Below are 81,783 nucleotides of genomic sequence, written 5' to 3' on the forward strand. Positions count from 1 at the left end.
AGTATGCGTAGCCTGCATAGAGCGTTGCTTGCGAGCCAACTTTTCGTACAAAGCCTAAACCCAGATCAGACATCACGCTCTCCTTGTGCTCTGTTCCCTTTAGACTCATCAGCCTCGTTAGGGGCTGTCAATATCAGGTAGGACACCACCATAAAGTCTTCAATACCCTGACTGGAGGTAGCGGTCAGTACGGTACCGCCTTTGGTAAACAGGCTTTCAATGCCTTTTTCTTCGCTCTTGCCGGCAATGCTGTCTACGGCGACAGCTAATAGGTGCTGAAAGTGGCTCATATCACGCCCGTGGCGTGTGATACGGTTTACTTCAGTGATGGCGGGTTGATCGGGCGCTTTGTGCTTAAAGGCTTCACGCTTAAGCAGGTCGAGTATTTTTTTACTTTGGGTAAAGTTCAGCTCAACCGCGCTACTGCCTTCAGCATCACCGGTCACGTAGACCAGGAAGTATGGTGCTAGCGGGTAGTTATCATCGACCTGAACGGCTTCTTTACCGCTGCGGATATTCTTCAGGCAGAAGATAACGCCGGGTTTAATGCCTTCGGCGGCCAGACTTTCGTCAATACTGGCGGCGGCATACAGCCCCAACGGTGCTTGCTTCAGCATTGTGAGGCGGGCCTTGTCGCTCATATAGCCAGACAGATCCATGCGGAAATCATTTAGGGTAAGGTCGGTAATGGATACACCTCCGCTCATGTCCTCCAGATCGACAACCGCATCTTTGAGTTGCTGTAGTTGTCTGCGCCGGTATTCAAGGTCATTCATGTCTTTGGCGCTTTCATCAATGACGTTTTCTTCGCCCGTCGCGGATATATCCAATAACACCATGCGCCCGGAGACACGCGCTTCAAGGTTGATGTATTCATCCAGCTCCATGTTGGGCCAGAAGTTGATTATCTGGATTTGCGTATTTTTACTGCCAAGACGATCGATACGGCCAAAACGCTGAATGATGCGTACCGGGTTCCAGTGAATGTCGTAGTTGATGAGCGTATCGCAATCCTGAAGGTTTTGACCTTCACTGATGCAGTCGGTGGCAATCAGTAAATCCAGCTCGCTCGTAGCTGTTGGGTCTACTTTGCTGCGCTCTTTGGACATCGGCGAGAAGGCAGTCAGAATATTGTTTAAGTCTGAACCTAAGCCCTTCATGGTGGTTTTATTGGTACCGCCACCCGTCACCAACGCACTGTGAATGCCCAGTTCGGAGTGCGCCCATTGTGCCAGATGGGCATACAGGTATTGGGCGGTATCGGCGAACGCGGTAAAGACGATGACCTTTTTATTGCCAAGATTTAGCGGGTTAGCCACCTTGCTGGCAATGGTCTGTTTAAGCTGCTCTAACTTTGCATCACGGCCTGCGTTCACACTTTGTGCTGTTTCGGCAATATGCGTCAGGAACTCGCGATCAGCCTCCAGCTCCTGTCGGAAGCGGATGAGATCCATATCCTGGAGCAACACTTTGGTTTTGTTGCCCACCATGTAACTTTCCAGTTCGGTGGACTCCAGCTCAAAGTCGTGAATATCCTCGATATTCAGCTCGGTCAGTTCTTCTGATTCGTGGGCATCAATTTTGGCCAGCAGTCGGTCGACCTGCCGAGCAAGCTTTGTGGCCGTCAGCGTGAACGAGTGAATGGAGCTTTCCATACGCTTGAGCAAATTGACGCGCATAAGGTGAATCAGGCTTTCTTCACGGTCAACCTGTTTGAACACCCCTCTGCCTGCGCCCACGGCTTTATCGTAACGACGGGCGTATTCGGCTTTTTTGGCTTCGCGCACGAATTTCAGCGGAGAATAACCCGCCAGGGACAGCCGCCGGATGGTTTTGTTGACGTCTTTTAAGGGCGGAAACTCGCCGGAGGCGTCGATGTCGGCATAGATGTTTTTCGGTGGCAAGCGAGTTGGGAAGCGGCCAATATCTTCGGTGCCGTAGTACTTTTCTATGTGTTTGCGGGAGCGAGCAATGGTAACGATATCGAGCAGTTTGAAGTAGTCAAAGCTCATGATGTCGAGCAAGGCTGCGGTGGTACGATTTTCGACCGGCTCACTGACCCACTGGTTAAATTGCTTCTGGGCAAGCCGCAGAGTGGATTCAATATTTTTGATACCCTGTTCGGCAAAGGCATCATCCCGACCTTCCGTAATGAACGCGACCTGATTTTTCAGATCATTCATGCGATTGTTGACCGGCGTTGCCGACAACATCAGCACCTTGGTTTTCACTCCTGAACGGATAATGTCGTTCATCAGGCGCTCATAGCGGCTTTTACCTTCCGCCTTGCTCGGTGTGTTACGAAAGTTGTGGGATTCGTCGATAACCACCAGGTCGTAATTGGCCCAGTTCAGTGTCTCCAGATTGATTTCGCCCGAGTAGCCCTTCGGTCGGGTCAGATCGGTATGGTTCAGTACATCGTAATTAAAGCGGTCAGCTGCGAGCAGGTTGCGCTTGTCGTTAATCGTGTACATGGTCCAGTTGTCACGAAGCTTTTTCGGACAAAGTACAAGCACCCGATCATTGCGCAGTTCGTAGTATTTGATCACAGCCAGGGCTTCAAAGGTTTTACCCAAACCCACGCTGTCGGCAATGATGCAGCCGTTGTGCTTTTCGAGCTTGTCTATTGCACCCAGCACACCGTCTTTCTGGAATTTGTAGAGTTTGTTCCAGACCAGGGTATCTTTAAAGCCGGTTTTACTGCGGATGATGTTGTCTTCGTCGATGTCTTCGAGGAAGTCTTTGAACAAATGAAATAGCGTGAGGAAATAGATAAAGCTGGCCGGTTGATCGGCAGCGATGGTATCCACTCTGGCGATGAGGTCATTCTTAATATCACGAAGGCTCTGTGCATCAGCCCAGACATTATCAAACCACGTCAGAAGCTGCCGGGTGCTCTCTGGATCAGACAAGCCCATGTTCATGTGCAGGGAGTCGGAGCGCACCTCGCCTAGCCCGATTGGGCTGAGCGTGGCACTGCCGCTGATGGCAAAACTTTGCTCGGGCGAGCCTGTTTGTTCGGGTACGCCCAGGTGAATAATGTTCTGCCCCGGCTGAGGCCGCACACTGGCTTTCACTTCAGCCTTGTTTGCCAACCATTGCGAGAACTCGCTGGCGATGCGTTTTTGTTGCAGCTGATTCAGGAGGCGAACGTCTGAATCAGAACCCACCAGGTTCTGCAGATTGAGCGAATCCCATTCGCTGAAAATGATCCTTGCTGACTCCAGCTGCTTCAGCTCGTGCTTCAGTGAGGCAAAACCGTATAAGGTAAACAGGCTCGACAGAACGGACAGCCTGGAGCCAGAGAAGGTATGCTTTTTCAGTTCGATACCAACGTGGCCGCTGGTTTTGTTATCCAATAACATAGTCCGCTTCCCTACTTCTTGTGGCCGGCTTTGCTTTCTTCAATCCAGGCATCGATATCGGATTGCTTGAAACGCCAACTCCCTCCTACCTTGAACCCAGGCAACTTTCCCTCAGCCGCCAAACGATAGGCTGTCTTCTCGGTCAACTTGAGGAAGTCGGCGACCTCCTTGATGGTCAATATTTGTTCAGCCATTGCTTCCCTCGTCCTAGATAATTAGGAGAATATGGGAAAATTAGGGAATGGGCAAACAGATCCGTGACGGCGGGCGTAAGCGATCCCTTATTCGCCATACTCCCGGCTTTCAACTCATATCCTAATCCACGGCATTCATAGATTTTGCGCTACGGTTGGATCTTCCCGATTTTGTCTTCCTTCGCACTATCTTCTTCTTACCCATACCCCGTAAACCCGAGAAATCCCGGCTTTCAACCTCTCCAATCAACGCCGTCAGACCTTCAGTCAAGGGCTGCATGAAGTGTCCATAGCGCATCCGCTTCTCGCTGATCGCTTCCAGCTGGGACTCCCAGTGTGCGGTCATATCAGGAACAACCATCCGCTCCGGCAAGCTATTCACCAGTTGCCTTCCAATCTCGGTTGAATGGATCTCCTTGCCTTTTTTGGTTAGAAACTGACGTTTGAACAACAGTTCGATGATCCCGGCACGAGTGGCCTCTGTCCCTAGACCGTCTGTATCTCTTAGAACCTTCTTGATCTCTGGATCTGATACAAATCGAGCAATGCCTGTCATCGCAGCCAGCAGGGTTGCATCCGTAAAGCGCTTCGGCGGGCTGGTCTGCTTCTCGTCCAGCCGTCCTTCAGTGCAGACTACAGAATCACCCGTTTTGACATTCGGCAATGCTACTGACGAGAACTCGCCATTTTGATTTGCACTTCTCTGGGGCGGCAATAGAGCTTTCCAGCCATCGGAAATGACAGACTTCTGCTTAGCGATAAACAAGCCGCCTTCAACCTCGCTATCAATCTGATGCTCTGCATATTCAAAGGGTGGGTAGAACTGCATCAGGTACTGCCGGGCAACAAGTTCGTAGATATTCCTCTCATCCTGTGACAGCCGATCAGAAGGCATTGACCTGGATGTCGGAATGATGGCGTGGTGGGCACCCACTTTGGAGTCATTCCATGCTTTGCTCCTCAAGCCGAGGTCAGCGTTATTTACGGCATCAGCAAGCGACGATGTAGTTTTGGCAATCGACTGTGTTACGGTTTTACGCTCGTCATAGTGGCCGTTTGGCAGATAGCGACAATCAGACCGTGGGTAAGTGATCAGCTTGTGACGCTCATATAACTGCTGGCATATATCCAAGGTCTTTTGAGCGTTAAGGTTGAAGCGTTTCGACGCATCAATCTGTAGAGCAGACAGGTTGTAGGGCAAGGGCGCAGGCTGTTTTTTCTTGTCACGCTTAACGGCTTTGATGCTGCCGTTTTTTCCCCTCACTTTATCTAGCACGACTTCTGCAAGTTTTCGTGAGAGCACACGCCCTTCTTCATCCATGTAAGGCTCGCACGCAGCGCTTGGTTTCCACTTTGCGATAAAGGACTCACCCACTTGTGTTTGAAGCGTGATGAACACCTCATAGAAGGGCTTAGAGACGAAATTTTCTATTTCCTGGTCACGGTGTACTACCAAGCCCAAAACGGGTGTCTGTACACGCCCAATGGACAAAACGCCGTTATAACCAGCACTTTGCCCTAACAAAGTACATAAACGGGTCATATTGATACCGTACAACCAGTCCGCCCTGGCTCTTGCCAAGGCCGATGTCGCTAACGGAATGAAATCTGTGTTCTTGCGTAGGTCATTCAACGCTTTTTTAATCGCAGCAGGGTTCATGTCGTTGACGAGACAGCGCAATGTGGCTTCGCGTTTTGCCTTATTTACACCTGAATAGTTGATCACTTCATCGACCAGGATTTGACCGACTCGGTCAGGGTCACCCATGTTGACCAGTTGGTCAGCTTCTTTGATTAATTTTTTGACCGCATTAAACTGTGAGCGGGTTTGGCTTTTGACTTGATGTTTCCACTCGGTCGGGATAATTGGCAGGTGCTCTTTTTTCCATTTTTTGTACTCAGGATCATAAGCATCTGGCTCAGCCTGCTCCAATAGGTGACCAATGCACCAAGTTACTACATCGCCATTAGCCACCCTGATAAACCCATCACCTTTCTGATGAGGTTTGGGAAGTACATCTGCAACTGCACGTCCGACACTCGGCTTTTCGGCAATGTATAGAATCAACTCTGCTTACCTCGCTCAATTCCCACAACTTTCACTTTGTTCAGCTCAGCCTGAAGGGCGTCTATTTCCTCAAGTGCCTCGTAAAGTGAGAACTCTAATTTGGCATTTTGTGCAATAACTAGATCACAGAATTTTTTGATTTCATCTCGTTGTGATCTGTAACGTTCTTTAAGCTCACGTTCTTTGTCTTTTTGCGCTCTAAGCCTATCTACAGATATTTTAACTTTAGTAGATGAAGAAGCCGAAATTCTTGTTTTGTGTTTATCAATTTCACGCCTTGCTCTTTCAACAAAATCGCCGTAATAGTATATGCCACCAGAGCTAAGACCAGCTTCCTTGTTTATTCGACTTAAATTCAATTTTCCGTCATCGGGAGTTCTTTCAGGATTGCCATCGATTAAGCGCTGAAGAGCATCTTCAAGTCTTTGCTTGGTTATTTCACCTCTCTCAGAAGAAGTGTTTTGAATGCTCACGTTTAAAATTCCTCTTTGCTAAAAGCTACGAAGTCGAGGTTATGTTCTGAAAGCACTTTCTCAATAGACCGAATTTCATAGTATATTTTTGACATTATGTTGGGTATGTCTATACCACTAGAATAAATTTCTCCATATTTTATAATTAATTTATCTCTTATAGAAGTTAAAGACTTGGCTTTTTCAACTGTCACAACCTTGTATTGACAAACAGTCATATCACAAATTCTATCACAATCTGGATTTGTGCAATATCCACCGGGGTGCTCAATGATAGATAGGCGTCCTTCCTCAACTTGATTGCGTATTTCTTCCTTGCTTAGATAGATTGTTGCATCTCCTTCTGTACGAAGATTTTTAATCCTCTTACCTTCTGGGCCTGCTAACGTTTCAGCTTCATTGTAAAGATGATAGAAAATATCAGTCATATAATTTTTGTTTTCACCTGCTATTTCGTCTTGAAGCTCGTTGTCAATCATCATATCAAGGTAAGAAGCAATGTTAGCTTGGTTTGCATACCAGGAAGTCATCGCTATATTCATATGCTTAAATTGATATTTAATATCTAGTAAAGATGAAAGTTTGTTGCGTACCAAGTAAACAGCAAATGTGCGACGGAAAGCATGAGGGTGGATATGCAGTCTCTCACCGATTTTAAGGTCGCCTTTCCTGGATGGGTTTAAAGTATTAAATTCATAAACGTCATCTTTTGTTGCAAGGCAATCTAGTGAGCGTATGAAGGAATTAAGCGAATGAAATATTGACTGTCTGCCAGCATTAGGCTTCTTTGCGGTTGAGTGTGGTAGTGTAACGAATAAACTATCCGCATCCTTTAGAAATTTATTACGCTCATCTACGTGCTTTATATCCGACGCCTGATTTTTCCATCCTTCGCGTGCAAAGCCAAAAGCATCCCATAGTAATTCAATAGCTTTCTTAACTGCAGGTATGGTTACCCATGAGGTGGTTCGTTCGACACCACCAAGGTTGGGTTTAGTGTGAATTCCATTTAGCACAGAAACCGTCATGCCAGCGTATTTTTTCTCTTGATATGATTCCAAGTTAAATGATTTTATTTCACCGTCTCTACAGCCCGTAAATGCAGCGATAACAATGTAGCAGGCTCCCCTTAGTTTTGAGAGCCAATGACCACTATAATCAAATTCAATATCTATGGCTGACAGATCAAAATTTAATTTTTTAAGCGCATGTTTTCTGGATGTTATGCTTGAAGTATATCGACCTGTTAGTCTTTCATACTCAGTAATGAAGTCGGCGTAAGCAGAAGATATTTCATGCCTATAGGGGTAATACACTTCAACTAAGTTTAGAGACTCTCTATAGTAAATGGTGGCGATACGCTCTGGTAAACATATTGCCTGATAAATATCATCACCACTACTTGATAAATATCTTGCTAAGTTATCAGCGCTACCTATATTTCGGATTATTAACTTTTCAGCATATAGATGAGAAATGAAAATTAAATTATTTTTCCATGTTTTATATTTTAGCTTTCTGTTCTTTGCTTCGTCTATAACTTTTCGATAGTTTTTGTCTTCGTCAATAAAACCATATGAATGGCCATTGCATGCTGTTATGCATTTTTCAAAAATAACTGCCCCTTCAATGATGTTTTTAGTGGCACTTTTTTTAGATTTGAGGGTCGTATTTGTTATGATCTTATATATAAGATGTTTAGTGACTTTTTTGAATTCTCCTGACAGTCTGGAAAAAGAAACATCGAAGTTAAGAGACCACAAAATCCATTTGTCTGACGAGTAGTAACTATATGGGTTTCCATCAGAATCAATAGATATGACTACATCATTAATAGACGTCGTCAATTCCGAATTTTTAGCCCTTATTGTTTCATTCATTAGTAAATTTCCAGCATCAATTCAATGTCACTAGTATCTTGCCAAAGCGGGTGTGCTGTATCTAGGTATTTTTGATAAGCTTCAGAATAAACAGTTGCATGTTTCGTTTTAATGCGTTCAATAATAACCTGAACGGTACTGTGGACTTTATTTAGTAAATTTGATGGCTTTGAATTGATAGATGGAGTCGTGAGAGACTCCAATATAACATCACCAAAAGACAGTAATAACCAGATGTCTTCCACTTCTGCCACTACTGCATGATGCATACAGCCGAAGCACTCTAAAAACTTATGGCAAGCAACAAGATCAGATTCTTTGGCAAGCCCTTCTTTAATTAATGCGCTTTTTATCTTAATTGATTTTTCTCCAAAGGCACCGCCACATCTTAAACCATTTGATAGTTTTTTATATTTAGTATTTGTGCCGCTTTCTTTGATTGGATCATTGAAAATAAATGCACTTTCTTTTATTGCGTTATCTAATGGTGACCCTAGTGCAGTTTGCTCACGGATATATAGTGCAGAGGCTAGTGAGAGCTCAGTGGTTACTGGATCTCCATTAGCATAATGCTTGGATGCAGTTGCTACAGAATTGTTTAGCCCTTGAGCAACCATGAATATGCTTTCGGTCGCCCTCATTATAAGAGAGGCCTTCGTTTTTCTAAATCTTTGGTTGCTAAATGCAGGAATACCAAAGCTATTTATATATTTATTAAGGGAGTTGATGTTACTGTTAGTCATTTTAGATGGTTTGTTGCCAGAAAGATTTGGAAAGATGTAGCCATCCTTATATGAGTTTAGCTTTTTGCTAATTCTGAGCCATCTATCAAAAAAGGTTTTACCTTTTTTGATAAAGCCAGCTTCTATTTCATTTGTTTTTCCTGATTGCCTTCCTTTAATCGTCTTAAGCTTGTAGGTTCCACGAGTGATATCTTGAAATGGCTCTTCAGCTATATCTGATGTTTTTAATTCAAGGAGAGGGGTGGAGTTTACACCAGTATGTAAACAGGTGATGAAGTATGCAGCTCTAACTAAGTCAGTTTTCCATATGCTACAGCTGTTTCTATAGGTCGTATGCCTTACTGAGCTACCGTTGCTTATGAATTTATAAGAGCCATCTTTATTTTTTTCATTATAAAGTGGAAATATACTTGGTGTAGTATCACTCTCTATATGTTTTGCATAATTATTAAATATGGTGTAAAGAGCTAATGCTATTTTCTTAAGCTCATCGTCTGTGTATGGCTTTGTAGGCTCACTGTCTGATGGGAATGTAATGAATATATCTTTACATTGTTCGTACAGCTCAATATCAAGCTCTTTTAACAACGCTTTAATAGAGTTCTGGCGAGAAGATAAGCTTTTTCCTTTTATGCCTTTTTCATATAGTTTTGCTAGTTCGTTAACATATATGGATATGGATTCATGGCAAAACGTGTCGTTAATTCCTTCAGAGTCCATTTGTCTAATAAATGATACAGTTTCTCGAAATATATTAATCTTTGTTCTTTCAGTTTTATCCATGCCATGGATTGCATTGCAGATTTTTACTGCCAACTCTCTTCGATTGGCATCAACAAGATCAGCCTGATTCTTAGGCTTGTTTGTACGCCTTTTATCCATTGAAAGAATTGGGCACCCTTTATAAAGAAGGCGCTCAAAATTGGCAGTGCCGTGCCCATCAGTGATAAATCTATCCTTCAAATTTATGCTGACTACATTTTCAAAATTTGTTTTTTGTGCTGTCGATGTTTTTCTTTTGTTTTCTTTTAAAAAAGCCATTAATGTTCACCGCTATCAAGAATAATGTTTGTAGCTATTTCATGAATCTCATTAGCTGTAACTACCTCCTCTGAAAGCTTGAGATAGCCTAGTAATGTGGCTCTGCTTTTGTGCCCCATCACAGACTGGAGATAGTCGAGGGCTTTCCCTTCTTTTATTCCTGAATTCAATAATTCTTTTAATCTTTCAACAGCATAGGTCGAGCGTAAATTATGAAACTTATGGCTAAAATTTGGAAGCTCGCTTCTAATGGCATTTCTTAGCTCACCCCATCGTGCATCAATACTTTTAGGCGAATATGGTTTGCCTAATTGATTTAGAAGCAGCGGGGGGCCATATTTATCTTCAGGGTTACTTTCCTCATATAGCTTTTTACGCTGTATGTATCGCGCTGAGTTGGTATAGTCGTAAATTAGTTGCATCAATTCAGTAGGAATTTCAGCTATCCTTACCGTGCCATTTTTAGTCGCTACGCCTCGCCTTGGGTCAAGGTTTAAACCATCGGCGTTGATCAGGTATTTCTTTTTCAGTTGTTCTGAGTTGGGCTTGTAGATTGCGTTTACCCGAAGGCTTATGATTTCTGATCTTCTCAATCCACAGTATCGAATTAGCTCGGTTGCAATTTGGAACTCCTGAGATAACGCAACGCTCTTTGTATTATTGCTTCTATTAGAAACTCCAGTTTGAAGCTCCTTATAGTATTTTTCAGCTACGCGCCATTCCTGATGGTTCATTGGGATCAGTTTGCGTGATAGGCCATAATAGCTCGTATCATTTGGTAGCTTTAATCTTAGATCAGTGGTGTCCACATGAATCAATGTTTTTCTCATGTACTCATGTGACCCACTCGTATTGACTTTGACTATCTCGTACTTAAACGGTGGGTGTTCAAATGGGTGATTTCTAGCCAGATAAAATTTATAAAACTTGATCACGACGCCCATATAGCTATTGGCAGTAGATCTAGCTATATCTCCATTTTTATATGCTTCACGAAGGTGCTTCTTGAACCCATAGGTAGGCCTTTTTCTAAGGGCGGTAGGCATAGTGTCCCAAGCCATGCCTATATCATTTAGGAACGTGAAATAGTGAAGTAATGCCTGGGCTTGCGTGTTAACCATTTTCTTGCGCAAATTGGCTTTTAGATGAATGAGCCAAATGTTCGCAACACTAATACTGACACCGTCATCTTTATACAAAAGAGGAAGTTTGCCTAGAGAGTTGCCGGTTCCTTCAAAGCATATTGATAGCTCTCCGGTAGACCTATTAATTTCTCGTTTAATTGACTGATCTACAACAAAGTCAGGAACTTCCCATAGCACTATGCCCACGCAAGCCTCCATGCCGTAATTTCACGATTTCTTAGATTTTTTTACGTAACAATCTTATTCAATAGAAATATCGTAACAGTGCTCGGTCCGGGTCGCCAGCATGAACAACATCAGTGGCCTGCTTGATTAACTTGCGAATCACCGCTAGCTGCCCACGCGCTTTATAACGCGGTGCCAGCTTCCAGGTGCCAGGCACAATGGGCAAACGGTCCAGCCGCCACTGTTTATCGGCGGGGTCGTAAGCCTCGGGTGGGGACTGCTCAAGCAGGTGGCCCAAACACCAGGTTACGGTGGTATCACCGCACACAATAGCGCCTTCCTGGCGTTTGGAGCTTCCCGGCAGCGCTTCAGCAATGGCCCGGGCAAGGCTGGGTTTTTCGGCAATAATCAAGCGCATGCGAAGCGTGGCCTTAACGTCTGTTCGAAATGCGCCTATGGTAACAGTAGCGGTGACTTATAGGGCAGGGCAGTGGGGATTGATATGCGCGAACGCGGTAGAACACGCAGGTTAGTGGGCCTGGGCGCACGCACGGGTGGTGCGCTGCTTAAAACGCGCTTGGGCGGCCAGGCGGATTGGCGTGCGTTAGGTGAGGCGCTGTTCGAAGGGCTTTCCGAGCTTAAAGGCCCGGCAATGAAGCTTGCTCAAATGATGTCGCAGTGGGACGACCTGTTGCCGCCCGATTTAGCCGATGAGCTGGCGCGCTTGCAGCGCTAGGCAGAGCCGATGCCTTGGCCGCGTATCCATGAAGCCTTGGTGCTTCAGTACGGCGATATCCATGAGTATTTTACCGAAATTGAAGAGCGGCCTTTTGCCAGCGCTTCCATGGGCCAGGTGCACAAGGCAGTCACCCTTGAGGGCAAAACGGTGGTGCTGAAAGTGCAGTACCCCGGTTTGGCGGATGTACTGGAAAGTGATTTAAAACAGGTGCGGCGCATTATCGGGCTGGGCCGTTGGTTCAAGGTGCCTCAGGCGCGCCTGGATGCGCTGTTTGAAGAGCTGGCGGCGGGGCTTCGCGATGAGCTGGATTATCAGGCAGAAGCAAACGCCCTGGCGCGGTACCGAGAGCGCTACCAGAGTGATTCGCGAATCATCATACCCAGGCCGCTGTTTGAGCTTTCGGGCCAACATGTTCTGGCCATGTCTTACGTGCCCGGTACGCCGCTACGTGAGCTGGAAAGCGCCGATGATACAGTGCGCCAGAAGGTGGCCACTACGCTTGCCGACTGGATTACCCAGGAGCTGTTTACCCACGGCGAGCTGCATGCCGACCCGCATGCCGGCAATTTCGCGGCAGATGAGCAAGGTCGGCTGATTATTTACGATTTTGGTGCTGTGATTGCGGTGCCCGAAGCGCGAATTGAGGCGATGATGCAATTGCTCAGCGCCACGCTTGATCACGACCCCATGGCCATGGATGACGCACTCGTCAACTTGGGTGGCCGTCAAGGTCAAGGCGCACCGCTGGCGCTCTACCGCGAGGCTGCTGAAAGTATTTCTCCACTGTTTGAACCGGGGGAGCAGGATTTCAGCGATGTGCGCGTACACCGCCGCCTGCGTGAGCTGTCGCCCAAAGTGTGGGCGGCGATGGACCGCTTGCAGCCTCCCGCGGATACGCTGCTTCTCTCGCGAGCATTGAATGGCCACTACTGGAATCTGGTGCGTTTAAAAGCGCGGCTGGATATGCACGCACGGACTGCGCCGTTGCTTTAGCGCCCAAGCCACCTATAAGCAGTTCACCGCTGCGGCCATGCCCACCTTCATGGTAAGCTATTGCGCTTTTAAACACAGTGGAGACGGCAATGCTAGCGGTATGGGTCGATCAGCTGCTGGGATTTGCCTCCGGGGCACTCTCGGCAATCAGGCAGCAAGAACACTATCCCGACTTTATGACTTGGGTGCGCGATGAAGGCGCCAAGTCATTTAACGGTGATGTCGCCACCGCCCAGGCGCTGGCCCCTATTTTATGGTCACAAGCGCCGTTGGCCAGGCTGGATTTTGCCAGTGAACCGCTGGCGACGCCAGGACGTAATGAGGCTTGCTGGTGTGACTCTGGGCGCAAGTATAAGCAGTGCTGTTATCGCGTTGATTTCCCCACCGACATTCCAGAGCAGATGATGTGGATGTTGTCGCTGCGTGAATGGAAGGGCGCTACGCTGAAGTCTGCGTTGGAGAGCCGCCAAGCGCCGCCCCAAGCACTGCTGGAAGCGGGGCTTATTGCCGCCGAAAGCGGCCAAACGGGCCGGGCGATGCAGATTCTGGAGTCACTGTTTGATGGTAGTGACTGGTCGAGGTTGCCAGAGCAAGCCGAGCCCGCCTTTGAAATCCTGCTGGATATCTATCAGGAGCGTGGCTTTACCCGCAAACGGGCAGACCTTCTGGATGAAGTGATGGAGCGCGGGCCGCTGTTTTTACGCGGTGTTGCCCTTGAACGGCTCTGTTTAATGCATTTGGATAATGATGATTTGGACAGCGCTCGGGCAGCCTTTGTCAAAGCCCAGCAGGCCCTGCCTGATTCGCCCACACTTGCGTATATTGAGGCGATGTTGCTGCTTCATGAAGGCCATGAAGAAGAAGCCAAGGCGCGGGCTAATTTCTGGTATCGGCGTCTGGTGCGCCAAGGGGATCTTGACGAAGAGCAGTTGGATTTTCTTGCGGCACTTGCTGATAACCCTGGGGCAACGCTTGCGGATCAGCTGTTAAGCGCGGAAGAGGATCTGGCCACGCCGCTGGTATCCCTGCAAACACTGCTTGCTGTCCTTCCTACAGCGCCCAAACTTGATATTAGCAGCGACCCGGAAAGCGGCCATTTGCAGTATGTGACCACCGCCCGTGAAGCGACCTTATTCGCCGCTTGGCATGAGCAGTTCCAGGTAATGGTCGATGAAGAGGTGGCCTTGGGCTTTCGCGATGACCCGTGGGGCAATGCAGAGGAGTGGATGTCAGCGCTCTGCGCACACCCTGAGTGGCTGGATGCGCCTCAGGTCGTTCAGGATGTCACTCTCGCGCTTACCAGCCGTTTTGGAAGCCTTCCGTGGATGGCGCCAACCCTGCTGGAACCACTGGCGGTGCGTCTTTCACGCTGGCTGGAACAAGCCCGAGCCGCAGGCAACGGCAGCCTGTGCTGGGATGATGCTGACAATGCCATGCTGCTGCGTACAGGGTTGGCGCTAGTGGTCGGCATGGAGCGCGGCGCACGCCAGCATTCACGGGAGCTGGCTGAAGAGTTGTTAGCCATCGACCAAGAGGATAGCCTGGGCCTTAAAGAGTTGGTGCTTGACCAGCTACTGCGCGATGACCGCAACCAGGAAGCGCTGGCACTCACTGAGGAGTCGGAAGACGATGATGGCTCACTGGTGCTGGGGTTACTCATGGGGCGCACGTTGGCGCTTTACCGCTTAAACGAGCATGAGGCGGCCGAACGGGCGCTTGGCGACGTCACCGCGCATAATCGTCATGCGCTTGAGATGATCTGTGCGGAAAAACCGCGCCCAGCGACCCCCTATGCCGATGGCCAGGTGGAGCCAGGTTCACGTGCTGAGGCGTGGCAGTACCGTACGCTGATGCGTGATCAGTGGCGTACCACGCCAGGTGCGCTTGAGTGGCTGGATAGCCACCGCTAACCCTCTTCTTATGTACGAAAGCTTACTCTTCCCACAGCCGCTCAACGCGGCTGTGGGGTGGGCACCAGCTGCTTGTCGCGGCTAATCCAGATAGCCAGCAGAATGGCGGGTAACCCCAGCAACGTAGCAACGATAAAGAACGTGACATACCCTTGGGCGCTAACCACTAGCCCGCCAAAGCCGCTTAAAAACTTCCCCGGTAGCGTCATCAATGATGAAAACAACGCGTACTGCGTTGCCGTATATGCACGCGACGTGAGTGTGGAGAGAAACGCAATAAACACGGCGCTTGCCAATCCATTGGCCAGGTTATCGCCGATGATGGTGACCACCAGCATGGGGACCTGATTGCCGATCAATGCAAGTACCGAGAACAGCAAATTGGTGAAGGTGGCGGCAACGGCCCCCAGTATCAGCACCGGCCCAATACCGTAACGTGCGACCAGTAACCCGCCCAGAAGACCGCCGCCAATACTCATGGCAATACCGAAGATATTGGTCACATTGGCAATCGTTGCCAGTGAAAAGCCAAGGTCGATATAGAGCGGATTAGCCATCGACGCCATGGCAAGATCGCTTATTCTAAACACTGCAATGAATACCAGAATGCCCAGCGCTTTTACCCCATAACGACGAAAGAAATCGGTAAAGGGGCATACGATGGCGCCGATAAACCAGGCGCCCATGCGGCGTAGCACTTTAGGTTGGCCACGGCTAGCGCGAATAAACGCACGTACTTTAGGTTCATGAATTAACTGCACCGAGAGCGACGCCCGCTTGGGCTCAGGGCGAATCAGCACGGTGAGGACACCCACGCCGACGAGCGCCGCCATGGTTAAGTAGGCCACGTCCCAGGAAATGGCTGACGCTACATAGAGCGCCCCGGCGCCTGCGGCCAGCAGGCCACCCCGGTAGCCGATAATGTAGGTAGACGCCATGGCGGCCTGGACGTCGTCATCGGCGGACTCAATGCGGTAGGCATCAATCGCAATATCCTGGGTAGCTGAGCCAAACGCCACCAGCAGCGCAAACGCGGCTACCACGCCAAGATTGCCTTGGGGATTAACGCCTGCAAGACCCACAAGCCCCGCTGCAATCATCGCTTGGGCCAGCAGCATCCAGCCCCGTCGCTGCCCGAACATGCGCGTGAGGACCGGCAGGGCGAGCCTGTCTACCACGGGCGCCCAGAAAAACTTGATCGAGTAGAGCATTCCTATCCACGCGAAAAAGCCGATAGCGGCGACGTCAATCCCGTCGCTACGTAGCCAGGCCGACAGCGTAGAAAAAACCAGTAAGAACGGTAAGCCCGCGGAAAACCCCAGAAACAGCATGGTAATAACAGGTGCCCGAAAGTAAATCGCCAGCGCGGCTAGCCAGCTACGCCGGGGTAAAGGGGTGGGCATATCGTTCAACTCCAGAAAAGACGTTGGCTTGAGCCAAGTGATAAACTGCATCAATGTTTATGACAATGTTGATAGCTTACCGGAGAGGAGTTTTCCATGTCGATCACGGCACATCAGGTCGTTACGTTGCACTATGTGCTTAGCGATGTTTTAAGCGATAACAGTGAGCAGGTATTGGATGATTCACGCGCCCGCAATAAGCCCCTTGAGTATCTGCATGGCCACGACAATATCGTGCCTGGGCTTGAGCGCGCATTAGCTGGCCTAAAGGCCGGTGATGAAGTAACAGTGATGCTTTTACCTGAAGAGGCCTATGGCCTGCGCAATGAAGGCCTGGTACAGGAAGTCGGCCGTGGCTCGTTTGGTAACGCTGACTTAACGCCGGGCAGCCGCTTTCAAACCGAAGGTGAGGCCGGGCCGCAAATTGTAACGGTAGTGAGCGTGGCAGGAGACCGAGTTACCGTAGATACCAATCATCCGTTGGCAGGGCGTACGCTGAGCTACCAGGTAAACATTCTGGAGCAGCGTGAAGCAACGCGGGCGGAACTGGCAAAAGGGCATCCGCTTCCACCGGGAACTGAGCATGCCAAGGTAGAGGATCGTAAAGTGCTTTAAGTTGAGCTGCGTTAAGCGCGTCTCAGCGTGGGTGTTTAAGGGCTGTATTAAAATGGCTCAAAAAGGTTCGTGGCACCTTCTTAAAATTTGACCCAGGTCAGAGACTGATATACTGCGGCTCGATAAGATGATGACCAGTTAGTGCACAGAAGCCGCTTTAGACGGGAGAGTCCCAAGCGGTGTGCCAGTGACCAAAATGCGAGTATTGTCACTCATTTTCTTGGTTAGTAGGCGCGTGGCGACGCCCGTTGTTGATGCAGCATGCCACGCAAGCAAACGCCTGCTAAGCCTTGCGTCAGGGGAGGGGGTTTACTTTAAGAAGTAAGCTTCCTTTTTACCGGCCCACTGGGCCGGTTTTTTTGTCTGCGACATAGCGATGAGTACGTACAAGCGTTGCTAAGCCTGTGCGGTTGAAGTCGAGAGGATCACCGCCGTGTTGAGACACGGCGGCGGGACGAGATACTGCTTTACTGAGCCGTGGGGTGTACGCTGGCTTTTTCGAGCAGGAAATCGACAATGTCATCTGCTGGAATCATGGTCGCTTCACTGTCACGGCGGCCCTTGTATTCAAGCTCGCCGTTGTCCAGGCTACGGTCGCCAATTACCAAACGATGAGGAACGCCCATCAGTTCCAAATCAGCAAACTTAACGCCTGGGCGTGTATCACGGTCATCAAGCAGTACATCCAGACCTGCGGCTGTTAACGCTTGGTAAAGACGCTCTGATTCTTCGCGAACGCGCTGGGATTTATGCGCATTCATGGGCACCAGCGCGACCTGGAAAGGTGCAATCGCGTTAGGCCAAATAATACCGGACTCGTCGTGGTTTTGTTCAATCGCTGCCGCCACCACACGAGTAATGCCAATGCCGTAGCAGCCCATCCATGGATGGCTGGTTTTGCCGTTGTCGCCCAGCACGCTCGCATTCATGGCTTCAGAGTATTTTTGACCCAGCTGGAACACGTGGCCGACTTCAATACCGCGCTTGATCGACAGCGTGCCTTCACCATCCGGTGACGGGTCGCCTTCAACCACTTTACGTAAATCGGCGACCTGGGGCAGGGCAACGTCGCGCTCCCAGTTAATGCCAAAATAGTGCTTGCCATCAATATTCGCGCCCGCGCCAAAGTCACTCATCAAGGCAACGCTGCGGTCAATGATGACCGGCATTTTAAGGCCGATAGGACCTAGTGAGCCAGGCCCCGCACCTACAGCAGCACGAATTTCTTCTTCGTTTGCCATGGTGAGCGGCGTCGCTACCTGAGGAAGGTTTTCTGCCTTGACTTCATTAAGCTCGTGGTCGCCGCGCACCAACAGCGTAATCAATCCGCCTTCAGCAGCATGAACCATCAATGTTTTTACGGTTTTTTCGATAGGCAGCTTAAACTGTTCAACCAGTGCTGCGATGGTTTTGGCGTTGGGCGTCTCTACAACGCGCATTTCTTCACTGGGCGCTGCGCGCTGTACATCGCTACCTAACGGTGCCGGTAAGGCTTCGGCTTTTTCCATGTTGGCGGCGTAGTCAGACGCATTCGAGAACACGATATCGTCTTCGCCGGAGCTTGCCAGTACATGGAATTCGTGAGAGCCGGTGCCGCCGATAGAGCCGTTATCCGCAATCACCGGGCGGAAGTCCAGCCCCAAACGGGTAAAAATTCGCGTGTAGGCGTCGTACATGGTCTGGTACGTCTCTTGCAGCGACGCTTCATCCAAATGGAAAGAGTAGGCATCTTTCATGATGAACTCGCGCGAGCGCATCACTCCAAAGCGTGGGCGGATCTCATCACGGAATTTGGTTTGGATCTGGTAGAAGTTAATCGGCAGCTGCTTATAGCTTGCTATCTCTTTGCGCACCAGGCCCGTAATGACTTCTTCATGGGTCGGGCCTACGCAGTAGTCACGATCATGGCGGTCTTTTACGCGTAGTAATTCAGGGCCGTACTGCTCCCAGCGACCAGACTCCTGCCATAGTTCTGCCGGCTGAACGGCGGGCATCAGTACTTCCTGACCACCGGCACGGTTCATTTCTTCGCGAACAATCGCTTCTACTTTACGCAGTGTACGCAGACCCAGAGGGAGCCAGGTGTACAGGCCAGAGGTCAGGCGGCGAATCATCCCGGCACGCAACATCAACTGATGGCTAATGACTTCGGCGTCGGCCGGGGTTTCTTTTAACGTAGCGATTAATAATTGGCTGGCGCGCATGGGAGATAGCATTCCTTGATAGTATAAAAGCCGCTGGTTTAGCGTTGAATGAGGCTATTGTACGGCTTAGCGGTTAGCGCGGCAAAATACTGCCATCAGCATGCCCGTCATCCAGGGGGCTGTTTGTGTTAATATGAACGCGTTTTCACATGTGCTCGCGGGCAGTTTTTCTGTAAAGCTATCTTTTAAAGCTACCTTTTTGCCTGCGCGCTGTTTTAAATTTTTGAGAGAATCTTGATGAAGCAAACTGTACGCCGTTGGTTATCGGGAGCCGTTGTGGGCGCCTCCATTATTGCATTGACTGGTTGCGGTACCCTGTTTCATCCAGAGCGGAAAGGCCAATTAAGCGGCCAAATTGACCCGGTAGTGGCCATTGCCAATGGTGTGGGGCTTCTGTTTTTCATTGTCCCCGGTGTTATTGCCTACGCGGTCGACTTTTCAAATGGCACGATCTACCTGCCCAGTAATAACAGCGCTTCTGTCGATGTTCTACACCTTGATCGTGACTTGAACCTGGCGTCACTTGAAAAGTTGTTGTCCGACAAGGCGGGCCAGCCGGTTAGCCTGGAAAGTGAGCTGGTAATGATTGAAGAAATGAGCAACCTTGAAGAAGCGCTGGCAATGGTGCGGATGTCGGGTGTGATGGATGAAGAGCGCCTGGCGACGATGTAACGTTTAAAGCCCTACATCAACAAACCTTCATTGAAAAAAACGAGATCCTAGGGCTGTACTGTAAGCCTGCTTGGGGATCTCGTTTTTTATTGGTTGTTGGTTATTAATGATTAGTTATTGGTTGGGCGCCGTCAGCTTTAAGGTGATTAAACCCGCGATTAACCCCCAAAATGGCCCAGCAATACCCAGTAGCGTAATGCCTGAACCGGTCAACAAGAAAGTGACGATGGCGGCATCACGATGTCGGCTATCGGCAAAGGCACTGGCTAGCCCGCCTGCCAGTGTGCCAAGCAGCGCGATACCCGCCAGGGCAATCACCAGTGCGCTGGGTAGGGCGTTAAACACGCCGGTCACCGTCGCGCCAAAAATCCCCATAATGGTATAAAAAATGCCAGCGGCCATGCCAGCCGTGTAGCGGCGCCGTGGATCAGCGTGGGCATCAGGGCCTATGCAGACAGCGGCACTGATCGCCGCCATATTGAGCGCAAAGCCACCAAATGGCGCAAGCAGCAGGCTTGCGCCGCCTGTCCAACTGATAAGCGGTGAGCTGTCAGGTTGATAGCCTGCTGCGCGTAAAACCGCCACGCCCGGTAGATTTTGGGTCGCCATGGTAATGATAAAAAGTGGAATGCCCACGCCAATCAGGGTCGTTAAGGAGAATGCCGGCGCAGTAAAAACGGGCATGGCCGGAGTCAATGGAATATCGTTTAAATTGATTTGCCCTTGCACAAATGCAAGCCCCAGCCCGGTGACGAGCACGCCGGGTACCGCAAGGGTGGGCCATAAGCGACGGCCTGCTATCCAGGCGGCCAGCATAACGAGTGGGATTAGCCACTGTGTCTCGATAACGTTAAACAGCCCCAGCCCAAAGCGCAGCAGAATGCCAGCCAACATGGCGGCTGCTATCGCACCTGGTATATAGCGCATTAAGCGATCAAACAGCCCCGTTACGCCGCATAGCGTAATAAGCAGCGCTGAGAATAGAAAAGCGCCAATGGCTTCATCAAGCGGAATACCCGACAAACTAGTGGCCAGAAAGGCGGCGCCTGGCGTCGACCAGGCGGTTAGCATCGGCATGCGGTAGCGCAGCGAAAGCCCGAAGGAGGTAACGCCCATGCCAATTCCCAGCGCCCAGAGCCAGGAACTGATTTGCGCTGCAGATGCGCCGCTAGCCTCTGCGGCTTGAAAAATAATCGCCGCTGAACTGGTATAGCCAATGACGACGGCAACAAACCCAGCCGTCACCGTTGATAGGCTAACGTCCCGCCAGGCCGAGTAGTGTGGCCGTGGCGAGGTGGCATGCTCTTCGCTGGATGGCGCCTCCATGGTATCTCCTCGCTAACGCTTATTATTAAATGTGCGTTATAGCGCACAGTTGTGTAGGCTACCACCGTGCGCTATAGCGCACAACGCCATTAAGAAGGCCTTACCCTAAAGAGATATGCGCCGTTTAAGGAACTCTTGTTCAAGAGCTTGGGCGGCGATACGTGGCTAAAAAAAGCAACAGAACATGCCGGCCCGAAGGGCTGGCGAAGTGAAAGTAATTATAAGCACGGACAGACACTCATCGCGGTGCCGATTAAATGCGTGTGTCGCTTTGACGAGTGAGCCAGTAAACTTCTTTTATGGCGTTAAAGGGGAGACCTATGGCGAGTGAAGTTCACACCATTGCTGAACATATAGCCAACACGGTTAAGCAGCTACGTAATAAACAGGGCTGGAGCCTGGACCGCACAGCGGCTGAAACAGGCGTAAGCAAAGCCATGCTAGGGCAAATCGAGCGTGGTGAGTCGAGCCCGACCGTATCAACGCTGTGGAAAATCGCCAGTGGCTTTCGAGTGTCGTTTTCTACCCTATTCGACAGCCAAAAACCGGTTCAGGGTGAGCTACGCCGGGATAGCGGAGAGTCGGTATGGGGAGATGACAGTGCAGGCATGCAGGCACGGCTGATTTTCCCTTATGATCCATTGTTGGGCTTTGAAATGTTCATGATTGAGCTGGCGCCCGGCGCGATCAGCGAGTCAGCGCCGCATGCCGAGGGCGTGGTAGAACATATTGTGGTGGTTGAAGGGGAGATGGAGCTGCGCATTGATGACCGTTGGCAAACGCTAAAGGTAGGCGAGGGGCTGCGCTTTTTTGCTGACCGCCCCCACGCAATGCGCAATGCCACGGCCACGCGCTTACGCTTTCATGATGTGATTCACTATTTGCCGGGGGCGGCCTCTTCTGCTTGAGTGCGCAGCCAGCTGATTTCTTCAGGCCAGATGTCAGGCTCTACGGTTTCTAAAATCATGGGGATTCCATCAATGCGGGCATCCTGCATGATGGTGGTAAAGGCAGGCAGGCCAATATTGCCTTTTCCCAAGCTGTGGTGGCGGTCAACCCGGCTGGCAAACGCACTTTTGGCATCGTTTAAATGCATGCCGCGCAGATACTCAAAGCCTACGATGCTGCCAAGCTCATTTAAGGTTGCCTGTGTCGCTTCGGCGGTTCGTAAGTCATACCCCGCCGCAAACGCATGGCAGGTATCGATACATACGCCAACGCGTGACTTGTCATCGACATGGCGAATGATTTCCGCCAAGTGCTCGAAGTGCCAGCCAAGGTTAGTGCCTTGCCCAGCGGTGTTCTCGATAACGGCCGTCACGCCTTGGGTATGCACCAGCGCTTCGTTAACCGATTCCGCAATACGTTTTAAGCAATCCGCCTCGCTGATTTTGTTTAGATGGCTGCCAGGGTGAAAGTTAAGTAGCGTCAGGCCTAGTTGTTCGCAGCGCTGCATTTCATCCAAAAAAGCCGCACGGGATTTCTCAAGCCCCTCGGCTTCCGGGTGCCCCAGGTTAATCAGGTAGCTATCGTGGGGAAGAATTTGCTCTGGGCCAAAGCCATGCTGGCGACAAGCGGCTTTAAAAGCCTCAATTGCCTTATCGGTTAACGGCTTGCCTTTCCACTGGCGCTGGTTTTTAGTGAATAGAGCAAAGGCATTAGCGCCTATTTCCACCGCACGTTGCACGGCCTGGTCAGCTCCGCCCGCTGCGCTAACGTGTGCACCTATGTATTTCATGAACCCCCCTTGTATTCCATGACATCCCCTTGATGACTCTATTTTGAACGCTGGTTATCCAAAAAACGTTTAAAAATAGCAGGTTCGTCGGTAATCACGCTAGCAATGCCCCATTCCCATCGGTTATTAAAAGCGCTTGGGTCATTCGCGGTGTAACACAACAGTTGATAGCCCGCTTGGTGCATGGCATCGGCCTGGTCGCGCTTTAAGCGTGGCCAGTGGGGGTGAATGCTGAACGCATCAACCGACTCGCAAAGGGCGCGCCACTCCCTGGGCGTGTTGCCAAACAAGACTCCCAGCGCCAGCTCTTCTTTTGGCGCCAATGTGCGGCAATGTTTAAGTGCATCTACATCAAACGAAGACACAATCAGGCGCTCTGGCGATAGGGCATCGCGCATGTCTGGTAGTACGCGATTAACCAATTCGATTGGGTTGCGGCCTTTATTGACTTTTATTTCCATATTGACGCCCATCTCCAGCTCATTGAGCAGCGCCAGCATGGCCTCCAGGCTGGCCATTTTTTCACCCGCAAAGGCATCGCCAAACCAACTGCCGACATCCAGAACGTTGGCCTGTGGCCAAGTGAGCGTGTTGAGGTTCCCCCGCCCATCAGAGCAACGGTCCACTTCTGCGTCATGCCAAATCACGGGGGTGCCGTCGCCCAGTAATTGAACATCCAGCTCAACCCAGCGGGCACCTGCCTCATACGCGGCTCGTACGGCGGCTAGCGTGTTTTCAGGGGCGGCGGCGGAATAGCCGCGGTGAGCAATTAGGGTAGGGAGGGTAATAGCAGGGTGGGTCATCGCACATCCATAAAGCGTCACAGATTGAGTAAAATCAGTCTAGCATGCGCAAGTGACATCAGCGTGTCAGGTCAATCGCAGTGAATGCCGCTCGCTTAGAACTAACGGCTTGATTTCTGACGCCTAAAGCGTTTGGATAGCCATTAGCTCGTTTACAAAATGTCTGTTTGTCAAAATAAAGTACAAGGAGTTTATATGTCTCAGCGTATCGAGTTTGCCCGTACCGGCGGTTCTGAGGTACTTGAAGTAGCGACGGTTACTCCGGCAGCGCCCAAGTCAGGTGAAGTGCGGGTCGCCAATAAAGCCGTTGGCCTCAACTTTATTGATATTTATTTTCGTACCGGTCTTTACCCAGCACCGTCGCTGCCTGCGGGCTTGGGTACTGAAGGCGCGGGTATTGTTGATGCGGTTGGCGAAGGGGTGACTCATCTAAGTGTTGGGGACCGCGTTGCCTATGCGCAAGGCCCGTTAGGCGCGTATGCGGCGCATCATACGCTGCCGGCTGAAAAAGTCGTCAAACTGCCTGACTTCATCGATTTTGAAACCGCAGCGGCGAGCATGCTGAAAGGCTTAACCGTGCAGTATCTGTTACGTCAAACGCATGAACTCAAAGGTGGCGAGACCATCTTGTTCCATGCCGCAGCGGGTGGTGTAGGCTCGATTGCCTGCCAGTGGGCCAAGGCGTTAGGTGTGAAGTTGATTGGTACGGTTAGCTCTAAAGAGAAAGCCGACTTGGCGCTGGCAAATGGCGCATGGGCGACCATTAATTACACCGAAGAAGACGTTGTTGAACGCGTCCGCGAGCTTACTAACGGCGAAATGTGCGATGTGGTTTATGATTCGGTGGGCAAGGACACGTGGGATATGTCGTTAAACTGCCTGAAGCCTCGCGCGTTAATGGTCAGCTTCGGTAATGCCTCCGGCCCGGTTGATGGCGTTAATATTGGAATTTTGAATCAGAAAGGGTCGTTATTTGTTACCCGCCCCAGCTTGAACGGTTATGCCGACACGCGCGAGCGCCTGGAAATGATGTGCAAAGATTTCTTTAGCATGATCGAGAGTGGCAAAATCAAAATTGATGTTGCCAACCGCTACCCGCTGGCCGATGCGGGTAAAGCCCAGGATGCACTCCAGAACCGTAAAACAACCGGTTCAACCGTACTGCTGCCCTGATCGGTAGCGAGCAACAAAAGCCGCAAACGCGGCTTTTGTTGATTCTAGTTTTCAGACTAGCTCCTCTTTACTGCTTATTTGTACCTTTTTCAGATTACCGTTCTGGGAAGCGCAGCCAATGTGTCGTCCCCATGCGGCTTTATCAGCAGTTCCAGCCGGTCGGCTATTCTCTAACGTTTGCACACGCTATACGTCTGTATAGATACCGTCTAATGTGTGAAGGTTCTTCTCATTCTTTACATGGGTTGTGGTTTACAAAGGCAAGCCGGAAGGGGTAAGCAGGCCGGGTAGCGTTACAGGAGATGATTCGCATGGCGATGGAAGCAATCGGCTTGGCACCCAGCACACTGATATTTATTGTGCTGGGATTAACGTTGGTGGCGTTCGTATGGGGGCGTTTTCGCTATGATTTAGTGGCATTAACGGCGCTTTTTGCATCGGTGATGCTAGGCCTTGTTCCGGCTGATTCAGCGTTTGCCGGGTTTGGTCATCCCGCCGTCATTACGGTGGCTGCCGTGCTGGTGTTAAGCCGTGGTTTTGAGCGTTCTGGCGTAGTGGATATTATCTCCAACCAAGTGCTCAAGGTGGGTGACCGGCTGATACTCCAGCTTTTAGCGCTAGTAGGAACCGTGGTGGTGTTGTCCGGCATTATGAATAATGTGGGGGCGTTAGCGCTATTGCTACCCGTTGCCATGCGGCTTGCCCGCGAACATAACACGTCTCCTTCCCTGCTTTTAATGCCGCTCGCGTTTGGTTCGTTGCTGGGGGGCTTAACCACCCTGATTGGCACACCGCCCAATATTATTATCTCCAGCTACCGTGGCAGTGTAACCGGGGAAAATTTTGGCATGTTCAGCTTTTCCCCTGTCGGGGTTGCGGTAGCTGTTGTAGGCCTTGTGTTTATCGTGTTAATTGGCTGGCGCTTAACGCCTAAACGCAATGCGAAGTCATCAACTGAAGAGATGTTTGATACCGCCAATTATCTGGTAGAGCTTAACGTTACCAAGGACTCTAAAGCCAACGGCTTAACGCTGCCGCAGTTACGCGATGAGCTTGAGGAAACCATTCCTGTATTGGCCGTAGTGCGCGACGATAACCGTCGGGCGGGCTACTCCTTTCATGGGATCTTGCAAGAGGGCGATATTTTACTGCTTGAGGCGGGCCCGGATGATCTAAAGCTGCTTGAAGATAAAGTAGGGTTGAGTGCGGTTGCGGAGCCTGAGGAGAAGGATGAAGATGCCTCAAAAGAGGATGAGGGCGAAGCAGACAGCAGTGAGGGCCGGCAGCCGGTGGATACCGAAGGGCTGCAACTGATCGAAGCGGTCGTGCGTAATGATTCGATGATGAATAATCGCAGTGTCCGACAGCTGCGATTAAATCAACAGTTTGGTCTACATCTGGTGGCGGTTGCTCGTGACGGTAGTCGTTTGAAGCAGCGCTTGCGGGATATTCGTTTTCAAACCGGCGATGTACTACTGCTTCAGGGCAGCGAGAACGAAATTAGTGATAGCCTTTCTACCTTAGGCTGTTTGCCGTTGGCTAATCGGGAGCTGCAGTTAGGCCAGCCGCGTAAGTTGGTTATCTCAATCGGGATTTTTGCGCTGGCCATTGTCGCGATGCTGCTGGACCTTCTGCCCGCAGCGGTCGCAATGGGCTGTGCCGCGCTTATTTCGCTATTAATTGGGGTATTGCCACTGCGGGATGGCTACCAGGCCATTGATGGCCCTGTGATTGTACTGTTAGCCGCCATGATACCCGTAGGGGAGGCCTTGGAAACCAGCGGTGGAGCCACAATCGTAGCGAACATCTTGCTAGAATTTGGCGCGCAGTGGCCCATCTTTATTTCCTTAATCGGCCTTTTCGTGCTCACCATGCTACTTTCAAATGTGGTCAATAATGCTGCCGCCGCATTGTTAATGGCACCGATTTCCGCCAGTTTAGCCCAAGGCTTTAATGTCTCTCTTGATCCGTTTTTAATGGTGGTCGCGGTGAGTGCTTCATGCGCGTTTTTAACCCCCATCGGCCATCAGTCCAATACATTGGTGCTGGGGCCAGGCGGCTATCGGTTTGGTGATTATTGGAAGCTAGGTTTGCCGCTTTCGATCGTTGTGCTGGTGGTTGCCCTGCCGGTTATTTTGTGGGTATGGCCGCTGTAAGTAACGACAGCAAAAGATAGTGCTCGGTGGCTCCCTGTGGGCCACCGAGCTTTGTTGAGCTTCGTCGTGTGGATCAGGGCTATCAGATTTTGTTACCCTATTACGCTTGGCGATAAATAAAAGTGAACAGGCTAAGCCTATGAATCAACAATACCGTCAGGATGCGATTGTCGAGCTGGTTCGTCAGCACGGTTATATGAGCATTGAGCAACTGACTGATCATTTCGCAGTAACGCCTCAAACGATTCGGCGCGATCTCAACACGTTGGCGAATGAGGGCCGAGTGAGGCGGGTGCATGGTGGCGTGGGAATTGAGTCAAGCACCGTTAATACGGCCTACAGCACACGTAAAACACTCCATCTTGAAGAGAAAGAGCGTATTGCTCATTGTCTGGCGCAGCATATTCCTAATCACTCATCGCTGTTTATCAATATTGGTACCAGCAATGAAATCATTGCCCAGGCATTGCTGGAGCATCAAGGGTTGGAAGTGATCACCAACAACCTGAACGTTGCCGCTATTTTGCAGCATAAAGAAGACTTTAACGTCATCATTGCGGGCGGCCAGGTGCGCTCCCGGGATGGCGGCATCATCGGTGAAGCCACCATCGACTTTATTAATCAGTTTAAGGTCGACTACGGCATTATTGGTATCAGCGGTATTGATGAAGATGGCTCTTTGCTGGAGTTCGATTACCAGGAAGTACGTGTGGCCCAGGCGATCATTGCTAATTCGCGGCGCGTGTATCTAGCTGCGGATTACTCCAAGTTCCATCGCAACCCTGTGGTACGCCAAGGGAATCTTTCCCAGCTGGATGCGTTGTTCACTGACCGTAAGCCTCCCGAGTCTATCCAGCAGTTGCTAACCCAATATGATGTGGCGCTCTATATCGCCTAAACGGGTCAAGGCTGCTTTGTAGAGGTATTTTCGTACTTGAGCATCAATAAGGCTTAGCGTAGCCTTATTCATAATAAAGCGAAAATATTCACCTCAAAGCGAACATCTAATGTCCCGTTATCTACTTTCTATTGATCAAGGTACCACCAGCTCCCGTGCCATCTTGTTTAACCGACAAGGGGAAATTGCGGCCGTTGCCCAGCAAGAGTTTACCCAGCACTTTCCCCGTGATGGCTGGATTGAGCATGATCCTGAAGATATTTGGGAATCAGTAGTTGCGACCTGCAAAGAAGTGCTGGTGAAGGCCAGTGTTTCTGCAGGTCAAGTGGCGGGTGTGGGTATTACCAATCAGCGCGAAACCACGCTGTTGTGGGACCGCGCAACAGGTAAGCCACTTTATAACGCGATCGTATGGCAGGATCGGCGAACGTCTGATACCTGCCAAACGCTGCGTGAAGCTGGGCATACCGATAGCGTTCAAGCAAAAACCGGCCTGTTAATTGATCCCTACTTTTCGGCGACGAAACTGGCGTGGTTGCTTGAGAACGTGGAGGGTGCCCGTGAACGCGCTGAGCGTGGCGAGCTGGCATTTGGCACCGTAGATAGCTTTCTGATTTGGCGGCTGACAAACGGTAAGCAGCATGTCACCGATGCCACCAATGCCTCACGTACAGCGCTCTTTAACATACACACCCAGCAATGGGATGAGGATTTGCTGGCGCTGTTCAACATACCCGCCAACCTGCTGCCCAGTGTGAAAGACTCCAGCGATGATTTTGGCATGATGGAGGCAGAGTGGTTAGGGGCTGAGCTACCGATTGCCGGTGTGGCGGGCGATCAGCAGGCAGCGCTAGTAGGGCAGGCATGCTTTACGCCAGGTATGGGTAAAAGCACCTACGGCACCGGCTGCTTTATGATTGTAAACACCGGTGACACGCCCGCGCTTTCGCGTAATCGCTTGTTGACCACCATCGGCTATCGGCTTAACGGTAAGCCTACCTATGCGCTGGAAGGCAGTATTTTTGTCGCAGGTGCAACCGTACAGTGGCTGCGGGATGGCTTGAACCTGTTTGCGGATGCGGCTGAAACCGAGGCGCTTGCCAAGGAGACCCGACTGGGCCATAGCGTCTATTTGGTACCTGCCTTTACGGGGCTTGGGGCGCCGCACTGGGACCCTAAAGCGCGGGGGGCAATCTTTGGCCTGACACGGGACACCGGTATTGCAGAAATCGTTGCGGCAGGCTTGCAGGCAGTCTGTTATCAAACTCGCGATTTACAGCACTGCATGAACGACGATATGGACGCAACACCAAGCAAACTGCGTGTGGATGGCGGCATGGTTAAAAACAGCTGGCTGATGCAGTTTTTGTCCGACATGCTGGATGTTGAGGTGGACCGTCCCACTATTTTAGAAACTACTGCACTGGGAGCAGCGTACCTGGCAGGCTTACGCTTAGGCTGGTATGACTCTTTGGAAGAAATTGAACAGCTCTGGGACTGTGAAAAGAGCTTTATGCCGACCATGGAGGATGCGTCTCGCGAGCAGCTGTACCAAGGCTGGCTGGATGCCGTGTCGCGCGTACGTTCCGGCGAATAAGGCCATCACGTAGCCATCGTAAGGTGGCTGCGTGCACTTCTTGATTCTCTTCTTGTTGTAAGCTTTTAACATGTTTAACCCTGGGCGGCGGCCAATGTAGTCAAGCTACAACGGGGCGTGCGTCCAATGATGCATTGTTGGCTGATCGTTCATGAACCATAGTCAGGGCATGGGATGGAGTGATGCTTCGTTACCCCGACACATCGCACTATGCCTTGCCATATAACCTTTGTGCGTGCATACAGCAGGCGCTAAAGAGCGAAGATTTTATCTGTTTTTTGACCGTTCGCAGTCACCGAACCAGGTGCTTATCCGACCTGGCATGAGTAGCAATGCCACCATACGTATAGGGCGGCTGGCTTTGCCAACGAAAGCCCTTTGTGAGACCGGCAACGGATAACCATACCATGAGGTACTGAATATGAACTGTATTGAACTAAGCCAGCAAGCTAACCAGATTGCCAGTACATTTAGCAAGCAGGACTTGGCTAAACTGGTACTTGCGCTTAAAGATAGCCCGAGGTCGCTTCAATGTGCCGTGGAAGTGATCGATACGCTCGATAGTCGGTCCGGCTGTACGCTGGATGAAGCCTGGGATGAAGTGTTGGAAGGCGACTCGCAGCTACAGGTTGCTAACGAGGAGTAAGGTGTTAAACGCTTAGAGGCTTTGGTGGTGGATGTACACAAAGCTCCCTTAACAGTTTTAAGGGAGCTTTTTTAGCACGATAATTGGGATATGTCCGTTTGGTTATGTGCTTTTAGCAAGCACTAGGCGTCTGCCATTGCTTGTTGAATTGCCTCGCCAGAATTATTTTCGAAGTAGGCATTAAATCGTTCATTGGCCTGGTCACCGAAAAGCATCCGGCAAGCCTCTTTAAGCCCTTCAGAGTGGCGTAGCTGCTCATGACGCACCACAAGCGATATTTTGGCCCGGCGACGCAGGAAGTCTTCTAGTTCAGTGATCATTTCATAATCGCGGGCGTGTTCAAGCTCAACGCGAATATATTCGGTACCTTCAATAAGCAAGGCGGCCTGGTCATGGTCTGCTTCGATTTTTTCAAGCATCGCAAACGCTTTATCCGCGTAGCGGCGCCACAGGCGTTTTGTCAGTAGCTCTGAAGAGGTGCTGGGCGTCATCGCATCAAGGCCGATACGCTCGGCCTGAGCCATAAATTGCTGCTTAATAGAATCAGCAGGTTCGCCGTACCACTGGAACCTGGGGTTGGTTAACGTCACGCCTAGCTGGGTTACCGCATCCGCAATTTCATCACCGACGTTTAAACAGTCGGTGAGCTTGCCACCAAAGATACTGATATGTGCCGTATCGTCATGTGTATCAATAATGTGCTTGCGTGAGAGCTGCAGGAAGTCACGGTCACTGCCCTGGTTGGCCTCGACGGCCAAGGGGCGCACGCCACAGCGTGTTGAAATAATATCGTCAGGTGTCAGGGGCTTCTCAAGCGTTAAGCGCTTGTTAATGTTCTCCAGCACGAAGCTTGCGTCTTCATCGGTCACTACCGCATTAGGGTGGTCCATGTGCGTATCGGTAGTGCCAATACAGGTACGATTGCCCATGGGGATAACAAAGAAAAGCCGCCCATCATCAGCAAAAAACGCCAGTACACGCTTTGACTCTGTTAACTGCGGCACGATTAAGTGGATGCCCTTTGAGTAAAGGTGCTGGTGCGATGTCTGCTGGTTGGTCAGCTTGTTGTGATGGTCTACCCATGGGCCAGCCGCGTTAATCAATACCTTGGCTCGTATCTCAAACGTGCTGCCATCCATGGTGTTGCGGGCTTTCGTTACCCAGACACCATCTTTACGCTCAGCACCCAGCGACTCCACATAGTTGGCGGCTGTCGCGCCGAAATCGAGCGCGTGGCGGATAAAATTAAACACAAACCGGGCATCATTGTCGTGCAGGTAGGCATCCGAATACTCAAAGCCGCCCACCGATGTATCGACATTAATGATCGACTCTTCTTGCTTGATGTTTTTTGGCGAAAGCAGGCGGGGCGTTTTGGTAAAACCATTTCCCATTAACCAGTAAAGCCAGGTGCCTGCCCAAAGATAGCGAGGGGAGTGGCGAAACCCTTTGGTAATCGTGGTGAGAAAACGTATTTCCTCAACCGTGGAAGGGTAACTCTTGATCAGATGATTGCGGCTTTTACAGAGTTTACGCACCAGGCCAAAGTCATTGCTTTCCATATACTTGATGCCCCCCCACACCAAGTTGGAGGAGTGCATGCTGGTGCTGCCTGCAAAGTCGCCACGATCAATCAAGGCGACTTTGGCACCTTTGCCTGCCAGTGCCGCCGCACTGGCCGCGCCATTAATACCGCCACCAATTACCAGCGCGTCAAAGGTGGTACTTGTCAATTGACTAACGTTTTGTTCACGCAGGGTCATGATAGCCTCATTAATGGAAAATTAGGTTTGATAACCAAAGCAAAGCACAGTTATTTTCATTTATGAAGAATATGTGATCGTTTGCGATCTTTCAAGTTTGAAAACGAACATTGAGCGCCTATAAAAAAACCGGCTCCATTGTGGAGCCGGCTTATGGCAATCCTGTTTCCAGGATGTGTTATTCGACGTGGGCTTCCTCAGGATTAATTGGCGCTGCCTGCGTAGCATTATGGTTAATGAGCGTGCCTTTATTCTTTGCGAACGCATCGTAGGCAAAGTCATCGACCGTTAGCATCTCCAGCACGTTCTTTTCGAATTCGCGCATAAAGATCGTTTCTTCTTCACTAATCAGGCCTTTCTCAAACGCTACCTCAACCCGAGCTTCAGGGTGAAGGGCCGTTTGAGGCAGCTCACCTTTGGCGTAGGCTTTGTTAACCGTACGATAAATGGCTTCAGCACGGTCATAATCAACCAGCAGTGCGTTGTAGCGCGCCAATGGGTTGGGTTGTTCGCCGTCGTCGGTATCCCAGGTGTTGGAAAGCAGTTTGGTACGCAACGCAGTGTGGGTGGAAACCCGTTTAGCAATGTCGCGTGCCAAATCGTCATGGGGTTTATCCCAACGGCGGCCGGTTGGCATTACCACGGCGTTAAGCACACGGCCGAGTGCCCGATTAGGCAAATTGTCGAAAATCTCCACAAAGGCTTGCTCTGCACGATGCAGCAGGAAGCGGCAGCTGTAGTGAAGCAGGGCGTCTTCGCCTTCCACTTTGTCACCTGCTTGCCACTGTTTGAGCACCATGGATGCGAGATACAGGTTAGAGAGCACATCACCCAAACGGGCAGAGAGCATTTCGCGTTTTTTCAGCGCGGAACCCAGGCTTGCCATGGCGGCATCCGCACATAGCCCAAAGCCTGCCGAGAGGCGGGCAATATCTTGCGCATAAGCCGCGGCTGGCCCGTCAAACGGCACGCGTTCTTTGCCAAACCCTAGCCCCATGGTGAACGCACGTGCGGCGTTACCAAAAATCAGGCCCGCATGGCTGAAGAAGGCTTTATCAAACGCGTTGATGTCGTTGGCATCCTTGGCGGCCAGCTCTTCCAGCACGTAGGGGTGACAGCGGATCGCCCCTTGACCAAAGATCATCAGGTTGCGCGTCATGATGTTGGCGCCTTCAACGGTAATCGCTACCGGGTTGGCGCTATAGCCAATACCTAAATAGTTACGTGGGCCCAATGTGACCGCTTTACCGCCATGCACATCCATCGCATCGCTTAACAAATCACGTTGAAACTCGGTCAGTTGGCTCTTCAAAATCGCTGAAGGAACCGCCGGTTTCTCACCATGATCAATCAGGTTAGCCGTTTGATAAACGGTTGCCTGGGAGATATAAGCCATCGCTGCCATACGTGCCAGCGGTTCTTGAACGCCTTCCATTTCGGCGACAGGCACGTTGAACTGACGACGAACACGCGTAAAGCCACCGCTCCAGCCCAGTGCGTAGCGGGCGGTGCCGGTCGCGCCGGAGGGCAGCGTGATACAACGACCAATCGATAGGCACTCAACCAGCATGCGCCAGCCTTGGCCAATCATCTCCTGCCCGCCGATGATGGTATCCAGCGGGACAAAGACATCCACGCCTTTAATCGGGCCGTTCATAAACGGGCTGCCGATGGGGTGATGGCGGCGGCCAATGTCCATGCCTTTCGTATCGCGCGGTATAAGTGCCAGAGTGATGCCCCGGTCTTCTTCGTCACCCAACAGCTTTTCAGGGTCGAATAAGCGGAAGGCTAAACCCACAACCGTGGCAATGGGAGCCAGCGTGATCCAGCGTTTTTCAAACGTCAGGCGCAGGCCTAGCGTCTCTTTTCCATTAATAATCTCTTTACACACTACGCCAGTATCAGGCAATGACGTTGCGTCAGAGCCCGCCCGCGGGCCTGTCAGGCCGAAGCAGGGGATTTCGCGGCCATCGGCCAAGCGAGGCAGGTAGTGGTCTTTCTGTTCCTCAGTACCGTATTTAAGCAGCAGCTCGCCCGGGCCGAGGGAGTTGGGCACCCCAACGGTCACCATTAACGTTTCGTTGGCGGAGAGTTTTTGCAGTGCCATGGATTGGGCTTTTGCTGAGAAACCCAGGCCACCGTACTCCTTGGGAATAATCATCCCAAAGAAGCCTTCTTTTTTCAGGTAGTCCCATAACTGCTGGGGCAGGTCGGCACGCTCTTGAGCAATGTCCCATGCGTTACACATGCCAGCCGCTTTAGCGCACTGGATATCGAGAAAAGCCTGTTCATCTTCGCGCAGGCCTCCATCCTTGTAAGCCAGCAGCTTATTCCATTGTGGCTTACCGGAGAAAAGCTCCCCGTCCCAGGAAACGCTACCGGCTTCTAGCGCCGTGCGCTCGGTGGCGGAGACCTTTGGCGCGACCTTTTTGAAAATTTTAAAAATCCGCGGTGTCAGCCACTGTTTACGCACTGCCTCAAGGCCCGTCACAGCAACGACCAGAGCAGCGATTAGCAGCAATACGCCTATAATGGCGGCGTCAAAGAGTAGGCCAACAAGCCCTAATATACCCAACAGTGTCAGGGCTGCTGGGGCGCCTGCTTCGCGGCGCATAACAATCAGCAGGCCAACCACGGCCAGGATAATCAGTAGTAGGGTGAGCATAGAACGTCTCCATGTATTATTAGGCACTGTCCAGTTCTGGTCTGCATTGCGCTTGGCTCAGAACGTTGATGTCTGATCCATCGATGCAGTCTTGCCGTTGTGTGTAACGCTTGAAGTGATGATTAGAACGCAAGCCATAGGCATTCGAACAGGTGTTTGAATATTGGCAGACGTACGCTATCCCGCGCAAGTCGTTACGTCTTTTTATCCTGCTTATTAATAGTAGCTTAGTAAAAAAAAGCCACGGCAGTTAGCCGTGGCGCTTAGATGAACGGGGATTCACGTGTGAAAACGTCATTCACCCATGTTGGGCAGGTACGCTGTTAGCTGCAAAATAGGTAACTTGCGCGCGAGGCAGCGGTTCGTGTCCACGGATGTGGTCGGCAATCTTTTCGGCCAGCATGATGGTTGGCGCATTCAGGTTGCCGGTAGGAATTAGAGGGAACAGTGAGGCGTCAACCACCCTTAAGCCTTCTACGCCATGAACGCGGCCTTGGCCATCTGTCACGGCCAGCGAATCGTCTCCCATACGGCAACTGCCACAGGGGTGATACGCCGTTTCCGCGTTTGCCTTAATAAACTGATCCAGCGCTTCATCGCTTTGTACATCAGGCCCTGGGGAAATTTCACGGCCTCGGTACTTATCGAATGCGGGTTGTTCGATAATGTTGCGCGTTAAGCGAATGGCATCACGGAACTCTTCCCAGTCTTTTTCATGCGACATGTAGTTGAATAAAATACTGGGTGCCGCGTGCGGGTCTTTTGAGGTTAGTCGAATGCGGCCTCGGCTTTTGGAGCGCATCGAGCCCACGTGCGCTTGAAAGCCATGCGCTTGAACCGCGCTTTTGCCATTATAGCTAATCGCGATGGGTAAAAAGTGATACTGCAGGTTGGGCCACTCTTCCTCATCACGGCTGCGAATAAACGCACACGCTTCAAACTGGTTGCTGGCGCCAATGCCCGTACCCTTGAGTAGCCACTCAGCGCCTATCATGGGCTGGTTGTACCATTTTAGAGCGGGGTAGAGCGAGATGGGTTCTTTACATGCGTACTGAATGTACATCTCTAAGTGGTCTTGCAGGTTTTCGCCGACACCCGGCAGGGCATGAACGGTCTTGATGCCTAGCGGCTCTAGCACTTCAGGATGGCCGATGCCCGAGCGCTGCAAAATTTGAGGTGACGCAATAGCACCACCACACAGCAGCACTTCCCGCTTGGCGCGGGCGGTCTGCTGTTGCCCTTTGCGCTCGTAGCGCACACCCACAGCGCGCTTGCCGTCAAACTCAATGATGTCGGTAACGGCGTGGGTTTCTATGGTCAGGTTGGTGCGCTGTTTGGCGGTGTCCAGGTAACCCCGGGCGGTAGAGGCGCGTCGCCCCTTGGGCGTAACGAACCGGTCCATGGGGCCAAAGCCTTCTTGCTGATAGCCGTTAACATCGTCTGTTTCCGGGTAACCTGCCTGTTTGCCTGCTTCAATAAAGATGCGATACAGCGGGTTGTTACCGTTTTTGGGAGTAGTGATGCTGACCGGACCGCTGCCACCGTGGTAGTCATTGGCCCCGGTGTCGCGGGTTTCTGACTTTTTAAAGTAGGGCAGGCAGCTTAAGTAATCCCAATCTTCCAAGCCTGGCTGTTGAGCCCAGTTATCGTAATCCAGTGCATTGCCGCGGATATAGCACATGCCGTTAATCAACGAAGAGCCGCCCAACCCTTTCCCGCGCCCGCACTCCATGCGGCGGCCATCCATATGCGGTTCCGGGTCCGTTTCAAATGCCCAGTTGTAACGCTTTCCCTGAAGTGGAAAGGCGAGGGCTGCTGGCATTTGGGTACGGAAATCAAGTCGGTAATCCGGCCCGCCGGCCTCTAACAAGAGAACGCGGACGTCGCTGTCTTCCGTTAAACGCATAGCCAGCACGCTTCCCGCTGAGCCCGCGCCGATAATAATGTAATCAAATTCATGCGGTTGCGGCATAGTTACACCTTGAGAGAGTAGAATGGCGTGCGTGTTTGCAGTTTCGCTTTAAAACACTGACTCAAAGGGGCCCATCTCGATTTGTACCGACTTGGTTTGGGTATAGTGGTTAAGCGTATCGATACCATTTTCACGGCCAATACCCGACTCTTTATAACCGCCAACCGGCATTTCAGAAGGTGATTCACCCCACGTATTCATCCAGCAAATACCCGCTTCCAACTGATGAATAACGCGATGTGCGCGGTTTAAGCTTTCGCTAAATACGCCGGCTGCCAAGCCATACCGGGTGTCGTTGGCGCGACGAATGACGTCAGCTTCATCATCAAAGGCAAGCACCGACATCACCGGGCCGAAAATTTCTTCCTGCACAATGCGCATATCATCTGTGCAATCGGTAAATACGGTAGGTGCTGCCCAAGCGCCGTTGGCCCAGTCGCTGCTTTTCCACTCATCACCCCCCACCAGCAGGCGGGCGCCTTGCTGTTTACCCAAGGCAATATAGGAAAGCACTTTTGCCTGGTGCTCAAAACTGACCAGAGGACCAAAATTAACGCCAGGGTCCATAGGGTCGCCTGCTTTGATGCGCTTAACACGCTCCACCAGCTTGGCTTCAAATGCGTCTTTCACACTGCGTTCGATAAACACCCGCGTACCGTTGGTGCAAACTTGGCCACTGGAGTAGAAATTGGCCATCATGGCCGCATCGGCGGCGCGGTCCAGGTCCGCATCGGCAAAGATGATCAGCGGTGATTTTCCACCCAGTTCCATCGTGACGTCTTTAAGCGATGAGCTAGCGGCTGCGGCCATCACTTTTTTGCCGGTGCCTGCTTCACCGGTAAACGACACTTTGGCAATGCTCGGGTGTGCCGTCAGCATCGCGCCTACGTCGCCATCGCCTTGCACCACGTTGAAAACACCGTCTGGCAGGCCAGCTTCAGTAAAAATCTCAGCCAGTTTAATTGCGCTCAGCGGTGTTACTTCACTGGGTTTAAAGACAACGGCATTACCTGCCGCCAGCGCTGGCGCGGCTTTCCAACAGGCGATTTGAAGGGGGTAGTTCCACGCACCGATGGCGCCAATGACGCCCAGCGGCTCGCGGCGGGTATACACAAAGGAGCTTTCGCGCAGTGGAATTTGGCTGCCTTGAATAGCCGGGGCCAGCCCTGCGAAGTACTCAATCGCATCAGCGCCCGTCACGATGTCGACACTTGCTGTTTCGCTAATCGGCTTACCGGTGTTGCGGGTCTCGAGCGCTGCCAGCTCGTCATTGCGCTCACGCAGCAACGCAACCGCGCGCTGCATAATACGGGAGCGCTCCATGCCTGTCATGGCAGCCCATTCGCGCTGGCCACGCTGGGCCGCTTCAACGGCTGCGTCAACGTCCTGTTGGCTTGCTTGGCCAAGTGTCGCAAGCAGGCTGCCATCAAATGGGTTAGTAACGGTAAAAGTAGCACCTGACGTGGCAGCGACCGGGCGACCATCAATATAGAGAGGCTGTACATCTTGAGCGGACATGTTGATCTCCTTTATAACCTTAATGAGCAGGTGCTGAGTGTTGATATTTGTGATGGGCCAAGAGTTGATCAAGATAGTGGAGCGCTAGATGGCGGGCTTTGTCGGCATCAAGCCCTTCGGGTGTTAATGCACCGCGTAGCCATAAACCATCAATCATGGCGGCCAACCCACGGGCTGCATTGCGTGCCTCAACGTGGGGGAGCACGCGTCGAAACTGACAACATAAATTGGCGTAAAGGCGTCTGTCGTTCACATTTTGCAGGCGCTGAAGCATCGGCTTGTGCATGCTGCTGGCCCAAAAGGCAAGCCATGTTTTAGCCGCAGGGCCGGTCACTTGAGTGCGATCGAAGTTGCCTTCGATAATCGCGCTGATGTGCGCTTTAGGTGAGTCATCGTTCAACGCCCTGCGTCGCGCCGAAATAGCGTCACTAAGGTCAGTCAAGATCTGGCGCATAGTGGCTTCAAGAAGGCCATCTTTCCCGCCAAAGTAGTGACTGATGATGCCTGCAGAGACGCCCGCGTGACGGGCAATCCGCATAATGGTTGCTTCTGCCAATCCCACTTCGTCAATGGCCGCCATGGTGGCGTTGATTAACTGCTGGCGGCGTATCGGTTCCATTCCCAGCTTTGGCACAGCTGTCTCCTGATGACGTTGAATGCCTAACTTGAAACATGCGGTTAGTCATGATTACCTGTATATCTTAGTAGTTGTTTATTGAACGTTCAATCAATAAACGCTGGTGCATGTTGCTGCGCTTGGCGTTAAAGGAATAAACATGCCCATTTACGTAAAATAGAAGGGGAGTTGTAATGAAACGTGTCCAGGTGGTGGGATTAAGCGCATTGGTGTTGGGGGCTGCTATGCCCATGATGGCCCAAGCCGATGAGTGTTCGCGTGTGCGTTTTGCCGAAGTGGGCTGGACCGATATTACCGCGACGACGGCGCTGGCCAGCGAAGTACTGGAGGCGCTAGGCTATACGCCAACCGTCGATACGGTGTCAGTGCCGATTGCCTATGCGGGTATGCGTAACAATGATTTTGATGTCTTTTTAGGCAACTGGATGCCCTCTATGGCGTCCATCAGCGACCCGTATATTGAGAGTGGCGATGTTGAGCGGTTAGTTGTCAATTTAGAAGGCGCCAAATACACGCTGGCCGTACCGCAATACGTGTACGATGCAGGTGTTACTTCTGTGAATGATTTAGCGGCTCACGCTGATCAATTTAACCATCGCGTGCATGGCATCGAGGCGGGTAACGATGGCAATGAGCTTATCCAGCAAATGATTGATGATAATGCCTACGACCTGGGCGATTGGCAGGTGGTGGATTCCAGTGAAGCAGGCATGCTGTCAGAGCTGACAACACGCGTCCCCAATGAAGAGTGGATGGTCTTTCTGGGGTGGGAGCCGCACCCCATGAATACCAACTTTGATATGGCCTACTTATCCGATGCGGATGATTACTTTGGGCCTGATTTGGGTGGCGCCACGGTGCACACCAATACGCGCGCCGGGTTTGTCGAAGCGTGCCCGAACGTGGGTACACTACTTGGCAATATGACGTTTACGCTGGAAATGGAAAACCAGTTAATGGGCGCCATTATGAATGAGGGTGTCGGCCCTCGCGTTGCCGCCAATCGTTATTTAAAAGAGCACGACGATTTATTAGCCGCGTGGCTTGAGGGTGTGACAACCCTGGATGGCGAGCCTGCACTGCCAGCAGTTCAGGCCGCTCTGTAAATCTGTCATTGTCTCATTGAAAGGTAAGCCTGTTTTCGGCTTGCCTTTTGTTTCGAGAATAGGCATAATCTGCACCCGCTGATGTCGGAAAGGCTACGTAGCTCAGCTGGTTAGAGCACATCACTCATAATGATGGGGTCCCCTGTTCAAATCAGGGCGTAGCCACCAAATCAGCGCCGCAGTACATGGATATTCAAGTGTATTGCTATGGTGGCCCCTTAGGTCCTCCCGCAACGCTATACTGCAAACCCCGCCAGGCCCGGAAGGGAGCAACGGTAGTGGTGGCTGCGTGTGCCGGGATGTGGCTTTTGGGGCCGCCTCCATTTCTGTCGTTTCCAGCCTGTTGTGACATAAATTCCAGCCAAAATGACATAATTTGCGGTTTATCGTGACATAACCTGTTTTTGTAGTAATCCTACGAAATGGGGTGTTGTCATGTTTAGCGCAAGCTCCGTCACCCTCGTGTTAAAAATCTCTACAAATTTGCTGGTTTTAAAACAAGCTGTACTCGCATTGTTGAGTCTTCCTTGACGGGTTGTGATCAGCACGCGTGCTATGACTACTGGGAACATGGCGATTAAGCAACTAAGCGAGTAGCGCCGTTATCTTATGCGATGGCATGCATTTTCTTATATCCATCCAAGGCTTTGAAGAACTCAGTAGCGGTGATGCCTAAGGCCAATGTGTGCTTGGGCTCAGGTAGCGAATAAATCATTGGTCTGTTAGCGACAAGCACGTCATTGTGCATGGACTCACGACGACTAGATGAATTGTTTTAGCATTGGTAACCCCTGCCTGAGAGGTTTCTCCATGAAAAGCACCCCAGTTAGAGATAAGCCAGCCCCTTGGCGCGCCACTCAGGTCAACTGACTATTCGTAGCCGTTGTCTCGGTGAGAGGGGGCTAGAGCATAAGAGTGAGTGGAACCCCCAGGGAGGCGCCGGCAGAGGCTAGCTGCCTGGGCGCATTACTTCATGAGAGGCATTGCCAGGGTTTTCCTGCATGACGTTTTTCTACATAACAACGCTTCGAGCAGCAAGCCATTTCGCTTTGCAGCCAGTCTTCAGTGCCCAAGCGAGAACAATGATAAATCAATCACTACAATAAGGAGATACAGCGTATGGGCTTATTAAATAAACGGGCCTCGTCGACGTACGACGACAGCGACATGCAGACGGATTATGTTGTAGGGCAGGACAACATCCAGGGAAGTATGGGGCCCATCGGTTTTGACATTCATAACCGCGTCTTTGTCCTGTCCGCACTCGCCTCGTTGATTTTCATTGTGTTGACCCTGATGTTCCCGGCGCAGGCAGGGGAGCTGTTCCAATCTATCGTTGGCTTCTCGACGCGCACGCTGGACGGGTACTTCATGATTCTGGTGGATTTTTTCATTGTCTTCTGTCTGGCGCTGATTGTGCTTCCCCATGGCAAAGTGAGGCTAGGCGGCCCGGATGCCCGGCCGGAACACAGCTACCTGTCGTGGTTCGCTTTGTTGTTCACGGCGGGTATCGGGATCGCCTTGCTGTTCTTCAGCGTGCTGGAACCGGTTTATCATGCAAATGTGTCTTCGCCCTTAGGCACTCCTTCGCCCTTTGGTGCCGACGGTGCGCTAAATATGGCCGCGGTTGACGAAGCCTCGGCCATGGGGCTGGCGGGGACGTTTCTGCACTGGGGACTGCACGGCTGGGCCGTATACGCGGTGATGGCGCTTGCCCTCGCGATCTTCAGCTATAACAAGAAACTGCCGTTTTCTATTCGCTCGATCTTCTTTCCTATCCTGGGGGATCGCGTATGGGGTTGGTGGGGGCACTGGATCGATATCCTGGCGGTGTTTTCCACCTTGTTCGGCTTGGCCACGGCACTGGGCCTGGGCGCGCAGCAGGCCAACGCGGGACTGAATTTTGTTTTCGGTATGGCCATCAATACCACGACACAGGTCATCATCATTGCACTTGTCACTGCGGTGGCGCTGGTATCGGTGTGGCGCGGCCTGGAAGGGGGCGTAAAGCGACTCTCCGAGATCAACATGATCGCGGCCGTGATGTTCTTCTTCTTTGTGCTGTTCGCTGGCCCGACCCTGATGGCGATCAGCGGCATGTGGACGGGAATCACCCATTATGTGACGGAGCTCATTCCGCTCTCGGCGCCCTTTGGCCGTGAAGATGACGCTTATCGTCAAGACTGGTCGGTGTTTTACTGGGCGTGGTGGGTCAGCTGGGCGCCTTTTGTCGGCATGTTTGTCGCGCGCGTGTCCAAGGGTCGTACGGTGCGTGAATTTCTGCTCTGCGTGCTGATCGTGCCAAGCCTTTTTATCTTTATCTGGATGGGGGTATTCGGCAGCATTGCACTGGATCAGCTTTATACCAATCCCGCCGCCAGTCTGGTCAAGGAGTACGTGATCGATAGCTACCGTCCCGAACTAGCCCTATTCGGCATGCTCAATGAGCTACCGCTGACGGGTTTGATGTCGAGCCTGGGGATCATTCTGGCGCTCACCTTCTTCGTGACGTCATCGGATTCCGGCTCTCTGGTGATCGATACCATCACCGCCGGCGGCAAGATCGAAGCGCCTCGGCCTCAGCGTATGTTCTGGGCGACGGTAGAGGGGTTGATTGCCATCGTGTTACTGATCGGTGGTGGGTTGTCGGCGCTTCAAGCGGGTGTCACGGCGACGGCTATCCCATTTTCCATCTTGATGCTGCTGATGTGCTACTGCATCATCCGAGCGCTGAACGGCGAGCTGCGCCGCATGCGCAACGGAAAGTGACGTGAAGTCCCTTTGCCGGACGCGACGTCCGGCAAAGAGAAGTTTTACTGTCCCGCACGAAAAAAAAACGCCTGTACCCCAACAGGTACGGGCGTCCGCGTTGCTTGTGTAACCCCCCCCCCCCGAAAACCCGATTCAGCTCAGATGAGGTGAGTCGCCATGAGCTTACTCGCCGCGAGGGTAGCGCTGGGCTTCTTCGACTTCGTTCAGATCCATGTGGTTACGCATGTAACGCTCGCAAGCGTCCTGCAGCGGCTGATAGTCCCACGGATAGTAGTGGCCATTACGCAGGGCTTCGTAGACGATCAGACGCTGTGCCTGGGAGGCGCGCACGTCGGCATCGAAGGCTTTCATGTCCCACTGCTTGTGTACCTTGGCCTGATAGTCGGCCACCACCTCGGCGTAGTCGGGATGCACCGCCAGGTTGTGCTGCTCCAGCGGGTCGGCCTCCAGGTCGAATAGCTGCGGTGGGTCAATCTCGCAATAGTTGAATTTCCACTTGCCCTCGCGGATGGTCACAATTGGAGAATAGCTGGCCTCGGCGGCGTATTCCATGTACACCGGCGCATCGCGCTTCTCACCTCTGGTCAAGGGGAGCAGCGACTGGCCATCGGTATAGGGCGCGATCGAGGAAAGGTCGATGCCGACCAGGTCGGCGATGGTGGTGTTGATATCGATGATCGATACGGGATCCTCAACGCTGCGCGGTTCGATCCCTGGTGCAGACAGCATCAGTGGTACCCGCGACGAGCCTTCATAGGGGCTCATCTTGAACCACAGGCCCTTTTCGCCAAGCATATCGCCGTGGTCGGCACAGACCACGATAATCGTGTTGTCGAGCATGCGGGTGCGTTCGAGCACGTCTAGAATGCCGCCGATCTTGTCGTCGACATAGGAGATGTTGGCGAAATAGCCTTGGCGAGCATTGCGCACGTCCTGGGGCTGGATATTGAACTTGGTGTAATCGTTGGCTTCGAAGATCCGCTGGGAGTGCGGATCCAGCTCATCGAAGGGTACGGGCCCTTGCTGGGGCTCAAGATACTCGCAGTCGTTATATAAATCCCAGTATTGGCGACGTGCTACATAGGGGTCGTGCGGGTGAGTGAAACTGACGCACAGCGCCCAAGGCCGCTCGTCGTGACCACGCGACAGGTCATATAGCCGCTGCTCGGCGTGAAACGCGACTTCGTCGTCGTATTCCATCTGATTGGAAATTTCAGCAACGCCAGCGCCTGTCACCGACCCCAGGTTGTGGTACCACCAGTCGATACGTTCCCCGGGCTTGGTGTAGTCAGGTGTCCAGCCGAAATCAGCCGGGTAGACATCGGTGGTTAAGCGTTTCTCGAAACCGTGGAGCTGATCTGGGCCGACGAAGTGCATCTTTCCCGACAAGCAGGTGGAATAACCTGCGCGACGCAAATGATGCGCCCATGTCGGCACGCTTGAAGGAAATTCCGCTGCGTTGTCATATACCCCGGTGCGGCTCGGCAACTGGCTCGACATGAAGGCGGCCCGCCCCGGTGCGCAAAGATAGCTAGGTGTATAGGCATTGTTGAAATTGACCGAGCGTTTGGCCAGTTTCTTGAGGTTAGGCGCATGCAAGAAATCGGCGGGGCCATCCTTGAACAGTGTACCGTTGAGTTGGTCGGCCATTAACACCAGTACATTAGGTCTAGCCATATAGAAATCTCCCTGGCGAGTATTGTTGATATTTGAAGCTGCCAATAGGCGCGACTTCAATCCCTTACAATGACGTGCCGGGAAGTAGTAAACCAATGATTTATTTGCCCCCTAAGCCCAAACTCACATTGGTCTTAGGTATAAACGACGATTTAGTGGATAGTGCCTGTTACCGCCATCAACCTGGTTCTACTGTGCCCTATATTAATGCTACTGCTGTGTGATAATCATACGGCCTACCTGCCGGTTGGAGGCTGAGCGCTATGTGTTTCCATCGTTTTTAAGGTGAAGGTAGAGTGGGTCGAACTCGCCAGCTTGCTGCAGCTTGTCCCAGTCCGGTATGGTCATCCGGCTTCTTTCGGTGATGATCAAGCCATCTGCGCGTAGTGCCTGAAAAACACGGTTTACGTGGACGGGCGTCATCCCTGTCGCATCTGCTATTTCTGCTTGGGTCGTTGGCATATAGAACGTGTTCCCCTCAGTCAAGCCGACTGTCTTTAGGCGCACCATGAGTTCGCAGATAATATGCGCGATACGGGAGTAAGCCTCGCGTTGTCCAATATTTAATAGCCATTCACGGAAAATAGAGGCGTAGACAAGTGTCTCGCGCCAAAAGGCAGCAACAAGCCTGGGATAGCGCTCACAGAGTTGGTGCAGATCTTTATGCTGAATGAAGCCGAGCTTGCAGGGGCTGATAGAGGCAATATTAATATCTATTACTCTCAAGTGAAGGCTTTGCAGGTCGGGTATGTCGCCAGGAACATGCAGGGCCATGATCTGGCGTTTGCCTTCAATGGATACTTTATTGACGCAGGTAAAGCCCTCAACCATCAAGCAGCACTGGTTTGGCTGATCGCCCACTTTAACAATGTCTTGATTGCTCTTGATTTCTTTTGTGTGGATCGGTAGCCCCATCAGTGCCTGCTTCTCTTCACTGGTAAGCGCAAAAATATTTTCTAATTTGCGGATCATGATGTGATTGGGCGAGAAGGGCGCTGTGGTCATGTTTGGCTCCGAGGTTTGCAGAAATAATGAAGCCTGATGCAACATTTTCTGCGCACTATGTGGTTTGGTAATGCCAGTCTCAAGCATGCTCCACGTGAGGTGAAATAGCCAGGTTACGCGATTTATCGTATTGAATTTTATTTATTCGGAAGGAGACTTTAAAAAAAATTAAAGTTCTGTGGCAGGTATTTTCATCAGTGACGCTAGGCTGGTGTGTTGGCCCTGCAGCAAATCGGCCAGTGTATATTGATCCAGAACGCCCAAAAAGGCGTCTAGTGCATCGTTAAGGATAGGCTTTAAGCGGCATGCGGGGGTAATGACGCAGGCGCTATCGTCTCGAAAGCACTCGACGAGCGCCATTTCCTGCTCGGTATCTCTCACCAGCGCCCCTAATCGAATGTGTTCGGGCGCCCGGTTTAGCCAAAGTCCGCCATGCTTGCCGCGGATGGCTTTGAGGTACTCTTTTTGATGTAGTTCCTGGACAATTTTCATCAAGTGATTGCGTGAGATCGAGAATGTCTCGGCAATTTCCGTGATTGTTGCGCGCTCTTCTCCCTTGGCTGCCAAGTAAATCAAAACGCGAATAGAGTAATCCGTGAAGCGGGTTAGGTGCATGGTTTGCCAAGTGTGGACCAAACACCGCATTGTACGGGGTTTAAAAAGGATGGGGAATATTCGGCTAGGGGCCGTGATAATAAAAGGAAGGTGTTGATTATAGAAAATGAGCGCTATTAATCATTTTTGCTCATCGTTAATGTCGTTAACATGGGGCAGAGTAATTGCCTGGTAGCCTGTATAGCATGGGTGGGGTGAATGGGGTGTTGTTAAAAAACGGATCAGGGAGGTCATATGAACTACGAAATAGTGCTTAAGCGCGTCTATTCAGCGTTTGAAGACGACGAGGGAGCACGCGTCCTGGTTGACCGTTTATGGCCACGTGGAAAAGAGCGTGCTTCGCTGGCGCTAACGGAGTGGTATCGCGATGCCGCGCCTTCATCATCTCTAAGGCGTGACTACCACCAGGACAAGATTAGTGAGGCTTCCTTTCAGACCCGCTACCGTTTGGAATTAAAGGAGTCTGATGAGGCGTTACTACCGCTGATGCGTTATGCCAGGCAAGGTAAGCTGACGTTATTAACGGCTTCACGCCAACTGGACCATTCACATTTGCCCATTCTGCGTGAAGCGGTGCTGGACGCGCTGGATATAGAAGACCGAGCAGACCAAGAGTTAGCGTCCTCACCGTGTTGCTTAAATAGCACTTCTCAGGATAGTGAGTAGCGAGGGATGTTATCACTGCTGGCTATCGGTCGTGATTAACGCGTTGTTTGTTCGTCAATAAAGTGCTGCATAATCGCCAGAGTTTCATTGCTGACATGATGCTCCATGCCTTCAGCATCAATGCGTGCGGTATGATCATTAACGCCCAGCGCGCGTAAAAAATGTAGCACTATATCGTGCCGTGCCCGGGATGTTTCTGCCATTTTTTGGCCTTCCGCTGTTAGAAACAGGGAGCGGTAAGGCTTACTGGTGACCAGTCCCAGCTCATTTAAGCGGCGGATCATCTTGGATACGGTCGCTTGACTCACCCCCATGCGGCTGGCGATGTCGGCGGCGCGCGCTTCTCCCCGGTGGCGAATCAGGTCGCCAATCAGCTCAACGTAATCTTCGATTAGCTCGGTTTCATGCGCATTGCGCACGGTTTCATATTGCCGTGTGTGCTCTTCAATGGGCGGCAATGCGTCATTGCAGTAACTTTTACTCATACATTTGGCGTTATGGGGAAGCGGCTGATCGTTATCACTCATTGGCAGACTATATCGAGGTGAATGGAAAACTCTAATGGATCATGGTAGCGCATATTGTAGAATAATTGTTAGCCAAGGCTAAACTATTTGCACAATGCTTTTTTGTTGAGCTAAAGTTGTAATTAGCGCAAACCAAATTTACAACGGGGGACGTCCATGAGCCAACGAAAAACATGCTTGATGATAAGTTTGTTGCTTGCGACGGCGGGCAGCGTTACGACGGCCAGTGCCCAGACGCTATCGCCGCCGATTAATGTTGTGGCGACGTTTACGGTATTGGGCGATTTGGTGGCCCGCGTGGCAGGAGACGACGCCAACGTATCAGTGCTGAGCCCTGTTAATGCAGAGGTGCACGAGTGGGAATTAACACCCAATAATTTTGCCGCTCTGGAAGAAGCCGATATTGTTTTTTATAACGGCTATCAGCTAGAGCAGTGGATGCGCCAGGTGGAAGCGACTACCCAAGGCGATGTGCCCTTGGTCGCCGTTGCCGAAGCGTCTGAACACCCAACTCAACATATTATGATTGGCGATATGCAGGGCGATGTCGACCCACATTTGTGGACAGACCCGCGTGCGGCAATGGCCTATGTTCACGTGATAGCGAATGAGTTGGAAGACCTTCTGCCAGAGCAGGCAGAGGATATTCAGGCGCGTGCCGATAACGTCGTGACAGAACTTCAAGACCTTCACTTGGAGCTTCAACAGACGCTAAGCGATATTCCGGAAGAGCGTCGTATTTTGCTCTCAAGCGAAGCAGCATTTTTGTATTTCTCTGATACTTATGGCTTTGAACATGACGGTATCTGGGGGAATAACGCCGAAACGGAAGGCTCGCCGCAGCAGTTAATGCGCATCATTGACTTGATTAACGCACGCCAGCCTGCAGCGCTTTTTTGGGAAAGCACAACATCGGATCGTTACGTTAGTAGCCTTTCCAGAGATACGGGAATTCCCACCGCGGGTCCTTTATACGTGGACTCGTTAAGCGAGCCAGAGGGCGAGGCGGGAGACTATTTTGCCATGTTGAGGCATAACGCCGATATGCTGCGCCAGTATTTAGCCGTTGAGTAGTACATCATGACAACCAGTTTACCGAGCACGATGGCAGCCATTGAAATAACCGGGCTGTACGCTGCTTATCAGCGCCAAACCGTGCTGGAAGATATACACCTCACATTTCCCGCTGGGAAATGGACGGCCATTGTCGGGCCTAACGGTGCCGGAAAATCGACACTTTTTCATGTGTTGACCGGCAGCATGAAGCCGCTGCAAGGCAGCGTAAAAGCCTTTGACGAGCCCATAGCAAAGCATCGTCGGGCGGGGCGTATCGCGTATATGGCTCAGCGTGAGGCGATTGAGTGGGATTTTCCTGTCTCGGTATGGGACACCGTTATGGGTGGGCGCTACGGACACATGCGCAGCGATGCGTTATGGCGCCGCTTATTGCCAGCGCGCTGGCATCACGCTCGACATAGCGAAGCGGTGCATGATGCTTTGGTGGCAGTCAATATGCTCGACCTGGCTGACCGACCTATTGGCGCGCTTTCCGGTGGTCAGAAAAAACGTGTGTTGCTAGCACGCGCGCTAGCGCAGCAGGCCAGCATTTTGTTGTTGGATGAGCCACTGGCTGGCGTTGACCCGCCCAGCGAGAAGCTCATCTTGTCGGTACTTCGTCGCGAGCGTGAAGCGGGTAAAACCGTGATTATGGTCACACATGATATGCCTGGTGCTCGCCGCTATGTGGATCACGTCGTGCTGATTAATCGCTTTGTGCGGGGTACCGGTACGCCTGAAGAGATGCTAAGCGAAACAAAACTGGCCGAACTTGCAGTGAGTTCAATTGAGCAAACGGCCAATGATCGCCAAACGATGCCAGTGGCTTCCAATAGTTCTGGGCAGGGGTAAGTTACGTGGTTGACAGCATATTAATGGTTGAAACGTTTAGCGATGCACTGGTAAACGGCTTAATCGCAGCGTTAATGGTGGTAGTTAACCTGCTACCTGACAGCGTTTCTGACGCCTTTCAGTATGCATTTATGCAAAGAGCGCTACTCACCTCGGTGCTGGTAGGCGCTATTTGTGGGATGCTTTCCTGTTATGTCGTGCTAAAGCGCTGGTCGCTGCTGGGGGATGCGATCTCTCACGCTGTGCTGCCGGGGGTAGCCATTGCGTATTTGCTTGGCTGGCCCTTCTTTGTAGGAGCGTTTATTACCGGGGCGCTGACCTCGGTAGGCATCGGGGCGATTGAAAGGAACACACGAATTAAAGCAGATGCTGCGATGGGGCTGATGTTTACCGCCTCCTTCGCCCTTGGTGTGGTCATTATCAGTAAATTGGCTTCCAGTACCCATCTGATGCACATTCTGTTTGGCAATGTACTGGGTGTTAAACACTCAGCATTAATGCTGACCTTTGTTGCCAGCATCATTGCCATTTTAACGGTATGGCTCGCTTATCGGCCCTTATTGCTCTATGCCTTCGACCCTCAGCAGGCACAAGCATTGGGTTTTAATACGCAGATTATTCACTATGGCCTCATTCTTTTGCTGACGCTGACGATTGTTGCAAGCCTTGAGACTGTCGGCATCATATTGGTCGTTGCCATGTTAATCACGCCAGGTGCGACAGCACACCTGCTGACAGACCGCTTCACGATAATGCTGTTGATTTCAGTATCCATTGGCATATTGTCTGCGGTTATTGGGCTTTGGCTTTCGGTAGTATTTAACGTGGCATCGGGTGGCTCAATCGTACTGGTGGCTTTCGCTTTCTTTGTTTTAGCGCTGCTCTTTTCGCCCAAGCAGGGTATCGTGCCGCGCCAGTGGCGTCATTGGAAGATGGGATAATGGCTCGTTTACGAACAGAGCACCCGAGTCCGCCATGAGTTGGCTAAAAAGCAGTACGGCCAGTGACGCCATTAGCGGGGCTAGCAAACGTACAGAGATGCCTCTATATGCCAAAACATTAGCAACAGCAGAGAAATAACTGATGGATGCTTTTTGTAAGCGTGCTATCTGCTAAAATTTGCACCCTTCGATATTAGGCTGTGTACGAAATGGTGGCTCTTGAGTGTGCCATCCGGCATTCGCTTGTTTTTCGTACACGTCCTAATCACCTTGTCATCGGTCTGGAAATCTTCATGAATGCAGTTATTCTTGCCGTGCTTGTCATGGTAGTGCTGTCTCTTGTGCGTGTCTCAGTTGTTTTTGCATTGGTTGTAGGTGCGCTGGTGGGTGGCCTGGTGGGCGGGCTTACGCTTGACCAAACGTTAGAGGCCTTCAACAACGGTGTTGGCGGGGGAGCGCAGGTAGCGCTGGCCTATGCAACGCTCGGTGCGTTTGCGGTTGCCATCTCGCGTTCTGGCTTGCCCGATATGCTGGCGAACCGATTGATTGCCATGCTGGGCAAGGAGGCAACGGCCGCGCGTCAGGCTCGTGTGAAAACGCTGCTGCTCACCGCCATATTGTTAGTGGCTATTGCATCGCAAAACGTGATTCCGGTGCATATCGCGTTTATTCCGGTGCTGATTCCTCCACTGCTTACCCTTATGAATCGTCTGAAGTTGGATCGTCGAGCGGTAGCCTGTGCATTAACGTTCGGCCTAACCGCGCCTTACATGTTATTGCCCGTTGGATTCGGCGCAATTTTCTTGAACGATATTTTGTTGGCTAACTTAAACAGCGCCGGTACGCCATTTGGCTTGGAGATTACGCGTGGCATGGTGCCGATGGCGATGGCCATTCCTGTTGGGGGTATGGCCATTGGCTTATTAGTGGCGCTGTTCTTTAGCTACCGCGGTAATCGCGAATATGCGGATAAAGAGTTGGCGGCGGCTCCTTATCAGCAGGATTCTACACCGGCTGAGCCTCACCTCTTGGGGTTGGTAATGTCTGGTGTTGCCATTGTGGCAGCGCTTGGCTTGCAGCTTTATAGCGGGTCGATGATTTTGGGTGGCCTGGTCGGGATTGGTTTGCTCTCCTTGGGCGGCATTTTTAAGTGGCGTGAAGCTGATGACCTGTTTACCAGCGGCATGCGGATGATGGCGCTGATCGGTTTTATCATGATCTCTGCGTCAGGTTTTGCCGAAGTGATGAAATCCACAGGTGAGATCGATACGTTAGTGACGGGGGCTTTTGATATCTTTGGTGATAACCGAGGTGTCGCAGCGTTAGTGATGTTGCTGGTAGGGCTTTTTATTACCCTGGGCATTGGATCATCATTCTCGACGATTCCGATTATTGCCGCGATCTTTGTACCCTTGGCGATACAGTTTGGCTTTTCCCCCATGGCAACGGTGGCGCTGGTGGGTACGGCGGCGGCATTGGGTGATGCAGGTTCACCAGCATCTGACTCGACGTTAGGGCCAACCTCAGGCCTAAACGTGGACGGGCAACACGACCACATTTGGGATAGCGTTGTACCGACATTTCTGCATTACAACCTGCCATTAATCGCCTTTGGTTGGCTGGCGGCCATGACGCTTTAATAGTGTTATAGGGCAGCAATCATTAAGCACTCAAAACGGTAGTAGCAGTCACAACAAGGGCAGCCAATGGCTGCCCTTGTTGGTTTAGCGCTTATGGCTGCTTCGGGAAGTGAGCTTCAAAGGCGCTTAATAACCCGCGCAACAGAGAAAGCTCTTTTCGGCTTGGCTGGGCACGTGCAAAGAGCGCCTGAAGCTGCTCTTCGGTGCGCGCATGCGGCTGGGTAAGAAAACCACTTTGCTGCATCAAACGGCCCAAGTGGTCCTGGAAATGCACAAACTGCTCGCGGCTGGGTGGGGTAGCGTCAAGAGGGCGCTGGTAAGTGAAGTCGTTACCGGCGCGTTTTCGCCAAGCTCGGTGGGTTTCGTAGGCGAGGATCTGTACGGCTTGAGAAAGGTTTAAAATACCGTATTCAGGGTTGGCCGGTATGCTGACTTGATGCGTGCAGCAGCGAATCTCGCCATTGGTTAAGCCCGAACGCTCACGGCCAAAAACGAGTGCGACGGGGGCATTGGTTGCGTTTAAAATAACCTGTTCGGCCATTTCATCCGGCTCATCAAAGTGGGGAAGTGGCAGGCTGCGTAATCTGGCGCTTGCGCCAATCACTTGCACGCAATCCTGCACCGCTTCTTCAAGGCTGGTAACCACGCGGGCGTTTTCCAGCACATCCGTCGCGCCCGCTGCCAATCGGGTGGCCTCTTCATCAGGGAAGCTTCGTGGGTTAACCAGTACCAGGTTGGTTAGTCCCATGGTTTTCATGGCGCGAGCGGCGGCGCCTATGTTGCCAGGATGAAAGGTTTGCACGAGTACAATGCGAATATTGGAAAGCACGGTAATGATGACCTAAAAGCTGCCTAATAAAGGCGCTGATGGTAGCACGCTTTAACGCCGGGTACGCGTGGGCATTGCTCAGGCGTTAAACGGCAAGAACCCCGCAAAGGCGGGGTTCTTGGTGACGCTAGGCGTCAGAGCGGTAGGCTCAGGGGTGCATTACATCATGCCGCCCATGCCACCCATTCCGCCCATGCCACCCATATCCGGTGCAGCTTCTTTCTCTTCCGGATCGTCAGCGATCATGCACTCGGTGGTGATCATCAGACCAGCCACGGAACCAGCAGACTGCAGCGCAGTACGGGTTACTTTTGCCGGGTCAAGAACACCCATTTCGAACAGGTCGCCGTACTCACCCGTTTGAGCGTTGTAGCCGAAGTTACCTTCGCCGTCTTTAACGCGGTTGATCACAACAGCGGCTTCTTCACCGGCGTTGGTAACGATCTGACGCAGCGGAGACTGCATAGCGCGCAGCGCCATGTTGATACCGTGGTTCTGATCTTCGTTATCGCCAGTCAAGCCTTGTACTTTGGCCATTACGCGAACCAGCGCAGTACCGCCGCCAGGTACAACACCTTCTTCTACGGCAGCGCGAGTAGAGTGCAGCGCGTCTTCAACGCGAGCTTTCTTCTCTTTCATCTCTACTTCGGTAGCAGCACCAACGCGGATAACGGCAACACCGCCTGCCAGTTTGGCAACGCGCTCTTGCAGCTTCTCTTTGTCGTAATCAGAAGTGGTGTCTTCGATTTGCGCGCGGATCTGGTTAACGCGTGCTTCGATATCGTTCTCTGCACCAGCGCCATCGATGATGGTGGTGTTCTCTTTGGACATGGTCATGCGCTTGGCGGTACCCAGGTGATCCAGGGTCGCTTGCTCAAGTGTCAGGCCAACTTCTTCAGAGATAACGGTGCCGTTAGTCAGGATAGCGATATCCTGCAGCATGGCTTTACGACGGTCGCCGAAGCCAGGTGCCTTGGCCGCTGCTACTTTAACGATGCCGCGCATGTTGTTCACAACCAGCGTTGCCAGCGCTTCGCCTTCGATGTCTTCAGCGATGATGGCAAGCGGTTTGCCTTGCTTGGCAACGGCTTCCAGTACCGGGAGCAGTTCGCGAATGTTGGAGATCTTCTTATCCACTAGCAGGATGTAAGGATCTTCAAGTTCAACCGCCATGGTATCCTGGTTGGTAACGAAGTAGGGCGAGAGGTAGCCGCGGTCAAACTGCATACCTTCTACGACTTCCAGCTCGTCTTCGAAGCCACGGCCTTCATCGACAGTGATAACGCCTTCTTTACCGACTTTTTCCATCGCTTCAGCGATGATTTCACCGATGCGCTTGTCACCGTTGGCAGAGATAGTACCTACCTGAGCGATAGACTTGGTGTCGGTGCAGGGTACAGACATTGCCTGGATTTCTTTAACCGCTGCAGTAACCGCTTGGTCGATGCCGCGCTTAAGGTCCATCGGGTTCATGCCAGCCGTTACGCCTTTTAGGCCTTCAGCAACAATAGCTTGAGCCAGTACGGTAGCTGTCGTAGTACCGTCGCCCGCAGCGTCAGAAGTTTTAGACGCAACTTCTTTCACCATTTGTGCGCCCATGTTCTCGAACTTGTCTTTCAGTTCGATCTCTTTGGCAACTGATACACCGTCTTTAGTGACGGTCGGCGCACCAAAGGATTTGTCGAGCACAACGTTACGGCCTTTCGGGCCTAGAGTAACTTTTACCGCGTTGGCCAAGACGTCAATGCCATGCGCCATACGTTTGCGTGCGTCATCAGAAAACTTAACTTGTTTAGCTGCCATGTTCGTTACTTCCTAGAATCGAATTGTAAAAGGTGAAAGTAAGTTGTCGAGGCGATGATTAGCCTTCAACGACCGCCAGGATGTCGGCTTCGCTCATGATCAAGACTTCTTCACCGTCGATTTTTTGCTTCTCAACGCCGAAACCATCTTTGAAAATGACGCTGTCGCCAACTTTAACGTCTAGCGGACGTACTTCGCCGTTATCGAGAATGCGACCATTGCCTACTGCAAGAACTTCGCCACGCGTGGGCTTTTCTTGTGCATTGCCTGGCAGAACGATGCCACCAGCAGTTTTCTGTTCTTCTTCCACGCGACGAACAACGACGCGATCGTGCAAAGGACGGATTTTCATGCTCACGTTCTCCTGAGTATCGTCAAGGCCCGTATAGGGCAGATAGCTAAAACAAGATTCTCGAGGATGTCCCATCGAGAAATGAAGGTTCGCGACCTTCGTTGTTAATGGTGGCAATGTCACCATCGCCACCGAATTTGTATGCTGGTTCAAAAGTGGGGGCTTCAGTAGCCCTTTCAAGGGGGTGGCAGTGAAAAAAGTGTCTTTTGTTGGATTTTTTCTTGCTAATGCAGGCTAGCGTCACCGGGTAGTTTCATCACGGCTAATGAAATCGCCTTCCAGGGGAGTCTCTTTATGTGAGGTATTAGCATTGGAGTGGCTATTTTCGTGGTAAGCCGTGCCTTCACGACGATGCGTTTTGGTAGATGTTGCTTGCTCGCTATTCCCGCTGGTTTTTAAACCCAGCCACATTAATGCGTTGTACATAAGCTGCCGAGCGGTGGGGAGCAAGCAAGCGATGCCCAACAGGTCGGAGAGAAAGCCGGGCGCCATCAGTAAAGCGCCGCCGAATATAAGTGCCGCGCCGGTTAGGAGCTCGCTGGACGGTAGCTCGCCTGCTTGCATGCGCTGGCGGGCGCGGGAAAAGGTGGCCACACCCTCTTTACGAATAAGATGAAGACCAATAACACCGGTTGCCAGCACGAGCAGTAGGGTGGTTAATAAGCCTATTTGACTACCAATCGAAAATAGCAAAATAAAATCGAGTAAGGTAAACAAGGAAATAAAAACAAGAATAGGCATGGTGGACTCCGTAACAGGCGTAATCGCTCATTATTGTGTCAAATATGTAAAAAACAAGCGCCCGCAGGTCTTTGCCGGAAAGCCCTTTACTGACAAGGGGGCGCTCCTGGATAAACTCGAATTTTGAATGCACGCTTACATTAAAGGAGTAACGGATGCAGTTAACCGATAAAGTCATTGCAGTAACGGGTGGGGCGCGGGGATTAGGCTATGCCATTGCAGAGCGTTTGGGCCAGCAAGGTGCCGCGCTTGCACTGCTTGACAGGAGTGCTGAAGCGTTGGATCAAGCGGTCTCAACCCTTAAGTCACAAGGCATTCACGCCGAAGCGTTTGTCGTCAATGTTGCCGATGAGTCGTCAGTCATCACGGCGTTTGATGATATTGCGAAACGCATGGGTGCCATTAGTGGTTGCGTTAATAATGCGGGTATTACCGAAGATGCCTTGCTGGTAAAAGCACGTGATGGCCAGGTCGAAAAGCGCATGTCGCTAGAGAGTTGGCAGAAAGTCCTCAATGTTAATCTAACCGGCGTATTTCTATGCGGCCGTGAAGCGGCAACACAGATAATCAAGGCCGGACACGAAGGGGTGATTGTCAATATTTCGAGTATTTCCCGGGCTGGCAATGCGGGGCAAAGCAACTATGCCGCCGCCAAGGCGGGCGTTCATGCGTTAACCGTCACGTGGGGTAAAGAGCTTGCGCGCTATGGTATCCGCACCGGCACCGTGGCACCTGGGTTTATAGCGACCGAAATGACGGCGTCCATGCGCCCTGATATGTTAGAGCGGATCTCTTCAAGCGTGCCGTTAAAGCACTTGGGGGAGCCGGATGATATTGCCAAAAGTGTCGCGTTTATATTTGATAACGACTATTTTAGCGCGCGTATTATTGAGTGCGATGGCGGCTTGCGGCTTTAGTATCGCCTGAGCTATCACTTGGCTTTTTTGCATCATCCTCTAGCCCAGCGGCGTCCTGGCGACTGCCCAGCTATCGATGCGTGTGGCACCTGCTTGTTGGGCAGCATTCGCTAATGCATTGATAGTCGCACCGGTAGTGATTACATCATCAATCAGCGTTATATGTGCTGGGAGTGGTGCTTTGATTGAAAAGGCTCCGTGTAAATTAGCCGCCCGTTCGTGTCGGTTTAAGCTACGCTGGGAAGCGACCAGCTTATTGCATTGAGCTTCCAGCACGACAAGGCCTGTACGCTTTGCCAGTTGCTCCGCCAACCATCGCGCTTGATTGAACCCTCGCTCGCGTGCTCGTTTGCGATGCATGGGGACTGCTACCAAGGCAGTGCCTGGGTCGTCGGGTATGCTCGCCAGCATAAGCTCTACCAGCAGCATCCCAGCACGAGGAGATGCCTTGAATTTGAAATCGTGCAGCAGCTCTTTAATCGATGCTTGAAAAAGCAAAGCAGCATGGGCGTGAGTGACCAGGGGCGGATCAAGCAAGCAGTGCCCACAGCGTCGTTGTGCTGGATGATCCAGGGGCTCGGCACATTGTTCGCAACTTGAAACGTTCCAGGGTAATTCAGTAAAACAAGTTTGGCACCAGCCTAAGCCTCGACCCGCTGGCATTAAACAAAAGGCGCAGTAGCCCGGTAATGCCTTTTGAAGTTCCTTATGGGCCGCTTGCTGCCACGTTGACCTTAAACGCATACTGCTCCTGGAATGCTTTTGAATAATTATGTTGGATGATGGCGTTGACTTTTGCACCGCATATATATAATATACGTCTCGTCTTCTGCGGATGTGGTGGAATTGGTAGACACGCTAGATTTAGGTTCTAGTGCCGTAAGGTGTGGGAGTTCGAGTCTCCCCATCCGCACCAATTACTTGTTATCTCATAGTTATTGCTTAAATATCAATCGGCCAGCATCTGCTTGCCGATTTTTTTGTGTCTATTTTTCGCTATCCTCCTTCCTGCCCGCCTGACTTTTGCTCGCGGTTGCGCTAGCTTGATATTTCATTATTGCTTTGAGAAGGATCTCAATCATGGGATGGCTCAATGAGCACGCCCAGGCAATTTCTGCTATTGCCAGCGTCCTTACCCTGTTTGTTTGGGTTTTCTATGCTCAGCTTCTTTATAACGGCTATGTTCGGCAGCGACGTCCGCGAATTATTATTAACCGGGGTAAGGGCGTTGGGCTGGAGGCCTTGTGCTTAATAAGTAATATGAGCAATGAGGCTATCTATATTCAGCACCTGGTGGCTGTGCTGCATGCCCAGGAAAGAGATTACGAACTCGATATTGTTGAATACCAACAGCAGGGCGATGAAGAGCATGAAGCCGCTTTCCGTACCCACCAGGGCCCGCTTAATTCAGGTGATTACATTCATATTCAGTCATTTGACAGGATCCTGAAGCGGCTCCTTCAGCACTGGGATTTAAAAGAAGACACCATTAAACAGCAGAAACCTCAGCTTGAAATTCGGGTGATTGCCATCTATGGCTCAGAAGACATGCCGGTTGGCGCCGCACGCCATTTTCATCTTGATATTTCGGCTGAGCCCGCTCGACAGCTCAACCCTTGTGACGTGGATACACATCGTATGAATAGCAGGCGCGATCGTAAGCGGGTCTTAAGCTGGGCACAAAATATAGAAATACATAAAGCAGATTAGCCTGCTTTGTCATGTAAATTGCTCCAGGCTACACGGTTTAATGGCTTTGAGCCCTGCCATACAGGGGTTAAAGCTTTGCGCTGTTATCTTCGTACCCTTTTCCTCCGGGCGTTCCCCGAAGAAAGTGTACTAAAAGCAAAGGCTCAGTGCATCGATAGTGGGGCGTTCGTCAGAACGTTTCCATACAATAGTTGATAAGATAGGCGCCCCGTTATGCAGGAGCGATCCATGTCACATCCTTTTAGTGCGCTTTCGCCCGACACGGTTATGTCGGCGGCCGAATCGGTTGATATTTGGCCCGCAGGCGAGCCTTTTGCGCTCAACAGTTATGAAAACCGTGTATTGATGTTTCGTGATGATGATGCCCGTCACTGGGTAATCAAGTTTTACCGTCCCGAGCGCTGGTCGGATGCTGCGATTCAAGAGGAGCATGATTTTTTAAAGGAATTAAGCGAGGCCGGGGTGTCGGTTGTCGCACCCTGGCGTAATAGCGCGGGGCAGTCATTGCATCATTACGCAGCGTTTCGCTTTGCTCTTTTCCCCCAGTGTGCAGGCCAAGCGCCTGAGCTTGATAATCCTGAACACCTCTTTGCGCTGGGCGAAGTGTTAGGCCAGCTGCATAACGTATCGCAGCGCAAGGTATTTCAACACCGCCCGCGCTTGGAGCTGGAAAGCGGTATAGAAGAGGCACGGCAGCGCGTTGTGGGCAGCCAATGGCTCGACAAGTTTCAGCGTCGGGCGTATGACGCGGTGATTCAAAAGCTGCAGCATCGGTTGGCGCCCAAGGCGTTGGACCCAGCATCGTTAATACGTTGCCACGGTGATTGTCATTTAGGGAACGTACTGGGCCGAGATGAGCATTTTTCCCTGGTCGATTTTGATGACTGTGCGATGGCGCCCGCCATACAGGATATATGGATGTTGCTGCCCACTGATGAGCCGGATAGCTGGCGGGCGCAGCTAAGTGAGATTAGTGAAGGCTATGAGGAGTCACTAGCGTTTCCTCATGAACAGATGTCGCTCATTGAGCCGCTAAGGGCTTATCGCTTGATTCGGCATAGCGCCTGGTTGGTTTCGCGCTGGGACGATCCAGCGTTTCCGCGTGCTTTTCCATGGATGGCAGATAGCAGCTACTGGGATCAGCATATCCGTCAGTTAGAACAGCAGTGTTTGCAGCTTGAGCGTCCTGTTTGGTTGGCTTAATAGATCTTTTGACCCCTCTGTTGTCGTAAAAATTATACGTTGAGCGCCTTAAAAGTCGTTGCGACGCTGCCACCGAGTGGCCAGGTACGTTAAAATAAGCGCATAAATCGCCTTTGGTACGTTTAGTGGTTTCTGTATGCTTGGGCATTGTTTTGTAAGGTTGTTTTGCTTGCGTGCTGGTTACTTGATAAAGCAATAACGAGCGAGTGAGCGGGCACCGCTTTAATGAGAATGACTATGACCGACGATATCGCCCAGCACTATCGCCAAATTATTACCGCCCTTGGCGAAAATCCGGACCGCGAAGGGCTGCGGGATACACCAAAGCGTGCAGCCAAAGCCATGCAGTTTTTAAACGCGGGCTATCAGCAGTCGCTGGAAGAGATTATCAACGGCGCGGTGTTTGAATCGAAGACCGATGAAATGGTGTTAGTAAAAAACATTGAGCTTTACTCAATGTGTGAGCACCACTTATTGCCGTTTATTGGCAAGTGTCATATTGCCTACTTACCTGATGGCAAGGTATTAGGGCTTTCCAAATTTGCGCGCATCGTTGATATGTATGCGCGGCGTATGCAGATTCAGGAAAGCCTGACTCGTGAAATTGCCGATGCCGTCCAGCAGGTAACCGGTGCGAAAGGAGTAGCGGTTGTCGTTGAGGCGCGCCATTTATGCATGATGATGCGCGGCGTTGAGAAGCAGAATTCGAGCATGTCGTCATCGGTAATGCTGGGTGGATTCCGTGACAACCCCGCGACGCGCCAGGAATTTCTAACGCTTATTAACTAAACTAATTTCTCCACGGCCAGGATGACCATATTTGCCAAACACTTGGTTAAATACGCCGTTTCGTCTTAGCATGAAAGCGTAAATATGAGCCCACAGGGCCATCCTTTGGCCAGGAGTCTGTCATGGAAGCGCTAAAAGAGACACAGCTGTATTGCCCCTTTGCCTATATCGACGGCAGTTGGGTAGCGGCTGAAAGTGGAGAACAAATTAACGTTATTAACCCCGCCACAGGCAAACCGGTGGGGGATATGCCGCGATTAGGTAAAGCTGAAACCGAGCGTGCCATTGACGCTGCTGATGCCGCTTTGCCTGCCTGGCGGGCATTGACCGCTCAAGAGCGGGCAGACATGTTGCTTAAGTGGCATGATCTGATGCTTGAGCATCAGCACGACCTTGCACTGCTGATGACCTATGAGCAGGGTAAACCGGTTAAAGAGGCTGAGGGCGAAATTGCTTACGCCGCCAGTTTTCTGCGCTGGTTTGCCGAAGAGGCGCGGCGTGTATATGGCGAGACCATTCCTGCAGCAAAAGCCAACCAGCGTATTGTGATAACCAAGCAGCCGGTGGGCGTTGTAGGAGCGATTACTCCGTGGAATTTCCCCGCAGCGATGATCACGCGTAAAGCAGGTGCAGCGCTAGCAGCAGGTTGTACCGTTATCGTTAAGCCCGCTAGCCAAACGCCTTTCTCGGCAACGGCGCTGGCGCTATTGGCTGAGCGAGCAGGGATACCCCGCGGCGTCTTTAATGTGGTGCCAGGCAGCGCCGCTGACATTGCTGAAGCGCTAACCCAGTCGCCCAAGGTGCGCAAAATCACCTTTACTGGCTCTACGGAAGTAGGCCGGACGCTGATGGAAAAAGCGGCGCAGCATGTGCAAAAAATATCGCTTGAGCTGGGCGGAAACGCGCCGTTTATCGTTTTTGAAGATGCTGACCTTGATGCCGCCGTTGAGGGCGCGATGGCAGCCAAGTTCCGCAATGCAGGCCAAACGTGCATTTGCACCAATCGGTTTTTAGTTCAGTCTAGTGTGATTAACGCGTTTTGCGAAAAGCTCGCGGTTGCCATGAACAGTGAGCTGCATGTTGGCGATGGTGCTCAGCCAGGCAACAATATTGGCCCGCTCATTGATGAAAATGGGGTCAAGAAAGTCAGCGAACACGTTCAGGACGCTATTGATAAAGGTGCTGAGTTGCTGCTGGGCGGTCATCCGCATCCGTTAGGCGGCAACTTCTTCACGCCTACGTTAATCAGCTTTGCCGATGCCAGCATGAAGGTTGCTCAGGAAGAGACGTTTGGCCCGCTAGCGGCGGTGTTCCCGTTCGACGACGAAGAGACCGCTATCGAAATGGCCAATGATACTCAGTATGGGCTGGCGTCCTATTTCTACTCCAGCGATCTTGCTCGTGTATGGCGCGTGGCTGACGCGCTTGAATACGGCATGGTGGGCATTAATACCGGGGCTATTTCCAATGCGTCGGCGCCGTTTGGGGGTGTCAAAGCATCAGGGCTTGGCCGTGAAGGTGGTCATCAGGGGCTGGAAGAGTACCTGGAAACCAAGTATTTATGCATTGACCTTGGCTAGTGTCGGTTAAGGCATTCTGAGCGTTATATTCATAAAAAAACCTCGCAAGCAGTGCTTGCGAGGTTTTTATGGTGCTAGCGCTAAAGCACAGCTTAGTGACGGAAGTGGCGCATCCCGGTGAAGACCATGGCAATGCCCGCTTCGTTGGCAGCATCAATCACTTCCTGGTCGCGCATGGAACCACCAGGCTGAATAACGGCGGTAATGCCCGCAGCGGCGGCGGCATCAATGCCATCACGGAAGGGGAAGAAGGCATCAGACGCCATAACGGAACCAGGTACAGAAAGGTTTTCGTCGGCCGCTTTGATGCCCGCAATTTTAGCGGAGTACACGCGACTCATCTGGCCTGCGCCCACGCCAATGGTTTGGCCGGCTTTGGCATACACAATGGCATTGGATTTAACGAATTTGGCAACGCGCCATGCGAATGCCAAGTCGCGCAGTTCCTGTTCTGAAGGTGCGCGCTCGCTGACCACAGTAAGCTCGTCGCGAGTCACCATGCCCTGATCGCGCTCTTGTACCAGCAAACCTCCGTTAACCCGCTTGAAATCAAAGGCGGGCTGGTGGTTGCCAGGCCAATGTGCGCTGACATCCAGCAGGCGGACATTTTTCTTTTCGGCGATAATCGCAACGGCCTCATCGCTCACCCCGGGTGCAATAATGACCTCAACAAACTGACGATCAACAATTGCGCGCGCGGTATCAGCTTCAAGCGGCGTGTTGAAGGCAATAATGCCGCCGAAAGCACTGGTAGGGTCAGTTGCAAACGCTTTGTCATAAGCCTCAAGCGCCGTAGCGCCGATGGCAACGCCACAGGGGTTAGCGTGTTTAACAATCACGCACGCCGTTTCATCAAACGCCTTGACGCACTCAAAAGCCGCATCGGTATCGGCAACATTGTTAAAAGAAAGCGGTTTGCCTTGCAGCATGGTAGCTGTCGCAACACAGGGTTCAGATGCTGCAGGGTCAACGTAAAAGGCAGCCTGCTGATGCGGGTTTTCGCCGTAGCGCATGTCCTGCTTTTTATGCAACTGAAGATTAAAGGTACGCGCGAAGGTGGCATCGCTCTCGCTGACTTTACGACCCAAGTACTCGGCAATGGCGCCGTCGTAGCCCGCAGTGTGCTCAAACGCTTTAACCGCAAGGTCAAAGCGTGTGGCGGTGCTCACCTGGCCATCATTGGCGGCCAGTTCTTCAAGCACGCGCGTGTAGTCGTCGGCGTTAACTACGATGGTGGTGTACGCGTGGTTTTTAGCGCAGGCACGGACCATGGTGGGGCCGCCAATATCGATATTTTCGATGGCGTCTTCCAGGCTGCAGTCAGGTTTGGCAACGGTGGCTGCAAACGGGTAGAGATTAACCACGACCATATCAATCGGGGTGATATCGTTGTCAGCCATTACTGCGTCATCTTGACCACGGCGCGCCAGAATACCGCCGTGAATTTTAGGATGCAGCGTTTTCACTCGGCCATCCATGATCTCAGGGAAGCCCGTATGTTCGGATACTTCGGTGACCGGGATGGCGTTTTCCTGTAACAAGCGGAAGGTGCCGCCCGTGGACAGTAGCTCAATGCCGCGCTCGGTAAGGCTGCGGGCAAACTCAACAATACCCGTTTTATCGGACACGCTTAACAGCGCGCGGCGAACAGGAGTAGCGGTACTATCAACCATGAATAAGCTCGTGTGCAGAGTGGGACAATAAAAACAACAACGCCCCATGGTTATGGGGCGTCACCTTCGATAAGACCGTAAATCTTGAGTTTCTTGCGCAGCGTACCGCGGTTTAATCCCAGTACATCAGCGGCGCGTGTCTGGTTACCTTCGGTATGCTCCAGCACGCAGGCCAGCAGCGGCGCTTCTACTTCGGCCATCACCATGGCGTACAGGTCGGTGGCCTGACTGCCATCGAGATGCTCGAAGTAGCGGCGCATGGCAGACTCCACGGCCTCTCTTAACGGCTGCGGCGGGGCGCTTGCCGCTGGGTCAGCGAGCGTACCCGCTAGTCGCGAGGGTAACTCGCTAGAAAGAAGATCGCGTTCGTTCATGCAGCATGGGTTCCTTTGGCTAATAGACGCTTGTCTGCGTCAAACGCCATGGCGTCGTTAATCCAATCAAATTGTGTTTCAGGTGATGCCAGCGCATTGAATTGCTGTTTTAGCTCGCGGCGCTTTGTATCGCAAAAGCGCAGATCACTTTCGAGATACCAGCCAATATGCTTGCGCGCAATGCGTACACCCATCGTGTCGCCATAAAAGGCGTGCAGCGCCGCTACATGCCCGGCCAGCACGTGACGACGCTCCTCCAAGCTTGGCAAAGCCAACTGCTCGCCATGCTGTAGGTAATGGGTTATTTGCTTGAAAATCCAAGGATTACCCTGGGCGCCACGTCCAATCATTACCGCATTCGCGCCGGTATAGCGTAGGACATCGGCTGCTTTTTCAGGACTTGTAATATCACCATTGGCAATCACTGGGATGGACAGACACGATTTGATATCGGCGATCGTGTCGTACTCTGCCCAACCAGTATAGCGCTGTTCGCGATGTCGGCCATGAACAGCGAGTGCCTGAATGCCTGCATCTTCTGCCAATCGAGCAATTCTCACGCCATTGTTGGATTCGGCGCACCAGCCGGTACGGATTTTCAAGGTAACCGGCACATCCACCGCCTTGACCACCGCATCTAAAATATCGGCAACCAAGACCTCATCGCGCAGTAGCGCTGAGCCAGCCGCCTTGTTGCAGACCTTCTTTGCCGGGCAGCCCATATTGATATCGATAATCTGGGCGCCCAGTTCGACGTTAAGGCGTGCCGCCTGAGCAAGCATCTGGGCGTCGCCACCGGCAATTTGCACGATCCGTGGGTCGGGCTCACCCGTATGGTCCATCCGCAGTTGGGACTTTCGGGTATGCCACAGGCTGGGGTCTGAGGTGACCATTTCGCCTACTACCCAGCCAGCGCCCAGCCGCCGGCAAAGCTGGCGAAAAGGGCGGTCGGTCACGCCTGCCATCGGCGCCAGTATGACCTGATTGGGCAAGCTGTAAGGGCCGATAGATGTCGATTGTAGCGTGGCTAATGTCATGGAGTTTGCGCTGCTGGATAAGCGAGTAGGCGTTCAGGGGGGCGTATGATACGCCTACTCGGAAGCGGAATGAAGGCTGTTTTGAAGATTAACCGGGTCGATGGCCTGTTAGTCTCACCCAGCCTTCACGAATAACCGGCTCATCCATCATTATGCCTTCTGCTTCGTAGGCCTTAAGCACGTCCTGGGCCTGGTTGGCAAGAATGCCTGACAGCGCAAGAAGCCCCTTCGGCGCGACATGTCCCGCAATCGTTGGCGCTAACTCCACCAGGGGGCCGGCTAAAATATTCGCAGTGACAATCGGGTAAGGGCCGCCTGTTAACTGCTCCGGATAATAGAGCGCGAGATTTTGCTCTGCAATATGATTGCGTTCGGAGTTATCGCGGCTAGCCTGCAGCGCCTGAGGGTCAATATCCGTGCCATCGGCGTGCTGAGCACCTAGCTTAAGCGCGGCAATGGCGAGAATGCCCGAGCCACAGCCAATATCCAGCACGTTCTTGTCGCCAAGTGTGCCATCAACCGCTAACTGATCAAGCCATTCAAGGCACAGTGCGGTAGTAGGATGAGTGCCGGTGCCGAAGGCTAAACCTGGGTCTAAAATTAGATTGACCGCGCCTGCTTCAGGCGGTGTATGCCAGCTAGGAACAATCCATAAGCGCTGGCCCATCTGGAGCGGTTTGAAGTCATCCATCCACTCGCGTTCCCAGTCACGGTCGGCCAGCAGCTCATACTCAATGGTGGGGCAGGATTCATCGGGCATTTGTTGCGCCCAAGCGCTTTCGATGCGGGCCAGCATGCTTTCCACGCCCTCCAAATCATCGTACAGGCCGGTCAGAATGGTGTCCTGCCAAAGCGGCGTGGTGCCGCGTTCTGGCTCAAAGACGGGGTCATCATGGGCATCCTGAAGCCCAATGGCGGTAGCTCCCTCTTCAAGCAGTAGCTCTTCCAGAAGTTCAGCCTGTTCAGGCGCTACGTGGGCTTTGAGTTGCAGCCAAGGCATGGGGAGTCTCCGCGGTAGGCATAATCGATAACGGGGTGGGTTGGCCACCCCGTTGGGTATTACTCGGCAACACTATGAAATGCTTGCTTGGCACATGGAGCGTTTAGCCGGCAAGTTTCTTTTCTAGATAGTGAATGTTGACACCGCCCTGGCGGAATTGGCTATCGCGCACCAGGTCTTTCTGTAGGTCAATATTGGTTTTGATACCTTCGACCAGCAGCTCATCCAGCGCATTACGCATGCGCGTTAACGCGATCTCACGATCCTCGCCCCAGGTGATCAGCTTGCCAATCAGTGAGTCGTAGTGTGGCGGAACGGTATAGCCGGTATACAGGTGAGAATCCATGCGCACGCCCAAGCCGCCTGGGGCGTGATACAGCGTCACTTTGCCTGGTGATGGCATGAATGTGCGTGAGTCTTCCGCGTTGATCCGACATTCAAACGCGTGGCCGTTAAGCTTAACGTCTTCCTGGCGAATCGACAGTGGCAAGCCTGACGCAATACGCAGCTGTTCTTTGACGATATCCACGCCGGTGACCATTTCCGTTACCGGATGCTCAACCTGAACACGTGTGTTCATCTCGATAAAGAAGAACTTGCCATCTTCGTACAGGAACTCGAACGTACCGGCGCCGCGGTAGTTAATTTCAATACAGGCCTGGCGGCACGCTTCCAGTACGTCGGCACGTGCTTTCGGGTCGAGGCCGGGGGCAGGTGCTTCTTCAAGTACTTTTTGATGGCGGCGTTGCAAAGAGCAGTCGCGGTCATAGAGGTGGATCGCATTGCCCTGACCATCGGCCAGAACTTGTACTTCCACATGGCGCGGTTTCTCAAGGAATTTTTCCATGTAAACCGTGCCATCGCCAAACGCTGCCTGGGCTTCGTTTTGGGTAATGCTAATGGCGGACAGTAACTGGTCTTCTGAATGCACGACCCGCATGCCACGACCACCGCCACCAGCCGCTGCCTTGATGATAACGGGATAGCCTACACGCACGCCAGCCGCCAGGCTTGCGGCTTCATCATCGCCCAGGGGGCCATCAGAGCCAGGTACGGTAGGTACGCCCGCCTTCTTCATGGCTTCAATGGCGCTCACTTTGTCGCCCATTAAGCGAATGGTTTCAGCGCGCGGACCAATAAAGGTAAAGCCGGAGCGCTCAACCTGCTCGGCAAAATTGGCATTTTCAGACAAAAAGCCATAGCCGGGATGAATGGCGCTTGAGTCGGTCACTTCGGCAGCGCTAATCAGCGCGGGAATATTCAAGTACGACTGGGCCGAAGAGGCCGGGCCAATGCACACTGCCTCATCCGCCAAGCGTACGTGCATCAGTTCGCGGTCAGCCTTGGAGTGTACGGCGACGGTTTTGATGCCCAGCTCTTTACATGCCCGTAAAATACGTAGGGCTATCTCGCCGCGGTTCGCGATAAGTACCTTGTCCAGCATGGGAGAGTCCACCCGTGTTGATGTGAAAGATTAAGCGAGGACGATCATGGGTTGATCAAATTCCACCGGCTCACCATCTTCCACCAGGATGGCTTCAACCACGCCGTCGCGATCAGCTTCAATCTGATTCATCATTTTCATCGCTTCAACGATACATACCGTGTCGCCTTGCTTAACGGTGTCGCCTACTTCAACAAACGATTTTGCACCCGGTGCCGGGCTGCGGTAGAAGGTGCCCACCATCGGAGAGTTAACGGCTTCACCGCGGAAGCTTGCGCTGGCAGGCTCCGCGTCAACGCTGGGCGCTGTAGGTGCTGCGGGAGCCGGTGCAGGCGCTGCAAAAGGTTGGGAATACTGGGGCATTGGCTGGGGCTGCCAGGTAGCACCGTTAGGATGACGGCTGATGCGTACTGACTCTTCGCCCTCCTGAATTTCAATTTCGCTAATGTTGGATTCTTCGAGCAGTTCGATCAGTTTTTTTACTTTGCGAATATCCATATTGGGCCCCGTAGATAGATGAAGGTTGCTGCCTAACACGCTAGTGATAACGCTTAAGTATCGCAATATTTAGCGCGCAGTAAACCAAGTTAAGAAAAGAAGAGAACGCAGCATGATGGTGAACGTTACCCCTCTAACAGCTTAAAAATCGAGCATTTAACTAATGTGGAGGCGGAGTTTGCCGAAAAAAGCGGAACATGTCCAGCGCTAGTCCAGTGCAGAGCCGAGGCATAAAACGCGGTATGCCTTGATGGCTATCTTTACCGTTTAGCGAAGAGCATGCTGTTATCGGTACTCAACAATTGCCCCCAGGGTACAAATAAAGTTCAGGCTTTTAGCTTAATAGCCACTGTTTTAAGGATGAAAGATGCTCTGCAAGCGCGTTGGCGGTGACCTCCCCTTGGATCCGCGCTGGGCGTATTTCTGCACCTTGATCAAAGAACAGCAGGCTGGGCGGCCCAAAAAGCTGGTACTGGTTAAGTAGCTGCCTACTTTCAGGGGTCGTATCGGTGACATCGACGGCAATTAGCGTGAAGCCTTCCAACGCCTCAATAACACGTGGGTCTGGATAAACTTCACGCTCCATAACTTTGCATGAAATACACCAGTCAGCGGTGAAGTGGACAAAGGCGGGTTGATGGGCACTGTCTGCCTGAGCAAGAGCTGAGCGTAGTTCATCCAGGCTATCCACGGTTACAAAATCAAGCGCCGTTTCTTGAGTGGCTGTAGCACTATGGGAAAAGCGCAGCGGTTGAAGCGGGTTATTATTGCCCTGAGCTGCGCCCAAAACGAGGGCACCCCCCCAGGCAAGCAGCATCAATCCCAGCGTTTGTCGCGCACGCGACCAACCTGACGGTGGGTTCAGACGTAACGCGCCCAGCGCCAGCGCGCTGCCTATCGCCAGTGCTGCCCAGAGCAGGAGTCCTACAGGCCCGGGTACAAGACGCTCAATCATCCAAATGGCCACACCCAGCAGCAATAAACCAAAGCCGGTTTTAACGCCGTTCATCCAGGCGCCTGTTCGTGGCAGTAGGGTAACGCCCAGCGTGCCGACCAGTAGCAGCGGCAACCCCATGCCAAGACCCAGCGCAAAAAGAACCGCGCCCCCAATAGCAGCGTCGCCGGTAGAGGAAATAAAGACCAATGCACCGGCAAGCGGCGCGGTAACGCAGGGCGATACCACCAGTACCGAAAGCGCGCCTGCCAGGGCGAGCCCTCCCGGGCCACTGCGTTGCGCCCGAGCTTGCCATGCCTCGATGCGGTGGGTCATGCGTGACGAGAAACGTAACTCGAAGGCGCCAAACATGGCGAGCGCAAACAGCGTGAAAAGTAACCCAAACGCTATTAATACAGGCGCCGACTGAAGGCGGGCCTGCAAGTTTAGGCCTGCTCCAAAGAGCCCCATTAAGACACCAACAATGGCGTAGGTCGTCGCCATGCCCAATACGTAGCTTGCCGAAAGAACAAACGCACGCGGTTTAGTCGGGTTCTGACCAACGATGATCGAGGAAAGAATGGGAATCATGGGTAAAACGCAGGGCGTAAATGTTAAACCCAGCCCGGCAATAAAGAAAAGCCCCAAGGCTAGCGGCAGGCTTGCCTCGCTTAGTAAGGCGCTAAAGCGGCTGTCGGCACTTTGCGGTGTGTTCAGCGCTTGACGAGAAGTGTTTGGGTTTTCCGACCCAGCGCTGGTAGTCGCTTGGGCAGGCGCGGCAATGTCTGTTGATGAGGGGCTGTTTTCGGCTAACCATTGGGCATATTGAGCAGGCGGCTGTGACTCAGCGGCCTGTAGTGGTACCTGTTCAGGTGGGTAGCAAAGCCCGGCATCGGCGCAGCCTTGAAAGGTAAGCTTAATGTCGATGGGACCTGAATAAACATGTTCAAGCGGTGTCTCAAACACCAGTATGTCGCGAAAGGTGTAGACATCGCCCATAAATTCGTCATTGGTAAAGGTGCCTTCGGGTAGAGCAGGGCTACCCAGTGCCACAGACGGCGTTTGGCTTTTAACGTCAAACTGATGTCGGTAAAGGTAATAGCCTTCGGCACTTTGAATGCCGATATAAAGTGTTTCGCCATCGTGCCAAGCGGTAGGCTGAAATGCCTCCATTACGGGCAGAAACTGATCGTTGCTGCTGGATGAAAACCATTGTGCGTGGGCGAATAACGGTAGCCAGCAGAGTAGCCAGAATAAACCTAATCGTTTGACGGATAACACGATACATCCTTAACGGCGATATGGCTGAAAAGCACCCGCATTAACATGGCGCATAATATGGAACGAGCGCTTGGTAGCACTTGTGAAAGATCCGCGCGCAGTGATAAAAAAATGGCTAGTGGGTGTAATAAGAAGGCCGCCTATTGGCGGCCTTCTTAATAGAGACAAAACAGCGCGTTTAGTTCACTTACGCCTTTTGGTAAGCGGCCGCTGATTTCTCAATAGCTTTACGCGCTGCTTCAACGCCTTCCCAAGACTCAACTTTTACCCACTTGCCTTTTTCAAGGTCTTTGTAGTTTTCAAAGAAGTGAGCGATTTGCTGACGCAGAAGCTCGGGCAGGTCGGTAACTTCCTGTACGTCATCATAAAGCGTGCTGAGTTTGGGGTGCGGTACGCATACCAGCTTGGCATCTTCACCTGCTTCATCGGTCATGTTCAGGATGCCGATGGGGCGCGCACGAATAATGCTGCCAGGCGCTACCGGGTGCGGTGTTACTACTAAGGCGTCGAGTGCATCGCCATCATCAGCCAGCGTATGGGGAATAAAGCCGTAGTTGGCGGGGTAAAACATCGGGGTCGCCATAAAACGATCAACCAAGAGTGCGCCCATATCCTTATCAATTTCGTATTTGATAGGCGAGTGGTTCGCAGGAATCTCGATCGCCACGTAAATATCGTTCGGCAAATCCTTTCCAGCTGGGATGTTATCGAAGTTCATCGTTGAGTCCTTAGAAGTTCTTGGGTGTTGCAGTGGCTAAGCAATTGATGCGTTGCACGAATAGTCGGGAATTATACGAAGATGGCTGGGCGATTGCCAATGCAACATGGGCGCAGCGCCGACGCTATCGCTTAATGGTAGCGGTAATTTGCTTTTATCGCAGTGGTCGCGACGTTTGGTGGGCATCGCAGTAAAGCCGTTGCGTGTATTATAGCGACCATGAAGTTTTGTCATGAAATTCTGTCATGAAATTCTGTTGAGCGGTTCGCCAAGGAGGATGAGTGGGGCATGCCCAGTTGCTGATCAGTTATGGTCAAGCGTTTGTTGCGCCTGACCGACGTTTGCATCGCAGCTCCATGTCGGTGCGTTTCCCTGATGCACCGCTATTAAAGGTCAAAGGGGGCTGCGCCGTTATCAGCGACTCTGTGTCGCGCAATACGCTGGCCAAACAGGCGGGTGATTTAAGTGTGCGTGGCTTTTTAGCGGATTACTTTTCTACGCCTGACCATTGGGACACTAAAACGTCAGCAACACGCGTGCTACGTGCACTCAATAGCTGGTGTTACAGCCAAAGCCAGCATGTAAAAGAGGGTGGCTTTGTTTCCTCAATGTCGGTGGTTGTCTTTCGTAAGTGCGAAGCGCACCTGTTTCATATGGGGGACACGCTGGTATTTCGCTTACGGGGCGCTGAGTTTGAGCAGCTGACGCGAGACCATGTGACCGATATTGGCGGCTACCACTATCCTTCCCGGGCGCTGGGAATGGATGGCAGTGTGGACATCGACTATACCCATCTGGGCCTTAAGCAGGGCGATATTTTTCTGTTCACCACGCGTGGCGTGCGCGGTACGCTGTTGCCTTCCGACTACGTACGCTTGATTCGCCAGGATGCCAGTGACCTGGATGCGGCTTGCGAACGCCTGGCCAGTGAAGCCAAGCAGCGCGCTCAAGAGCGAGGCTACGGAGGGGATCAATTTTGCTTTCAATTGGTGCGCATTGATGAGTTGCCGGAAGAGTCGCCGGACGACCCGGGGCTGATTTACGGTGATTTGCCGATTCCGCCTGAACTGGCGCCAGGCGAACGGCTTGATGGGTTGGAAGTGATAGAAGTTCTGTCGCGTAATGCGCAGTCTCGTGTCTATCGGGTAAGAGACGTGCATACCGAGCGTGAAATGGCAATGAAGGCGCCAAGCCCTGAGCTATCGCTCCGTAATGCCTATCTGGAGCATTTCCTGCTTCAGCAGTGGATCGTTGAGCGGGTTAATTCGCCTTTTATCGCTAAGGTCGTAAAGCCCTCAAGACCACGCCGCTATCTTTACTACTTGATGCAGCATGTTGAAGGGGACACGTTGCGCCAGTGGGCCGAGCGGCATCCTCAGGCCAGCCTTGTCCAGCGCTTGGATATCGCAAACCAGCTGGGTAAGGCCGTGCAAGCGCTGCACCACCGCGACATTATTCATCAGCAGATTACGCCGGATAATATTTTAATTGATAGCCACGGTAAGCTGATGCTCAACGATTTTAGCGCGTGCCATATGCGTGAGGTGGACGGTCACCGGCATTCAGGTGAGCTATTGCGCCAAATTGGTTTTAACGAACACACCGCGCCTGAGTATGCATTGGAAGATAGCATTGGCCGCCGCAGCGATCAGTACTCCCTCGCTTCAACCGTCTACTGGCTGTTAACCGGAGAGCTACCTTACCAACTTACCCCAAACAAGTTGCGCAGTCATACGGATTTAGAAGAACTTAGCTATCGCAGCTCGCGAACTCATAACCCGGAAATTACCCAAGAGCTGGATGATGCCTTACGGCGTGCATTGGACCCACAGCGTGCGCTGCGCTTTAGGCGTCAGTCAGAGTTTCTGCATGCACTGCGAGTTCCGCTAGGCCGTTTGCCTGTTCAAGAGGACACTCGCCAGGAGCCACGTCGTCATTTCTGGCAAGGCGTCGCCGGTGTGCTGCTGCTGCTATTGGTGCTTTCGTGGCTATTAAGGTGATGTGCTAGCTAAAAAAACGGGCGATGAGATAATCATCGCCCGTTTTGGTTACCGCCGTTGGCAACCCCGAAAGGGGGCGCCTTATAGCGTAAATGTGGGAAGTTTTTGGTCCACTTTGGCAAGTTTCAGCTTAGCCACTTTGGGCAAGCCGTTCTCAAAGGGCGGGAAGTCTTCGCCTTGAATCAACGGTGAGAGGTAATCACGGCATGCCTGGGTAATCGCAAAGCCGCTTTCGCTAATAAAATCACGCGGCATGAACTTTTCCTGGTTGGCAATCTGGGCCAACGGCGCGGAAATAACATCCCACTGATAGGGTGATTGAGAAATGCGGCGAATCGCGGGCATCATCGAGTTCTTGCCTGCCAGCGCGAGCGTCACGGCTTCACGGCCAACCGCATAGGCTTGTTCAACGTCTGTTTTCGAGGCCAAGTGGCGAGCTGCACGCTGTAAGTAGTCAGCGACGGCCCAGTGATACTTGTAGCCCAGGTCTTGCTTGATCATGCCGGCAAGCGTAGGCGCAACACCACCCAACTGGCGATGACCAAAGGCATCGGTATTGCCTGCATCGGCCAGGAAGGTGCCGTCTTCATAACGTGCGCCTTCTGATACCACGATGACGCAGTAGCCGTTCTGTTTCACGCTTTTCTCAACCCGCGCCATGACGGCTTTACGGTTGAAGGCGATCTCGGGGAAAATAATCAAGTGAGGCGGTTCACCTTCGCCTTCACCGGCTAATCCGCCCGCCGCTGCAATCCAGCCGGCATGGCGCCCCATCACTTCAAGCACGAAGACTTTGGTCGATGTTGCGCACATGGAGGCGATATCAAGAGAGGCTTCACGGGTAGAGGTGGCAATATATTTGGCAACGCTACCAAAACCTGGGCTGTTATCGGTAATCGGCAGGTCATTATCCACGGTTTTAGGCACGTGAATAGCGGTTAGCGGATAGCCCAGCTTTTCTGAAAGTTGAGAGATCTTCAGGCAAGTGTCGGCACTGTCGCCACCACCGTTATAGAAGAAGTAGCGAATGTTATGTGCCTTAAATACCTCAATTAAACGCTCGTACTGAGTGCGATGGGTATCGATATCTTTTAGCTTATAGCGGCAAGAACCGAATGCACCGCCGGGCGTATAGCGTAATGCGGCAATCGCTTCGTCGCTTTCCTGAGTAACATCAATGAGGTCTTCGGTTAATGCGCCAATAATGCCGTTATGGCCCGCGTATACCTTGCCAATTTGTTCGGGAGCTTGTCGGCATGCTTCGATAACGCCGCAGGCGCTGGCGTTAATAACGGCGGTAACGCCGCCTGACTGGGCGTAAAAGGCATTATACTGAGCCATTGAAACGTCTCATCTTTTGAAAAGCGAAAAAGTAAAGCACACAGAAAGCGTTGAACGCCTTCATCAACGGTGCATGTAAAGTGTCGAAGTTTAGCGTAAAGCCCACGTCACTGCATCCAGCTTGGGGTTATTCACCGTCATCCATGTCCTGCTCTCGTTGGGCCAGGCGCCATCCGCCCAAGTCTTTATAACGGTTAACCATGGCGCAGAATAACTCCGCCGTGCGTTCGGTATCGTAGCGTGCTGAGTGTGCTGCTTTATTGTCAAATTCGATACCGGCCGCACGGCAGGCTCGGGCCAGTACGGTTTGGCCGTAAACAAGGCCTGCCAGCGTCGCGGTGTCAAAACTTGAGAAAGGGTGGAACGGATTGCGTTTAACGTTGCAGCGATTAGCGGCAGCGTTAAGAAACCCCTGATCAAACGCCGCATTGTGGCCGACTAAAATGGCGCGCGAACATCCATGGGCTTTTATAGATTTGCGTATAGGGCGGAAAATTTCACCCAGCGCTTCTGTTTCGCTGAGCGCTACCTGGCGGCGTAGTGGGTCATCCAGATTGATACCGGTAAAGTCCAGCGCTGACTGTTCAACATTGGCCCCTTCAAAAGGTTGAATGTGATAAGCGTAGGTCGCATCAGGCAGTAGGTTTCCTTCCGGGTCCATGGTGAGCGTGACGGCTGCAATTTCAAGCACGGCATCACTGTGGGCATTGAAGCCGCCCGTTTCTAAATCAATGACAACCGGCAGATAACTGCGAAAACGTTGGGCCATTAATTCGCGGGCAATTGCCTCGCTCATGCAGCTCTCCTTAGTACAGCGAGTAATCGTCAAAAATGGGCGGTAAGCCGCCTCCTGGATGGTGTGATTCTAGCAGCTTTCTGTATAAGGCGTCGCTGACGGTATTCGCTAGCCATAGAGAACGCTATACTTGGCGTTTACTTTGATACGTTGTGCGCTTAAAGGCGCCGTATTCGCTGGTGAGCGTCGTTTCACACACGTGGTTTTTATAAACGGTTTTATAAACAAGGAGCAAAGAATGTCCGATGTCAAAAAGGTTGTGCTGGCATATTCAGGCGGCCTGGACACCTCTGTAATCGTTAAGTGGTTGCAAGAAACTTACAACTGCGAGGTAGTGACCTTTACTGCCGACATCGGTCAAGGCGAAGAAGTCGAGCCGGCACGCGCGAAGGCACAGGCACTGGGTGTTAAAGAAATTTACATTGAAGATTTGCGCGAAGAGTTTGTACGCGACTATGTCTTCCCCATGTTCCGTGCCAATACCGTTTATGAAGGCGAGTATTTGCTGGGCACCTCCATTGCACGCCCACTAATCGCCAAGCGGTTGATCGAAATCGCCAATGAAACCGGCGCCGACGCTATCTCTCACGGTGCAACCGGTAAAGGTAACGACCAGGTGCGCTTTGAGCTGGGCGGTTACGCACTGAAACCTGGCGTTAAAGTGATTGCGCCGTGGCGCGAGTGGGATCTAACGTCTCGTGAAAAGCTGATGGCTTACTGCGAAGAGCACAATATCCCGGTCGACTTCTCCAGCAAGAAGAAGAAATCGCCGTACTCCATGGACGCCAACCTGCTGCATATTTCCTACGAAGGCGGCATTTTGGAAGATCCGTGGGCCGAAGCTGAGGACGATATGTGGCGTTGGAGCGTATCGCCTGAAGCCGCCCCGGATCAGCCTACGTATGTTGAGTTGACGTTCGAGAAAGGCGATATCGTTGCCATCGACGGCGAAGCACACAAGCCGCACGAAGTGCTTGAGAAACTCAATAAAGTAGGTGGTGATAACGGCATTGGCCGTTTGGATATCGTAGAGAACCGTTACGTGGGCATGAAGTCGCGTGGCTGCTACGAAACACCTGGCGGCACCATCATGCTTCGCGCCCACCGTGCCATTGAATCGCTGACGCTTGATCGTGAAGAAGCCCACCTCAAAGATCAGCTAATGCCGAAATACGCAGAAGTGATCTACAACGGCTACTGGTGGAGCCCCGAGCGCCGCATGCTGCAAGCCGCTATTGATGAGACGCAGGCAAACGTCTCGGGCGTTGTGCGCATGAAGCTCTATAAAGGTAACGCCACCGTAGTAGGACGTAAGTCCGAGCAGTCGTTGTTCGACGAGTCCATCGCAACGTTTGAAGATGACGCCGGTGCTTACAACCAGAAAGACGCGGAAGGCTTTATCAAGCTGAATGCATTACGTTTACGGATCGCCGCTGGCAAAGGTCGTCAGCAGAGCTAATTCCGATCAAAAGCGGCAGGTTTTCCTGCCGCTTTTTTTCTAACGCGAGGAGCCCGTATGTTTAAAAAGCTCTTTTCAGGACTGTTGGGTGGCGGCAGTAAGTCGGCCACTAAGGCGGTCACCAATGCCGCGGAACCGGTGGAATACAAAGGCTATTCGATCGTTTCTCAGCCCGATCAACAAAGCGGTCAATACCGCGTCAGCGGTTGGATTAGCAAGGCTGACAGCAATGGTGAACCGCGTGAACTTCGCTTTGAGCGTTCCGATATGCTCCCTGGCCGCGATGCTTGCGATGCCATGATGGTGACCAAGGCACAGCGTTTTATTGATGAAGTGGGCGATGAAATGTTTAAGCCTGACCCTCGTCATGCGGGCAGTGAGCCAACAATGACGGATAACCAGCAAACGCCAAGCGCCTAAGGCGCAGGCGTGCCTTTGTTAGGCTCTGCTTCTGGTAGTGTCAACACAAAGCAGGCGCCCTTGAGTACTTGGGCATCCTCTACCCAAAGCCTGCCACCCATGTGAACAGCAATTGCCCGGCTGATAGGTAAGCCTAAACCACTGCCTTTAGGGCGACCACCGGTGGATGTATCGCCCGGCTGTAGCTGGTGGAATTTCTCGAATACATGTTCACGTGCGCTTGGCTCAATGCCTGCGCCATTATCTTCGACGCATAAATAAACGTGTTGATTCTGTTTATACAAGCGCAGCAAGACGTGTGGGTCTGCCGGGTCGGCAAATTTGCTCGCGTTATCCAGCAGATTGATAATAATTTGCTCCAGCCGGTCCGGGTCGCCAATAACGTTGGAGGGTCGTTCTAAAATAGTGATTTCAAGGTGGACATTACGTTGCTCTTGTAGTCGCGCAATCGCTTCAAGGCTATGGTCGGTAAGCGCTGCTAGATCCAGCGTTTTTGCATCAAACGTCATACGGCCACTCTCCAGACGAGCAAGATCCAGAATTTCATCAATCAGCCGTGAAAGGCGTTGGCTCTCAAGTACCATGACGTGCAAAAAGTGCTGTCGTTTTTCCTCGGGAACGGCCTGAGAACCTGACAGGATTTCTGCAAATGCGCGAATGGAGGTGAGCGGGGTGCGCAGCTCATGACTCACCATCGCTACAAACTCATCCTTTAAACGGTCCAGTTCACGGAGTCGATCATTGGCGCTTTGTAAGTCCTTGCCGATTCGCGTCAGCTCATCCGATTTCTGTTTTAAACGACGGTTGTACTCCAGCGTTTGCGTGGTGATGTCCAGCATGCTGAGCAATGACTCAATATCGAGTGCTTCACCGCGAACCACCGAGTTGATCAATACGCGCGCTGACGCATTACCCAGTGAGCCTGCCAAGGCCTGTTCTGCGCGCATGATAAGTTCATCAGCGGCAGGCTGGTCTTTTTGCAATGTGCTAAGGGTTTGGGTGTGCGTTGAAAAAACCTGCTGCGCCGCTTTAAGTCCTAAGTAGCGCACCAATAGCTCATGCAGAGCACCTTGCGTTGTTTGGCCACGTTGAAGCGAAGTGGTGGGCAGGTTGGGGTGCAGCGCCTCGGTAAACAGGGCGGCCTGGGTTTGTTCAAGCGGGGTGGAGCGCGTAAACAGTGAAATGCTCACTAACAGACCTGCGTTGACAAACATGCTCCAGAGAAGGGAGTGCGTATAAATGTCCCATCCTTCCAACCCAAAAAGCGCATAGGGCGTCAGCCAGCCAATACCCCAAGGGCCTTCGGTGAGTAGTGCGCTATCCAGCCATCCGGACTGAGCAAACCCAGGCAGAAGCAGGGTGTAGCTCCACATGAAGAATCCGCCGATTAAGCCATACACTGCCCCCAGCCGGGTAGCGCCACGCCAATAAAGGCCAATTAGCAGGGCCGGTGCGAACTGTGCCGCGCCGACGAAAGACACCAGGCCGATGGTGACTAAACTGTAGGAGTCGCCGATGAGCGCGTGGTAGAGATAGCCGAGTAGCAAGATAAGTACGATGGCGACCCGGCGTATTCTTAAAAGCCACCGGGCAAGCCCGCCTTTACTGTCTGTATGCAGCGCCTTGAAACGTAGCAAGAGCGGCATGATCAGTTGGTTGCTGACCATAGTGGAGAGCGCAATGGTTTCAACAATGACCATGCCCGTTGCCGCAGAAAGCCCGCCAATAAAGACCAGCAGGGGAAGTCCTTCAAGCCCCGCAGAAAGCGGCAGGGTCAGCACAAAGCTGTCTGGGTCTCCCGCATCGAGCAGTAAACCGGCCAGGGCAATAGGGATCACAAATAGGTTGATCAGGAGTAAATACAGGGGGAATAGCCAACTGGCCCTGGCAAGATGGCGCTCGTCGATATTTTCAACCACCAGCACCTGGAACTGACGTGGTAGGGTTAGGAACGCCAGAAAGGCAAGGACCAACATGCCTACCCAGCCGGTTGCTCCACCTGGAACGCTTTCCAGGTGCATTAATTGACTTAAGGCAGGCGTTTGGGCGACCTGAGTAAATAGCGAACCTGGCCCCTCAAACAGGATAAAGACAACAAAAATCCCCACCGCTAGAAAAGCCACCAGTTTGACAATAGACTCCAGCGCAATAGCCGCTACCATGCCTTCATGACGCTCGCTGGCATCCAGATGGCGTGTGCCGAATAAAATAATAAAAACGGCCAGTACCAAAGCAACCCACAAGGAGCGGTCCATCCAGAAACGCTCGTTATAGAGAATCGACTCAGCGCTTTGTGGGTAGCTAATGAGTACCGCATGGCTCACCGTAATGGCCTTTAGCTGTAGGGCTATATACGGCGTAATGGTAATCAGCGATATGAGCGCCACCAGCGCGCCAAGACTGGCACTTTTGCCATAGCGGGCGCTAATAAAGTCAGCAATGGAGGTGAGCCGTTGGCGTGCGGCAATGCGCACCATTTTGCGGATGATAAAAGGCGATAGCATCATCGCAAGCGTTGGCCCTAAATAGATAAGTAAAAAACTTGGGCCAAACTGCGCCGCGCGCCCGACACTGCCGTAGAATGTCCATGCCGTACAGTAAACGGCAATAGAAAGGGCATACACCGTTGGTGAGTTGATAATGGAACGGCCTTGCACCGCCCGGCGGTCGCCCCAGGCCGCTACTAGAAAAAGCAGGCCTAAATAGCCGAACACCGCACTTAGTATCAGCGCATCCGTTCGCATGATTATCGCCTTTTAGTAGGTTCCATCAGCCACGCGCTCAGGCCAATGATGAACGCCCAACTGCAGAAAAGATAAAGGGGTAGCCAACCGATACCTACCGAGGGCAGGCGATCAATCACTAGAAGCAGTGGCGGACAGAAAAGCATCAGTGCCAGGGTGACTAGCCCAAGTAAGCGTTCTCGGTAGCGTGAATTTGAAGGCATCATGAGGCGCTGGCATCCTCTTTATCAAACGCACTGGCTTGTAAGGCGAGTAACTGCTCAAGTGTAGTAATTCCGCGTGCTTCCAAACGCGGCAGTAATGCAAGCCAGAGCTCGCCAGTTACGCGAGCATCGCCCAGCGCCGTATGGCGAAGACCGGGTGGCAGTGTCAAGCCATACCGCTTCACTAGGCTGTCCAGGTCATGGCCATCGAGCCCTTCATCAAGCGCACGGGAGATTAATAAAGTATCCAGTACGGGCATGTCGAATAGCACACCTTTCTGACTGATCGCGAGCATATCGAACGAAGCGTTATGGGCGAGCAGGACAGCTTCACCAATATAATCACGAAAGTGCGGTAGCACCTGCTCCAGGCGCGGGGCTTCGTTAACGTCGCTATCTGTGATGCCATGAATCGCGGTACTGGCGGCAGGAATCGGCTTGTGTGGGTTAACGTAGTGATCAAACACATCGCTGGCTAATAAGCGTCCATTCACAATACGACAGGCGCCGAGGCTAATCACCGTATCGCCTCTGCGTAGCTCAAGCCCGGTTGTTTCGGTATCAAAAATCACCAGTTCCAGGCTACGCAGAGCGCAATTAGCGAGCGTGGTATCGGGAGAGGGCAGGTCTGCGATACCAAAATCATGAAATTCTGGCCGAGGTGGCGCAGAGCGCGGAGCCGCGTTTTGCGCCACGCCAAGAAGCGGTAGCCGCAAGCGTGCGTGCTGGCCGTCGGTGTCTTGCGTGCTCCAGGCATCGCTTGCGTGCTGGCGCAATACATCCGCCGCACTTGGGCTCAAGGGGAGCGTGTTCAGGGGGTGCATTAGCCACTTGGTAAGCTCGCTCTCGGGTATCGGTTTGCCCTTCCATACAAGGTCGAGGTAGGTGTGTTTCGGGCTAAGTGACACTTCGCCTTCAAACACACTGCCCGTGATGTAATCACTCAGGTGTTTAACCAGCGATCCAAAAAGAGCCATCAACGCAGGGGCATCGCCTTTAAACCAGACTGGCATTCCAATGGGGGTGATCAGGCGGTGGGCAGGGTCCAGATAATCATCCAGCATCTGCCAAAAGTCATTGGACCATATTGAGGTAAGCCGCTCACCCTGTTGCTGCATGGCTTCAACAAGTTCACTGACGTTAGCGACTGTTTCACCAAGGGCGCTACTCTCTTCATGCACTACTTGCTCTAGCCGCTGAGCAAGCGAGCCACTTTCATACGTCGATTGACGCAGTTGGCTGAGTGCATCCGTCGCCGTTACCAGGCTTGCCGTATGTTGGCGCAGAGGTGTGAGCATACGTGCAAGATCGGCCCGCTCACCCCGTTCACTGGCCCAGGCCGCCGTGGCATCGCTGCAGGTTATTAGTGTTTCACCTTGGCTTTCAGGCACCCGACGGATAATGACTTTTAACCAGCGCTGATCACACGGCACCAAAAGCTCACGCGGAGTGCCATTAGCGGGCAGTTGCTCAAGGAGTTGTTGCAAGCTTGCAAGCGGCAATAGGGCTTCCAGACGCTTACCCAAGCCCAGGCCTTGCGTATTCACAAAAAAGCGCTCAGCCGCTTGGTTGAACAGCATTAAACGGCGGTGCTTATCGTAAAGCAGAAGCGGCGTTTCCAGCACCTGTAGCAGCGCCTCAAGCGCTTTACGGATACGGGTTGCGCTTTGGGCGCCCTCGGCACGGGCCTTATGCAATGAATGACGGTCTGAGTGCCAGCTCTCTTGCACACGGCGTAGATCAGGTGCCAGACCCTTCAGCCAGCCTTGCGGGGGCCAAGTGTCTTCGGTATCAGGGTTGGCGGCCAGTCGGGCAAGCTGTGCTTGCAGACTGCGTAGCGGCGTAAAAAGCAGACGTTCAAGCAGCAAGCCCACTAAGAAAAGTGTGATGCCGCCTGAAAAGCAACCTGCCCAGAGGATAAGCCGATAGCCACCCGTCACGTTCAACTGGCTTTCCAGCCAAGCAGCAAATAAAGCCCCTCCCAAGAGACTCAAGCCGCTAAGCAGTAGCCAGGCACCCACCAAACGCTGCCGTTTAGGCAGTGCCTTTGGCGTCATGAGGTTTCCTCACCCAGCAGGGTTTGCACTTTCTCAACCAGCGCCTGTGTTGAAAATGGCTTGGTAATATAGGCGTTAGCGCCCAGCGCAAAGCCCTTTTCACGCTCCGCTTCACGGCCATGGGCGGTGAGCATAATCACCGGCAGCTGTGCCGTAGCGGTATGGCTGCGTAGTGCTTCCAATACATCAAACCCGCTAATCCCGGGAAGGCTAATATCCAGTAACACAACATCTGGTTCGTTGGCCGCCACACACTCAAGGGCTTGTTCGCCATCCAGCGCGCTGATGACATCAAACCCTGCCTGCTCCATTAAAAATTCAATCGACAGGACGATGTTCGGTTCATCATCGACCACTAGCACTTTTGTCATGGAGCCCACCGACTGGTTGTTGTTTAAAAACATTTATCTCACTCACTACGAGTGTAGGTAGCGATGCAAGGCAGGCCAAGACGACCTTGGCCGAATAGAAAGCGAGTGCGGGTACCAGTTTACAACTTTAGGGTGAATAATCGGTGTTAA

At 52.2% G+C, this 81,783-nt stretch carries 64 protein-coding genes, 2 tRNA genes, 1 other RNA gene and 2 pseudogenes; 28 read left to right on the top strand and 41 right to left on the bottom strand.

The window, feature by feature from the left end; translation table 11 throughout:
- Window positions 1–65 precede the first annotated feature (65 nt).
- From ACT3T6_RS14620 to ACT3T6_RS14655, 8 genes and pseudogenes are all read right to left on the bottom strand, one after another.
- Window positions 66–3,365, bottom strand: a complete 3,300-nt coding sequence (locus ACT3T6_RS14620; RefSeq protein WP_193054397.1) for a helicase-related protein — start codon at window positions 3,363–3,365, stop codon at window positions 66–68.
- 11 nt (window positions 3,366–3,376) lie between these two features.
- Window positions 3,377–3,559, bottom strand: a complete 183-nt coding sequence (gene mads1 / locus ACT3T6_RS14625) for a methylation-associated defense system helix-turn-helix domain-containing protein MAD1 (RefSeq protein ID WP_193054396.1) — start codon at window positions 3,557–3,559, stop codon at window positions 3,377–3,379.
- Window positions 3,560–3,680: 121 nt separating this feature from the next.
- Window positions 3,681–5,627: a DNA topoisomerase III gene (locus tag ACT3T6_RS14630; protein WP_193054395.1), complete on the bottom strand. Its 1,947-nt coding sequence runs from the start codon at window positions 5,625–5,627 to the stop codon at window positions 3,681–3,683.
- On the bottom strand, window positions 5,624–6,100 hold the full coding sequence (locus tag ACT3T6_RS14635; RefSeq protein ID WP_226913571.1) for a hypothetical protein: 477 nt from the start codon (window positions 6,098–6,100) through the stop codon (window positions 5,624–5,626). Before ACT3T6_RS14635 ends, ACT3T6_RS14630 begins: the two co-directional genes overlap by 4 nt.
- A 2-nt stretch (window positions 6,101–6,102) precedes the next feature.
- Window positions 6,103–7,980 (bottom strand): site-specific integrase, encoded by a 1,878-nt coding sequence (locus ACT3T6_RS14640; RefSeq protein WP_193054394.1) that lies wholly within the window; start codon window positions 7,978–7,980, stop codon window positions 6,103–6,105.
- Entirely contained in the window at window positions 7,980–9,764 is a 1,785-nt protein-coding gene (locus ACT3T6_RS14645) for a site-specific integrase (protein WP_193054393.1), read from the bottom strand. Before ACT3T6_RS14645 ends, ACT3T6_RS14640 begins: the two co-directional genes overlap by 1 nt.
- Window positions 9,764–11,095, bottom strand: coding sequence for a site-specific integrase (locus ACT3T6_RS14650; protein WP_193054392.1), 1,332 nt, complete (start codon window positions 11,093–11,095; stop codon window positions 9,764–9,766). The genes ACT3T6_RS14645 and ACT3T6_RS14650 overlap by 1 nt, the downstream gene beginning before the upstream one ends.
- A gap of 82 nt (window positions 11,096–11,177) precedes the next feature.
- Window positions 11,178–11,492, bottom strand: a pseudogene (locus ACT3T6_RS14655) (toprim domain-containing protein); the annotation flags it as partial.
- 84 nt (window positions 11,493–11,576) lie between these two features.
- On the opposite strand from ACT3T6_RS14655, the pseudogene ACT3T6_RS14660 reads away from it, so the two are divergent.
- Both ACT3T6_RS14660 and ACT3T6_RS14665 read left to right on the top strand, forming a co-directional pair.
- Window positions 11,577–12,806: pseudogene (locus ACT3T6_RS14660) on the top strand (ABC1 kinase family protein).
- A gap of 89 nt (window positions 12,807–12,895) precedes the next feature.
- On the top strand, window positions 12,896–14,716 hold the full coding sequence (locus ACT3T6_RS14665) for an SEC-C domain-containing protein (RefSeq protein ID WP_193054391.1): 1,821 nt from the start codon (window positions 12,896–12,898) through the stop codon (window positions 14,714–14,716).
- A 41-nt stretch (window positions 14,717–14,757) separates the two neighbouring features.
- Here ACT3T6_RS14665 and ACT3T6_RS14670 read toward each other — a convergent pair whose 3' ends face one another.
- Window positions 14,758–16,119, bottom strand: a complete 1,362-nt coding sequence (locus ACT3T6_RS14670; protein WP_193054390.1) for an AmpG family muropeptide MFS transporter — start codon at window positions 16,117–16,119, stop codon at window positions 14,758–14,760.
- Window positions 16,120–16,215: 96 nt separating this feature from the next.
- Here ACT3T6_RS14670 and ACT3T6_RS14675 point away from each other — a divergent pair, with 96 nt between their 5' ends.
- A complete protein-coding gene (locus ACT3T6_RS14675) occupies window positions 16,216–16,734 on the top strand; it encodes an FKBP-type peptidyl-prolyl cis-trans isomerase (RefSeq protein WP_193054389.1) in 519 nt (172 codons plus the stop codon).
- 467 nt (window positions 16,735–17,201) lie between these two features.
- On the opposite strand, the gene ACT3T6_RS14680 is transcribed toward ACT3T6_RS14675, so the two are convergent.
- The gene (locus ACT3T6_RS14680) at window positions 17,202–18,938 is read right to left on the bottom strand and encodes a proline--tRNA ligase (protein ID WP_193054388.1); all 1,737 of its coding nucleotides are present in this window, start codon (window positions 18,936–18,938) and stop codon (window positions 17,202–17,204) included.
- 237 nt (window positions 18,939–19,175) lie between these two features.
- Between ACT3T6_RS14680 and ACT3T6_RS14685 the strand changes: the two genes are divergently transcribed.
- Window positions 19,176–19,610, top strand: a complete 435-nt coding sequence (locus ACT3T6_RS14685; RefSeq protein ID WP_087105633.1) for a hypothetical protein — start codon at window positions 19,176–19,178, stop codon at window positions 19,608–19,610.
- Between the two features lie 114 nt (window positions 19,611–19,724).
- Here ACT3T6_RS14685 and ACT3T6_RS14690 read toward each other — a convergent pair whose 3' ends face one another.
- Window positions 19,725–20,936 carry a benzoate/H(+) symporter BenE family transporter gene (locus ACT3T6_RS14690; protein ID WP_193054387.1) on the bottom strand — a complete coding sequence of 404 codons (1,212 nt, stop codon included), beginning with the start codon at window positions 20,934–20,936 and terminating at the stop codon, window positions 19,725–19,727.
- A 320-nt stretch (window positions 20,937–21,256) separates the two neighbouring features.
- On the opposite strand from ACT3T6_RS14690, the gene ACT3T6_RS14695 reads away from it, so the two are divergent.
- Window positions 21,257–21,844 (top strand): helix-turn-helix domain-containing protein, encoded by a 588-nt coding sequence (locus ACT3T6_RS14695; RefSeq protein WP_172116486.1) that lies wholly within the window; start codon window positions 21,257–21,259, stop codon window positions 21,842–21,844.
- Here ACT3T6_RS14695 and nfo read toward each other — a convergent pair.
- Both nfo and ACT3T6_RS14705 read right to left on the bottom strand, forming a co-directional pair.
- The gene (gene nfo, locus ACT3T6_RS14700) at window positions 21,814–22,674 is read right to left on the bottom strand and encodes a deoxyribonuclease IV (protein WP_172116487.1); all 861 of its coding nucleotides are present in this window, start codon (window positions 22,672–22,674) and stop codon (window positions 21,814–21,816) included. The genes ACT3T6_RS14695 and nfo overlap by 31 nt on opposite strands.
- Before the next feature lie 38 nt (window positions 22,675–22,712).
- A complete protein-coding gene (locus ACT3T6_RS14705) occupies window positions 22,713–23,477 on the bottom strand; it encodes a glycerophosphodiester phosphodiesterase family protein (RefSeq protein ID WP_193054386.1) in 765 nt (254 codons plus the stop codon).
- 195 nt (window positions 23,478–23,672) lie between these two features.
- On the opposite strand from ACT3T6_RS14705, the gene ACT3T6_RS14710 reads away from it, so the two are divergent.
- The 5 genes from ACT3T6_RS14710 (at window position 23,673) to ACT3T6_RS14730 (ending at window position 29,947) form a co-directional block, all read left to right on the top strand.
- Window positions 23,673–24,650, top strand: coding sequence for an NADPH:quinone reductase (locus ACT3T6_RS14710; RefSeq protein ID WP_193054385.1), 978 nt, complete (start codon window positions 23,673–23,675; stop codon window positions 24,648–24,650).
- 311 nt (window positions 24,651–24,961) lie between these two features.
- Window positions 24,962–26,806 carry an SLC13 family permease gene (locus ACT3T6_RS14715; RefSeq protein ID WP_193054384.1) on the top strand — a complete coding sequence of 615 codons (1,845 nt, stop codon included), beginning with the start codon at window positions 24,962–24,964 and terminating at the stop codon, window positions 26,804–26,806.
- 139 nt (window positions 26,807–26,945) lie between these two features.
- Window positions 26,946–27,704: a DeoR/GlpR family transcriptional regulator gene (locus ACT3T6_RS14720; RefSeq protein WP_087105625.1), complete on the top strand. Its 759-nt coding sequence runs from the start codon at window positions 26,946–26,948 to the stop codon at window positions 27,702–27,704.
- A gap of 109 nt (window positions 27,705–27,813) precedes the next feature.
- Window positions 27,814–29,301 carry a glycerol kinase GlpK gene (gene glpK, locus ACT3T6_RS14725; protein WP_193054383.1) on the top strand — a complete coding sequence of 496 codons (1,488 nt, stop codon included), beginning with the start codon at window positions 27,814–27,816 and terminating at the stop codon, window positions 29,299–29,301.
- A gap of 421 nt (window positions 29,302–29,722) precedes the next feature.
- Window positions 29,723–29,947: a hypothetical protein gene (locus ACT3T6_RS14730; protein WP_193054382.1), complete on the top strand. Its 225-nt coding sequence runs from the start codon at window positions 29,723–29,725 to the stop codon at window positions 29,945–29,947.
- A gap of 122 nt (window positions 29,948–30,069) precedes the next feature.
- Here ACT3T6_RS14730 and ACT3T6_RS14735 read toward each other — a convergent pair whose 3' ends face one another.
- The 5 genes from ACT3T6_RS14735 to betI form a co-directional block, all read right to left on the bottom strand.
- The gene (locus tag ACT3T6_RS14735; protein ID WP_193054381.1) at window positions 30,070–31,710 is read right to left on the bottom strand and encodes a glycerol-3-phosphate dehydrogenase/oxidase; all 1,641 of its coding nucleotides are present in this window, start codon (window positions 31,708–31,710) and stop codon (window positions 30,070–30,072) included.
- 178 nt (window positions 31,711–31,888) lie between these two features.
- Window positions 31,889–34,375: an acyl-CoA dehydrogenase gene (locus ACT3T6_RS14740; RefSeq protein WP_193054380.1), complete on the bottom strand. Its 2,487-nt coding sequence runs from the start codon at window positions 34,373–34,375 to the stop codon at window positions 31,889–31,891.
- 298 nt (window positions 34,376–34,673) lie between these two features.
- Window positions 34,674–36,347 (bottom strand): choline dehydrogenase, encoded by a 1,674-nt coding sequence (gene betA / locus ACT3T6_RS14745; RefSeq protein WP_193054379.1) that lies wholly within the window; start codon window positions 36,345–36,347, stop codon window positions 34,674–34,676.
- Window positions 36,348–36,395: 48 nt separating this feature from the next.
- A complete protein-coding gene (gene betB, locus ACT3T6_RS14750) occupies window positions 36,396–37,865 on the bottom strand; it encodes a betaine-aldehyde dehydrogenase (RefSeq protein WP_193054378.1) in 1,470 nt (489 codons plus the stop codon).
- A gap of 19 nt (window positions 37,866–37,884) precedes the next feature.
- Window positions 37,885–38,499 (bottom strand): transcriptional regulator BetI, encoded by a 615-nt coding sequence (gene betI / locus ACT3T6_RS14755; RefSeq protein WP_193054377.1) that lies wholly within the window; start codon window positions 38,497–38,499, stop codon window positions 37,885–37,887.
- Between the two features lie 176 nt (window positions 38,500–38,675).
- On the opposite strand from betI, the gene ACT3T6_RS14760 reads away from it, so the two are divergent.
- The 4 genes from ACT3T6_RS14760 to ACT3T6_RS14775 all read left to right on the top strand — a co-directional run bounded on the left by ACT3T6_RS14760 (window position 38,676) and on the right by ACT3T6_RS14775 (window position 42,377).
- A complete protein-coding gene (locus ACT3T6_RS14760) occupies window positions 38,676–39,608 on the top strand; it encodes a choline ABC transporter substrate-binding protein (RefSeq protein ID WP_193054376.1) in 933 nt (310 codons plus the stop codon).
- A 91-nt stretch (window positions 39,609–39,699) separates the two neighbouring features.
- A tRNA-Met gene (locus ACT3T6_RS14765) sits at window positions 39,700–39,776 on the top strand.
- Window positions 39,777–39,825: 49 nt separating this feature from the next.
- Window positions 39,826–39,922, top strand: an RNA gene (ffs, locus tag ACT3T6_RS14770) — signal recognition particle sRNA small type.
- Between the two features lie 805 nt (window positions 39,923–40,727).
- Window positions 40,728–42,377, top strand: a complete 1,650-nt coding sequence (locus ACT3T6_RS14775) for a BCCT family transporter (protein ID WP_226913569.1) — start codon at window positions 40,728–40,730, stop codon at window positions 42,375–42,377.
- A gap of 165 nt (window positions 42,378–42,542) precedes the next feature.
- Here the strand turns inward: ACT3T6_RS14775 and betC are convergent, their stop codons facing one another.
- From betC to ACT3T6_RS14790, 3 genes are all read right to left on the bottom strand, one after another.
- On the bottom strand, window positions 42,543–44,057 hold the full coding sequence (betC, locus tag ACT3T6_RS14780) for a choline-sulfatase (protein WP_193054375.1): 1,515 nt from the start codon (window positions 44,055–44,057) through the stop codon (window positions 42,543–42,545).
- Between the two features lie 261 nt (window positions 44,058–44,318).
- Window positions 44,319–45,062 carry a Crp/Fnr family transcriptional regulator gene (locus ACT3T6_RS14785; protein WP_193054374.1) on the bottom strand — a complete coding sequence of 248 codons (744 nt, stop codon included), beginning with the start codon at window positions 45,060–45,062 and terminating at the stop codon, window positions 44,319–44,321.
- A 168-nt stretch (window positions 45,063–45,230) separates the two neighbouring features.
- Window positions 45,231–45,677: an Rrf2 family transcriptional regulator gene (locus ACT3T6_RS14790; protein ID WP_193054373.1), complete on the bottom strand. Its 447-nt coding sequence runs from the start codon at window positions 45,675–45,677 to the stop codon at window positions 45,231–45,233.
- A 234-nt stretch (window positions 45,678–45,911) separates the two neighbouring features.
- On the opposite strand from ACT3T6_RS14790, the gene ACT3T6_RS14795 reads away from it, so the two are divergent.
- On the top strand, window positions 45,912–46,343 hold the full coding sequence (locus ACT3T6_RS14795) for a DUF488 domain-containing protein (RefSeq protein WP_193054372.1): 432 nt from the start codon (window positions 45,912–45,914) through the stop codon (window positions 46,341–46,343).
- 35 nt (window positions 46,344–46,378) lie between these two features.
- Here ACT3T6_RS14795 and mntR read toward each other — a convergent pair whose 3' ends face one another.
- A complete protein-coding gene (gene mntR, locus ACT3T6_RS14800) occupies window positions 46,379–46,828 on the bottom strand; it encodes a manganese-binding transcriptional regulator MntR (RefSeq protein ID WP_226911993.1) in 450 nt (149 codons plus the stop codon).
- 198 nt (window positions 46,829–47,026) lie between these two features.
- On the opposite strand from mntR, the gene ACT3T6_RS14805 reads away from it, so the two are divergent.
- The 4 genes from ACT3T6_RS14805 to ACT3T6_RS14820 all read left to right on the top strand — a co-directional run bounded on the left by ACT3T6_RS14805 (window position 47,027) and on the right by ACT3T6_RS14820 (window position 51,359).
- Window positions 47,027–47,944 carry a metal ABC transporter substrate-binding protein gene (locus ACT3T6_RS14805; RefSeq protein WP_193054371.1) on the top strand — a complete coding sequence of 306 codons (918 nt, stop codon included), beginning with the start codon at window positions 47,027–47,029 and terminating at the stop codon, window positions 47,942–47,944.
- 6 nt (window positions 47,945–47,950) lie between these two features.
- Entirely contained in the window at window positions 47,951–48,778 is an 828-nt protein-coding gene (locus ACT3T6_RS14810) for a metal ABC transporter ATP-binding protein (protein WP_193054370.1), read from the top strand.
- 23 nt (window positions 48,779–48,801) lie between these two features.
- Window positions 48,802–49,719, top strand: coding sequence for a metal ABC transporter permease (locus tag ACT3T6_RS14815; protein WP_193054536.1), 918 nt, complete (start codon window positions 48,802–48,804; stop codon window positions 49,717–49,719).
- Window positions 49,720–50,012: 293 nt separating this feature from the next.
- Complete coding sequence (locus tag ACT3T6_RS14820) at window positions 50,013–51,359, top strand: Na+/H+ antiporter family protein (protein ID WP_192526485.1); 1,347 nt, start codon at window positions 50,013–50,015, stop codon at window positions 51,357–51,359.
- 91 nt (window positions 51,360–51,450) lie between these two features.
- Here ACT3T6_RS14820 and ACT3T6_RS14825 read toward each other — a convergent pair whose 3' ends face one another.
- The 4 genes from ACT3T6_RS14825 to ACT3T6_RS14840 form a co-directional block, all read right to left on the bottom strand.
- Window positions 51,451–52,188, bottom strand: a complete 738-nt coding sequence (locus tag ACT3T6_RS14825) for an RNA methyltransferase (RefSeq protein WP_193054369.1) — start codon at window positions 52,186–52,188, stop codon at window positions 51,451–51,453.
- 159 nt (window positions 52,189–52,347) lie between these two features.
- Window positions 52,348–53,991 (bottom strand): chaperonin GroEL, encoded by a 1,644-nt coding sequence (gene groL / locus ACT3T6_RS14830; RefSeq protein ID WP_172116507.1) that lies wholly within the window; start codon window positions 53,989–53,991, stop codon window positions 52,348–52,350.
- 58 nt (window positions 53,992–54,049) lie between these two features.
- Window positions 54,050–54,343, bottom strand: coding sequence for a co-chaperone GroES (locus ACT3T6_RS14835; protein WP_018916005.1), 294 nt, complete (start codon window positions 54,341–54,343; stop codon window positions 54,050–54,052).
- A gap of 240 nt (window positions 54,344–54,583) precedes the next feature.
- Window positions 54,584–55,084 (bottom strand): FxsA family protein, encoded by a 501-nt coding sequence (locus ACT3T6_RS14840; protein WP_193054368.1) that lies wholly within the window; start codon window positions 55,082–55,084, stop codon window positions 54,584–54,586.
- A gap of 155 nt (window positions 55,085–55,239) precedes the next feature.
- Here ACT3T6_RS14840 and ACT3T6_RS14845 point away from each other — a divergent pair, with 155 nt between their 5' ends.
- Entirely contained in the window at window positions 55,240–56,001 is a 762-nt protein-coding gene (locus tag ACT3T6_RS14845) for an SDR family oxidoreductase (RefSeq protein WP_172116509.1), read from the top strand.
- 39 nt (window positions 56,002–56,040) lie between these two features.
- Here ACT3T6_RS14845 and ACT3T6_RS14850 read toward each other — a convergent pair whose 3' ends face one another.
- A complete protein-coding gene (locus ACT3T6_RS14850) occupies window positions 56,041–56,745 on the bottom strand; it encodes a ComF family protein (protein WP_226913567.1) in 705 nt (234 codons plus the stop codon).
- Window positions 56,746–56,832: 87 nt separating this feature from the next.
- Between ACT3T6_RS14850 and ACT3T6_RS14855 the strand changes: the two genes are divergently transcribed.
- From ACT3T6_RS14855 to ACT3T6_RS14875, 5 genes are all read left to right on the top strand, one after another.
- Window positions 56,833–56,917 (top strand) — tRNA-Leu (locus ACT3T6_RS14855).
- Window positions 56,918–57,081: 164 nt separating this feature from the next.
- Entirely contained in the window at window positions 57,082–57,711 is a 630-nt protein-coding gene (locus tag ACT3T6_RS14860) for a hypothetical protein (protein ID WP_193054366.1), read from the top strand.
- 228 nt (window positions 57,712–57,939) lie between these two features.
- Window positions 57,940–58,914 (top strand): serine/threonine protein kinase, encoded by a 975-nt coding sequence (locus tag ACT3T6_RS14865; RefSeq protein ID WP_193054365.1) that lies wholly within the window; start codon window positions 57,940–57,942, stop codon window positions 58,912–58,914.
- A 237-nt stretch (window positions 58,915–59,151) separates the two neighbouring features.
- Window positions 59,152–59,703: a GTP cyclohydrolase I FolE gene (gene folE / locus ACT3T6_RS14870; protein WP_193054364.1), complete on the top strand. Its 552-nt coding sequence runs from the start codon at window positions 59,152–59,154 to the stop codon at window positions 59,701–59,703.
- 122 nt (window positions 59,704–59,825) lie between these two features.
- A complete protein-coding gene (locus ACT3T6_RS14875) occupies window positions 59,826–61,283 on the top strand; it encodes an NAD-dependent succinate-semialdehyde dehydrogenase (RefSeq protein WP_193054363.1) in 1,458 nt (485 codons plus the stop codon).
- Window positions 61,284–61,375: 92 nt separating this feature from the next.
- On the opposite strand, the gene purH is transcribed toward ACT3T6_RS14875, so the two are convergent.
- The 8 genes from purH to ppa all read right to left on the bottom strand — a co-directional run bounded on the left by purH (window position 61,376) and on the right by ppa (window position 70,242).
- The gene (gene purH, locus ACT3T6_RS14880) at window positions 61,376–62,956 is read right to left on the bottom strand and encodes a bifunctional phosphoribosylaminoimidazolecarboxamide formyltransferase/IMP cyclohydrolase (RefSeq protein WP_193054362.1); all 1,581 of its coding nucleotides are present in this window, start codon (window positions 62,954–62,956) and stop codon (window positions 61,376–61,378) included.
- A 50-nt stretch (window positions 62,957–63,006) separates the two neighbouring features.
- Entirely contained in the window at window positions 63,007–63,330 is a 324-nt protein-coding gene (fis, locus tag ACT3T6_RS14885) for a DNA-binding transcriptional regulator Fis (protein ID WP_087105564.1), read from the bottom strand.
- On the bottom strand, window positions 63,327–64,367 hold the full coding sequence (dusB, locus tag ACT3T6_RS14890; RefSeq protein ID WP_193054361.1) for a tRNA dihydrouridine synthase DusB: 1,041 nt from the start codon (window positions 64,365–64,367) through the stop codon (window positions 63,327–63,329). The genes fis and dusB overlap by 4 nt, the downstream gene beginning before the upstream one ends.
- Window positions 64,368–64,455: 88 nt before the next feature.
- On the bottom strand, window positions 64,456–65,367 hold the full coding sequence (gene prmA / locus ACT3T6_RS14895; protein ID WP_193054360.1) for a 50S ribosomal protein L11 methyltransferase: 912 nt from the start codon (window positions 65,365–65,367) through the stop codon (window positions 64,456–64,458).
- Between the two features lie 103 nt (window positions 65,368–65,470).
- Window positions 65,471–66,811: an acetyl-CoA carboxylase biotin carboxylase subunit gene (gene accC, locus ACT3T6_RS14900; protein WP_193054359.1), complete on the bottom strand. Its 1,341-nt coding sequence runs from the start codon at window positions 66,809–66,811 to the stop codon at window positions 65,471–65,473.
- Between the two features lie 30 nt (window positions 66,812–66,841).
- Complete coding sequence (accB, locus tag ACT3T6_RS14905) at window positions 66,842–67,309, bottom strand: acetyl-CoA carboxylase biotin carboxyl carrier protein (protein ID WP_172116519.1); 468 nt, start codon at window positions 67,307–67,309, stop codon at window positions 66,842–66,844.
- 334 nt (window positions 67,310–67,643) lie between these two features.
- Window positions 67,644–69,524: a protein-disulfide reductase DsbD gene (gene dsbD / locus ACT3T6_RS14910; protein WP_193054358.1), complete on the bottom strand. Its 1,881-nt coding sequence runs from the start codon at window positions 69,522–69,524 to the stop codon at window positions 67,644–67,646.
- Window positions 69,525–69,711: 187 nt separating this feature from the next.
- The gene (ppa, locus tag ACT3T6_RS14915) at window positions 69,712–70,242 is read right to left on the bottom strand and encodes an inorganic diphosphatase (protein WP_087105558.1); all 531 of its coding nucleotides are present in this window, start codon (window positions 70,240–70,242) and stop codon (window positions 69,712–69,714) included.
- A gap of 281 nt (window positions 70,243–70,523) precedes the next feature.
- Between ppa and ACT3T6_RS14920 the strand changes: the two genes are divergently transcribed.
- Complete coding sequence (locus ACT3T6_RS14920) at window positions 70,524–72,242, top strand: bifunctional protein-serine/threonine kinase/phosphatase (RefSeq protein ID WP_193054357.1); 1,719 nt, start codon at window positions 70,524–70,526, stop codon at window positions 72,240–72,242.
- An 81-nt stretch (window positions 72,243–72,323) separates the two neighbouring features.
- On the opposite strand, the gene ACT3T6_RS14925 is transcribed toward ACT3T6_RS14920, so the two are convergent.
- A complete protein-coding gene (locus ACT3T6_RS14925) occupies window positions 72,324–73,583 on the bottom strand; it encodes a 6-phosphofructokinase (RefSeq protein ID WP_193054356.1) in 1,260 nt (419 codons plus the stop codon).
- A 127-nt stretch (window positions 73,584–73,710) separates the two neighbouring features.
- Entirely contained in the window at window positions 73,711–74,379 is a 669-nt protein-coding gene (rnt, locus tag ACT3T6_RS14930) for a ribonuclease T (RefSeq protein ID WP_193054355.1), read from the bottom strand.
- 238 nt (window positions 74,380–74,617) lie between these two features.
- Between rnt and ACT3T6_RS14935 the strand changes: the two genes are divergently transcribed.
- Both ACT3T6_RS14935 and ACT3T6_RS14940 read left to right on the top strand, forming a co-directional pair.
- The gene (locus ACT3T6_RS14935) at window positions 74,618–75,838 is read left to right on the top strand and encodes an argininosuccinate synthase (protein WP_193054354.1); all 1,221 of its coding nucleotides are present in this window, start codon (window positions 74,618–74,620) and stop codon (window positions 75,836–75,838) included.
- Between the two features lie 57 nt (window positions 75,839–75,895).
- On the top strand, window positions 75,896–76,258 hold the full coding sequence (locus ACT3T6_RS14940; protein ID WP_193054353.1) for an HlyU family transcriptional regulator: 363 nt from the start codon (window positions 75,896–75,898) through the stop codon (window positions 76,256–76,258).
- Here ACT3T6_RS14940 and ACT3T6_RS14945 read toward each other — a convergent pair.
- The 4 genes from ACT3T6_RS14945 to ACT3T6_RS14960 are packed head-to-tail and all read right to left on the bottom strand — an operon-like array spanning window position 76,255 to window position 81,633.
- Complete coding sequence (locus tag ACT3T6_RS14945; RefSeq protein WP_193054352.1) at window positions 76,255–79,002, bottom strand: sensor histidine kinase; 2,748 nt, start codon at window positions 79,000–79,002, stop codon at window positions 76,255–76,257. The two genes, ACT3T6_RS14940 and ACT3T6_RS14945, sit on opposite strands and share 4 nt — an antisense overlap.
- 2 nt (window positions 79,003–79,004) lie before the next feature.
- Window positions 79,005–79,208, bottom strand: coding sequence for a hypothetical protein (locus tag ACT3T6_RS14950; protein ID WP_172116526.1), 204 nt, complete (start codon window positions 79,206–79,208; stop codon window positions 79,005–79,007).
- Entirely contained in the window at window positions 79,205–81,262 is a 2,058-nt protein-coding gene (locus tag ACT3T6_RS14955) for a 3'-5' exonuclease (RefSeq protein ID WP_193054351.1), read from the bottom strand. Before ACT3T6_RS14955 ends, ACT3T6_RS14950 begins: the two co-directional genes overlap by 4 nt.
- Entirely contained in the window at window positions 81,259–81,633 is a 375-nt protein-coding gene (locus tag ACT3T6_RS14960; RefSeq protein ID WP_172116528.1) for a response regulator transcription factor, read from the bottom strand. The genes ACT3T6_RS14955 and ACT3T6_RS14960 overlap by 4 nt, the downstream gene beginning before the upstream one ends.
- Window positions 81,634–81,783 lie beyond the last annotated feature (150 nt).

It is taken from the genome of Halomonas sp. 72, assembly GCF_052379785.1.
GTDB classification, from domain to species: domain Bacteria; phylum Pseudomonadota; class Gammaproteobacteria; order Pseudomonadales; family Halomonadaceae; genus Vreelandella; species Vreelandella citrativorans.

What these genes read in the sequence shown, in the direction of transcription:
- ACT3T6_RS14850 (WP_226913567.1), bottom strand. Translation starts at nt 56,745, where the DNA reads ATGCGTTTAAGGTCAACGTGGCAGCAAGCGGCCCATAAGGAACTTCAA.
- rnt (WP_193054355.1), bottom strand. Translation starts at nt 74,379, where the DNA reads ATGAGCGAGGCAATTGCCCGCGAATTAATGGCCCAACGTTTTCGCAGT.
- ACT3T6_RS14935 (WP_193054354.1), top strand. Translation starts at nt 74,618, where the DNA reads ATGTCCGATGTCAAAAAGGTTGTGCTGGCATATTCAGGCGGCCTGGAC.
- ACT3T6_RS14955 (WP_193054351.1), bottom strand. Translation starts at nt 81,262, where the DNA reads ATGACGCCAAAGGCACTGCCTAAACGGCAGCGTTTGGTGGGTGCCTGG.
- ACT3T6_RS14715 (WP_193054384.1), top strand. Translation starts at nt 24,962, where the DNA reads ATGGCGATGGAAGCAATCGGCTTGGCACCCAGCACACTGATATTTATT.
- ACT3T6_RS14875 (WP_193054363.1), top strand. Translation starts at nt 59,826, where the DNA reads ATGGAAGCGCTAAAAGAGACACAGCTGTATTGCCCCTTTGCCTATATC.
- ACT3T6_RS14665 (WP_193054391.1), top strand. Translation starts at nt 12,896, where the DNA reads ATGCTAGCGGTATGGGTCGATCAGCTGCTGGGATTTGCCTCCGGGGCA.
- ACT3T6_RS14865 (WP_193054365.1), top strand. Translation starts at nt 57,940, where the DNA reads ATGTCACATCCTTTTAGTGCGCTTTCGCCCGACACGGTTATGTCGGCG.
- prmA (WP_193054360.1), bottom strand. Translation starts at nt 65,367, where the DNA reads ATGCCTTGGCTGCAACTCAAAGCCCACGTAGCGCCTGAACAGGCTGAA.
- ACT3T6_RS14735 (WP_193054381.1), bottom strand. Translation starts at nt 31,710, where the DNA reads ATGACCCTGCGTGAACAAAACGTTAGTCAATTGACAAGTACCACCTTT.
- ACT3T6_RS14760 (WP_193054376.1), top strand. Translation starts at nt 38,676, where the DNA reads ATGAAACGTGTCCAGGTGGTGGGATTAAGCGCATTGGTGTTGGGGGCT.
- ACT3T6_RS14945 (WP_193054352.1), bottom strand. Translation starts at nt 79,002, where the DNA reads ATGCGAACGGATGCGCTGATACTAAGTGCGGTGTTCGGCTATTTAGGC.
- ACT3T6_RS14690 (WP_193054387.1), bottom strand. Translation starts at nt 20,936, where the DNA reads ATGGAGGCGCCATCCAGCGAAGAGCATGCCACCTCGCCACGGCCACAC.
- ACT3T6_RS14705 (WP_193054386.1), bottom strand. Translation starts at nt 23,477, where the DNA reads ATGACCCACCCTGCTATTACCCTCCCTACCCTAATTGCTCACCGCGGC.
- ACT3T6_RS14685 (WP_087105633.1), top strand. Translation starts at nt 19,176, where the DNA reads ATGAAGCAAACTGTACGCCGTTGGTTATCGGGAGCCGTTGTGGGCGCC.
- mads1 (WP_193054396.1), bottom strand. Translation starts at nt 3,559, where the DNA reads ATGGCTGAACAAATATTGACCATCAAGGAGGTCGCCGACTTCCTCAAG.
- groL (WP_172116507.1), bottom strand. Translation starts at nt 53,991, where the DNA reads ATGGCAGCTAAACAAGTTAAGTTTTCTGATGACGCACGCAAACGTATG.
- ACT3T6_RS14860 (WP_193054366.1), top strand. Translation starts at nt 57,082, where the DNA reads ATGGGATGGCTCAATGAGCACGCCCAGGCAATTTCTGCTATTGCCAGC.
- folE (WP_193054364.1), top strand. Translation starts at nt 59,152, where the DNA reads ATGACCGACGATATCGCCCAGCACTATCGCCAAATTATTACCGCCCTT.
- mntR (WP_226911993.1), bottom strand. Translation starts at nt 46,828, where the DNA reads ATGAGTAAAAGTTACTGCAATGACGCATTGCCGCCCATTGAAGAGCAC.
- betC (WP_193054375.1), bottom strand. Translation starts at nt 44,057, where the DNA reads ATGGCTAGACCTAATGTACTGGTGTTAATGGCCGACCAACTCAACGGT.
- dusB (WP_193054361.1), bottom strand. Translation starts at nt 64,367, where the DNA reads ATGACATTAGCCACGCTACAATCGACATCTATCGGCCCTTACAGCTTG.
- ACT3T6_RS14815 (WP_193054536.1), top strand. Translation starts at nt 48,802, where the DNA reads ATGGTTGAAACGTTTAGCGATGCACTGGTAAACGGCTTAATCGCAGCG.
- ACT3T6_RS14775 (WP_226913569.1), top strand. Translation starts at nt 40,728, where the DNA reads ATGGGCTTATTAAATAAACGGGCCTCGTCGACGTACGACGACAGCGAC.
- ACT3T6_RS14720 (WP_087105625.1), top strand. Translation starts at nt 26,946, where the DNA reads ATGAATCAACAATACCGTCAGGATGCGATTGTCGAGCTGGTTCGTCAG.
- ACT3T6_RS14950 (WP_172116526.1), bottom strand. Translation starts at nt 79,208, where the DNA reads ATGATGCCTTCAAATTCACGCTACCGAGAACGCTTACTTGGGCTAGTC.
- ACT3T6_RS14925 (WP_193054356.1), bottom strand. Translation starts at nt 73,583, where the DNA reads ATGGCTCAGTATAATGCCTTTTACGCCCAGTCAGGCGGCGTTACCGCC.
- ACT3T6_RS14675 (WP_193054389.1), top strand. Translation starts at nt 16,216, where the DNA reads ATGTCGATCACGGCACATCAGGTCGTTACGTTGCACTATGTGCTTAGC.
- ppa (WP_087105558.1), bottom strand. Translation starts at nt 70,242, where the DNA reads ATGAACTTCGATAACATCCCAGCTGGAAAGGATTTGCCGAACGATATT.
- ACT3T6_RS14730 (WP_193054382.1), top strand. Translation starts at nt 29,723, where the DNA reads ATGAACTGTATTGAACTAAGCCAGCAAGCTAACCAGATTGCCAGTACA.
- ACT3T6_RS14785 (WP_193054374.1), bottom strand. Translation starts at nt 45,062, where the DNA reads ATGACCACAGCGCCCTTCTCGCCCAATCACATCATGATCCGCAAATTA.
- ACT3T6_RS14740 (WP_193054380.1), bottom strand. Translation starts at nt 34,375, where the DNA reads ATGCTCACCCTACTACTGATTATCCTGGCCGTGGTTGGCCTGCTGATT.
- ACT3T6_RS14640 (WP_193054394.1), bottom strand. Translation starts at nt 7,980, where the DNA reads ATGAATGAAACAATAAGGGCTAAAAATTCGGAATTGACGACGTCTATT.
- ACT3T6_RS14820 (WP_192526485.1), top strand. Translation starts at nt 50,013, where the DNA reads ATGAATGCAGTTATTCTTGCCGTGCTTGTCATGGTAGTGCTGTCTCTT.
- ACT3T6_RS14805 (WP_193054371.1), top strand. Translation starts at nt 47,027, where the DNA reads ATGAGCCAACGAAAAACATGCTTGATGATAAGTTTGTTGCTTGCGACG.
- ACT3T6_RS14645 (WP_193054393.1), bottom strand. Translation starts at nt 9,764, where the DNA reads ATGGCTTTTTTAAAAGAAAACAAAAGAAAAACATCGACAGCACAAAAA.
- ACT3T6_RS14960 (WP_172116528.1), bottom strand. Translation starts at nt 81,633, where the DNA reads ATGACAAAAGTGCTAGTGGTCGATGATGAACCGAACATCGTCCTGTCG.
- ACT3T6_RS14670 (WP_193054390.1), bottom strand. Translation starts at nt 16,119, where the DNA reads ATGCCCACCCCTTTACCCCGGCGTAGCTGGCTAGCCGCGCTGGCGATT.
- ACT3T6_RS14835 (WP_018916005.1), bottom strand. Translation starts at nt 54,343, where the DNA reads ATGAAAATCCGTCCTTTGCACGATCGCGTCGTTGTTCGTCGCGTGGAA.
- ACT3T6_RS14840 (WP_193054368.1), bottom strand. Translation starts at nt 55,084, where the DNA reads ATGCCTATTCTTGTTTTTATTTCCTTGTTTACCTTACTCGATTTTATT.
- nfo (WP_172116487.1), bottom strand. Translation starts at nt 22,674, where the DNA reads ATGAAATACATAGGTGCACACGTTAGCGCAGCGGGCGGAGCTGACCAG.
- ACT3T6_RS14695 (WP_172116486.1), top strand. Translation starts at nt 21,257, where the DNA reads ATGGCGAGTGAAGTTCACACCATTGCTGAACATATAGCCAACACGGTT.
- betA (WP_193054379.1), bottom strand. Translation starts at nt 36,347, where the DNA reads ATGCCGCAACCGCATGAATTTGATTACATTATTATCGGCGCGGGCTCA.
- ACT3T6_RS14620 (WP_193054397.1), bottom strand. Translation starts at nt 3,365, where the DNA reads ATGTTATTGGATAACAAAACCAGCGGCCACGTTGGTATCGAACTGAAA.
- ACT3T6_RS14845 (WP_172116509.1), top strand. Translation starts at nt 55,240, where the DNA reads ATGCAGTTAACCGATAAAGTCATTGCAGTAACGGGTGGGGCGCGGGGA.
- accB (WP_172116519.1), bottom strand. Translation starts at nt 67,309, where the DNA reads ATGGATATTCGCAAAGTAAAAAAACTGATCGAACTGCTCGAAGAATCC.
- purH (WP_193054362.1), bottom strand. Translation starts at nt 62,956, where the DNA reads ATGGTTGATAGTACCGCTACTCCTGTTCGCCGCGCGCTGTTAAGCGTG.
- ACT3T6_RS14710 (WP_193054385.1), top strand. Translation starts at nt 23,673, where the DNA reads ATGTCTCAGCGTATCGAGTTTGCCCGTACCGGCGGTTCTGAGGTACTT.
- betB (WP_193054378.1), bottom strand. Translation starts at nt 37,865, where the DNA reads ATGTCCGCTCAAGATGTACAGCCTCTCTATATTGATGGTCGCCCGGTC.
- ACT3T6_RS14680 (WP_193054388.1), bottom strand. Translation starts at nt 18,938, where the DNA reads ATGCGCGCCAGCCAATTATTAATCGCTACGTTAAAAGAAACCCCGGCC.
- accC (WP_193054359.1), bottom strand. Translation starts at nt 66,811, where the DNA reads ATGCTGGACAAGGTACTTATCGCGAACCGCGGCGAGATAGCCCTACGT.
- ACT3T6_RS14795 (WP_193054372.1), top strand. Translation starts at nt 45,912, where the DNA reads ATGAACTACGAAATAGTGCTTAAGCGCGTCTATTCAGCGTTTGAAGAC.
- ACT3T6_RS14810 (WP_193054370.1), top strand. Translation starts at nt 47,951, where the DNA reads ATGACAACCAGTTTACCGAGCACGATGGCAGCCATTGAAATAACCGGG.
- ACT3T6_RS14790 (WP_193054373.1), bottom strand. Translation starts at nt 45,677, where the DNA reads ATGCACCTAACCCGCTTCACGGATTACTCTATTCGCGTTTTGATTTAC.
- fis (WP_087105564.1), bottom strand. Translation starts at nt 63,330, where the DNA reads ATGAACGAACGCGATCTTCTTTCTAGCGAGTTACCCTCGCGACTAGCG.
- ACT3T6_RS14940 (WP_193054353.1), top strand. Translation starts at nt 75,896, where the DNA reads ATGTTTAAAAAGCTCTTTTCAGGACTGTTGGGTGGCGGCAGTAAGTCG.
- glpK (WP_193054383.1), top strand. Translation starts at nt 27,814, where the DNA reads ATGTCCCGTTATCTACTTTCTATTGATCAAGGTACCACCAGCTCCCGT.